Here is a 115,343-nt window from a genome sequence, read left to right as displayed (position 1 = left end):
GCTGCCTGATGTGCCGCGCGAGGGGATCGTCATCAATCTGCCGGAGCTGCGCCTCTACTACTTCCCCAAAGGCAAGAGCGAGGTGATTGTGCTGCCGATCGGGATTGGTGACATCGGCCGCGAAACGCCGGAGATGACCACCACCGTCATCGAGAAGAATCCGGACCCGACCTGGGTGCCCGGCCCCATGGTGCGCAAATCCTGGCTGGAGCAAAAAGGGATCACCCTGCCCGCCGTGGTGCCTCCCGGCCCGGACAACCCCCTCGGCAAGTTCGCCATGCGCCTTGGTTATGGCAAGCGCGACTATCTGATCCACGGCACCAACAAGGATTTTGGCGTTGGCCTGCGGGTAAGCGCTGGCTGCATCCGGCTGCGACCGGACGATATCGAGGCCCTGTTCAAGATTGTGCCGATCGGCACGCCGGTGCGGGTCATCAATCAACCGGTCAAGGTGGCCATCGAGCCGGATGGTCGCCGCTGGCTGGAGGTGCACTCCCCGCTCTCCCGCACCGAAGAAGAACTTGAAAATGGCGCCCCGCTGGTGCTGTCACCGGCCATAGAGAGCTTTATCAGGGCACCTGACGTGATGCGGGATGAGGTGACTGCGGCGCTGGAGAGCAAAAATGGCCTGCCACGCCCCATCAGCAGTTAACTCATCAGCACCTGCACCATACCGGAGTTGCCTTACGTCATGAAATACCTGCCTCTCATGCTCATGGTGGTCTGCCACCCCCTGTGGGCAAAAGACATTCTCTGGATGAACAACGGCGATCGCCTGACCGGCACCATTGAAGAGGTCGGCGATGAGTCGGTGCGCATCGCCCTGCCCTATACCGGCGCCGTGACCGTCCAGCGGGATGCCATCAAACGCTGGCGTCTGGAGAAGCAGGATAAACCCAAGGCAACCGCCAAAGGGGGGATCACCCTGTTCAAGGATGAGCAGAATGAGCGCAACGCCTGGCTCTGGAGCGGCAGCGGCGATCTCAACGTCAAGCTCAAGCACAAGGATAAACGTACCAACAACGTCAACTTCAAGGGAGTGACCGAACTGGCCAATCTGGATTGGCGTTACAGCCTATCCGGGGAATATACCTACGAAACATCCGACAGCGTCACCGATAGCCACGACTACAAGCTGAACCCGACCCTTGACTACTTCTTTGACCAGCACTGGTTTTTACGCAACTCGCTCGATGCGGAGTATGACATGCTGGCTGACAACTATCTCAAGCTGAACTTTGGCTCGGGGCCAGGTTATCGCTTCTGGAATGACAAGCACAAACGGCTGGAACTGATTTCACAGGGCGGCATTCAGCGCGCCTACTTTCGCAGTGACAGCTGGCCAGGACTGGTCTTTTTCGATTCCAGAATCATCAGCTACCCCATCGGTAGCCTGAGCTGGGATTACCGCCAACCACTGTCATTCTGGCAACAGCGATTTGAGTTGTTCAGTAAAGGCACCTATCTGAAGTACCTGTCGCAACCGTCCCCTTACCTCACACTGGATCAGGACATCACCGGCAGCATCGGCCTGCGCTACTACTTTAACGATCATCTGCGTCTCTCCTGGTCGAGCGAGATGGAGTGGCAAAATGGCGCCCTGCACTATCCCGGGGTGGATACCGAAATATCTGATCGCGAGTGGCGCCACTTGCTTAGTCTGGGGGCAAGCTTTTGAGTCACGAGCAGATCAACAAGAGGAGCCAATTTGGCTCCTCTTTCTATTGCAGTAATAGTGATGCGAGTGATGCAAACTCACGACTCGTCGACATCACACTCAGATCAATCCCCAGGCGGCAATCTGGTAGATCCACACCATCGCCAGCAGGGTACCGACCAACCCCATGATGACGCCGATCCGCACCATCTGGTGGCTCTCCACCAAACCGGTGGCGTGGGCCAGCGCATTGGGCGGGGTACTGATGGGCAGCGACATCCCGAGCGAAACCGAGATGGTGACCGCCAGGATCAGGGTGTGGCTGCCGCCCCACTCGGCCAGCTCCGGCATGCTGACCGCCAGCGCTGCCACCAATGGCAGCAGCAGGTTAGCAGTCGCGGTGTTGGACATAAAGTTGGCCATCACCACCGCCAGCAGACAGGCGCCGACTAACACCGCCAGCGTAGAGTATTCGTGGAACGGAATATGGGTGATGAGCCGCTCGGCCAACCCGGAGTCCTCCAGCGCCAGCCCCAGCGCGATACCGCCCGATACCAGCCAGAGCACGTCGAGGGAGATCTTGTGCAGATCGTCCTTGGTGATGATGCCGGTGGTCAGGAACACCGCCACCGGGATCATGGCGACCACGTAGGAGCTCATGCCGTGCAGATCCCCCAGCAGCCAGAGCACTATGGTGGTGATAAAGGTGAGGTAGACCACCCAGGCGCGGGGGGTCTGCATAAAGCGCCCCTCAATCTTGAGATCCATCCGCTTGAGGGTGCTCGGGAAGAAGCGCCCCAGCAGGAACCAGCCGAGCAGCAACAGCAGCACCACGAAGGGCACCGCAAATCCCATCCACTGGCCGAACGAGATGGCATGCTCGCCGGTCAGATATTTGAGCGCCACCGCGTTGGGCGGGGTCCCGATGGGGGTACCGATCCCGCCGAGGTTGGCCGCCAGCGGAATCGCCAGCACAAAACCTATTTTGGCCGGGTCCTTGTCGGGAAACGCCGCCAGCACCGGGGTGAGGATGGCCAGCATCATCGCGGTGGTGGCGGTATTGCTCATGAACATCGAGAAGGTGGCGGTGATCAGCATCAGCCCCAGCATGACGATCCGGGGATCCTGACCGAACGGGCGCAGCAGCACCCGCGCCAGATTGACGTCCAGATGGTACTTGGTCGCCGCAATGGCGAGGAAAAAACCACCGAGAAACAGCATGATAACCGGCGAAGCAAAGGTCGCCATCACCTCGGTCGACTTGAGCAACTCACCAAAGCCCGGCTCTGCCTTGTCGGCGGTCATGAACCAGATCCCCTTGTCGGAGAGCAGCAGCAGCTCCAGCACGATGATCAGCACCGAGGTGGCGAAGATGGGGATGGGCTCCAGGATCCAGCAGAGGGCGGCCAGCACGAAAATGGCCACGACTCGCTGCTCGACCACAGTGATCCCCTCCAGCGGGATCCAGTGGGTCGGGATCAGCAGGATGGCGAGGCTCAGCAGTAGCGGCAGAATAATCTTGTGATTGATGGGCACTATTGTCTCCAGGATCGGGAGTAAGAAGCCAATAGTGGCATAACATGCTATCGCCTCACGCAGCTATCTCGCCAAAATGAGAGCTGGCTAACTGCAGCCACTCCGGTTTTGTGAGTCATATCAAGCTGGAGTCAGCGCGCCATGGCTGACGCCTCACAGTTGGCAACAAACAGGCAAAAAAACGGGCCCGCTGTTCGTTGAACACGACAGCGGGCCCGTTTCACCATTTATGCCGATGAGGCGGCTCAGAAGTAGATGCGGGTCACCGACTCGATGACGCAACCCGGGCGACGGATCCCTTCGATCTCCACCTTGATCTCTTTGAGCAACTCCAGCCCGCCCTTGATGGGGGTGACCCGGGCCAGCTTGGTGCGGGCGCGGATGTTGCTGTCCACCTTGATGGGGTACGGGAAACGCACCTGATCCAGCCCGAAGTTCACCACCATGCGGGCGGTCGGGAACTCGGGGGTGGCCTCATCGACCGAGCCGGTCAACTGCGGCAGCAGCGCCAGGGTCAGGAAGCCGTGAGCGATGGTGGTCTTGAAGGGCGACTCGGCGGCCGCACGCTCCGGATTGGTGTGGATCCACTGATGATCCCCGGTCACCGCCGCAAATTGATCGATCATCTGCTGACTGACATGGAGCCATTCGCCCACGTGGGTCTCTTCACCGATGCGGGCCTGCAGGGTGGCATAGAGCTCGGCAGCCTCGGCCCCCAGCTCCACAGCGGGTTCCTGAGCCACGACGGGGCGACCGTTGGCCACCTGTGCCACGGTTGCTGCATCCTGTTGCTGTTCGTCCTGAGACTCGGCTTGCAAGTCCAGCACACGACCCAGCAAAGGATGAAGATGTGCCTTTTGCTGAAACTCACGCCAGTAGTCGCGGATCGCCGGAGAGAGCCAATCCTTGAGCTCAAAGGGGTGCTGCGCCAGAATTTCGCGCTTGCGCTTCAGAAAATCGACAACTTTCATCTACCGATCCCTATTTGATTCAATGCCTGTAAAGAGGTCTAACCAGTCCTATTTTATTAAAGTTTCAGCTGTAAGTGCAAAAAAATCTCGGCGTACACCTGTACCAAGGCGGAAATCACTACTTACACCATACAAACCAGCACGATCTGCCAATGAGAAAAACGATTGCCGGATATGCGACCAGCAGGGGGAAATTCACCGTGTTCATCATGACAACAGGCCCTCGTCGGGCCTTGTGATGGGGGTTCAGCGCGCGCTCGACCAGCAGCTACGCAATCCCTCTTCATCCAGAAATGACCAGGCGAGGATCCGGCTCACCTTATTACCCTGCGCCATGTCGATCACCCGCACCTGACGGGCTCCCACCCGGCTCAGCGCCTTTTTCGCCCCCGGCAGGTTCTCTTTTTTCGACACCAGCGAGCTGAACCAGAGGCACTGGCTGGCAAACTCCTTGCTCTGGGCGATCATGTTGGCCAGAAACGCTGCCTCGCCTCCTTCGCACCAGAGTTCAGCCTTCTGACCGCCGAAGTTGAGCACGGGCGCCCCTGTCACCTCCTTGCCCAGATTGCGCAGCTTGCGCTCCGTCCCCTTGCTCGCCTCCTCCAGCGATGCATGGAACGGCGGATTGCACAGCGTCAGGGCAAAGCGCTCCTTCGGCCCTATGATGCCGCGAAACACATGGTTGGGGTTGCCCTGCAGGCGGCACTCAATCTGATTGCCGAGCCCGTTGCTCCTGGCCAGCAGGGTGGCCGCCTTGACCGAGACCGGATCGATATCCGATCCGACAAAACGCCAGCCATATTCGCGAGCACCCAGCAGCGGATAGATGCAGTTTGCCCCCACTCCGATATCCAGCACCCTCACCCCCTTGCCGGTAGGGAGCTGGCCTGCGCTCTCGGCCAACAGGTCGGCCGCCCAGTGCAGGTAATCCACCCGTCCCGGGATGGGCGGACAGAGGTAACCGGCGGGCAAGTCCCAGTGGGCAATCCCGTAGTGATGGGCCAGCAGGGCGCGGTTGAGGGTCTTCACTGCATCGGGATTGGCAAAATCGATGGTGCGGGTGCCGTAGTCATTGATAAAGACGTGGGCAGCCAACTCGGGAGTTCGCAGGCAGAGCGCCGCAAAGTCGTAACCCGCCTGATGGCGATTACGGGAGTGAAGTCCGGATTTGCGGTCGCCCGACTTGGGGCCACCGGCTAATGGGGTGCGGGGTTTCATGCTGAGCCTGCCGAAGAAAACGGGCCCACACTATAGTGATTTGACTCGGGAAAGTCTAAACGACGGCAATAAAAAACCGGGCTATCGAGCCCGGTTCAAGTGAGGTTGGAAAAACAGTCCGTACTGCGAGCCGTTTGTCCAGCCTGACTCAGATATCGATCCGGCGAGCTTGCCAGAACTTGCTGCGCCAGTATTGGCTGTCCAGCTTGGAGCGCGTCACACCGGCGCGAGTCGAGGCGTGGATGAATTCGCCATTGCCGACATAGATACCAACGTGGTTGAGACGACGATTGATTTTGAAGAAGACCAGATCGCCTTCGACCAGATCCTGCTTGGAAACGCGCGTCCCTTCGTGGACTTGGGAGCGGGTATCACGGGGTAATTCGACACCGACGGCATTGCGGAACACTTCACGGGCAAAGGCGGAACAATCGATACCGCGCTGGCTACTGCCACCCATCCGGTACGGAACACCACGCCACTCTTTATATACTGTCAGGATTTCATTCACATCGGGTGTCAGGGAAGCTTCCGGTTCGATTACAGGTTCAACCATGGAAACTTCGATCTTGCTCGCGACCTCGGGTTGGGGTGCCGAGGCACAACCCACCATTCCGAGCGCGACCAGCAGTAGCATCAGGTGGCGCAATCCTTTATCCCCGCTAAATAGTAAATCTTGTTAAAATACGGCCCCAAAGGGCAATTTATAAGGCAACAGCACCCGACTATATCCAAGAATTCTATCGAGGCAAGTGAAAATCCCTATCGAGCTCACATTTCTGCAAGTAAATGCACGATTTTTCATAATTAATGTGATCATGCCCAAACAATATACAATCGCAAAAAGGGCCTTGGGTCTCATAGATAACTGGCTTTTATCCCTGCTTCAGCACCTTTTTAAAGTGAAAAATCATGATCGAAACCGATCTTTTTTTGTTAAAACCGGCCAGGGTATGCCAGGAACTGCTCGCTCAATTGCCTGAAGGGCTGTCAACCGATGAGCAGCATATCTGGCAAACCATGACCCATCCTGAACGGCGTCAGGAATATCTGGTGAGCCGCGCCCTACTGCGCCAGCTGTTGGCCGAGCGGCTGCAGCAACCCGCCGCCAGCCTGCAATTTTGCAACGGCCCCCACGGCAAGCCCCGGCTGCATGATGATGCCTGGCATTTCAATCTGAGCCACAGTGGCAGCTGGCTGGTGTTGGCGCTCTGCCCGCAGGGGCCGCTTGGGGTGGATATCGAACTGGGCAAACGGCGGCATCATCCCCTCCCCTTGGCCCGCCGATTTTATGCACAGAGTGAATATGAGTGGATCTGCACACTGCCCGCTCAAGAGCAGGAGAGCGCCTTCTACCGGCTCTGGTCGCGCAAGGAGGCTGTACTGAAGGCCCACGGCGGCGGCATAGCCGCCGGGCTCGAGAAGGTGTGCTTCGTTCCGGAGCAAGGGTGGCGACTCGACAACCGGCTCGATGACATCTCTTATCAGGTACAGGATTGGCCCTTTGCCAGCGGCTGGCTCAGTCTCGCGGCAGCGGCAACCCCCGTGACGTTTTACCGGCTGGATGAGCGCTTGAATTGCCAGTCGCTCAACCCCATGTTACTCAACACCCTTTCTGAAGAGTCCAACTCATGATCGTCGACATTACTCCCCAGAATTTTCACGCTGAACTTATCGATGCGTCCATGAAGAAGCCGGTCGTCATCTATTTCCATGCTCCGCAGATGCCGGAGTGTCAGGGGATGACACCGCTGATCGAATCACTGGTTGGGCCCGCCAATGAGCAGGTCACCCTGGCCATGGTGGATATGAACGATCCCCAGTTGCAGCCGCTGGCCAGCCAGCTCGGTCTGCGCGCCCTGCCCGCGCTGGTGCTGTTCCATCAGGGTCGCCCTGACGAACAGGCGATCATCGAAGGGCCGCAGGATGAAGCCACCCTGCGCCAGTATTTCGCCGCCTTCGCCCCCAAAGAGGAGGAAGAACTGCTGGCCAAGGGGCAACAGGCACTGGCTGACGAGCAGCCCAGCATCGCCTATGCCCATCTGACCAAGGCACACCAACTGGCCCCTGAACGTCACGACATCAGCCTGTGGCTGATCCAGGCCGCGCTCGACCTCAATCTGCTGGAGGAAGCGCAGGAGCGCCTCGGCACCATCCCGATGGTGGCGCAGGATAGTCACTTCCATACCCTCAGCTCACGGCTGGCGCTGGCCCTGCAAGCGGCAGACAGCCCGGAGCTGCGCGCGCTGGAAGCCCGCCATGCAGAACAACCCGATGATTTTGCCCTGACTCAGGAGCTGGCGGTGCAATACAACCAGGCTGGCCGTCAGGAAGAGGCGTTGGGACTGCTGCTGGAGATCCTCAAGCGGGATTTGGCATTCGGCGATGCCAGAAAAACCTATCTCGATATTCTGGCGACCATGGGCAGCACGCCGGCGGCGCAGAGCTACCGTCGTAAACTCTATAGTCTGCTCTACTGATCAGCGTCGAATTGGCTGCTAATGATGGGGGAGTGCCGGGAGACCGGCATGACCTCATGGGTCAAGTGCGAAGAGCGTGCAGTGGGGATATAGAAGCGGTGAATTTCAGGCAAAAAAAAATGGCGCATAACTGCGCCATTTTTTTCGCATGGATTACTTCTTGTAAGAAGTAGCCATGTTGTCGATGCGCTGGTTAGCACGCATAGCTTCTTGCTTGGCTTCGGCAACATCAGCAGCGATTTTGGACTGATCAGCACGAACTGCGCTAACATCTTGAGCCAGTTGGTCAACTTTGTTAGACAGATTCTGAACGGAAGTTTCCAGTTCGCTGGTGTTTGCACAACCGCCCAGCAGAGCGGACAGACCAACAACACCTACCAACAACAATTTTTTCATTTTTAAAGCTCCCTTGAACTCGCCAGACGTTTAGCAAGCGGCGTGATTATGGCACAAAAAAATCATACTTTGCATAGTCCCCACCACAGATAAATGCATTAAAACCCTCATTTTTTTTGAATGAACAGTTTTTGTCCAGATTCGTCTAAAAAATGAGTGCCGCGTGGTGAGGGCGCGGACAAAGGTTAACCAAATTTTTGCCTTATTACAATTTCGTATGAGGCTCAGGCACTCTGTTCTGACAACAATTGACGATATTGCACCAGATCCTCGATGGTCAGCACCGGCATCCGGTGCTGCCGACCAAACGCAACCAGGTCAGGCAGACGTGCCATAGAGCCATCTTCTTTGGTCAATTCACACAACACACCAAACGGTTTGAGGCCAGCGAGCTGCATCAGATCGACGGTCGCTTCGGTATGACCACGACGGGTAAGCACCCCACCGGTTCGCGCCCGCAGCGGGAACACATGACCCGGGCGATGCAGATCGCCCGGTTTGGCGCCGTCGGCGATGGCCGCTCGGATGGTGGTGATGCGATCAGCCGCCGAGATACCAGTCGTAACACCCTGCGCCGCTTCGATGGTCACGGTGAAGGCGGTCTGGTAGTGGCTGGAGTTGGCTTCCACCATCATTGGCAGTTCGAGCTGGCGAACCCGCTCGTCGGGCAGGCAGAGGCAGACGATGCCGGAACACTCGCGGATCATCAGCGCCATCTGTTCATTGGTCATGGATTCGGCAGCGAAAATGAGGTCGCCCTCGTTCTCCCGATCTTCATCGTCGGCCACCAGCACGCCGCCTCCGGCACGCAAGGCAGACAGGGCCGCTTCGACACGGGCAACGGGATCACCGAATTCACTGAGTAGAGACTGATTCATGGTAAAACTCCTAAACAAGACAAGGACCAGAATCAGGGCATGGAAAGGCAGACAGAGAGGAGCATGCAGCGGCCAGCCCATAAGGGCCTACGCGGCAATGTCTGTCTTATCCTCTTTCATCCGGACTATGACCGTCGGCTCCGGCATCTCACCGGATCTGCTGACCCCGACCCGGCAATCAGCCGGGTCGGGCGCTCGCGGGCTCCCCGAGTCAATCGGGATACCGCCGGTGGGGAATTGCACCCCGCCCTGAGAATAAGCGCAGACAGCCTAAAGAAAAACGGTTGCAGATACCAGCCAAAATCCCCCGCTGGCTGAAAAGCGTTTCAACATTGCGCCCGGGATCGCGCTCTGCGGCCCGCTCGCCAGCGCGAGAGGCCGTGACTGGCGAATTTCTTTATGGCGCGGATCGGTTTATGGCATAGTGCCTGAAACCAAAAACAGTGCCCGAAACAAAAAACAGAGCCCGAAAAAGAGCCTGAACAACGCTGCCTGCGCAGACAGCAGCGCCAACACCACAAACGGAAAATGACAGAGATGGAAAAGAAAATACTGCTCACGGATTGCCCGGATGCCAAAGGGCTCATCGCCAAGATCACCAACATCTGCTACAAGCATCAGCTCAACATCATCAAGAACGATGAGTTTGTGGATCATGAGAATGGCCGCTTCTTTATGCGGACCGAGCTGGAGGGCCGCTTCAATGACGAGACCCTGCTGGCGGATCTGGACGATGCCCTGCCCACCGGGGCCCAGCGTCGTCTGGTCAAGGCGGGCAAGAAGCGTATCGTCATTCTGGTCACCAAGGAGACCCACTGCCTCGGCGACATTCTGATGAAGAACTACGCGGGCGCGCTGGATATGGATATCGTCGCGGTGATCGGCAACTACGACACCCTGGCCGAGCTCACCGGCAAGTTCAATATTCCGTTCCACACCGTCAGCCACGATGAACTGAGCCGGACCGAACATGAAGAGCAGGTACGCGCCATCATCGACAGCTATGAGCCTGACTATGTGATCCTGGCCAAGTACATGCGGGTGCTGACCCCGAGCTTCGTCGAGGCCTATCCGCGCAAGATCCTCAACATCCACCACTCCTTCCTGCCCGCCTTCATCGGTGCCCGCCCCTACCGGCAGGCGTTCGATCGCGGGGTCAAGCTGATCGGCGCCACCGCCCACTTCGTGACCGACGATCTGGATGAGGGCCCCATCGTCGAACAGGACGTGATCCACGTCGGTCACGCCTTCAGTGCGGACGACATGGCCAAAGCAGGCCGGGATGTGGAGAAATCGGTGCTGAGCCGCGCGCTGGAGCTGGTGCTGAACGAGCGGGTGTTCGTCTATGGCAACAAGACGGTGGTCTTCAAGTAATTCGCCCACACGGCACGCATGAGAAGGCCAGAAACAACAACGGCTCCCGCGGGAGCCGTTGTTGTTTCTACGCCAAATATCAGAGCGGCAGATCGTTCACCGTCACGGCGCCCTTCTCCAGCTTCAACTCGGAAGTCAGAGCTTGCTTGTCGGCCTTCAGATAACCCATCAGGGTCAGCTGATCGAGCATGGGGGCCAGTTGCGGCACCGCCTTGCCCAGCTTGTCGCTGAGGTTGGCATGCAGCACGCCGCTGAGGGCCTGCATCCCCGCTTCGCTGTTGAACAGTTGCTCCAGCGAGGTGGAGGCCAGCTTCACATCCCCCTTCATGGTCACCGCCTCCCCGTTGAGCTTGGCGCTTAAATCGGCCAGCTCCAGGGTCGCGCCACGTTTAAGCATTTTATCCAGCGCCTGCTGGATGGCGGCATCTTCAACCCCCTTGCCACCGGCGGCCTGCAACCCCTGGTACCCTTCCAGATCCAGACCGTTGAGGTTGAGCGCCAGCTTGCTGTCGGTGACCGCCAGGGTATCGGTCTCGTTCTCCAGATCCAGCTTGGCAATCTTCATCTGATAGCTGCTGGAGAGGGTCTGGGCATCATCGCCGGTCAGCTGGGTCTCGGTAGTCATCCCCTGCAGGGCAACCTTGACGCGGTCAGGCAGTTGCACCGTGAGGGCCGAGAGGGTCATCTCGCTCTGGGGCGAAAGGAGCACACCGCTGATCTCGGCAATGTCGGCGCTCCCTTTCATATCGGCCAGCACCAAGTCCATCTTGCTCTGCTCTTCATGGACCGTCATCCCCTGCCAGGCCATGGTGAGGTGGCCATTCCCCTCCAGGTTGCCGTGAAACTCGCCGGAAAGCGGCAGGAAATGGAACTCGTCCAGCCCCTGTTTGACCTTGAATTCATTGGCCCAGAAGCGGCTGCTGTTACCCTGGGTCCAGAGGCTGGTGACCGACTCCAGACCGAGTTCCCACTGCTCCATGCCCAGTGCGGTAAAGACCGGCGCCATAGTGCCATTATGGGTATCGAGCAGGAGGTGGCTCTTGATATAGAGCGGCAGGATCCGGCTCTTGACCACCAGTTGCAGCTCGATGGGCTGACTGCCCTCCAGTTCACTGTCGATGGTAGCCAGCTCCTCCGGCGTCACCACGATCTTCAGGATCCCGTCCCGGGTGAAGAGGTTGCTGCTGCCCGGCTGCCACTGCATATCGATGCCGGTCTCTTGCTCTACCTTGGCAATCTGCTCCGCCATGATGTTGTCAAAGCTGTTGCCCGTGTACCAGCACGCCGCCAGACCACCACCTACCAGTGCCGCACCCACGGCGAGGGCCACTATCTTTTTCATATATCCATGTGTCTCCAGGGAGTTGTCATTGCACTCTAGGGGCGTACTCGGGGCGAGGCAAGTGCAATCAGATGGCGCCCCAACATTCTTGCGATTCGCCACAACATCACAGCAAGGGACTGAAGAGATAGAAGATGTTCTCCATCGCCTTCTTGTACCAGGGGCGTGCCTGCCATTTGGCTAGCGTCATCGGGGTGGCTTCCGCCATATAGCCCTGTACCAACCGGGTCATCTGGGCCACGAACGAGGGGTTGTCCACCAGCAGGGTCACCTCGAAGTTGAGCCAGAGGCTGCGCCGGTCCAGATTGACCGTCCCCACCAGGGCAAAGTCGTCATCCACCAGCACGCTCTTGGTATGGAGCAGACCGGCATCGTAGCGGTAGATCTCCACCCCGGCCGCCAGCAGCTCCTCCATGAACGCATTGCAGGCGTAATTGGCCATGATGGAGTCATTGCGCGCCGGCAACACCAGTTGCACCTGCACGCCGCGAGCTGCCGCCGAGCTGAGTGCGGCCGCCAGCGGATCGTCTGGCACAAAGTAGGGGGTCGTCAGCACCAGATGGCTGCGCGCCTGATAGATGGCGAGCAGCAGGCTCTGCTGGATGCAGTCGCCACCGACGAAGGGGCCGGACGGAATAAGCTGGGCGCGGTAGTTGGTCTGGGGCCAGGCTTCGGGATCATGTTGCAGGCTGTCGAGCAGCCGCTCGCCGGTCTCCATCTCCCAATCCCAGACGAAGATCGACCACATCAGCGGCACCATGGGCCCCTGCACCCTGATCATGATATCGACCCACTGGCCGACCCCGGCATCTTGCTTGAAGAAACGGGGATCCACCATGTTCATGGAGCCGGTGTAACCCACCCTGTCATCGATCACCACCAGCTTGCGGTGCATCCGCAGATCCTGACGCTGGAACACAATGCGCCAGGCGCCAACCGGCAGCACCTCCACCAGTTTGACACCCGCCTTGCGCAGCTTTTTCGGCCAGTGAGAGCGGAAGAACTGTTTGCTGCCCACCGAATCGAGCAGCAAGCGACAGTCCACGCCGCGTTGCGCCACTTCGATCAGCGCCTCGCACACCTCGTCAGCATCGCCGCCCGGGTGCCAGATGTAGAACTCCAGATAGCAGGAGAGGGTCGAGCGGCGGATATCCTGCGCAATCTCGCGCAAGATCCAGTCCGGCTTGTTGAGCAGAGTCATGCGGTTGCCGGAGAGCATCGGCATGGCGAGCCGCCCCTGGATCAGATCGTGCAGCGGTTGCGCCTTGGCGCCCACTTCGCAGCAGTGCTGCGGGAACAGACGCGCAAGCTGACGGATCCAGATGGCGTAAGGACGGTACATGGCTTGGGCGCGCTCGGCGCGGCGGCGCCCCAGCTTTATCTCACCAAACAGCACATAGAAGCCCACCCCGGCAAACGGAATGGCGTAGATCAGCGCCAGCCAAGCCAGCGATACACCGATGGGACGGCGTTTCATCACCACCCGAAATGACACCCCAGTGACGATAACTGTGTGAAAAAGCAGTAGCAGCCAACCCAGAAAACGGGAAAACAGCAGTTGAAGATCATGTTCCAGACCGTTGAGCAACGGGGGCTCCTTCTCATCGACAAACAGTGCGGTGGGCAGACCCCAACCGGCCGCAATGATATGCTGTAAGGCAAATCCATTCTATCAGGTCGCACGCATGATCCTGCAATCTATGCTGCTCAGCCTGGCCATGCTAGGCCAAGGCTCATATGACATCAATGAGCAACAGATAAACCAGTACCTGCAATCGCAGGTGCAAGTCAATAAACAGCTGGAACTGCCCGGCATCATCAAGGCTCATGTGAAGCTTGAGCAGAGCGATGTCCAGATTGGTCGCCAGCGCCCCGACACGGCACGGGTCTATGGCAAGGGCAAGCTCAAAATCGCCCTGCCCGACAATACCGAATATGATGCCCGCCTGCAGATGACCTATGAGGCGAGGCCCCGCTATGACAAGGCCCAGAGCGCGCTGTTTCTCGATAACATGAAACTGGTGGAGTACAAGCTGGAGCCGGAAGCGGCCGAGAAAAAGTTCGGGCTGATGCTCAACATGCTGCTGCAGAGCATGGAGAAACGGCTCGAGACCAAGCCGGTCTACAAACTCAATGACAAGGATCCGGATCAGGCCTGGCTGAAGGAGAATCTGCTGGGGCTGGAGCTGTCACCGGGCAAGATCCACCTGTTGACCAACCCCCGCTAAACCACTCAATTCAGGAGGGGCTGGGTGGAATCCCGTACCAGCAGCTCCACCTGATAACCCTGCTGCTGCTGCCGCTCGTAGAGGGAGAAGAGCGACCCGCTCAATTGGTTGAGGGGCATATCGGCAAAACCGGCCTTGAGATAGAAGGGCTTCTCGAACGGGAGCGCCTGACAGACCACCGGTTTGTCCGCCAGACCGTGGCAAGCGTGCTGCAACAGCCGTGACCCCAGTCCCAGCGACTGGTAGTGGGGCAACAGGCGAAAGCCGCACAGATGGTAAAACTCCTCCTCGTCCCGCAACCGTACCGCCCCCACCAACCAGTGAGCATCACGCACGACAAAGATCCGCTCGGCCAGGTCCGGCACATAGTGGGAAAATGTCGTTTCGTAATAGTCCCTGATAAGGGAGAGATCGGCGTCGCAGTACTCTTCGAAGGTGAGTTCCATCGCCAGCTTGCTTGTCACAGACAAATCCTTTGGTAATCAATTATTAGTGCCAGATACGGTGAGCTAATCCGACCAGCTGACGCCAGCACGATAGCATGCCTTTCGTCAACAAAAAAGCAGACGTCATGGCGACGTTGCTGACCCGGTGGAAGAGGCCATGACCCACGGCCTGACTGCCAACGCACGGCTTCACGATGACAACCCTTTATTGCGGTGGATACTTTGATCCCGGTCACCGAATCGGGTCATTTGCCCCCTGCTCGCCGCTTGTTCTGCCCTCGTCATGATGCTTTACTCAACATGGTCATCACAGGAAGGAGTATTACGGTTGAAAGCATGGATGCTGGCAGGCCCTATGTTGTTGATCCCCCTGAGTGGATGGAGCCAGACTCCCCCGCCCGCGGAGGTGGTCTTCCTGACTGCAGCCCCCTCCCCCCTGCGTCCGGTCAATGAGGCCACGCCCGCCCCGCAACCCGAAACCGCTCAAACGGCGGCAACCGCCACTGGCGGCAACAAGCAGATCCAGGTCTATAAATCGGTGCAACAAAACGGGGTGGTACGCTACTCCGACATGGCGCCAGAACAGGGCCATTACGAGCTGCTGCTGTTCAACGACTGCTTCGCCTGCGATCCCAAATCCAATGTCAACTGGCAGACCACCGGGCTGTTTCTGTATGACTATGCCAGCACCATCAAGGCGGCCGCCAAAACCTATCAGGTTGAGCCTGCGCTGATCCGGGCGCTGATCCATGCGGAATCTGCCTTCAACCCGCTGGCGGTCTCCCGCAAAGGTGCGATGGGCCTGACCCAGCTGATGCCCGCCACGGCGCGGGAACTGGGAGTCGGCAATGCCCTGCTGGCGGAGCAGAATATCTTCGGCGGGGTGAAATATCTGGCGGGACTGCTCAAGCAGTATGACGGCAACGTGGCACTGGCGACTGCGGCCTACAACGCCGGGGCTGGCGCCGTACAAAAACATGGAGGCATCCCGCCCTATGCGGAAACTCGCGCCTATGTGGAGCGCGTCCAGCTACTCCACCTGCGCTACAAAGAGATGCTGCAGGCCAAAGGGCTGTGACGTTCGGCTCAGTTAATTCTCTGTTTTCCCCCTCCAGAAACAAAAAACACGCCCGCAGGCGTGTCGATACCACACGTTGTTTCGCCAATGATTACTTCTGCTCAGTCGCCACCAGGCGATAAGCCAGCGCACCCAGAATGGCACCGACAATCGGGGCAACCCAGAACAGCCAAAGCTGACTGACCGCCCAGTCACCGACAAACAGCGCAACGCCGGTACTGCGGGCCGGGTTGACCGAGGTATTGGTCACCGGAATGCTGACGAGGTGGATCAGGGTCAGGCACAAGCCGATGGCGATCGGGGCAAAACCGGCAGGCGCGCGGCTATCGGTGGCGCCCATGATGACGAACAGGAAGAAACCGGTCATCACCATTTCGCACACCAGTGCGGCAGTCAGGCTGTAACCACCCGGAGAGTGCTCACCGTAGCCGTTGGAGGCAAAACCGGCAGAGAGATCAAAGCCGGCCTGACCACTGGCAATCACATAAAGCACGGCAGCTGCAGCAATGCCACCCAGCACTTGCGCCACGATATAAGGCAGTACACCGGATGCCGGAAAACGACCACCCGCCCACAGACCAACGGTGACGGCCGGATTGAGGTGGCAACCGGAGATATGGCCGATAGCAAACGCCATGGTCAGCACGGTCAGACCGAAAGCCAGCGAGACCCCCAGCAGACCAATCCCGACGTGAGGAAAGGCTGCAGCCAGCACGGCACTGCCGCACCCGCCCAATACCAGCCAGAAAGTGCCCATAAACTCGGCAGCAACAGGTTTCACATTATTTCTCCCATTTGAGATAACACCGAACAGACCCGGGAAGGGCCCATGCTTGAACAAGCGCAGCATTATGGGAGTGGGTGTCCAGATTGCGAACCCGGCAGGCAAGGCTCATCGAATGTGACATTTATCACAATTCGTTGATTAGATGAGAAATCTATCATTAATGCCACTGACCGCACGTCTTATGCACAAGGGCTTCATGCGACAACTTGTGACACCGTTTCGCTCGACTGCTCATCTGTTGAACGATCAAAACGGAGAGGTGGTCAGTTCCCTACCGGTGCAAAGCGGCTGACAACCTGCCCCTGATGCTCAATCCACTCCATGAACATGGCGACAGGGCGGGCATAGACCTGACCATCCTGTTCGGATTGATAGATCACCAGCTGCTCCTGGGTTTCAGTGTGCAGGGCCAGGGCGAGCACTTGATAGTAACCCCCCTTGAAGTGGCGATAGCGGCCGGGAACGGGTGCATGCATGGGAAAACCTCGCAGGAATAGACACCGATGAGCGGATCACATAACGATGACACCGTTGGTGCCATTCAACTCATCGCAAAGGGGGACGAAGACGATTTTTTACACAAGCCAATCGTGCCACAGGATCCGGATATTGCAACACAGTCAGGCAGCTTTGTTAATTCGTTCCCCATGTTTCACTGGTGAACCTCGGTTAGCACAAACGATCATGCTAAATTTAACGTTCTAGCAACCCTGTTTTAGGGCTAAAAATCAGGGAATTCTTCTAAAAAGAGGATTGTTCTAGCATTCAATTCTGTGAAGAATAGGGGAAAAGAAATTTGATACTAAAAATCGCCTTTTTCGCCAACGCGTCCCCATGGGGAAGGAATCACAGTCACCATGTTCACTATCGACAAGTCGCACAAGCTCGACGATGTCTGCTATGACATCCGCGGCCCGGTGCATAAAGAAGCCCGCCGTCTCGAAGACGAAGGTCACCGCATTCTCAAGCTCAACATCGGCAACCCCGCCCCGTTCGGTTTCGATGCGCCGGAAGAGATCATCAAGGATGTGATCCTCAACATGCCGCTGAGCCAGGGCTACTGCGACTCCAAGGGGCTGTTTTCTGCCCGTAAAGCGGTGATGCAGTACTACCAGCAAAAAGGGATGCGCAAGGTCGATATCGACGACATCTACATCGGCAATGGCGCCAGCGAACTGATCGTGATGGCGATGCAGGCGCTGCTCAACAACGGCGACGAGATGCTGGTGCCCTCCCCCGACTACCCGCTCTGGACCGCCGCCGTCACCCTCTCCGGTGGCCATGCGGTGCACTACCGCTGCGACGAAGGGGCTGACTGGTATCCGGATCTCGATGACATCCGTGCCCGCATCACCCCGCGCACTCGCGGCCTGGTGCTGATCAACCCCAACAACCCGACCGGCGCCGTCTACGGCAGCGAGTTCCTGCTGGAGGTGATCGAGATTGCCCGCCAGCACAACCTCATCATTTTCGCCGACGAGATCTACGACAAGATCCTCTACGACGACATCTCCCACACCAGTGTCTGCACCCTGTGTGACGATGTGATGGTGGTGACCTTCAACGGCCTCTCCAAGGCCTACCGCGCCTGCGGCTTCCGTCAGGGCTGGATGGTCATCACCGGTCCCAAAGGCCGTGCCCGTGGTTACATTGAAGGGCTGGAGATGCTGGCCTCCATGCGGCTGTGTGCCAACGTGCCGATGCAGCACGCCATCCAGACCGCCCTTGGCGGCTATCAGAGCATCAACGAGCTGATCCTGCCGGGCGGTCGCCTGCGCAAGCAGCGGGACAAGGCGTGGGAGCTGCTCAACGAGATCCCCGGGGTCTCCTGCGTCAAACCCAGGGGGGCGCTCTACATGTTCCCGCGCCTCGACCCCAAGGTGTATGACATCCGCGACGACCAGAAGATGGTGTTCGACCTGCTGCAGCAGGAGAAACTGCTGCTGGTGCAGGGCACCGGCTTCAACTGGCCGGCGCCGGATCACTTCCGGCTGGTGTTCCTGCCCCGCGAAGAGGAGCTGGAGGATGCCATCGGCCGCCTCGCCCGCTTCCTCAAAGGCTACAAGCAGTAAACAAAGCCCATGAAAAAGGCTCCTTACGGAGCCTTTTTGTTATCTGTCGTTTTTCGTCCGTACCATCAGCCGTGCAGCATGGCACCGGCCACCAAAACCGCCATGGTGATGAGGGCCACCCCGATGATAAAGGGCAGCACCCAGCGCACAAAGCGATCATAGGGGATCTTGGCGAGCGCCAGACCGGCCACCAGATGGGCGGCGGTGGGGGCAAACAGGTTGATCCAGCCGGAGGCGGACTGATAGGCGGTGATCACCAGATCCCGGGAGATGCCGGAGAAGTCCGCCAACGGCCCCATCAGCGGCATGGAGACAGTCGCCAGCCCCGAGGTGGAGGGGATAAAGAAGCTCAGGATGATGTGCACCAGATAGGCCATCAGGATGAAGACCGACGAGGAGAGTCCGGTCACCAGCCCTTCGGCCCAGTGCAAAATGGTGTCGATGATGACGCCCTGCTCCATCACCACATAGATACCGCGCGCCACCGCAACCACCAGTGCCACCCCGATCAGATCCCGCGCTCCGTTGAGGAAGGTCGCCACATAGTTGGACTCGGGCATCCGGTTGATCAGCGCAATCAGGATGGAGGCACTGAAGAACAGGGTGGATAGCTCGTCAAACCACCAGCCAAAGGTGGGCAGCAGATCGATCCCCAAATCCGACCAGGGCACCACCGCATAGATCATCAGCAGGAAGGTGCCGAAGAAGACCAGCATGGTGAGCTTTTGCTTGCCGGTGAAGGCGAGGTTGCCGCTCTTCATCTGGGAGAACTCGTCGTCATAGGCGATGTCGGCCAGCACGGAGCGGGACTTGTCCTGCTGTACCTGCTTGGCATAACGCATCACGAACCAGGAGGCAAAGATCACCAGCAGCAGCCACTGGATGACCCGCAGGCCAATCCCCTCACCGATGGGGATACCGGCAAAACCGGAGGCGATGCCGGTGGCAAACGGGTTGACGGTGGAGGCAAGTACCCCGACCCCGGACCCGAGCAGGATGATCCCCGCCGCCACCATGCGATCGAAGCCCGCCGCCATCATCACCGGCACGATCAGTGCCCAGAAGGCCACCGTCTCCTCCGCCATGCCGAACGTAGAGCCGCCGAGGGCAAAGAGCGCGATCAGCACCGGGATCAGCAGCCGTTCACGGCCTGCGAAGGCACGCACTATGGCCCCCACCCCGGCATCGAGCGCACCGCTTTGCATGGTCACCGCCAGAAAACCGCCGATGATGAGCACGAACAGCGCCACGTCGGCCGCCTTGTGAAAGCCCTGAATGGGGGCCTTGAGCACTTCGAACACCCCTTGCGGGTGGGCGGGTAGCTCGGTGTAGCTGCCGGGCACCGGCAACAGCCGCTCGTCGCCGCTGTAATCGGCCACGGCCGCTGCCGCCACCGGCTGCTGGGTCTTGGCGGTGACGTAGTCATATTTGCCCGCTGGCAGCACCCAGGTGAGGGCCGCCATCAGGGCGATGATGATAAAAAGCAGGGTATAGACAGTGGGAAGTTGGCGATTCTTGGGCGCCTCGTTTGGAGTGGTCATAGCTTCCGTTCCTCGGCAATGCCGTCTGTGATCCGATCAGCGCAAGACTAGCGGGTTTGATATGGGAAAAGGTGATCGCTGATAATAAAATTCCGCAAATTAGCGGAATGTTTGCCAAAAAAACAGGGCCCCGCGGGGCCCTGTTTTCACTTGAGTCAGACTCAGAGTTCGACCACGTCGAATTTCACGTCCGGATTCACATCCGCATCGTAATCGACCTCGTCCAGACCGAAACCGAACAGGCGCAGGAACTCCTGCTTGTAACCGGTGTAGTCAGTCAACTCGGAAAGGTTCTCGCTGGTGATGGACGGCCACAGGTCGCGGCAGGTCTGCTGCACATCTTCGCGCAGTTCCCAGTCATCCATGCGGATGCGGGCCTGCTCGTCCAGCGCCATGTCGGACGCGTAGAGACGGGTGCGCATCATGCGATCCACCTGCTCCATGCAGCCCTCGTGAATGCCCTTCTCCTTCATGATCTTGAAGGCCATGGAGATATAGAGCGGCATCACCGGAATGGCGGAAGAGGCCTGGGTCACCACGGATTTGAGCACGGCCACGTGAGCGGTGCCGCCCTTGGCAGCCAGGTCGCCACGGATGGCGGCAGCGGCGCGGTCCAGATCTTCCTTGGCGCGGCCCAGAGTACCGTGCCAATAGATGGGCCAGGTCAGATCGGTACCGATGTAGGAGTAAGCCACGGACTTGGCGCCGTCGGCCAGCACGCCTGCATCACGCAGGGCCGCCATCCACAGCTCCCAGTCCTGACCGCCCATCACTGTGATGGTGTTCTGGATCTCTTCCTCATTCGCCGGCTCGACGGTGGCGGTGATGATCTGATCCTTGTTGGTGTCGATCGCGGTGGTGGTGTAGACCTCACCGATGGGTTTGAGGGCAGAGCGCACCACTTCGCCGGTGTCCGGCATCTTGCGCACCGGCGAGGCCAGGGAGTAGACCACCAGATCGATTTGACCCAGATCCTGCTTGATAAGCTCGATCACCTTGGCACGGCACTCGTTGGAGAAGGCATCGCCGTTGACGCTCTTGGCGTAGAGGCCCGCCTCTTTGGCGGCCTTGTCGAAGGCGGCAGAGTTGTACCAGCCGGCGGTACCGGTCTTGGACTCGGTGCCCGCTTTTTCAAAGAAGACGCCGAGGGTGGCGGCGCCGCTACCGAAGGCAGCCGCAATCCGGGAGGCCAGGCCATAACCGGTGGAAGCGCCGATCACCAGCACCTTCTTGGGACCATTCTCGATGGTGCCCTTGGCTTTGGTATAAGCAATCTGGCGACGAACATTGGCTTCACAACCGACCGGATGAGTGGTGGTGCAGATAAAGCCGCGAACCTTGGGTTTGATGATCATATGGAGTCTCGGATCCGTTTAATGGATGAAATCGGGGCATAAGATACCTCATCTTGCCGCGATAAGGTGCTCTGATGTGTTGAACGGCGGCAAAAATGGGCATCGAAGGTGGCCATCATAGTCCATGCCATGGTGCCCACCTCACGGCAACTAGCAGCTGATGCTGTAGCCCGCCGCCGAAAATGAAAAAGGCTTACGGGGAAAATGAAAAGCTACCGACACAGTAGTTTATCAAAATTGATGGCGCCGGATTCACAGGATTGCTTGACCAATCCGGTCAGTCGTTCGTCCTTCTCTGTCGTGGCGATTTAGGCTGTTTCAGCCACGCATAGAAGCCACTTCGGTGCCGCACTAGGGTCTGACTGCCATCTGCCCAGCATTGTCCCTCTTGCGCTCTTCGTTTCCTCTTAGTCTTGTTGTGATCTTATTTTTTTCTTCTTTTAGCATTCGTCTGCGATGACACCATGGCGTCTGGCCATCGTCTGCATATCCGTTGTTTGAATGTGACAGGGTAAAACCCCGACGTCTTGGTCTGTTGTTCTGAATCAAGTGGCGTGAGGTCGGCGCAATACGCCTTGCTGGCATGCCACCGGGCCCGCGTATGGCGGGCCCGGTGGGGGTGTCACTCAAGGGGGATGGCGGCAACCTGGCGCTTGAAGGGAGTAGGCTTGTTGGCCTTGCGGTGCTCCGAGACCAGGATCAGCAGGCGCTGCAGGCCGATGAAGCAAAACAGCAGCAGACCTATTATGATCTTGGTCCACCAGGAGCTGAGGGTGCCGTCGAAGTTGATGTAGGTCTGGATCAACCCCTGTATCAGCACCCCGAACAGGGAGCCGAAGACGGTGCCCACCCCGCCGCTCAACAGGGTGCCGCCAATCACCACGGCGGCGATGGCATCGAGTTCCACCCCGACGGCAGCAAGCGGGTAGCCCGCCGAGGTGTAGAGCGCGAATACGATGCCGGCCAGGGTCGCCAACGTGGTGGAGAGCAGGTAGATGCGGATGGTGGTGTAGCGCACCGAGATCCCCATCAGGGCTGCCGAGGTGGCGTTGCCGCCAATGGCATAGACGTTGTTGCCAAAGCGGGTGCGGTTGGCGAGTAGGATGCCAAACACCACCACAGCCAGCATGATGAGGGCCAGCAGGCTGAGGCGCCCGCCCCCCGGCACCTTCCACGACAGGCTCGACAGGTAGGTGAAGGTGGGGTGATCGATGGGCAGGGATTGCTCCGAGATGAGGAAGCTGGCCCCCCGCAGGAAGAACATACCCGCCAGGGTGATGATGAAGGCGGGGATCTTCAGGGTGTCGATGAGCCAGCCCATGAGGGCGCCAAAGCTTGCTCCCAGCACCAGCACCAGGGGGATGGCCAGCATGGGGCTGACCCCCAGCTCCCCGATGAGCTTGGCCAGCAGCACGCCGGTGAAGGCGATGACGGCCCCCACCGACAGATCTATGCCGCCCGAGAGGATGACGAAGGTCATGCCCACCGCGACTATGCCAAGGAAGGCGTTGTCCGTCAGTATGTTGCAGATGATGCGGGTGGACATGAAGGCCGGGAAGGAGGCCAGGCAGAGCAGATAGCCCAGCACGAAGACCATGATGGTCACCGTCAGGGGCAGGTTGCGTTTAAACATGGCGACTCCCTCGCTGGAACAGGTGGTTGAGGGCTGGCGACTGCATGACCAGCACCGCCAGCACCACCATGGCCTTGACGATCTGGTTCCATTGGGGCTGGTAGCCGGAGAGCAGGATCCCTGTGTTCACCCCCTGGATGATCAAGATGCCGACCAGGGAGAGGGCGAGGTTGAAGCGCCCGCCCATCAGGGAGGTGCCCCCTATCACCACCGCCAGGATGGCGTCCATCTCCAGCCAGAGTCCAGCGTTGTTGGCATCGGCCCCGCGGATGTCGGCGGCGACTATCATACCGGCGACGGCGGCCATCATACCGCTCAGCAGGTAGGTGGCGATCACCACCATGGGGGTGTTGAGCCCGGCGTTCTTGGCGGCCCTGATGTTGATCCCCACCGCCTCGATGAATAGGCCGAGGGCGGTGCGCTTGGTCAGCAGCCAGAGCAGCAACGCCATCCCCAGGGTGATGATGACCGGGGTGGGCAGATAGAAGAGGGAGCCGCTGCCAATCCAGGCCAGAGCCTCGTTATTGAAGGTGATGATCTGTCCCTCGGTGATGAGCTGGGCGATGCCCCGGCCCGCCACCATGAGGATCAGGGTCGCGACGATGGGCTGGATCTTGAACACCGCCACCAGCAAGCCGTTCCAGAGGCCGCACAGCAAGCCCACTCCGATGACGGAGGCGAGAATGACCGGCAGGCTGTGACCGCCAGTGGCCAGACTGGCCATGGTGGCCCCGCTGATGGCCATCACGGCGCCGACCGACAAGTCGATACCGCCGGTGGCGATCACCAGGGTCATGCCGAGAGCGAGCAGGGCCACAGGGGCGCAGCGGTTGAGGATGTCGATCAGGCTGCCAAACAGCCGGCCATCCTGAATATGGATGGCGAAGAAGTTATCGGCAACCAGGGCGTTGATGAGCAGCACGCAGAGCAGGGCCCCGCATTGGGCCATGCCCGTGGGCAGCGCTCTGCGGGGGCATGCTGGCCCGCCAGGAAGGGGAATAGTGGATGACGTCATATCAGGCCTCACATGCAATGGCGTTCATGATGGCAGGCACGCTGAGGGCGTCCGTCGCAAGTTCTGCCACCTGTTTTCTGTCGCGCAGGACGATCACCCGATCGGCATAACCCACCAGCTCTTCGAGCTCCGAGGAGATGACCAGCAGGGCCAGCCCGTTGGCGCAGAGTGATTCGATGAGCCGGATGATCTCGGCGTGTGCTCCCACATCAATGCCCCGGGTTGGCTCGTCCAGGATCAGGAACTGCGGCTTGGTCAGCAGCCAGCGGGCCAGCAACACCTTCTGCTGGTTCCCCCCTGACAGGAACTGGATGGGCTGCTCCGGCCCCGGGGTCTTGATGGCCAGCTGCTCGATAAGGCGAGCGGCGATCTCGTCCTGCTCCTTGCGGGGCAGAGGGCGCAGCCAGCCCCGCTGGGCTTGCAGGGCAAGTACCATGTTCTCGCGCACCGAGGCCGAGGCGATGATGCCGGCGTTCTTGCGGTCCTCCGGGCAAAAGCCAAAGCCATGGGCGGCGGCCTGACGCGCACTGCGGATGGTCACCGTTTTGCCCCGCACCCGACACTCGCCGCCATCCCTTGCCACTATACCGAACATCAGCTCGGCGGTTTCGGTGCGACCCGACCCGAGCAGGCCGGCGAGACCCACTATCTCCCCTGGCATGACGTCGAGATTGAACGGGGCTATGACCCCGCGCTTGCCATAGTCCCTGAACGACACCATGGGCTGATTGCTGCGCAGCGTCTTGCCCGCCCGCTTGAGGGCGTTGTCGTCCAGCTCGCGCCCCAGCATCATCTTGACCAGATCCAGTTGCGGTAGCGCGGCGGTATCGCGAGTTCCGACCAGCTCGCCGTTGCGCAGCACTGTGATGCGATCACTGATGGCGTAGACCTGATCGAGAAAATGGGTGATAAAGATCAGGCTCACCCCCTGGTCCCTCAGGTTCCCCATCAGGGAGAAGAGCATCTGCACCTCGCTGGCATCCAGACTCGCGGTCGGTTCATCAAGGATCAGGATCCTGGCGGACAGGGAGATGGCCCGGGCAATGGCCACTATCTGCTGCATGGCGACCGAATGGTGACCCAGGGGCAGGGTGACATCCATCTCGAAGCCGTATCCTGCCATGATGGCCTGGGCCTGCCGGGTCATGGCGGCTCGATCGATGAGGCCGAAGCGGCGGGGTTCGTGGCCGATGAAGAGGTTGTCGGCCACCGACATGTTCGGCAGCAGGTTGACCTCCTGATAGACGGTGCCTATCCCCAGGCGCTGGGCATGGGCGGTATCTGTCGGGGAGATGGGGATGCCATCGAGTTCGATACGGCCCCCGTCGGGCTGATAGACGCCGGTGAGGGTCTTGACCAGAGTGGATTTGCCGGCACCGTTCTCGCCGAGCAGCGCCATGATCTCTCCCCGACGCAGGGAAAAGTCCACCTGATGCAAGGCACGCACCCCGGGAAAGGTCTTGCAGATCCCGCGGGCGTTCAACAGGACATCCTGATTGTTCTGTGACATGAAAATAGGCTCTCCGATATAACGCGCCATATCGCAACGTTGCCGATATGGCGTGTTATTTAACAGGCTGGCTCAGAGGGCGGGCGGCATTAGTAACCCATGTCTTTTTTCAGCTCTAGCTGGGCCTGGGCACTCTCTGGCTCGAACAGAATAGACTCCGTCTTGATAAGTTTGGGGGGCTGGGTGCCGTCCTTTTTATAAGCCAGCAGGGCATCGAAGGCGGGGCCTGCCATATTCGGCGTCAATTCCACCGAGGCATTGGCTTCACCTGCCATCATCGCCTTGAAAATATCCGGCACGCCATCGATGGAGATGATCTTAATATCCGTGCCCGGTTTCAGCCCAGCTTCTTTAATAGCCTGAATGGCACCGATGGCCATGTCGTCGTTGTGGGCGTAGACGGCGCAAATATTCTTGCCGTTATTCTCCGCCTTGATGAAGCTCTCCATCACCTCCTTGCCCTTGCTGCGGGTAAAGTCCCCTGACTGGGTGCGGATGATCTTGATGGTGGGCACGGCCGCGACCGTATCGAGGAAGCCTTTCTTGCGATCCAGCGCCACGCTGGCCCCCACTGTGCCCTGCAATTCCACCACATTGCAGGCCTTGCCATCCTGCTGCTTGATGAGCCACTGGGCCGCCACGGCCCCTTCGTGGACGCTGTCTGCGGCGACCCCCGTCATGAAGAGGGCGTCATCTTTCACCGTGATATTGCGATCCAGCAGGAACACCGGGATCTCTGCCTCTTTTGCCTCCTGCAATACCGGATCCCAGCCGGTCTGTACCACGGGGGCAATAAAGATGGCATCGACGCCCTGGGCAATGAAGGAGCGAATGGCCTTGATCTGGTTCTCCTGTTTCTGCTGGGCATCGGCAATCTTCAGGGTGATGCCGCGTTTTTGTGCTTCGCTCTTGGCGACCGAGGTTTCCGCCGCCCGCCAGCCGGATTCAGAACCTATCTGGGAGAAGCCTACCGTCATCTCGGCAGAATATGCAGAGGCAGAGAGAATAAGGGTGCTGATAATGCCCGCCAGTTTCACTTTTTTATACATGTGACACTCCTTTGTGATGCATGGTGAAATAAACCAAAGCGACTCTGGTTTAATGGTACGGGTCAAGCGTATAGGCTCTTGGGTTTAACGACGGGAGATGGCTCACAGAAAATTTTCAGCAGCATGATGCTTCATACAAACAGCAGACAAGTTCATATATCAGGCAAGGGCTGCGTTGATTTATCTGCATATTTATTTCAGCAAATATTGTGTTCAGAGCCGGTATCCAGATGTATGCCCAATAGGGGGCGATTCACCCTTCATTCAGGTCAGCAAAGAGGGGCTGAGCGGCCCCTATGTCGATGCCTTTGCCCGTCTGGCGCAGCAGCAGGAGATCAAGATCCACTTTCAGGCCAAGCCGATGCGCCGCCTGCTCAAGATAGTGACGACCGAGCCAAACAGCTGCGGGCTTGCCGTGCACTTTTCCGCCGAAAATGCCGAAACCCTCCGCTATGTAGCACGTATTGCCCCGATCACCCTGGCAGTTTATGCCCGGCAGGGCACAGTGAAACCGCTGAGCAATATCGAGGCGCTGCGCAACTATCGTATTGGTGCCATCGATGTGGCCGAGCTGAGAGAGATCCTCGACAATGCGGCGATCCGCTACGAACTGCTGCCCAAGGCTGGCCAGGGTATTGCCATGCTGCAGGCGGGTCGCTTCGATCTGCTGATCAGTGACGTACTCCCCGAGCTGGTGAGCGCCCCCGCCAAAGGGAAACCGGTCCAGCGGGTGATGGTGCTGGCCCGGGTCGAACGCTGGCTGGCCTGTCACCCGCAACTGCCACCCAACACTGTGAAACGCCTGCGCGCCGCCCTCACGCTGGGGGTATTCGACGATGCCATGGCCGACATCTGGAAACAATATGGCCTGAGCTCGGTATACAACGGGGTCAGACGAGAGTGGATCCTGATCCCCTGATCGCAACCCCATTCAACCCAACGCCTACCACGCTCACCGCCGCCAGCGACTGTCAGCAGGCAATGCGGGTGATATGACCATCCTGCAGCTTATAGAAGGCATCTTGCGGCAACGCCTGTGCCCAGGTCGCCTCATAGTCGAGATCGGCATAGACGCCGCGCAGCATGGCGCCGAGCAGGCCGTGGGAGATGACGATGGCCCGCTCGGCGATCGCGGGGTCCTGCAACCACTGGTGTGCCCGGCGCTGAATGCTCTCGAAACTCTCCGCCCCCGGAGCCTGCAGATACCAATCCCCCTTGCCGGTATCGAGTTCGGGGTGGGCAAGCCGCAGCGCCGGGATCTGGCAGCTCTCCCACTCCCCCATGCCGAGCTCCATTAACCGATCGTCCCAGACGATGCGATCCGCCGCCAACCCCAGCTGCTCGCACACCAGCAGCGCGGTTTGGCGGGCACGGCCGAGCGGGCTGGCGTAGACGGTCCAGCGGGCGGGATCTGCCAGTTCATCGGCAAGGCGCTGCCCCATGGCGATGGCTTGCGCCTCGCCTTTGTCGGTCAGATCGGAGTTGCAACGCCCCTGCAGACGCTGCTCGGCATTGAATCGGGTCTGGCCGTGGCGCAGCAGATAGATGAGTCGGGACATGGTTTCTCCAGCACGTTCAGATAGATAGAAAAATAAGGGGGACGATGATAGCAGATGAGCTCGGGGGATGGCCCAAACAGACGTGTAAACGCAGGCGTAAAAAACGGGTCAGTGCCGACCCGTTTGCTGTCAATTTGGCCAGAGTGAACCGGCTCAGCCCTTCTTGATCTCCCGCAGATAGCGGTAGATGGAGTGGACCGAGATGCCGAGCTGGCGCGCGGCGATCTGGGCACTGTCTTTGAGCTCGAAGATCCCCATGTCGTGCAGCTGGTTGACGATGACCCGGGTCTTCTGGGACGGCGGCACCGCCTCGTTGCCGCGCACCTCGGCACTGACGGTGTCGATGGTGCTGTTGAGCGCCTCGTCGATGTTGCGGGCGAACACCTCCGGGGTGGCATGACTCTCGTGAGGATTCATGCACTCCGGCATCATGGTGCGCAGCACGGATTGCAACGGGGCATCCATGTCGCTGTTGATGCAGAGCAGTCCGATGGCCCTGTGCTCCCCGTTGCGGATCACGGTGGTGATGGAGCGCAGGGTCTTGCCGGTGGCGCACTTGGTCATGTAGGGGCTGGAGATATCCTGCCCGCTCTTGAGCTTCATCATCGCCAGGTTGGTGATGGGAGCGCCGACACTGCGGCCGGTGATATGGCCGTTGGCAATCTTGACGATCGAGGGATTGCGCACATCCAGACTGTGGAGCAGCACCTCGGTGTGCTGGCCATACATGGCGGCGATGCCGTCCACTATGTTCTCCATCGACTTGAGGATCTCAAAATCGCTCGGACTCAACTCTTGCAGCTTCACAATGGGACCTTCTTGCAAGGGTTGCTGCACGCGGGGGGATGGCAGTACAGCAACCGACAGGGACATCAGGCGGACATGATATCAATAATGGTGGTGTCTGTGGCAGACATGCCCTCCTTCACCATCTGACCCACGTTGCGGATGGTCTGATCCACGTTGCCTGCCACAATTCCCTGACCCGACACCGAGTGGCTGTTGAGGGCCATCAGGAAGCCGCGTACCGCCGCGCCGGAGGAGGTACTCACCTTCATGGCGCAGGAGGCTTTCGCCCCGTCGCACACCATGCCGGCACTGTCGCTCAGCACGTTCTGGATGGCGAAGCAGGATTGCTCGAAGCTGCCGCCCGCCAGATAGACCATGGCCATGGAGGCGGCCGCGCTGGTCACGGTATTGCCACAGAAGGCCGACAGCGGTGGATAGTGGGACTTGATATAAATGGCACCCAGATGGCTCATGATGAGGGCACGAGCCAACTGCTCTTCGCTGGCCGCAAAGCGCTCGGCAATCACCATCACCGGAATGGTGGCGGCGATGCCCTGGTTGCCGCTGCCGAAGTTGCTCATGGCAGGCAGGGTGGCCCCCCCCATGCGGGCATCGGAAGCCGCCGCCGTCATCATCACGATGCGGTTCATCACATCCTCGCCGATGAGGCCGGCATCGATGTTCTGCTGCATGGTGCGGCCGATCTCGAGGCCATAGGGGTTGTTCATCCCCTCGGCAGAGAGCTTGCCGTTAAGTTCGGAGGCTTTGAGGATGAACTTGATCTGCTCGAACTCCACCTGGGTGGCGAACTCGTAGATAGTGGCGATGCTGATATCGACGCCATCGCAGATGGAACCGGTGGCACCGCTCTGGCTCTGATCGGCGGTGAAGGTCACCTCGCCATCGCGGCGCTGCTCGACGATGCGGGTATGGCCGCCACACAGGGTCACTTCGGCGCTGTGCTCTTCACCATGTTCATCCGTGCCATAAACGGTCACGCGGCAGAAGATAAACTCGGGGGCAGCGGTGCGGCGCACCTGCACGTTGCCGGCATCGATCAGCCCCTGGGCAGTGATTACTTGCTCGGGCTGAATGGCGGCCAGCACCTCCAGTCCGGCATCGGCGTTACCGCCGATGGCACCGGCGGCAGCCGCAATGGCCAGACCGATCTTGCCGGTGCCCGGTACATAGACACCCATCGAGTTTTTGTAGAGATTATCCGACACCGCGACCTCGAGGCGGCGGGGCTCACAGCCCAACTGCCGGGCGGCGACCGCCGCGGCATAGGCGGCGGCGATGGGCTCGGTACAACCCAGCGCTGGTTTGACAACCTGTTGAATAATCTGCAGATACTGCTGCCACGCTTGTTTCATCACTTGAACCTTTTTATCAGCATTAACGAGCGATATGGGCGATCGCTTCCACTTCAACCTTGACGCCCATCGGCAGATCTTTCACTGCAAAGCAGCTGCGCGCCGGACAATCTTTCTGGAAATAGTCTTTATAGACCTCGTTGAACGCGGCAAAATCGCTGATCTCGGCGAGGTAGCAAGTGGTCTTGAGCACGGTATCCAGCGAGCCACCTGTGGCTTCCAGCACGGATTTCAGGTTCTCCAGTGACTGGCGGGTCTGGGCCGCAATGCCCCCTTCGACCACGCCGCCCAACTGTTTGCAGACCGGCAGCTGACCTGAAGTGAAGATGAGATCGCCGTAGGCAGTGCCATGGCTGTAGGGACCGATAGCGTCAGGTGCCGCTGCTGCTGTGATGATGCTTTTCATATAGCCACTCCTATTTATGCAATTTTTTTTGCAATCATGAATCTCTTTTCGCTCAACATTATTTGCTTTTTATTTTATCCATTCAACAAAAAGATACAAAAAAGGCGTAAAAAGCATCTTTTGCCTCAATATAAACCGTGATCACGGTCCTGATTTGAACAAAAGTATCATCTTGGGCATTGTTTGCAACGCATTCATTCAACTATATTTGCGCCGATTTCCCACATCCCTACAAAAAAGAAGGTTTTAATGGACGCGCACAGCACTACTCTCACCAGCCCCGCGATAGGCACCCTGGAATGGAAAGAAGCGGTTCGCTTCGACAGCACCGACTGGGGCTGGATCATCATGAGCATCGGCATGGCCATCGGCGCAGGGATCGTCTTCCTGCCGGTACAGGTGGGTCTGATGGGCTTGTGGGTCTTTCTGCTCTCTGCAGTGATCGGCTACCCGGCCATGTACATGTTCCAGCGCCTCTTTATCAACACCCTGGCCACCTCGCCGGAGTGCAAGGATTACCCCAGCGTCATCACCGGTTACCTCGGCAAGAACTGGGGCATGCTGCTAGGCGCGCTCTACTTCGTGATGCTGGTGATCTGGGTCTTCGTCTACTCCACCGCCATCACCAATGACAGCGCCTCCTTCCTGCAGAGCTTCGGCGTCACCGATGGCCTGCTCTCCGAAAACCCGCTCTACGGTCTGGTGCTGATCTGCGGTCTGGTGGCACTGGCATCGCGCGGCGAGAACATGCTGTTCAAGATCTCCACCTTTATGGTGCTGACCAAGATCACCGTGGTGGCCGTGCTCGGCCTGATGATGGTGGACAAGTGGGATGCGGCCAACATCACCGCCATGCCCGCTGCCGGTGACTGGATGAAGGACGCCATCATCATGCTTCCCTTCACCCTCACCTCTATCCTCTTTATCCAGAGCCTGAGCCCCATGGTGATCTCCTACCGCTCCCGGGAGAAGTCGCTGGAAGTGGCTCGCTTCAAGGCGATGCGCGCCATGAATATCGCCTTCGGCATCCTGTTCGTGGTGGTGTTCTTCTACGCGGTCTCCTTCACCCTGGCCATGGGCCACGATCAGGCGGTCAAAGCCTCCGAGGAGAACATCTCCGCACTGGCCCTGGTGGCGCAGGGCATGCCTGGCCAGACCCTCAAGCTCTTGAGCCTGACCCTCAACATCTTCGCGGTGATGACCGCCTACTTCGGCGTTTACCTCGGTTTCCGTGAAGCCTGTCAGGGTCTGGCGATGAACCTGCTGCGCCGCGTGATGCCGGAAAACCGCATCAACAAGGGTCTGGTAGGCAAAGGGATCATGGTGTTTACCGTCATGCTCTCCTGGGGTGCCATCGTGCTCAACGCACCGGTGCTGAGCTTCACCTCCATCTGCAGCCCCATCTTCGGCATGGTGGGTTGTCTCATCCCGGCCTATCTGGTCTATCAGGTACCGGCACTGCACAAGTACAAGGGCACTTCCCTTTACATCATCATCGTCACCGGCCTGCTGCTCTGCGTCTCGCCCTTCCTGGCGTTCAACTGATCGGTTGCAACCGGACATGCCTTCATCAACAACGGGTCACCTTCGGGTGGCCCGTTTTCTATTGCGTCAGAGGAGTCGTCGGGGCAAAAAGCCAAAGAGATCACAACTTGCAATGCGGCCTCCCCCAAGGGGGCCTGCGCAGAGTACTATTCAGGCATCACCGCATAGACCCGCCACATCGGGTATCGAGGCCTCATATGAAATGGATTTTCAACCCAGCCATCCGGCTGGGCAATCAGCTCTCCTTCAAATACAAATTTTTGCTCTGGTCCTGCCTGATGCTGCTGCCACTGGCCTACAGCATGACCAATCTGCTGGGACGGCTGCAGGATGACAACGCGCAGGCCAACCGGGAGCTGGCTGGCGTGGTCAATCTCGCCCCGGTTCCCGCCATCGAACAGGCCCTGCTCACCCATCGCAATCTGATGACCCGCCACGCCTATGAGGTGGATCCGGTCGGTGACGACCAACTTAAGGCAGCGGCACAAGCGGTGGAGCTGAGCCTGCAGGCCTTTGCCGACACCCGCCAGAACAACCCCTCCTTTGAGGTGATCCAGCAGGGCTGGGCCGCCCTGCAGAGTGAAGCGGGCAAGCTGGAGGTGGAGCAGAGCAACCTGCGCCACGATAAGCTGCTGACCGAGGTGCGCCACCTCTACAAGCACATCACAGCCGCCAGCAGCCTGATCCAGGATCCGGCGCTCGGTACCTACTACATGGTGCTCCTCGCCAGCGAGCGGTTGCCGCAGCTGCGTGACCTGCTGGCCCAGGTGCGGGATCGCGCCGCCACCATCGCCGACTTCGGCCTGTTTCAGGCAGAGGGCTACAGCGGCCTGCGTTTTCGTCTTGACCTGATCAGCGCCACCCTGCAGGAGCTGGAGGCCGATCTGACCCTGCTATACCAGATTGAACCGGCCTACCGCGCCGAGCTGGGTCAGCAGACCGATGCCCTGATGCAGCTGGTGCGTCAGGGGGTCGAGACCATGGAAAACAAGATGATGAAGGATCAGCTGGTGCAGCTCTCCACCAAGGAGGTGCAAGCACTGGGGGATAAGATGGACGAGGCCATCACCTCGCTGGCAGGCCATGTACGCCAGCGGCTGGAGGCCGATCTGCGTCAGCGGCTGGCCGCCAACCAGCGCCACTTCTGGTGGGTCACCGCGCCGCTGACCGCCAGCTTGCTGCTCTACCTCTACCTGATGATCGGCGCCTACCTCTCCCTGCGCGAAACCGTGGCGCGAGTGCGTGATATCGCCGCCCGGGTCAACGCCCAGGATCTCAGCCAGCATATCGAGATCGTCGGTCAGGACGAGCTGGCGGCCATCAGCCGGGATTACAACGTGACGCTGGAGACCCTGCGCACCCTGATGCTGCGAGTGCGGGAAAATGGCGTCACCGTGGTGGAGAGCGCCACCGAGATCGAGGCGCGCACCTGCCGCTCGCAGGAGATGATTGCCGATCAGCAAGGAGAGACCCATCAGGTTGCCACCGCCATCAAGGAGCTGGCCGCCACCTCACAGGACATGGCGGGCAACGCCCTGCAAGCTGCCCGCATGACGCAGGAGGCACAGAACGTGGTCGGTCAGGGCGAGGATGTGGTGGAGCGCACCATCAAGGCCATCGACCATATCAACCGCGAGGTGCTGCGCACCGCCGAGACCATCGGCCAGCTGGAGCAGCAGTGCAGCCAGATTGGCGGCGTCATCAGCGTGATCCGTGGCATCGCCGAACAGACCAATCTGCTGGCCCTCAACGCCGCCATCGAAGCGGCCCGGGCCGGTGAACAGGGTCGCGGCTTTGCGGTGGTCGCCGACGAGGTGCGGTCTCTTGCCAACCGCACCCAGGGCGCCACCGTCGAGATCCAGCAGATGATCGAACAGCTGCAATCCGGCGCCCGCGCCTCGGTCACCGCCATGTCGGCGGCCAGCCATGAAGCGCAGGAGGGGGTCGGGCTGGCGCAGGAGGCGCAACAGGCCTTCGGTGCCATCACCGAGAAGGTGGATCGGATGGTCGATACCAACGCCATCATCGCCAGCGCCATCGAACAGCAGGGCGCGGTGGTCAACGAGATCGAACGCAACGTGGTGCGCATCTCCGATGGCAGCGACGAGGCGTTGCAAGTGGCCAACGCCGCCCGCGATGCCGCCCGCCAGATCCACCAGCTCACCGAACAGCTGCGCGCCATGGTACAGAGCTTCGTGCTGTGACAGAGCGCTGACAAGCCGGGCTCAATATAAGCTCGGCATTACCCCAGCCTCAAGCCTGCCCACAACGCCTCAGTTGAGCGGATCATCCAGAAAATCCCTGTGCCTCACTTGCCGGGCAGACGCCAACAAAGTAGTCTCGAACGAAAACAAAATGCGGCATTCCCGATACGCACTGTCTGCGACATCGAGGGAAACCAAGCCGCCTGCGAGCCACAGATTAAAACCAGCGTCACCTTATCTATCACCCGCTTCAAGCGAGGATTTACCCATGGCCAGATACCAGTTTTTTACCGTTCCGGCGTCCAATCGGCAGCAATACACCTTTATCGACATGGCATCTCCGACTTTTCTGAGTGAAAAGGCGGCACTGCTGACCCAAGGATTCGAGGTGGAGGAGGACTTTATTGACGCAACCAGCCCGCGAGAGGCCGTCGAGAAGTACCAATCCAATTTTCTCTATGTGGCGGACGAAATAGGCAAGTCTGATAGCAGCTATGCCGCGGCCGTCGCCATGCTGGAGATTGGCAAGGGGCTATTGGGCAATAAAACCCGCCGAGATTAGGTGCAGCGGTAAAGAGTGGTGGCCATCGTGGCAACGTGCCCGATGGCCATATGGCGAGGCGTTAATCTTGTGACTCAGAAGCGGGCCAGCTGCTGGAGCATCTCGATCAGCTCCTCTTCGCTGCTCGGCTCATAGGCCAGCTGAAGGCTCGGCGCGGCGCCCCCCATCAGCATGTAGACGTTGGTGCTGCAGTGGTCGTAGTGATACCACTTACCGTCGATACAGACGTCGGTATAGCATCTCGGGTCCCTTTTCAGTTCCATATGCACATCCTTTTGTTACATCCCATCAACATCACTCCTGACCGTAAAATAACCACCGAGGTTCAAGCTTGATGCAGATCAAGGGAAGCGGCTGCAAGGGACAGATATCTGCCAGATCTGTGGCCTGCGGATGCCCCAAACCACCATAGGTTATCCGAATGAAGATGGGCCGAGTGCCCCGTCATATCGCCGGATGCCCCCCGGCAACAAAAACGGCGCCCGCAGGCGCCGTTTTTTCATTCCCGTCATGTTGTTTCCACCGACGGGGCAAACAAGCCAGAGGCTTATTCGTCTTCCAGATAGGCGTAGCCTTGCAGGCCCAGCTCCAGCTCGTCGAGCAGGGCTTTGCGGGTTGCGTCGTCCAGCGCCGGGTGGGAGGCGATCCGCTGGTAATTCTCGCGGATAACGGAGGGGTCGATGTTGACGTAACGCAGCAACTGGTCGACGGTGTCGCCGCGCACCACGTTGCGAATGTCCATCTTGCCTTCCTCATCCAGCCACACTTCCGCGCAGTGGGTGTCACCGAACAGGTTGTGCAGATCGCCCAGGATCTCCTGATAGGCACCGACCAGGAAGAAGCCGACGTGGCACTCTTCGTTCTCGCCATAAACCGGCATCGGCAGGGTGCTCTCGACCCCCAGACCGTCGACGTAGTGCTCGACCTGACCGTCGGAGTCACAGGTGATATCCATCAGGATGCCGCGACGGGTGAGCGGACGCTCGAGGCCAGCCAGCGGCATCACCGGGAACACCTGACCGATACCCCAGGCATCCGGCAGGGACTGGAACAGGGAGAAGTTGGCAAAGCACTTGTCAGCCAGCTTTTCACTCAGTTCGTCAGCCAGCGCACGGTGGTTGCGGTTGACCGGGTTGAGCAGCTCTTTGAGCGCCAGACAGGTGTTCTGGTGCAGCATCTCGGCCCAGGCACGTTGCTCAAGGTTCAAGAGACCCATGGTGTACTGGGTATTCACATCACCGAGGTCTGCCACCGAGTCGTGGAAGATCTCCAGCAGGGAGGGATCTTCGCTGCGCAGATCCAGCCAGCCTTGCCACATGTTCTGCAGAATGGTCGGTGCATCTTCGCCCGGCGCGCTGATGTCGTTCATCTCCACCCCTTCGGCACCAATGATATTGGTAACCAGCACGGCATGGTGAGCGGTCAGGGCACGGCCAGACTCGCTGATGATGGTCGGGTGCGGCAGGTCGAACTCGCGGCAGACATCGCCGATGCCCCACACCACGTTGTTGGCGTACTCGGAGAGGCTGTAGTTGGCGGAGCAGTGGCTCTGGGAACGGGTTCCCTCGTAGTCCACCCCCAGGCCACCACCGACGTCAACAACTTCGATGTTGGCACCGAGGCGACGCAGTTCAGCGTAGAAACGACCGCACTCGCGGATCCCGCCCTGGATGTCGCGGATGTTGGCGATCTGGGAACCCAGGTGGAAGTGCAGCAGTTGCAGGCAGTCCAGCTTGCCCAGCCCGCGCAGACGCTCGATCAGCGCCAGGATCTGGGAGGCGGAGAGACCGAATTTGGACATGGAGCCGCCGCTCGATTCCCACATGCCGGAGCCGGTGGAAGCGAGCTTGGCACGCACCCCGATGTTGGGCTTGATGTTGAGACGAGCTGACTCGTCCAGCACCATTTCCAGCTCGGAGGGCTTCTCCACCACGATGTAGACCTTGTGGCCCATCAGGTTGCCCAAGAGGGCGTGGCGGATATATTCGCGGTCTTTGTAACCGTTGCAGACGATCACCGAGCCTTGCTCATGGTGATGGGAAAGCACGGCCAGCAGTTCCGGTTTGGAACCAGCTTCCAGGCCAAGCCGGGGCTTGTCGCTGTAGGACTGGCTGATGGTCTCGATGACACGACGCTGCTGGTTTACCTTGATCGGGTAAACGCAGAGGTAGTCCCCTTCATAGCCTGACTTCTCGATGGCCTGACCAAAGGCGTTGAACAGCGCATCGACCCGACTCTTGAGAATGTCGGGGAAGCGCAGCAACACGGGGGTGGTCAGCCCAGACTGACGCAGCTGTTCGATGGCATCAGAGATGACAATATGCGCGTCAGGGCGTGATTTGTCGGGGGCGACGGTCACATGACCGGCGTCATTGATATTGAAAAAACCCGCACCCCAGTAGGGAACGTTGTAGACCTTCAAGGAGTCCTTGCTGGACCAGTTAGTCATGGGCTATGCCTCGCAAATGAGCGACCCAAAGTCGCCTTCGTTACCCTCAATCACATCCAGACCATCTAGTGCAGAGTGCGGCGGGTGCTGCCATCACGAGACGCAGCCACACTAACCAACGCTTTGCACATCGCGGCAAGCCAGAGGCTGCCTGGTGGATCTTGGGGAAGTAACGAGTCTTGATGTGGGGCTGGTGGCTTTACATCAAGCTCAACGGTATGCGGTGCCACCTTAAACGGGGCGCCGCGGTACTTTGATGACAGACGACATCAGCCACGCCGTCAGTTCATCATTCGGCAGCGATCCCGACAGAAGGAGAGGGTTCCAAGGAAGAGAAGCGAAGGCGCCAGCACGCATGCGTGTTGATAGACGACAACAACCACAGCCCACCTCACCGTCAGTGACCGCCCATGACAAGGGAAGATGATGAGCCGATGGCCCACTCGGTCAAATGAAGGATGAGAGTCTGTTGTTCTCCCTGATACCGGAGCCTAACCGGTATTAAAGAAACCATTCCCCAGCAGTGTCTGTCGTTTCTGCGTGCCTCGCCCTATAGGCGTATGATCGGTCGGGTTTCTGGCGGCTCTGCCTGCTTCAGGGTTGCCCTTGGATCGGCGCGGAGTGTACACACTTACCGCAGGCGGTGACAATAAAAAATAGTGTTCAAAATCCCCTTTTAATAAGTCGATCAAATCTTGCTGGCGGGCAGGCGGGCTCTGGGATGGCGCAGGTTATGCGACAGCCCGCTTTCCCCTTGAAAAGTGTGTGAAAACGCCATGATGGGGCTGACGCCTTGCTGTGCGGTGGCCGAGGGGAATTTGGCCGTGACCGCCAGCGCCTAAATATCGAGATAAACGCCACATTTATGCGAACTCCCTCCCCGACGTTGCGCCGTGCACCGCACATTCCCCGCCCTCCCCTTGCGTCAAAAAATGGGAAAAACCTGCGCTGACGCAATGAGTGCCCCGCACGGATTGGCCACAATGACCGCTCACAATCGGTTAGAGGCTGACTAATGGATACCCTGCTTGAGCGTTTTCTGCGTTACGTGACTTTTCATACCCGCTCCGATGAGACCAATCCTGCCTGCCCCAGCAGCGAAGGCCAGCTGATCTTCGCCCGTGCCCTGCAAGAAGAGATGAAGGCGCTGGGGCTGACCCAGGTCACCCTGGATGAGCACGGCTACCTCACCGGCTGCCTGCCAGGCAACCAGCCGGACGCCCCCGCCATCGGCCTGATTGCCCACATGGACACCGCCGACTACGAGGCGGAGCAGGTCAAACCCCAGATCATCGAAAACTATCAGGGTGGCGACATCTGCCTTGGCAAGGGTGACGAAGTGCTCGCCATCCGTGACTACCGTTTCCTGAAAAACTATCTGGGTCAGGATCTCATCACCACCGACGGCACCACCCTGCTGGGCGCCGACGACAAGGCCGGCATCGCCGAGATCCTCACCGCCATCGCTCACCTGCAGGCCCACCCCGAGATCCCGCGCGGCGATATCTGGGTCGGTTTCACCCCGGACGAAGAGATTGGCCGCGGCGCCAACCTGTTCCCGCTGGAGAGATTCCCGGCCAAGTGGGCCTATACCGTGGATGGCGGCGAACTGGGCGAGCTGGAGTATGAAAACTTCAACGCCGCCAGCGCCAACCTGCGCTTTGTGGGCAACAACGTCCACCCCGGCACCGCCAAGGGCAGCATGATCAACAGCCAGACCCTGGCTGCCCGCTTCCACGCCGCCATGCCTGCCGAGCAGACCCCGGAGTGCACCGACGGGTATGAGGGCTTCTTCCATCTGGCCCAGATGAGCGGCACGGTGGAGGAGAGCACCCTGCACTACATCATCCGTGACTTCGACGACGAGCACTTTGCCGCTCGCAAGGCCGAGATGCAGAGTCGGGTCGCCGCCATGCAAGCCGAGTATCCGAAGGCCCGCATCGAGCTGACCCTGACCGACAGCTATCGCAACATGCGCAGCCAGATCGAGCCGCACATGCACATCGTCGAGCTGGCCAAGGCCGCGATGGAGGCCGCAGACGTGGTACCGAAGATCAAGCCCATTCGCGGCGGTACCGATGGCGCCCGCCTCTCCTTTATGGGCCTGCCCTGCCCCAACCTCTTCACCGGTGGCCACAACTTCCACGGCAAGCACGAGTTCATCCCGCTGCAATCCATGGAGAAATCGGTCGCCACCCTGGTGGAGCTGGTGCGCCTCACCGCCGCCTGGCGCGGTTAATCGGGTCGCTATCATTACCACGACCACCAAGGGGGGAGCCGGTTAACCGGCTCTCCCCTTTGCTATCTGGCCACCAGCCATCAACCATCCGGAAAGGGAAACCGCAGAGCGCAGTACGAGGGCAACTAGTCGCTACTGCCATCAAACTGTCATCCCGCTGACATGTCGCGGGAACAGTGTCACATCATGCTGGGAGCAACGGATCGCCGGAGCCCTCCAGATGTTCACTATCGATACCCTGCTGACCCAGCACTTCCCTCGCCTGCTTGGCTATCCCCTGCTCACCCCGCTGTTTAAACGGCTGCTGGGCTGGCTGCTCAACGAACGGGCCTTTGCCGACTTTGCCACCCGCTACCCGCACCTGCGCGGCCTCGATTTTGTCGAGCAGGCGCTGACCCGGCTCGATTTCGACTATCGGGTCAGCGAGGCGCAACTGGAGCACATTCCCGCCAGCGGCCGGGTCATGCTTATCGCTAACCACCCCATCGGCTCGCTGGATGGACTGGTGCTGCTGCAACTGCTCGGCCGCATTCGTCCCGATGTGAAGATTGTCGCCAACCAGCTGCTGGCCCAGCTCGCGCCGCTGCGCCCCCTGCTATTGCCGGTGGACAATATGGCGGGCAAGACCGACCGGCAGGCCATCCTCGCCATGAACGAGCACCTCGCCCATGAAGGGGCGCTGGTGATCTTCCCCGCTGGCGAAGTCTCGCGGCTCGGCCTCAAGGGGGTGAAAGATGGCCCCTGGCAAGCAGGCTTTATCAAGCTGGCCCAGCGCACCCGCACCCCGCTGGTGCCGATCCATCTGGGGGGGCGCAACAGTCTCTGGTTCTATCTCGCCTCCTGGCTCAACAAGCCCGCCTCTGCCCTGTTGCTGGTGCGCCAGCTGTTTCGCCAGCAGGGGCAGACCCTGCCGGTGACCATAGGGGCGCGCATTCCGCTCGACAGTTTTCAGGATCTGCCCGCCAAGACGGCGGCGCGGCTGGTGCGCAACCACCTCTACCGGATTGGCCGTGGCAAGGCGGGGCGGCTGCAGACCGAGGCCCCCATCGCCCTGCCGGAGGATCGCCGCCAGCTCAAACAGGCCATTGAAAGCTGCGAGCAGCTCGGCACCACCCCGGATGGTCAGGGGATCTACCTCTACCGCCGCCACGAACTGAGCCACTCGGTGATCCTGCGCGAGCTGGGGCGACTGCGGGAGATCGCCTTTCGCGCGGTGGGGGAAGGGTCTGGCAAGCGGCGGGATCTCGATGGTTTTGACAACGACTATCACCACCTGATCCTCTGGGATCCGGCCCGGCTCGACATCATCGGCGCCTACCGGTTCGCCCCGGTGGCGGAGCTGCTGGCCAGCAAGGGGAAGGATGGTCTCTACAGCCACACCCTGTTCGGTTTCGAGGAGAAGCTGCTGCCCCGGCTGGAGCAGGCCATCGAGCTTGGCCGCAGCTTTATCCAGCCCGCCTACTGGGGCAAGCGGGGGCTCGATTATCTCTGGTTCGGCATCGGTGCCTATCTGGCCCGCTATCCCCGCTACCGCTACCTGTTTGGCCCGGTGTCGCTCTCCGGCAGCCTGCCACCGGCGGCCAAGGATCTGCTGGTGAGCTTCTACCGCCAGCACTTTGCCCCCGAGCTGGCGCTGGCCCCCTCCCGCCGTCCCTACCCCGAGACGCAACCTCTGTTCGAGGGGTTGGATTACGGCGCCGATCTCAAAGCACTCAAGGCCCGTCTCGACAATCTGGGCTGCTCCATCCCCACCCTCTACAAGCAGTATTCCGAGCTGTGCGAGCCGGGCGGGGTGCAGTTTATGGATTTTGGCATCGACCCCGACTTCAACCACTGCATCGACGGGCTGGTGTGGGTGGATGTGAGCCGCATCAAGCCCCACAAGCGCGCCCGCTATATCGGCAGCCATCTGGCCGAGCCGCGCCCATAACCCCCAGGTACCACGCAAAAGCCAAATGCAAAAAAGGAGAGGAAGGCCATGGCCTCCCTCTCCTTTCGTTCTAATGCTCAGCACCTTTTCGAGCCGCTCGGCCCATCAGGAGTTACTCGGCCGCTTTGCGATCCGAGTGGCCGAGATCCCGCTCCGGGGCGATGACATCGCGCACCCGCTGCTTGATCTCCTTGGCCTCGGGGAAGCCGTCATCGACCACCCGATCCCACACCTGCACCCCGCCCACCAGAATGCGGAACTCCCCCTTGCTGGCCGGCACCAGCGCCACCTCACCCAGATCGCTGTCGAAGGTGGAGAGCAGCTCCTGCGCCAGCCAGGCAGCGCGCAACATCCAGCGACAGAGGGTGCAGTAGCGGATTTCGATGCGGGGTTTGCTGATCAGGGTTTCGGATTCGGTCATGAGTGACTCCATAAAAAAAGCGGCCAGTGGCAGGAAGTGGCGTACCGCCGCCCAATGGCCGATCCCGGTTTGGTCAAATCAGTGCTGGTCAACACCATGAAAATCGGCCAACCAATGGCGGGCAATGGTACGCATCGCCGATTCTGGCAGCTCGAACAGGCCGGGAGCAAGCGGGCCTGCCGCCAGCATCCGAATCCCTTCCATGATCTCCGCCAGCACCAGATAGACGTATTCACCAATCACGGCACCATGCACGAAGTTGACCGCCTCACCCCGGTTGAGCAGGTAGATCTGGCTGCCATCCGGCCGGTTGAGGGCCAGCACATGAGGGCACACCTCTTCGCTCGGCCACGGCAGCTGGGCCAGCGAGAAGGCGAACTCGTCGTCAGCCGAGGTGACCGAGGCCACCATGGTGCCGGGGCGCAGCGCCTGCAGATCCGCCAAGTCCAGCGAGCCATTGCCGGTGGAGCAGATCACCAGCTCGGCACGGCTCAACGCCTCGGCCTTGGTGATCAAGCGAAAACCGTGGGAGAGCGCTTCCACCTGTCGCAGCACATCGGTTTCGACCAGCCCGAGATGGAGGTTACGACAGCGCAGGTCGCGGGCGATGCTGCGCCCCACCTTGCCATAACCAAACAGCACGGCTTCGCAGACGTTGAAGGTGCGGTTGAGGGTGCGCGCCAGCGACTCGGCGGAGTAGACCACGCTCAGACCAATCTGGATATCCTCGGCCTGCTTGAGGGGACTGCGTGCCACCGATACCACCGGGGTCGCCAGCACCTCCTGCTCATAGCGCTGATGGCCGTTCTCGGTCATCTCCACCACCCCGAGGAAACGGGGGCCGAAGTATTCGCTCAAGATCAACTGGGTTCTGGCGAAGTAACCGCCGATATCGAGGATCAGCAGCCGCTCGTGGGGGGCCACCAGCGGTGCAATCTGCTGGATGAGGCTGTCGGGATCATTGGTCCAGTGCCGGTTGAGGGGCAGCACCGGATAGTGTTGGGATACCCACTCCAGGGTCGGGCCGTGTACCGATTTCGGTTTGGGCAAAATGGCGCCGATCCGCCCAATCCGGGAAAGCGCTTCGATAAAACGGGGGCGATCGGGAAGCAGGTGAGTGACCAGCAGAATGCAGAGACCGTCGATACGTCCCTGTCCGGTGAAATGGCGAAAAAACAGATGCTCAGATCCTTGACTGCGCAACTGTGGCCTCCTTATGTGCCGCAAAGCAGGCAAACAGAACCCGGCTCGGCCGGGTTCTGTGTGTGTCCAAATAAAATGAAAATCCTTTTTATCTGAAACACATAGGGGGCTCAATCATTATCTGCCAAGAGTATGAGCGGGTATGCAAAAATGACTGTAATTGCCTGTTTTTCATGCAAAAATCAGTACAAAGAAGCAGCGGGCCACACCCACCACAGGCTAAGTCCGGTCCCCGCCGCGGCGAGCAGGATCAGTGCCCCCCAACGCAGCGGCCACGGCTTGTCACGCAGCGCCCACTCCAGCAGCGGCAGCAGCCAGACCGGCAGCAACACCACCAGCGGCACCTCCACATATTGCCAGGCGAGCATCTGGACAAAAGCGAGTGCCAGCGCCAGACCGGCGGGTGCCACCTTGATGCCAACAAAGGTGGCGAGCAGGGCGCGAAAACCGGCGAAAGCGGCCAGCGCACCGGCCAGTTGGGCAATCAGCAGGCTGCCATCGATGCCGATCACCAGCGCCAGCCAGATAAAGCCGAGGGCAAACCCGAGCCCCTCGCGGCTGTCACCGCGCAGGCCGCGCCAGCCAAACCAGAGGATGGCGGGCAGCAGCGCCAGCCAAATCATCGGCTCGCTGGCCAGCACCGAGGCCAATCCCTGCCACCACACCAGCGCACTGAACACCGCAAAAAGCAGCAGCGAACCGCGCAGGTCGCTCACCTGAGCCGCGATGGCGGGCACCAGCAAGGTCAGTGGCAGCCACTGCCACGCCTTTTCCGGGATGCCATAGAGGCCGCCGAGCAAGGATCCCACCAGCCAGAGCGCCAGCGCCCCCCACAGATACCCCTGTCGCGGCCAACGCCACGATAGCAAAGCGGCTCCCAGAGGAGCCGCCAGGGTTTGCAGCAGCAGTTCCGCGCCCATTACTTGCGCACGCCTTCGACAAACAGGTTGATGTTCATCTCGTCCGGGATGCCGGGCAGCATGTAGCTCACGCCAAAGTCACTGCGCTTGATGGTGGTGGACGCATTGAAGCCGCTGCGGTAGCCGCCCCAGGGATCCTTGCCCTCACCGATCTTGACCAGATCGAAGGCCACTTCCCTGGAGACGCCATGCAGGGTCAGAGTCCCTTTCAGCACGCCTTTATCCTTGGAGCCCTCGTAAGCGGAGCTGACGAAGGTCATCTTGGGATACTGCTTCACGTCGAGGAAATCCGGGCTGCGCAGGTGCTTGTCGCGCGCCTCGTGGTTGGAGTCGACGCTGGCGGCATCCACTTCAAAGCTCGCCTTGGCGGCCGCCGGGTTGGCGTCATCCATGCTGAAGGTGCCGCTGAAAGTGTTGAAGCGACCCACCAGCTCGGAGAAGCCCAGGTGACCCACCTTGAACTGCACCGTGGTGTGCGCCGCATCCACATCGTAATCCGCCGCCATCAGAGGGGGTGCCATAAACAGGCAGGAGGCCAGCAGAGCCTTGGTCATTTTCATCCGTTCGTTCCTTCATCTTGGGGTTCACATCAGTGGCTAAAATGCTAACCTCGTTCTGAAGATGGATAATCAGTGATTTATTAAATTCATTATTTACTGAGGATGGAAAATGGACCAGATCGCCGCCATGCGCACCTTTATCAAGGTGGTGGAGTGCCAGAGCTTTACCAGGGCCGCCAACCAGCTCGGCATCTCGGTCGCCATGGCCTCCAAACTGATGCAGCAGCTGGAAGAGTCTCTCGCCACCCGGCTGCTGTCGCGCACCACCCGTCAGGTCAACCCCACCGAGGCGGGCCAGTTCTACTACCAGCGCTCCCTCGCCCTGCTGGCGGAGCTGGAAGAGACTCACAGCCAGCTGACCCACCACAACCAGCAGCCCAACGGCACCCTCAAGCTCTCGGTGCCGATGGATTTTGGCTATCTGCACCTCTCCCCCGCCCTGCCGCTGTTTCGCCAGCGCTTTCCCGATCTCAAGCTCGATATCGAGTACAGCGACCGGCGGGTGGCACTGGTGGAAGAGGGATTCGATCTGGCGCTGCGCATCGGCCACCTCAGCGACTCCTCGCTGGTGGCACGCCAGCTTGCCACCATCAAGCTGGAGCTCTGCGCCAGCCCCGCCTATCTGGCTCGCAAGGGAGCGCCGCAGAGCCCGGAGGATCTCAAGCAGCACGACTGTCTGGTCTATACCCTGACCCAGCCGGAGTGGCACTTCAAACAGGGGGGCGAGGCGCAGAGCATCCGGCCGCAGGGGCCGCTGCGGGCCAACAACGGGGTGGCACTGACCCGCGCCGCTTGTGATGATCAGGGCATCATATTGCAGCCCACCTTTATCGTGGGGGAGGCGCTGCGGGAAGGGCAACTGGTGAGCCTGCTGCCGGAGTGGGATAAGGGGGAGGTGGGGCTCTATGCGGTCTATCCGCACCGCCGCTTCGTCTCGGCCAAGGTGCGCTGCTTTATCGAGTTCGTGCAGGAGCGCTATCTCGTCCCGCAACAGTGGGATACGCCGACCTGATTACCAGAGCAGAGAGTACGGCCTGAATGTCCGGCCTGCTGGCCCGGCTTGCAACCTAGCGCTGGCCATGGGCCTCGGCCGGAACCAGCTTCGCCAGCAGACGCTCCTGCTCGAGGTGCAGCTGCCAGCGTGGCAGCCGGGTGCGGATCACCGACAACTGCGGTTCACTGAGGGCATAGGGGAGCGCCACTTCCAGCTCGCTGCAGTCAAACATGGCGGCCAGCTGCAGGATCAGGATGAGGTTTGCCTCGTCGGTCTTGTGCTTGTTGACCCTTTTGCGGATCTCGTGGCGCAACTGGGTTTCCGGGTCCTGAGTCATCGCCTGCCAGCCGAAACCGAACAGTGGCACCAGCGCACTGACAATCCCCAGCGCCGTCATCGGCTGCTTCGGGGGATGATAGAGTTCGTTGAGATCCAGCAGAACAGGATTCTGACGAACCTCACCCCCACCAAATAAAATCGTTTTCGTCATTGGATTACCCGTTATATTCCACTAGACTGCGCCGCATATTTTACCCCGATATGCCAACGAGGTGCTGATGCTAAGCGATATCGAGATCTCCCGCCAGTCCCCCCGTCTCTCCATTCACGCGCTGGCCGAACGCCTCGCCATCCCCCAGCACCTGCTCAGCCCCCATGGCCACTACAAAGGCAAGCTCAGCCTCGACCTGCTCAAGTCTCAGCCCAAACAGCGCGGCAAGCTGGTGCTGGTGAGCGCCATCACCCCGACCCCGCTCGGTGAAGGGAAGACGGTGACCACCCTTGGCCTCTCCATGGGGCTCAACCATATCGGCCAGCCCAGCATCGCCACTATCCGCCAGCCGAGTCTCGGCCCGGTATTCGGGGTCAAGGGGGGGGCAGCCGGTGGCGGCCACGCTCAGGTGGTGCCGATGGAGGAGATGAACCTTCACCTCACCGGCGATTTTCACGCCCTGACGGCGGCCCACAATCTGGCGGCGGCGGCCCTCGATGCCCGCCTGTTCCACGAACAGAAACTGGGTGCCGAGTTCACCGCCAAAACCGGCCTGCAGCGGCTCGATATCGATGCCGATAACATCCTCTGGCCGCGTACCCTCGACATGAATGACCGCGCCCTGCGCCACCTCACCATAGGTCAGGGGGGCGCTGCCGATGGTGTGGAACGCAGCGATCGCTTCGTCATCACCGCCGCCTCCGAGCTGATGGCCATTCTGGCGCTGGCAAGCGATCTTAAAGACCTGCGCCAGCGCATCGGCCGCATCCAGCTGGCTCGCGACATTCACGGCAAGCCCATCACTGCCGAACAACTGGAAGTAGCAGGCGCCATGACGGTGCTGCTGAAAGACGCGCTGCAACCGACCCTGATGCAGACCACCGAGCAGACGCCGGTGCTGGTACACGCCGGCCCCTTTGCCAATATCGCCCACGGCAACTCCTCGGTGATCGCCGATCGCATCGCCCTTGGCCTGACCGACTATGTGGTGACCGAAGCGGGTTTTGGCTCCGACATGGGGCTGGAGAAGTTCTTCAACATCAAGAGCCGCCAATCCGGCATTACCCCCGCCTGCGTGGTGCTGGTGGCCACGGTGCGCGGCCTCAAGGCCAACAGCGGCCTGCTGGATATCCGCCCGGGCCAACCGCTGCCGGCGAGCCTGCAGGGGGAAGATCTGCCAACCCTCAGGCAGGGCTGCGCCAACCTCGCCTGGCATATCCGGAACGCCCGTCGCTACGGGGTGCCGGTGGTGGTCGCCATCAACCGCTTTCCCACCGACAGCGAAGCCGAACTGGCGCTGCTGGCCCATGAAGCGCAGCAGGCCGGTGCCTGTGGCGCGGCCATCTCCAACGCCTTCACCCAGGGGGGCGCAGGTGCCAGCGAGCTGGCCCGCGCCGTGGTCGCCGCCTGCGAGCAACCTCGCAAGGTGAAACTGCTCTACCCCGACGAGATGAGCCTCGACGCCAAGCTGTCGACCCTGGTGGAGTGCGGCTACGGTGGCCGCGGGGTGCAACTCTCCGACAGAGCCCGCCAGCAGCTGGCGCAACTCTCCGCCGAGGGGTGGGACCACTTGCCCATCTGCGTGGCCAAGACGCCGCTCTCCATCAGCCATGACCCCGCCCTCAAGGGGGTACCGACCGATTTCGAGGTGCCCATCGACGAGGTGAAACTCTGCGCCGGTGCCGGGTTCGTCTATGCGCTGGCGGGCCCCATCATGACCATGCCGGGGCTGGGCAGTCTGCCCGCCTATCGCCATATCGATATCGATGAGAACGGCGAGATAGTCGGCCTGAGCTGAGCCCTTCCACAACGCCAGAAACAACAAGGCCCCGCCAATTTGGCGGGGCCTTCTGTTATCCAGGCGTCACGGTTTAGAGGGTGAAGCGCTGGGTCATATGGTGCAGGGTGTTGGCCAGCTTGCTCAGTTCGCCACAGGCCTGGGCGATCTGATGGGCGCCCTGGGCATTCTCGTCAGCGGCATTGTGAATGTTGACGATGCTGCGGTTGAGCTCTTCGGTCACCGCGTTCTGCTCTTCGGTGGCAGTGGCGATCAGGGTGTTCATGTCGGTAATGCGCACCACGGCACCGTTGATGGTGTCGATACTGGTGCCGGCATCCCGTGCCAGACCAACGCTCTCCTGCATTTGATGACGGCTCAGCTGCATGGCGTTGCCCGCCTCGGCGGCACGGCTCTGCAACAGTTCGATCATCTTGCTGATCTCGGCGGTAGAGTCCTGGGTACGTTGGGCCAGGGATCGCACTTCATCGGCAACGACTGCAAAGCCACGGCCCTGCTCACCGGCACGGGCTGCTTCGATGGCGGCGTTGAGGGCCAGCAGGTTGGTCTGACCGGCGATATCGCGGATCACATCCAGCACCACGCTGATGTTGGCGCTGTCGGCCTCCAGCTGCTGCACCACGGTGCCCGCCTGTTCAATCTTGACCGACACCTCTTCGATGCTGGCGATGGAGCTGCGCACCACTTCGCTGCCGGCAGCGGAGGTGCGGGAGGCATCCTTGGCGGCGCTCATGGCATCCGTGGTGTTACGGGCCACTTCGTTAACGGTGGACTGCATCTCGTTCATGGCGGTCGCCACCTGGGAGACTTCGTTCTGCTGGATGGCCATGCCGCTGGCAGACTGGCTGGAGATGGCGCTCACCTCCTCCACCGCGCTGCTGAGCTGGCTCACGGAACCGGCGATCTCGCTCACCAGATCGGAGAGGGAACCCTGCATCCGGTTGATGGCGGAACCCAGCTGACCCAGTTCGTCGCGGTTGAAGCGGCTGTCGCGGATCCACTGCTGCAGTTCGCCCTGACCCAGCTCGCCATTGGCAATACGCTGGGCCTGACGGGCCAGCATGATCAGCGGATCGCGGATCTGGCGGGTCAGTACCATGGAGAGCACCACCACCAGTACCAGACCGAGCACCAGCGCGATGGTGACGCTCAGCTTGGCGGAATCATAGGAGGCAACCACGACCTTGCGCGACTCGGTCGCATAACCGTGGTTGATGCGGATCAGCTCCGCCACCGACTTGTGCAGATTGTTGTAGAGGGGGATCCCCTGATCCATGAAGACGGTCTGGGCCTCGCTCATCAGGCCGCTATCTTGCAACTGCTTAACCTGCTGGTGCAGGGCCAGGTAGCTTGCCCAGTCACCCTTGACGATATCGAAGGTGCGACGCTCTTCCACGTCCTGCGCCCAGATGGTCTTGTCATGGTCAATCATCTGCTGTTTGAGGCGTTCCACCAGTTGGGCGGCCATGGTGCGGTACTCGGCACGCTTCTGGGGATCAGAGGCCACCAGGAACAGGGCCAGCTCATAACGACGCAGTTCACTGATGCTGTCACCGATGTCATTGGTGCGGTTGACTGCGGGCAGGATGCTGTCGGTAAAACCGATAGCCGCCCGGTTCATGTTGCTGAACTCCAGCAACGAGAAGCCGCCGATAAAGGCGACCATCAAACCGAGCACGGCAAAGCCGGCGGTGAGTTTTTTGCCTATGGTCATGGAACTGGTATTCATGGCGTATCCTGGTGGTCGTTAAATTCGTTGCACTCGTCCGGTTCACGCCCTCCTGGCATGAACTATCTGGCCACTTGTTCAGTGGCGCACCATCCAACCTTGATGAATATCTCTGAATTCCATGAGCGGCAGCGAGAGCCGTGAGGGGGCGCTAGAGTAACCGGATTGTGGCGGTTCGGAAAGAGTCTGCCTGGTTACTTTTTGTAAGGTGAAAGCGAGGGATTTTTCGTGCCCGATTAAATATACCGTTCAGATGAATAAATCGAAAAAATGCATAACGTTTACATAGTGCAAGCCGCGCGGACCCAGCCGTTGCGGGCCGCCGCTCTCATCCACGGCCAATGAAAAACGCCAGCAATGGCTGCTGGCGTCTCGTTTATTCATGAGCACGGTTACAAAATAACCGCCTTTTTATCCGCGCAGGCCACCGAGAAACTCGGCGCGGGTATCGGGCTGGGTCTTGAACACCCCACCGAGGGAGGTGGTGGTGGTGTAAGAAGTCGAATCCATCACCCCGCGCGCCTTGACGCAGTAGTGGGTCGCCCGGATATTGATGGCCACGTCCTGGGTGCCGAGCAGGGTCTGCAACGCCAGCAGGATCTGCTGGGTCAGCCGCTCCTGCACCTGGGGACGGCGAGCAAAGAACTGCACGATGCGGTTGATCTTCGACAGGCCAATCACCTTGCCGCGAGGGATATAGGCCACATGGGCCAGCCCGTCGATGGTGACGAAGTGGTGTTCGCAGGTGCTGGTGAGGCTGATGTCCCGCACCATGATCATCTCGTCCACCTGCATCTTGTTCTCGATCACCGTCACCTTGGGGAAGGTGGAGTAATCGAGGCCGGAGAATATCTCGTTGACGTACATCTTGGCGATACGGTGCGGCGTCTCGGCCAGGCTGTCATCGGTCAGATCGAGCCCCAGCGTCTCCATGATGGAGCGCATATGGCCTTCGATCTTCTCCCGCTTCTGCTGGCTATTCAGGTCGTTGGCGACCAGGGGGGTTTCCAGTCCCTGGGCTTCGAGGGCAGCCCTGACCAGCAAGGCTTCCGGACTTAAGGTTGTCATTATCTTCTCTCCCACGCTCAGGGACTGTGAGGGCCGCTCAAGGAGCAATCCCTTATGTTATGGCGGCATAGTAAACGGCCATTGCCGCCAAGATTCAAGTCAACTTGTGCGTTACCTCATACTTTATGACCATCTCACCCCGTTTCAGCGCCGATTACCTCGAGATTCCCTTGAGATAACCTGCCCATCCCCGGGGAATTTTGTGATAATCCCGCCTTCAATCATAAAAGAGGTCATGACGATGGGATTTGATACCAGCGGACTACTCCCCTTAAGCGATGCCCTGCAAGGGATGCTGGAACAACTCGCCTGCTGCTGCGACTGCGAGCAGCTGCCCCTGCCAGAGGCCCTTGGCCGGGTTCTTGCCAGCGATATCGCCTCCCCCCTCGCCGTGCCCCCCTTCGACAACTCCGCCATGGATGGTTACGCCGTGCGCCTTGCGGATCTCGCCAGCGGCACCCCGCTCATCATGGCAGGCAAGGCATTTGCCGGTCAGCCCTATCAGGGCGAGTGGCCCGCTGGCCACTGCGTGCGGATCATGACCGGCGCCCCGATCCCCGCAGGCACAGATGCGGTGGTGATGCAGGAAGAAACGCATGCCGATGGCGATCGGATCACTTTTCTGGCACAACCCGAACCGGGCCAGAACATCCGCCGCGCCGGCAGCGATATCGGCAAGGGCGCCTGCGTGCTGCCAGCCGGTACTCGCCTCACCCCACGCGAAATGCCGCTGTTGGCCTCCCTTGGCGTGGCCACCGTCGCGGTGCGCCGCCCACTGAAGGTGGCCATCTTCAGCACTGGCGACGAGCTCAAACCGGTCGGCACCCCGCTTGCTCACGGCGATATCTATGACTCCAACCGCTACGGCGTGCGGGCCATGCTGGCACGCATGGGCTGCGACTGCCTCGACCTTGGCATCATCCCGGACGATCCGGCCCAACTGCGCGCTGCCTTTATTCGCGCCGATGAAGAAGCCGATGTGCTCATCACCACCGGCGGCGTCTCGGTAGGGGAAGCGGACTTCACCAAACAGCTGCTGGACGAGCTCGGCGAGATTGGCTTCTGGAAGCTGGCCATCAAGCCGGGCAAGCCATTTGCCTTCGGCCGCCTGCCCCGCGCCTGGTTCTTCGGCCTGCCGGGCAACCCCGTCTCCGCCATGGTCACCTTCGATCAACTGGTGCAACCGGCGCTGGCCAAGCTCGCAGGCCAGCACTTCGAGCGCCCGCTCCAGCTGCAAGCCATTGCGGCTGAGCCACTCAAAAAGAGCCCCGGCCGACTCGACTTCCAGCGCGGCATTCTGAGTCAGGGACCGAACGGCCTCGAGGTACGCAGCACCGGCTCGCAGGACTCCGCCGTGTTCAGCTCCCTGTCGCGGGCCAACTGCTACATCGTTCTTGAGCGTGAGCGGGGCCGCGTCGCCGCGGGCGAGACGGTGACCGTCGAGCCATTCGGGGGATTGCTGCTGTGAGCGAGATCCTGAGCGACGCCGAGCTACTGCGCTACAACCGCCAGATCATCCTCAAATCCTTCGATTTCGAGGGGCAGGAGGCGCTCAAGCAGGCCAGGGTGCTGGTGATCGGCGCCGGTGGCCTTGGCTGCGCCGCCAGCCAGTATCTGGCGGTGGCCGGAGTCGGCCAGCTCACCCTAGTCGATTTCGACAAGGTGGAGCTCTCCAACCTGCAGCGTCAGGTGCTACACAACGATGAGCGAATTGGCCACGACAAGGTGGACTCAGCAGCGCAGTCGCTGCACGCGCTCAATCCCTGGCTCAACGTCGAGATCCACGCCGCCGTGGCCGATGAGGCGCTGCTCGATACCCTTTTACCGGAACATCAGCTGGTACTCGATTGCACCGACAATCTGGCCATTCGCAACCTGCTGAATCAAAAGGCACGCCAGCACAGGGTGCCGCTGGTCAGTGGCGCCGCCATCCGGCTGGAGGGGCAGCTCTGCAGCTTCACCTGGCAGGAAGATGAGCCCTGCTACGCCTGCCTCAGCGCCCTGTTTGGCGAGCAGGCCCTCACCTGCGTCGAGGCGGGGGTACTCGCCCCCGTGGTGGGTCTGGTGGGCAGCCTGCAGGCACTGGAAGCCATCAAGCTCCTGGCAGGTATGGGCAAAAGCTACAGTGGCCGCCTGCTGATGATCGACGGCCTAAGCGGCACCTTCCGCGAGATGAAGCTGCCCAAGCGCCCCGGCTGCCCGGTCTGCTCCCATCCTTAAACCCGCGCGATACCCACAAAAAAGCCGAACCCTGTGGTTCGGCTTTTTTGTATCCCGGACCCACGTTCAGTGGGTGGAGAGGATCCGCTGCAGCAGGTGGTTGAACCCCGAGGGATCTTCCGCTGGCCAGGCGTGGTGACCATTGGGGGTGTGGATGGTGGCGTTGGGCAGGGCGGCAAACTGCTCCACCCGTTTGGCCAGCGGCAGGTAGTCGTGACTGGTGGAGATGATGGCCACCGGCTGCCAGATGGAGCCGAGCCGGGCGCGTACCGACCAGCCGGGGAGCGCCTCCAGCAGTGCCTTGTAGATTTTCTTTTTATTGCGTATGAAACGCAGCCGGAAGGTGTGGCGCACCTGCGCCAGATCCGGGCCTGGGAAGAGCTCGCGTCCCAGCCACCAGGCGAGGGGGCGCATGCCAAACCAGCGCAGCCACTTGAGACGCTGGGCGTAACGCTCCTGCTCTTTGGGGCTCTCCAGCAGAAACTCGCTAACACCGTTGACCAGCACCAGCCCCTGCACCTTGTGGGGCAGTTGCAGCGCCAGCTCCAGCGCTACCATGGCCCCCAGCGACAACCCTACGACCCAGGCAGGCTCGGGCTGTGCATCGAGCCAGCTCACCACATCGGCCGCCAGGGTCGCTACATCGAACGGCCCCTCCTGCATACTCTGGCCGTGGCCGCGCAGATCCAGCGCCACCACCCGGTAGTGTTCGGAAAACCGTTCGATCTGCGCCTGCCAGTCGAGGCTGGAGGAGCCCAGCCCGTGCAGCAGCAACAGCAAGGGGCCCTCCCCCGCACTGCGCAGGGCAAGACCATTGAATTTCATCACCTGATTGCGGCGCATCAGTGTATTGCCTCTCGACTCATCACCTGAACCATCTCTTGTTGCTATGTTGCCCGTGGCCATCCTGCCACGTTATCAGCACGGCGCCCAATCAGCCTTCGCTGACCAGACTAACCGCCTTGATATAAGCGTAGATCTGCTGCTGCGGCGCCAGCGCCAGCCGCCTGGCTGAGCGGCTGGTGATCCGGGCCAGCAGTATCTGCTCACCCAGAGCCAACTGCAACAGGGTCTGGCCGGGGCGCACCTCGCGCACCGCCAGCAGACGGGTGACGAGACAGTTGGAGAGACTGGAGTGCTCGATGGGGGCGGTGGCGATCACCACATCGCGCCCCGCCACCTTGATCTGCAAGGGGCCACTCTCGTCCGGCACATGGGTCATGGTGACCCGCAGTCGCTGCTCGCCGAGCTGCAGGGTCGCCATCTGTTCGTCGTCATCGTAGTGAGCCAAGGTCGCATCCAGCATCACCCCGGCATCGTCACGGCTGGCGAGCGAGAGATCGGTACGGGCGAAGATCTCGCTCGGCTGGCCTTGCGCCTCTACCCTGCCACTTTCCAGCAACACCAGCTGATCGCAGAGCAGGCTCACCTCCTCCATGGCGTGGCTGACGAAGATCATGGGAATGCCGCTCTCCTGCTGCAAGCCTTTGAGCACATGGGCCTGATGGATGCGGCTGCGCCGATCCAGCGCCGAAAAAGGCTCATCGAGCAGCAGCAGATCAGGCTCGGCCAGCAGCGCCCGCCCCAGCGCCACTCGCTGGCGTTGACCGCCAGATAGGGCATGGGCAGGCTGCCCCAGCAGATCGGCAAAGCCAAGCCGCGCCGCCAGCGCCTCGGGTTGCCAGCGCCCTCGCCCCTTGCGGGCCGCCAGTTGCAGATTGCCGAGCACCGTCAGATGGGGAAAGAGGCGCGCGTCCTGAAACACCAGCCCGATCCGGCGCGCTTCGGGCAGCAGAGCGATGCACTCCCTATCGCGCCACAGCAAGCGATCCCCGCTTTGGCGATCGAGCCCGGCGATGATGCGCAGCAGAGTGCTCTTGCCGCAGCCGGAGGGACCAAACAGGCCGAGGATCCCCCCCAGCTCGAGGGTCAGTGCGCAATCGAGGGTAAAGGGGCCAAACTCGCGCCGAGCATTGATGCTCAGGGCGTTGTCTTGCGGAATAGTGGCTGCTTGGTTCATCCAAACACTCTCCGCTGTCTGCGCTGCAGCACACCATAGACCAGCACCAGCATCACCAGCGAGAAGGCCATCAGGCCGCCCGCCAGAATATGTGCGTTCTGGTAATCCATCGCCTCCACATGATCAAACAAGGCGATGGAGAGCACCTGGGTTTCGCCGGGGATATTGCCGCCAATCATCAGCACCACGCCAAACTCTCCCAATGTATGGGCAAAGCCGAGGGCCGCCGCCATCACGAAGCTGGGCAGGGTCATCGGCAAGATGATGTGGAAGAAGCGCTCCAGCGGGCCGAGCCCCAGGGTAGCAGCTGCCTCCAGCTCCTTGTTGCCCATATTGACGAAAGCGGAGGTGAGCGGCTGCACCACGAACGGCAGCGAATAGAGGATGGAGGCAAACAGCAGGCCGAGAAAGCTGAAGGCAAGGGGGGCGCCAAAGGTGTCGCGCCACCAGGCACCGAAACCATATTCGGGCGAGAAGGCGAGTAGCAGGTAAAACCCCAGCACAGTGGGGGGCAGCACCAGCGGCAGCGCCACCAGCGCCTCCACCAGCGGCCGCAGTCGGTTCTGACTGCGCGACAGCCACCAGGCCAGCGGCGGCGCCAGCAACAGCAAAATCGCGGTGGTACAGGCCGCGAGCTTCAGGGTGAGCCAGACCGCCAGCAGATCCCCTTCACTCATTGCCGACCTCCCGGTTGATAAATGCCCCCAACGGCATGGTATCCATCCTCATTGCAAAGAGTGGCCGACCCGAAGGCCGACCACTCAGGGTATCGCATCCGGCCCATCCCCTTATTGGGGCAGGGCATAACCCGCAGCCTTGATCTGTGCCTGACCCGGCCCCTTGAGCCAGGCGACCAGCGCCTCGACCGCAGCACCTTTCTTCAATACCAGCCCCTGCTGCTCGATGGGGGGATAGAAGTCAGCCGGTACCGCCCAGGCTTCGCCGGTCTTGCCCGCTTCCACCAGATTGGCCCAGGCGACGAAGCCCAGTTCGGCATTGCCGGTGTCGACAAATTGCCAGGTCTGGCCGATGTTGGCGCCAGTCAGCAACCGGTACTGCTTGGGATCGATCTTGAGATGGGTGAGGGTCGCCATGGCGGCAGCACCATAGGGTGCAGTGCGGGCATTGGCGATGGCGAGGTTGCCTTTCCAGCTGCGCAGAGTCGCCTCGTCAGGGGTTGGGCCCCCTTTCTTCCACAGCCCCAGCTGGCCGATGGCGTAGGTGAAGCGATCGCTCCCCTTGCCCTCTTTTTCCAGCTTCTCGGGGGTCGCCACATCGGCGGAGAGGAAGAGATCAAACGGTGCGCCGTGACTGATCTGGGTGTAGAGCACTCCGGTGGCGGCAGACGAGATGGCCAGGGTATGGCCGGTCTTGGCGGTAAACTCCTTGCCGATACGCTCGATAGTGCCCTTGAAGTTGGCGGCCACGGCCACCTTCACTTCATCGGCCTGCACGGCACCGGTATGCAAGGTGGCGGCGCAAATGCCGGCGATCACAACAGATAACAGCGGTTTCATTCCCTTTCTCCTGATGGGGCCCGCACATCCGCGCCCCGAAACGGGGCCGTGGTTCCCGTTGAACCTGCGCCCCTCGTGATGAACAGGTCAGGCTTGCCAGCGGGCGGCGGCGGCGTTGTCGCTCTCCTTGGCCTCGACCCAGCGTTGCACACCCTCGGCGGTCAGCTCTTTTTTCCAGAACGGCGCCCGGGTTTTCAAGAAATCCATGATGAAGTGACAGGCATCAAAGGCCGCGTCGCGGTGGGCACTGCTCACCGCCACCAGCACGATCTGATCGCCAAGCCACAGCTCGCCGATGCGGTGGATCAGGGTGCACTCCTGCAGCGGCCAGCGGCGACGGGCCTCTTGCACAATATCGGCCAGCGCCTTCTCGGTCATGCCGGGGTAGTGTTCGAGGGCCAACCCCTTCACCTCCTCCCCCTGATTGAAGTCGCGCACCTTGCCAACGAAAGTGACAATGGCGCCACTGTCAGCGCGGGTGGCGAGGCGGGCATATTCGTCCGCCAGCGAGAAATCGGCCCGCTGCACCAGAATGCGATCTGTGATGGTTGCGTCGCTCATCGTCAGCCTCCGGTCACCGGCGGGAAAAAGGCCACTTCATCGCCATCATTGAGGGGCGTGTCGAGGGGTACCAGGGTCTGGTTGACCGCCACCAGCAGTTTGCCAGCCTCCAGCGCCAGCGCCCACTTGTCGCCGCGCTCACAGAGCGCCGCACGCAGTTGTTCGGCGGTGGCATAGTCACACGGCAGGCTCAGCTCGTCGCAAGCCACCAGCTCTCTTACTTGCGCAAAAAACAGTACCTTGATCATGCTTGCTCCCCGCTATTTGACCCCAACTGAAAATGGCCGGACTTGCCGCCCCTCTTCTCGACCAGTCGCACCTGCTCGATCACCATGTCCTTTTGCACCGCCTTGCACATGTCGTAGATGGTCAGCGCTGCTACCGATGCCGCCGTCAGCGCCTCCATCTCCACCCCTGTCTTGCCGGAGAGTTTGCAGAGAGTGCGGATATGAACCTTGTGCTGCTCGGCCAGCGGCACTATCTCCACCTCGACTTTGGTCAAGGCCAGCGGATGGCAGAGGGGGATAAGATCGGAGGTCTTCTTGGCTGCCATGATGCCGGCGATGCGGGCGGTGGCAAACACGTCACCCTTGTGGTGCTGGCCGCTCAGGATCAGCGCCAGCGTCTCGGGGGCCATGGTGACAAACGCCTCGGCACGGGCTTCGCGCTCGGTCACCTGCTTGTCGGTCACATCCACCATATGGGCTTCGCCGCTTTGGTTCAGATGCGTCAGGTTAGGCTGGGTCTGCTTGGGATCGGTCTGGTTCATCGTTTGCTCTCAGAGGTGGGAGACAAAGTTGCACGGCTTGGTGCGGGCATCGAGCTGATCGCGGATCAGCTGCTCCCAGCCCAGCTGGCAGGCACCGGTGGAGCCGGGCAGGCAGCAGATCAGGGTGCGATTGGCGAGTCCCGCCAGCGCGCGGCTCTGCATGGCGGAGCCTTTAATTTCGGCAAAAGAGAGCTGACGGAACATCTCGCCAAAACCCTGTACGGTGCGCTCGAACAGCACACCGACCGCTTCCGGCACCCGGTTTTGTTCGTTGAAGCCGGTGCCGCCATTGATCAGCACCACCTGCACTCCTTCATCGGCGATCCACTCGCTCACCCGCGCACGGATGCGAAACAGGTTGTCCGGGCAGAGCGCCCGATCGGCCAGTTGATGGCCCGCGTCGGTGAGGGCCGAGACCAGATAGTCACCCGAGCTGTCATCGGCAGTGGTGCGGCTGTCGGAGACCGTCAGCACGGCGATCTTGAGGGGAATAAATGCGTTGTGTTTCTGTCCCATCGGGCAGCTCCTTGTGGCTATGGGCCGTCAACGAGGCAGGAAGAGAAGGGGTATGAGAGGCCAGCTGTCAGGGCGCAAAAACTGACGCAGACAGGAATGACCAACTTGCTCAAGCGTGTGACGGCGGGCTGATTCTATCAAAGGTTTCACGAGATATGGGATTTAAAAGACACACAAATCTGATGCTTGTCCCAGATATGAACAAAACGCAGGCCGGGGAAACCCGGCCTGTCGTCGCAGGATCAGAACCCTTTCACCCCGGTCATGTCGGGCAGCTGGTGAGCAATCCCCTTGTGACAGTCGATGCAGGTGCCCTGCCCCTCCTTGCCGAGGTTGGCCGAGTGCATCTTGGCGGCACGCTGCCCCTGCAGGGAGAAGTCCATGTACTCGAAGTTGTGGCAGTTGCGGCACTCGCGCGAATCGGTCTCTTTCATCCGCTGCCACTCCCGCTCCGCCATCTCGCGCCGGTGCGATTCGAACTTCTCGCGGGTGTCCACCTTGCCGGTGATCATGCCCCACAGCTCCTTGGAAGCCTGCACCTTGCGGATGATCTTGTAGGTCCATTCATGCGGCACGTGGCAATCCGGGCAGCTGGCCCGCACGCCGGAGCGGTTGGCGTAGTGAATGGTGTCGCGGTACTCCTCGAATACGTTGTCCTTCATCTCGTGGCAGCTGGTACAGAAGGCCTCGGTGTTGGACGCTTCCATGGCGGTGTTGAAGCCACCCCAGAAAATCACGCCACCGAAGAAGCCCATCAGCAGCAGCACCCAGAGGGCCGCCTTCGACGGAGACTTGAAGGTGGTCCACAGACGCTGGATAAAGCCGGGTAATTTCATCGATAGGCTCCTCAGTTCAGCGCTTCAACCGGTTTAAAGGTATTTTCCACCAGCGGCTTGGCATCCGCTTGCGGCACATGGCACTGCAGACAGAAGTAGCGACGCGGCGACACTTCACCCAGGGTCATGCCGTCGCGGGTCTCGAAGTGAGTCGGGCTGATCTTGGGTGCCTTCATGGCGCTGGCATTCTTGAAGCTGTGGCAGGCCAGGCACTTGTTGACCTTGGTATCCACCTCGTAGTTGCGAATGTCGTGGGGGATCAGCGGCGGCTGATGCATGTACTGGCGATCGTAGGGCGCGCCATCCTTGCGGTAGTTTTTCAGCGGCGCAGCGGTGTCTTCGGTCACCAGATCGGTGGCGCCACGCTCGGACTTGAGGCCACCGGTACTGTTGGTGATCTCGGGGACCGCGGCCATCAAGGATCCCGCCATCAGGCAGGCCAGCATTGCTCCAATCAGCTTTTTCATTATTTGTTCTCCGACGTTTTTTCTGCCTTGACGGCAAAACCTACAGTGATTTCAAAAACTTGTTCCGCGCAGACATCGATGCAGCGGCCACAGTTGGTACACTCCTGAGCCGCAATCAAGGGCCCGTGACCGCGCTTGGCACCGTGAACAGGCCCGCGCAGGATGGGACGCTCCGGGCAGACCGCATAACAATCCATGCAGTTGTTGCACCGCTCGCGCCCCTTGGCAGAAATCTTGATAAACCCGACCCGGTTGACCAGGGCATAGAAGGCCCCCACCGGACAGAGATGACCGCACCAGCCCCGCTCAACCACGAAGAGATCGAACAGGAACAGCGCCACCAGCAGGGCCCAGCCCGCCCCCATGCCAAACAGCAGACCGCGCATGGCGAGCGACACCGGATTGACCAGCTCCCACGCCATCCCCCCGACCACCGCTGGCACCACCAGCACCATGGCCAGCAGCCAGTAGCGGGTCGCACGGCTGAACTGGCCATTGCCCTTGAGGCCAAGTCGCCCCCTGAGCCAGGCCGCCGCATCCGTGATGAGGTTGACCGGACAGACCCAGGAGCAGAAGACCCGCCCTCCGACCAGCCAGTAACCGACCAGCACCACTGCCGCCCCCAGCCAGAGGGTGGTGATGGGCCAGTGGCCCGCCGCCAGCGACTGCAACAGCGTGAGGGGATCGGTCAGCGGCACTGTATCCAGCAACAGCGAACTGGAGAGGTTGCCCTTGAGGATCCAGATGCCCGCCAGCGGCCCCAGCAGAAACAGCGCGAGTACGCTGAATTGGCTGAGGCGACGCAGCAGCAGGAAGCGGTGGGAACGCCACCACCCCAGCTTGATGCGAGCCTCTTCCCCCGGATAACGACTCATAACCCCTCCGGTTTGCGGGTGGGCAGGGTGAGCCTGTCGCCGATGAGCGACTTGTTCCCCGCCTTGGCCTTCTCTTCCCAACCAAGCCGGTAGTGATAACCCAGCTCACCTTTGGCGAGCTGGCGTGGCACCACCTTGATGGCCGCTTCTTCCAACACGCAGGCATGCTCGCACTTGCCGCAACCGGTACAGACATCGCTGTGCACCGTGGGCAGGAACATGGCGTGCTTGCCGGTGCGCTGGTTATGTTGCAACTCCAGGGTGATCGCCTTGTCAATCAGCGGGCAGACCCGATAACAGACATCGCAGCGCAAACCCAGATAGTTGAGGCAGGTCTCGTGATCGATGAGCACTGCCACTCCCATCCGTGCCTGATCGATGTCGGTCATCTGCTGATCCAGCGCCCCGCTCGGGCAGGCCACCACGCAAGGGATGTCATCACACATCTCGCACGGCACGGCACGCGCCTTGAAATAGGGGGTGCCGGTAGTCACAGGGTCAAACAGCCGGGCGAGCTTGAGGGTGTCGTAGGGGCATGCCTCGACGCAGAGCCCGCAGCGCACGCAGGCGCTGAGGAACTCCGCTTCGTCGAGAGCGGCGGGCGGGCGCAGTGCCTGGGCAGGCACAGCGTGTGCCTGCTGGCGGGCCACGCCACCGAGCCCCACGCCAAGCAGGCCCACACCGCAAGCCCCCTTGGCCATGTCGGCCAGAAACTGGCGACGACTACGACTCATCTCGTGCTCCCCCGCCTTAAGCCTTCATCACCTTGACGGCGCACTTCTTGTAATCGGTCTCTTTCGAGAGCGGATCGGTGGCGTCCAGGGTCAGCTTGTTGACCAACTGGCTCGCATCGAAGAAGGGCATAAAGACCAGACCTTTGGGCGGTTTATTGCGACCACGGGTCTCGACACGGGTCTTCACCTCACCACGGCGGGAGGAGACGATCACCTCTTCACCACGACGCACGCCGCGGGCCTTGGCATCGTCCGGGTGCATAAACAGCACCGCATCCGGGAAGGCGCGATAGAGCTCGGGCACCCGACGGGTCATGGTACCGGTGTGCCAGTGTTCCAGCACGCGACCGGTGGAGAGCCACAGATCGTACTCCTGGTCCGGCGATTCGGCGGCGGGCTCGAACGGCAGCGCGAAGATGACCGCCTTGCCATCGGGCTTGCCATAAAAACGCACCCCCTCGCCCGCTTTCACGTAAGGGTCGAACCCTTCGCGATAGCGCCACAGGGTCTCTTTGCCATCCACCACAGGCCAGCGCAGACCGCGCGCTTCGTGGTACTGATCGAACGGCGCCAGATCGTGACCGTGACCGCGACCGAAGGTGGCGTACTCCTCGAACAGCCCCTTCTGGACGTAGAACCCGAAGTGTTCGGCTTCGTCGTTCAGCAGCCCCTTGCTCTGCTCTTTCGGGAACTGGTTGACCTGACCGTTGGCATAGAGCACGTCGAACAGGGTTTTGCCCTTCACTTCCGGCATCTTGGCAATCAGCTCAGCCGGCCACACTTCTTCAACCTTGAAGCGCTTGGAGAACTCCATCAGCTGCCACAGGTCGGACTTGGCCCCTTCCGGCGCTTTCACCTGCTGGTGCCAGAACTGGGTGCGGCGCTCGGCGTTGCCGTAGGCCCCCTCTTTCTCCACCCACATGGCGGTCGGCAGGATGAGGTCAGCGGCCTGGGCAGTGACGGTCGGGTACGGGTCGGAGACCACGATGAAGTTGCGCGGATCGCGATAGCCAGGCAGGCGATCGGTATTCATGTTGGGACCAGCCTGCATGTTGTTGTTACACATCACCCAGTAGGCGTTGAGCTTGCCATCCTTGAGCATGCGGTCTTGCAGCACGGCGTGGAAACCCACCTTGTCGGGAATGGTCCCTTCCGGCAGTTTCCAGATCTTCTCGGCAATGGCGCGGTGCTTGGGCTCGGTCACCACCATGTCGGCAGGCAGACGGTGGGCAAAGGTACCCACTTCACGCGCGGTGCCACAGGCAGAGGGCTGGCCGGTCAGTGAGAAAGGACCATTACCCGGCTCGGAGATCTTGCCGGTCAGCAAGTGGATGTTGTAGCAGAGGTTGTTGGCCCAGACACCGCGAGTATGCTGGTTGAAGCCCATGGTCCAGTAAGAGACCACCTTCTTGCCCGGATCGGCATAGAGCTTGGCCAGCTTTTCCAGCTTCTCTTTGGAGACACCGGAGAGCTTGGAGACCGACTCCACATCGTAATCCGCCACGAACTTGGCAAACTCCTCGAAGGTCATCGGAGTGGCATCGCCGCTGTCCGGGTTCTTCGCTTTCTGCTGCAGCGGATCGGTCGGGCGCAGGCCGTAACCGATGTCGGTGACCCCCTTCTTGAACACGGTGTGCTTGTTGACGAAGTCCCAGTTCACCTTGTCATTCTGGATGATGTAGTTGGCGACATAGTTGAGGATCGCCAGATCGGTCTGTGGGGTGAACACCATACCGTTGTCCGCCAGCTCGAAGCTGCGGTGCTCGAAGGTGGAGAGCACGTGCACCTGCACATCCGGGTTGGAGAGACGGCGATCGGACATCCGCGACCAGAGGATGGGGTGCATCTCGGCCATGTTGGAGCCCCACAGCACGAATGCATCGGCCTGCTCGATATCGTCGTAGCAGCCCATCGGCTCGTCCATGCCGAAGGTACGCATGAAGCCGACGACCGCAGAGGCCATGCAGTGGCGGGCATTGGGGTCGATGTTGTTGGTGCGGAAGCCGGCCTTCATCAGCTTGGCGGCGGCATAGCCTTCCCAGACGGTCCACTGGCCGGAGCCGAACATGCCAACCGCAGTTGGTCCCTTCTCTTTCAGGGTCGCCTTGAACTTCTCGGCCATGATGTCGAATGCCTGATCCCAGCTGATGGGGGCGAAGTCGCCATCCTTGTCGAACTGGCCATTCTTCATCCGCAGCATCGGCTGGGTCAGGCGATCCTGGCCATACATGATTTTGGAGAGGAAGTAGCCCTTGATGCAGTTGAGGCCACGGTTGACCGGCGCATCGGGGTCGCCCTGAGTCGCCACGACCCGACCATCCTGAGACCCCACCAGCACGGAGCAGCCGGTACCGCAGAAGCGGCAGGGAGCCTTATCCCAATGGATGGCCGTCTTGTCGGTACTGGTGATGAGATTGGCTGCCAGCGTGGGGGCACTGACACCGGCCACGGCTGCGGCAGCTGCCACCGCGTTGGCCTTCATAAAGTCGCGTCGACTCAGCTTCATGGCATATCCTCACATTGCTTATCGCGTAATAGTTGTCGAATCTGTCGAACGGGAGCCAGCCATCAGCGGTAGAGGGCACGCCCGGCATCCCATCACTCTTTTTCAGTGACCGCCCAGTTCATCGAACTGGTGGTAAATCAGGGCGGCAGAGAGCACGCCCGGCATCGCCTGAATTGCATCAATGGCCGCCATGATCGGCCGCTGGCTCGGACCTTCAAGGGTCACGACCAGCTTGCCCTCGTCACTGACGGCGTGGATCTCGGCCCCGTCAAGGGCACCAATCTGCTCGGCGAGCTGATGGCGCAAGGGGGGCTGGGTCAGCACCACCAGACTCGATACATGGAACTCCTGATCCATTGTGGCTTTTGTGTCACACGGCTTCTGACTCATTCTGACTCCTGCTTGAGGGTGGGCTGGCTCGCACCACCGGATGGGGCGGCTCGCCCGTCGACCTTGATGCTGCCAACCGGACAATCCTGCACGCAGGCGCCGCAGCCGTTACAGCGATCCGGCTCCACCGTCGGGGTGGGCACGCGCCCCAGCACCGGAATAAAACGAATGGCATTGGGCTCGCAGCTGTCCTGACAGCGCTGGCAGAACACCTGACCATTGGCCAGACAGTTGGCCTCGATATGGGCCTTGTAGTGCCAGGGGGACTCGCTGGTCGGGCGAAACAGCGGCGCCTTGCAGACCGTGACGCACTCGGTGCAGAAGGTGCACTCGCCACGCTGGAAATCGACCACCGGAAAACCGCCCTCGCCATTCACCAGGATCTGCTCCGGACAGGCAGCCAGACAGTCCCCGCAGCGAGTACAGTCGGCGACAAATGCCGACCAGTTGACTGACCAGGGCAACTGCACCGGCGGTTCGGCAGTTCTCAGCCGCCCCCGGAACAGGCCGCGGCGGGCAAGATCGATCTCATCCGGCATGTTGACTCCTGTTCTGGTGAAGAAGGGGACAGTGCGAGTCCATGATTGGCATTCTTGATACCAATTATAAGAGTGGGTGTATATTGCGGCCCTGACAAGGTCAGGGATATACCACCAGGGAGATAAACAGGGGGGATTCTTGCGCCAGATCAAAGCCTTGCAGCGCAATAAAAATGGAGGTATCGGTTAAAATACCTCCATGTGAGGATTGCTATTTAATCGTTGGCGATTTTTTGCGGCTATCCGCCAATCGATGCGAGATGAGGGGTGATGCCGGCATTGCCCTCATGGAGACGATGGGTAGCACTCTTGCCCGCCAGCGCGGCACGAATGCGCTGTTGCAGCTCATCGGACTGCGCATCTGCGCCGAGCAGATCCCGCAGCTCGATGCCGTTGTCGCCAAACAGGCACAGATGCAGCTTCCCCAGCGAGGAGACCCGCAGCCGGTTGCAACCGGCACAGAAATCCTTGCTGTAGGGCATGATGAGACCCACGCCACCCTGCGAATCAGGGTGCATAAAGACCTGCGCCGGGCCGTCATCCTTGCCCCGCAACTGCTGCACCCAGCCGCTCTCCAGCAAACGCTGTTTGATCTGTTCGCCGCTGACATGGTGGTCACGAAACAGGGTATCCATCTCACCGGTCTGCATCAGCTCGATAAAGCGCAGCTCGATGGGCTTGTGCCTGATCCAGCCCAGAAAGGCATCGAGCTGGTAGTCGTTGAGCCCCTTGAGCAGCACCGCATTGATCTTCACCGATTTGAAACCGGCGGCCAGTGCCGCTTCGATCCCCTCCATCACCTCGGCCAGCTTGTTCTCACCGGTGATCTGATGAAACTGACGCGGGTCGAGACTGTCGACACTGACATTCAGCGCATTGAGTCCGGCATCAAACCACTCCCGGGCCCGCTCCTTGAGGCGATAGCCGTTGGTGGTCATGGCGACCTTCTCGATACCCGGGGTGGTGGCAATCACCTTGACGATCTCGGTGAAATCGCGGCGCAGGGAGGGCTCGCCCCCCGTGATGCGCACCTTGCGGGTGCCCATGGCGGCAAAACCGCTGACCACGCGGCGGATCTCGTCAATCGAGAGAAAGGGTTGACGCCCCGCTTTGTGACCTTCGGGGGGGCGATAACCGTCTGGCAGGCAATAGGTGCAACGGAAATTGCACACATCGGTCACTGACAGACGCAAATAGTAAAAACGACGGGAAAAACCATCTTCAAGTGGCAACATAAACACCTTTCCAAATACGGGAGGCCAGGGCATTTCTTTCCTGACCCTTACAGCTCGACGATTGTGTTCAACTGTCGGCTGACGGCTGGTTTCCCCCTATCGCTAGGACGTAGGCAAAACCGCTCGGAGTTCATCTAGTTTTTCGATGCTAACACAAGTTGGAGTACACTCCCACGCATCTTGCGGGGTCCTTATCACTATCCAGAGGTGCGCATCAGTATGGGAAAACGGCTCAGGGTCCATTCGGTCAGCAGTGCGATTGGCCGCGCCATGGTGTTGATCCTCTTCATGGCCAGCCTGATCGCGCTGGTCGCCATGGTCACCCTCTTCTACTCGGTACCCGATGCCAAGGCGATCAACCTCTCCGGTTCGCTGCGGATGCAGGCCTACCGGATGGCCTACGAAATCGAGCGAGGCGACAGCGTGCTGGGACGCCTCTCCCAGTTTGAAGAGACCCTGCACGCCGAAGAGCTGCAGGAGACCCAGCGCTGGATCACGCCCGCCTCCCTGCGTCGCACCTATGGCGAGGTGCTCGGCCAGTGGCAGGTGATGCGCCAACACATCGAGGATCGCACTCCCAGACGGTACACCGATAACACCGAGCAGTTTGTGGCAGCCATCGACAATTTCGTCAATCAGATGCAGTACCACGTGGAATTCAAGGTGCGGATGCTGGCCCTGGCGGAGGGGCTCGGGCTGCTGGCCATCATCACCATCGCCTGGTTCACGGTGCGCTTCACTCGCCAGCAGGTGGTCGCCCCCCTCAACCAGCTGGTCTACTGCGCCCGCCAGATCCAGCGGCAAGACTTCGACCTCCAGTTGCCCGCCCACGGCGAAAATGAACTGGGGGAGCTGTCGCGCGCCTTCGTCACCATGGCGGACGAGTTGGGCAAGCTCTATCGGGAGCTGGAGAATAAGGTGGAGGAGAAAACCGCCAAACTGCAGCAGGCCAACGACACCCTCTCGTTTCTCTACTCGACCGCCCAGAAGCTGCACGCCGCCCCACTCAGCACCCGCACGCTGATCAAGCTGCTGGATCGGGCGGCCGCCCATCAGCATATCGACCACATCCGGCTGACCCGCTTCGAGCACAATGCCATGCCGGTCTACATCTCCGGGCGCACCGGCTGGCCCGGCGATCTCGATGCAGTCGCCAGCTTCTATCTGCAGATGGATGAGCAGGAGTTCGGCCGCCTCGACATCATCAGCCAGCACCCCATCGACGAGCGGTTGATCAAAAACTTCACCATGCTGCTGGCCCAGGTGCTGCACAAAGACCAGACCCTGCTGCAACAGCAGCGACTGCTGCTGATGGAGGAGCGGGCGGTGATCGCCCGGGAACTGCACGACTCGCTGGCGCAGGCCCTCTCCTACCTCAAGATCCAGTCCACCCTGCTCAAGCGCTCCTACGCCAAGGGGCAACAGGAGAAAGCGCAGGAGGCGATGCAGCAGATCGACGAAGGGCTCAGCAATGCCTATACCCAGCTGCGCGAGCTGCTCGGCACCTTCCGTCTCACCATTGGCGATGCCAATCTGGGGGAAGCGATCCGGGTGATGCTCGATCAGCTGCAACCTCAGACCAAGGCCGAAATCCGGTTCCATTACGGACTGGCCGACAACGACCTGGAGGCGGGCCAGCATATCCACATTCTGCAACTGATCCGTGAGGCGGTGCTCAATGCCATCAAACATGCCAACGCGCAAGTGATTGATGTTAGCTGTGAGACCCTCGCCAGTGGTAACATCGAGGTTCAGATTTCAGATGACGGGGTCGGGATCGGACTCGCCAGCTCGGCGATCAACCATTACGGTTTGAGCATCATGAACGAGCGCGCCAGCAAACTGCATGGTCTGCTGACCATCAACGAGCAGCAACCACAAGGCACCCGCGTGCATCTGACCTTTCCCACCAGCCTAACGAGAGACGCCTGATGGACGAGATGAAATACACTGTTCTGGTCGTAGATGACCATCCCCTCATGCGCAAAGGGATTGTGCAGTTGCTGGCTCTGGAAGAGAACATGGAGGTAACCGGTGAAGCCTCCAACGGCACCGATGCCGTGGCACTGGCCAAAGAGGCCGAGCCGGATCTGATCCTGCTCGACCTCAATATGAAAGGGCTCTCCGGCCTCGATACCCTCAAGGCGCTGCGGGCCGAAGAGATCACCTCCCGGGTGGTGATCCTCACCGTCTCCGATGCCCGTCAGGATGTGGTGGCCCTGCTCAAGGCCGGTGCCGACGGCTACCTGCTCAAAGATACCGAGCCTGACCTGCTGCTGGCCCAGCTGGCCGACGTGATGACCGGCAAGCAGATCCTGAGCGAACCGCTGCGCCCCTATCTCGAAAACATCTACGAGCTGGATCACCTGCAGCAGAAGCTGGAAAGCTTAACGCGTCGCGAAATGCAAATCCTGCGCGAAATTGCAAAAGGCCTCTCCAACAAACAGGTCGCCTCGGTACTCCATATCTCCGAGGGAACGGTCAAGGTTCACGTGAAGAGCCTGCTGAAGAAACTCGAGGCGCAAAGCCGCGTGGAAGCGGCTGTCATGTATCTGGAGCAGCGCACCTAAGCGCCCTCAACCGCCCGAAAAGCCACCCTCCGGTGGCTTTTTTCATTCTCTGGCACAGTCGCTGCATTGTCATATTCAGCAACTACTCAATGGAGGATGGAACATGAAACTACAACCTTTGGCACTGTTCCCCTTGCCTTCCCACATACTGCCGGGCGGCAAGCTTCCTCTGCGTCTGTTCGAGCCACGCCACCTGCAGATGCTCAAGGAGTCATTCATCAACGATCAGGGCTTTGGCATCGTGATGGAAGAGTCGACCACCTCGGGACAATCCGGCCGCATTCTGCCGGTGGGCACCCGGGTCAAGGTGACCGACTTCTACACCCTCAATGATGGCCTGCTAGGTGTGACGGTGCTGGGACTGGAGCGCTTCTGTATCCACGAGATGGAAACAGACGAGATGGGCCTGCGCCGGGCCAAGGTGGAGATGCTGCCCAACTGGCCGAGCACCCACTCAGATTTCAACGACAAGCTGCTGGTCAATCGCCTGCGGGAAGTGTTCGAGCAGTATCCGGAGCTTGATGAGCTCTATCCGGACAAGCGTTTTGAAGATGCCGCCTGGCTCTGCCAGCGCTGGCTCGAGATATTACCGATGCCGATTTATGAAAAGCAGATGCTGATTGCCAAACAAAACAGCGAAGCAGCCCGTAAATTCCTGCATCGCCTGATTTCACAATGACAAAAACAGCGTTGCAAAATGCAATTATTCCAATAATGAAAACATGAAATTCGCATTTTGCGAGTAAGTAGGAACGCAAAACGCCATAACAAGAGAGAGCCGCTGCGCTAAACGGCCAAAATTGAACGCAAAAGAGTCTAAAAAAGTTGGCACAGATTTTTCATATAGATTGATACAACCCGATTTATCCCGTGCTCTCTTCAGTATTTGCTGAAGAACTGGTCAACCCACAAAGTTGACCATTTTTTTTATCCGCGCGTCGGCAACCGCTGACCAAAGTGACGCTGCAAACACTCTCTCAGCCGTGACAAGGTGATAGGCTTGGCGAGAAAGTCATCCATCCCCTGCGCCAGACAGCACGCCTTGTCCTCCGCCATCGCATTGGCCGTCAGGGCAACGATTGGCATGGTGCATCCCAACTCCCGTAACCGGCGAGTAGCTTCCAGTCCGTCCATCAGGGGCATCCGCATATCCATCAGGATCAAATCCGGGAGCTGCTCATCCACCTGTGCCAGCGCCTCCAGACCATTGGCAGCCAGCCGTACCTTGCCCACCAGTTTTTGCAGCATCAGCGATACCACCAGCTGGTTGACCGGACTATCCTCCACCACCAGCACATCCAGCGGCAGCAACGTAGCAACGCTCTCTTCCCGCAGTGGTTGACAATGGCAAGGCAGCGCCATATCCGACAGCTCGAACCAGAAGCAGCTTCCCTTGCCCGGCTCGCTCTTCAGGTGGATCTCCCCCCCCATCAGGGCGACCAGACGCTTGCTGATGGCAAGACCAAGGCCGGTTCCGGAAAAACGTCGGGTGGCCGAGTTATCAACCTGGGAGAAGGGTTCAAACAGCCGCGCCTGATCCGCGTCGGCGATCCCGATCCCGGTGTCGGAGACCGAGACCCGCAACTTCTCATCCTGCCAGCCAAGGTGCAGTGTGACCTGCCCCTGCTCGGTGAATTTGAGGGCGTTGTCCAGCAGATTACCCATCACCTGCGACAGACGCATCGGATCCCCCTGCAACTCCAGAGGGACGGACTCATCAACCCGATAAACCAGCGCAATCCCCTTGGCGGTGGCACGGGCCTGCAGCGGTTCGACCAGGGATTGGCAAAGCTGGATCGGCTGCAGAGTCTCGCAGTGAAACACCAGGGTTTGCGACTCGATTTTCGAAAAATCGAGTACGTCATCGATGATGGTTTGCAGCAATCTGGCCGAGTGGGTGGCGTGGCGCAGCAGGCTCTGTTGCTCCGGCGCCAGCTCGGCATGCTGCACCAGATCGAGCATCCCCAACACAGCATTCATGGGCGAGCGGATCTCGTGGGTCATCATGGCCAGAAACTGGGACTTGGCACGGTTGGCCGCTTCGGCCTCATCCCGCGCCCGCGCCAGCTCCTCTTCACGGCGGATCTGGGAGCTGATATCCCGGGCAGTGCCGCGATAGCCGGTAAAGAGACCTTCATGGTCGAAACAGGGCTCGGCGCTCACCTCCATCCAGCAGGGGCCATCAAGCAGCGCCACCTGCATCCGCACCCCTCGCACCGGCTGGCGCTGTTCCAACAACCGCAGGTATTGCTGCGCCTCGCTGCTCTGCTTGTTGCAGACATAGTCATAGAGGGTCGGCCGGATCGCCTGCGGAGTCAGCTCATCCAGATAACCCGGTTCGGAGGCATAACTGAGGCGATGCTCGGCATCGGTCTCCCAGAACCAGTCGGAGGCCATGGCGGCGAAGCTGCGAAAACGGCGTTCGCTGGCCTGCAGCGCCTCGGTCTTCACCGCCACCTGCTCCTGCAAGCGGGCGCGATAGGTGATGTTGACCAGCGCCTGGGCGATGAGCGGGCGGCAGCGCTCCATGGCCGCCTTGCTGGTGAGATCGAAGGTTCCCGCCCGGGCGTGGCGGCAGATGAGGGTAGCGGTAAAACCGGGAGCCTGCAGCCCGGTCAGCATCACGCTGGCCCAGCCCGGCTCGCTCGCCAGCGGCGCCAGCTCGGGCAACTGGGAAGGGTCGTAGATCACCAGGGTTTCACCGGCGATGGCGCGGGCAAAGGCCGGGGTCATGTGCCAGCTGCGGGCAGCGCGCATCGGCTCGGTACTGAGGTGGGTACTCCCCCGCTCCCCTTCCCAGGCCACCACATCCGCGTGCTCAAAGCCGATAAAGGGTTTGAGCACCTGGATAAGGCTCTCCAGTACCTGCTCCAGCGTCTTGGCATCGGCGAGGGTGGCCACCCCGCCCAGCAGGGTCTGGGACTCGTGACGATACCTGGCCTCGCGCTCGCGGCAACGCATAAGATCGACCAGGGTGGTCTGCAATTTGTCGCCGAGGGCTTCCAGTTCACTGCTGCCAATCATCTTGTTGCCTGCTCTGTTATGTTCTGCCGACTCAGCGGGTCAGAAAAATCACGCTCGATACCATCAGGTTACCGTGAGCCAGTTCGCCATTGGGCAGCCGCCCCTGCTCGCCGAAGGTAAAGGGGGTGATAAACGGGATCTTGCCGAGACGAGCCTGGCTCTGCTCGACAAATTGGCACAACATATCACCTAGCGCCAAACGGCAACCAGCACAAAAGATGATGAGGGCGCCGATCGGCTGCCATTCCACATCGACTCCATAGCCTGGCTCAATGCGCATGGCATTGAGGCTGCGCTGCAGCAACCCCTCCTGACTGCTGTACATCAGCAGCAGGCGCTCCCCCTGCACCACATCGGTAAAGAGCCGCAGCCCGCCCTGTTCGGTCACCGCCTCGGGATGGGAGAGCTTGTAGTAGGGAATGCCATCCAGCGATCCCACTTGACGGGCCAGCGGGGTGAGGGTGGTCTCCCGCAAAATCGCCCCCACCGGCCAGGGCTGCTCGCGTCCGCACCAGCGGGCATAAACCTCGGCGGCGGGCAGGTGATCGATGGTGAGCACCTCCCGCCCGTCGCAAGCGGTGATCTCGCCACTGAATTCGGCAGGGATATAACCGGAGTGAAACTGAAAGGCCAGCTGGCAATCAGGATAGAGCACCGCCAGCGCGATGCCATCCTGACTCACCGCCTCATCCCAGCAGAGTTGCCACTCGCCGCTGACGCTGTTGTCTGCCGCGGATCCACCGACCACCGGCACCGAGGCTCCGAGTTCGGCCTCGATACCGGCCAGCAGCCCCTCCTCCTTGCCGGGACTGGCGTGAAACAGGATCAGCTGGGGCAACTCGCCCGGTCGACCACAATCGCTCATGGCTCGGCGCAGCAACTGCCGCACATCCACCCCGTCACCGCTGGCACCGGCCACCCCGAAGGCCCCTTTCTCGTCATAAAAAGCTGCCACCGCCACTCCGAACCCCTCTATGGCGTGGTGCCCCATCTCGGTCATGACGCCACCGCAGGAGCTGCACCCCAGCAGACGGGTGGTCGGGAACTGGCGTTTGAGCGCGTCGCGCAGTATCGCCCCGTCATGGGCTTGGGTAAAATAGAGCAGCAGCAGGGAGGGTGCCTGATCGGCATGGTGGCGCAACTGCGTGCAGATCTCTTGGGCCGCCAGCGATGAATTCCGGGCGAGGGAGTGAACGGTCAGAAATTTCAACACCATCTCCTTGTTTTATCGGATAGCAGTCGCAAGCAAAAATCATACCCTTATCAAACAATTATCTCGCTTCACTTGCTAACATAGCGGTCAACTGAGACCAATGACAGGATGCCCACATGTGGCAAAAAAACATCAATGACTTCGATCGGGTCGTTGCCATCGGTGGTGGCCACGGCATGGGTCGCGTGCTCTCGTCCCTCTCGTTTCTCGGTCAACGGCTCACCGGCATTGTCACCACCACCGATGATGGTGGCTCGACCGGACGGCTGCGCAAGAGTCAGGAGTGCATCGCCTGGGGCGATCTGCGCAACTGCCTGAACCAGCTGGTGACCGATCCCAGTATCGGCAGCCTGTTGTTCGAGTACCGCTTCGCCGGCAAAGGCGAGCTGGCGGGCCACAACCTTGGCAACCTGATGCTGCTGGCGCTCGATAATCTCTGTGTCCGTCCTCTTGATGCTATCAAGCTGATCAGTGACATGCTCAAAATCGAGTCACAATTGCTACCCATGTCTGAATTTCCCACCGACCTCTGCGCCCATATGGAGTGTGGCACCCAGATCCTGGGAGAGGTATCCATCGATCAACTGGCCACGCCGCCCCTCTCCCTCGGCCTGATACCGGAGGTGCAAGCGACCCGGGAAGCGGTGCTGGCACTGCAGCAGGCGGACATGATCATTCTGGGGCCGGGCAGTTTTCTCACCTCCATCATGCCGCCACTGCTGCTGGCCGAGATTGCCCAGGCCATCAACGAGAGCAGCGCCATGCTGGTCTTTGTCTGCAATCTGGTGGCGGAAAACGGCCCTGCCAGCCAGCTGGATCTGATGAGTCAGTGTCGCTGGCTGGAGTCCCGGGTCGGTCAGGGTCGGCTGGATGCCATCCTGGCCCCCCGGGGCGCGGGTGATGCGGGCGCCTGGCAGGGTCGGTTGATCGACGCCGATCTGGGTGAGCTCGAATTGCCCCATCGACACGATCGGTTGAAGCTGAAACTGGCGCTGGACCGGATCATCCAGCAACTGCTCAACCAACGTTAGGCAACGGCCACGGCGCCCCGGCATCCCTGCATAACGCCGCCGTTACTGATAATCGGCAAGAAACGCCAGCACCCGGGGCAAGGAGGCCTCCAGCAGTTGCAACTGGCGCTCTGCCTCGGCCACATCCGCCTGCTTGCAAGCCATCTCCAGCGCAATCACCTGCTGATAGCTCGGCATGGCGCCGTAGCTGCCACAGGATGATTTCATGCTGTGTGCCACCCGGGCCAGCGCCTCCCACTCTCCCTGCTCATAAAGGGGTCTGAGCTGACTCAGCTGCTCGCCCACCTCTTCGATAAATACTGCGATGACCACCGGCAGCATATCCTGACCAATATCCTCTGCCAGCTGCTGCAACACCTTGCGATCCACCCACTCCATGCGAGGCTCCTCCAGAACGGTATTCAAACAGACCATACTATAGATAGTTTTCGATGTCGTGGCTCACGGCCAGACAGTGATGCCCCATCCGACTGGATAGCTCGGGGAATGAAGTGGCAAAAAATGTGATCGGTATCGAAATAGCGATGCTGAAACGCCCGTAAAGACAACAACCTCATTGCCACAAATTAACAATTGATCAACACTCAATTTCGTCAGAGTGATGATGCTCAGCAACACCTCTCATCCCTTTTGCCTTTTATGGCTGCTGCGAAGAACCAGGGTAGGAATCTACCCTGGTATTTTTTTATCTCACTCAGGCACGACCTGATTGGTCGCCACCCGCTCCCCCATGCGAAACAGATTGAACTCGCCGGGCGCCATTTTGACCCAGTTCTCATTGCCGGTCAGCGGACGGGTGGTGATCAGGGTCACCACATCGTTGGGGGTGGTCTCGCTTTGAAAGTCGATCACCACCTCCTCATCCAGCAGGCTCGCCTCGCCAAACGGCGCACAGCGGGTCAACCAGTGTAGGTTGTTGGTGCAGTAGCTCATCACATACTCCCCGTCCGAGAGCAGCATGTTGAACACCCCGAACGCTCTGAGCTCATCACACAAGGTAGCGAGATAGCGAAACATGGCGGGAAAGTTGGCCGGACGCTTGGGATATTTCTGCTCCAGCCGATCGAGCAGCCAGCAGAAGGCATGCTCGCTGTCGGTATCCCCCACCGGGCGGTGACGGCCGGTTGGCAGCTTCTTGTAGCCGGTCAGCTGACCGTTGTGGGCGAAGGTCCAGTAACGGCCCCACAGCTCACGGGTAAAGGGGTGGGTATTTTCCAGTGACACGCAGCCACGGTTGGCCTGCCGAATGTGGCTGACCACAGCGCAGCTCTTGATGGGCAGCGCCTGTACCAGTCTGGCGATGGGAGATTGGGCGCTGGGCTCGGGATCCTTGAAGGTGCGAAAGCCCTTCCCCTCGTAGAAGGTGATCCCCCAGCCATCCTTGTGGGGCCCGGTCTTGCCGCCGCGCAGCATCAACCCGGTAAAGCTGAAGCAGATATCGGTCGGCACATTGGCACTCATGCCGAGCAGTTCGCACATATCCGGCAGACTCCTTTCATGATTTGGCTTGTGTCATGTTCGACCAGCACGCTGGTTCGACAGACAGCAGGGGAAGGCGCAATCCCTTCCCCTGTGACTGGCAACAACCGGCCGATGGCGAACCATGCTACCGGCGTTGCCCTTGTCTGGTGACGATGGCCTGATTACTTGGCCATCTCTTTTTCGACCAGCTGGATCAGGATGTGGATCACCTTGATGTGCACTTCCTGAATACGGTCGGCATAGCCAAAGTGCGGCACCCGGATCTCGACATCCGCCAGACCCGCCATCTTGCCGCCATCCTTGCCGGTCAGGGCGATCACTTTCATCCCTTTGGCGCGGGCCGCCTCGATGGCTTTCAGGATATTGCCGGAGTTACCGCTGGTGGAGATACCAAGCAGCACGTCGCCACGGCGGCCGACCGCTTCTACGTAGCGGGAGAAGACATAGTCATAGCCAAAGTCGTTGGAGACGCAGGAAAGGTGGCTCGGATCGGAGATGGCGATACCGGCATAACCCGGGCGGTTCTCGCGGTAACGACCGGTCAGCTCTTCCGCGAAGTGCATGGCGTCACAGTGGGAGCCACCGTTGCCACAAGAGAGCACCTTGCCCTCTTCCTTGAAAGAGTCAGCCAGCAGTTTGGCGGCCGCTTCGATGTTTTTCAGGTTCTGCTCATCAGCCAGGAAGGCCTGCAGCACGCTGGCAGCTTCGGTCAGTTCATTGCGGATCAATTCTTGGTACATGATGTCTCTTCCACTGTTTTAGTGTGCGTGTAAATCGCGGCTATTCTCGCACAAGCGAATCGCACAGTCGCCCCCTGCGAGCCACAGCGCTGGCGGCGCGTGAGCGTTATGGGGATCACAGAGAGAAGGTAATGAAGATGTAAACAGCTTGATAACTTTGTGCGTATGAATTACAACAGGGGCCACATCCAACAGGTCTGACCTCTGGATCAGTTACGCCACGTTGGCAACCTAACCACGCAAGGAGCAAGCAATGACGACGACCCTCACTCTGCTCGGGGTGATCCTGGTTATCGGAGCCCTGGCCTATCGCCGGGCATCCCTGTTCATCTCCACCCTGGTCACCGGCGCCGCCCTGGTGCTTGGCGCCATCTATGGTCATGTGCCCTTGCTGGTATGGGCCCTGTTCACGGTGATCGCCATCCCGCTCAATCTGGTGGAATTTCGCCGCAATCAAATAACCAAGCCGCTGTTCAAGATCTACAAATCGATCATGCCGGAGATGTCCCGCACCGAGAAAGAGGCGATTGAAGCGGGCACCACCTGGTGGGAAGCCGATCTGTTCGCGGGCAACCCGGACTGGAAAAAGCTGCACGCCATCCCGGTCAGCACCCTCTCTGCCGAAGAGCAAGCCTTTATGGATGGTCCGGTCGAGGAAGTGTGCCGCATGGTGAGCGACTGGGAAGTGACCCACGAGCGCGCGGATCTCTCCCCCGAGGTGTGGCAATACCTGAAGGACAACAAGTTCTTCGCCATGATCATCAAGAAGAAATATGGCGGTCTGGAGTTCTCGGCCTACGCCCAGTCCTGCGTCCTGCAAAAGCTGTGCGGCGCCAGCGCCGTGCTCGCCTCCACCGTTGGCGTACCCAACTCGCTGGGCCCGGGCGAACTGCTGCAACACTATGGCACCGACGAGCAGAAGGATTACTACCTGCCCCGCCTGGCGGTAGGTAAAGAGATCCCCTGCTTCGCCCTGACCAGCCCGGAAGCGGGTTCTGATGCCGGTTCCATCCCCGACTTCGGTATCGTCTGCAAGGGCGAGTGGGAAGGCAAAGAGGTGCTCGGTATGCGCCTCACCTGGAACAAGCGCTACATCACGCTCGCCCCCATTGCTACCGTGCTGGGTCTCGCCTTCAAACTGCGTGATCCGGAACACCTGCTGGGTGAAGAGGAAGAGCTCGGTATCACCTGCGCCCTCATTCCCACTCACATCAAGGGTGTCGGCATTGGCCGTCGCCACTTCCCGCTCAACGTGCCGTTCCAGAACGGCCCGACCCAGGGCAAGGATGTGTTCGTCCCGCTCGATTTCATCATCGGTGGCCCGGCCATGGCTGGTCAGGGCTGGCGCATGCTGGTCGAGTGTCTGTCAGTCGGTCGCGGCATCACCTTGCCCTCCAACAGCACCGGTGGCGTCAAGATGCTGGCCCTGGCGAGCGGCGCCTACAGCCGCATCCGTCGCCAGTTCAAGCTGCCCATCGGTAAGATGGAAGGGATTGAAGAGCCGCTGGCCCGCATCGGCGGCAACGCCTACATCATGGGCGCCGCAGCCAACCTGACCGTGACCGGTATCGACCTTGGCGAGAAGCCCTCGGTCATCTCCGCCATCGTCAAATACCACCTCACCGACCGTGCCCAGAAGTGCATCATCGATGCCATGGACATCCACGGCGGCAAGGCGATCTGCATGGGCCCCAACAACTATCTGGCCCGTGGCTATCAGGGTGCCCCCATCGCCGTTACGGTGGAAGGGGCCAACATCCTGACCCGCAGCATGATCATCTATGGTCAGGGCGCTATCCGCTGCCACCCGTATGTACTGCCGGAGATGCTGGCTGCCAGCCATCCCGACAAGGAGCAGGCGCTGAAGGATTTCGACAAGGCGGTATTCAGCCACGTCGGCTTTGCCATCAGCAACCTGGTGCGCAGCTTCTGGCTCGGTATCACCGGCGCCCGCTTTGCCGCGGCCCCTTACAAGGATCAGACCAAGGGCTACTACCAGCAACTCTCCCGCCTCTCGGCCAACCTGGCGTTCCTGTCAGACATGGCGATGGGTACTCTGGGTGGCGAGCTCAAACGCAAGGAGCGGGTCTCCGCCCGTCTTGGCGACGTGCTGAGCCAGCTCTATCTGGCCTCCAGCGCCCTCAAGCGCTATCAGGACGAGGGACGCCAGCAGGCCGACCTGCCGCTGCTGCACTGGGCACTGCAAGATGCAATGTTCAAGGCACAAGAGGCGATCGACGAACTGCTGCGCAACTTCCCGAACCGCTGGATTGGCCTTGCCCTGCGCGCCGTGGTGCTGCCGCTGGGTCGTGACCTGAACCGTCCGTGCGACAAGCTGGACCAGCAAGTGGCCCGTCTGCTGCAAACCCCGAGCGAGACCCGCAGCCGCCTGGCCAAGGGGCAATACCTGACTCGCGAAGAGGGCAACCCCTTCGGTCTGCTGGAGCAGGCGCTCGATGACGTGCTGGCCGCCGAGCCGCTGTTCGAGAAAGTCTGCAAGAGCGATGGTATCAAGCGTCCCTTCATGGCGCTGGACAAGGTGGCCGACATCGGCCTGGCCGCTGGTGTACTGACCCAGAGCGAAGCCGAGCTGCTGCGCCGCGCCGAGGTAAGTCGCCTGCGCACCATCAACGTCGATGATTTTGACCCCATCGATCTGGTGGCCAACAAGAAGCTGTTTGAAGCCTCCGCTTACCATCACGCGGCCTGATAACCACATCTCGACAACGCCTCCCTTGTGGAGGCGTTTTTTATGCGAGCTCACCCCCATTCACGACCCCCACTGCCACTACTTGCACTCAAAGCTCCCCCGACCAGATGCGGGCCCCGTGTGGTCAGCCGGGAAAAAAGGCACAATAGCCGACAAATCGAATCACCAAGGAAGCCAAGATGACCCTTGAGCACCTGATCCTGTGGCGCCGCGACCTGCACCGCCTGCCGGAAGCCGCCTGGAAAGAGTTTCGCACCACCAGCCTGATTGCCCACCACCTGAGCGAGCTCGGTTATCGCATCGTGCTCGGCGACAAGCTGCTGGCCAGCAATCTGATGATGGGGCGCGATGTGGATGTGGCGGCCGAGAAGGCTCGCGCCCGCCGTCAGGGAGCCCATCCCGACTGGCTGGAGCGGATCGGCGATGTCACCGGGCTGATGGGAGAGCTGGATACCGGCCGTCCCGGCCCGACCCTGGCCTTTCGCTTCGACATCGACGCGGTGGAGGTAGAAGAGTCCGATGCCGAACAGCACCAGCCGCAGCAAGAGGGCTTTGCCTCCCACAACAAGGGGTGGATGCACGCCTGTGCCCACGATGGCCACACCGCCATCGGCATGGGGCTGGCCAGCCAGCTGATGGCGATGAAGGAGCAGCTGTGCGGTCGCATCAAGCTGTTCTTCCAACCCGCCGAAGAGGGATGTCGCGGTGGCAAGGCGCTGGCCGCCGGTGGCGCACTCGATGACGTGGATGCCCTGCTCTCGCTCCATATCGGCATTCACGCCGGCAGCGGCGAGCTGGTGATCAACCCCACCGAATTTCTCTGCTCCACCAAGTTCGATGTCCACTTTATGGGCACCGCGGCCCACGCCGGGCTCGAGCCCAACGCTGGCAGCAATGCGCTGGCCGCCGCCTGCATGGCCACCACCGCCATGCTCGGCATTCCCCGCCACCGCGACGGCATGACCCGCATCAATGTCGGCCAGCTTCACGGCGGTAGCGGGCGCAATGTCATTCCCGACCATGCCGAGCTGCACGGAGAAACCCGTGGCGCCGACAGCACCCTCAACGACTACATGTTCAGTCAGGTGCAGCGCATCGTCGAAGGCACCGCTCTCGCCCACGGCGTCACCTACCGCATCATCAAACAGGGTGAGGCGATTGCCCTCGACAACAGCCCGGCGCTGCAAGCCGAGCTGGCGGCGCTGGCCCGTAAGCAGGGGCTTGCTACCATCCAGACCCGCCGCTTTGGCGCCAGCGAAGATGCCGGTTTTCTGATGGAGCGGGTGCAAAAGCAGGGGGGCGAAGCGGCTTACCTCATCCTGGGAGCCGATCTGGCGGCGCCGCACCACCATAACAAATTCGATTTCGATGAGCGGGTGATGCAAAGCGGGGTCGATCTGCTGGCCGCTTGGGCGCTCACACGGCTGGGCGTGACAGAACCAGCCCTGAGCTAACGCGGCCCCCCCCCTTGTTATCTCGCGCAGTCCAATTACTGACTGACGGGATCAAAAAAGGCGCCTCGGCGCCTTTTTCTGCAACAAAACCTGAGCGCTATTCGCGGAGCTTGCGATGCACATCGGGGCGGCCGCCGGTCACGCTGTCGGCTCGCCCCTCCTCTTTGGCCTTCTCGGCGCGCTTCTTGCGCATCTCGCGCGGATCGGCGATGAGCGGGCGGTAGATCTCGATGCGATCGCCGTCGTGCAGCGGCTCGCTCCCTTTCACCGGACGGCTGTAGATGCCGAACTTGTTGACCGCCAGATCGATCTCGGGGTGCTTTTGCACGATGCCGGACTGCTCGATGGCTGCCTGCACACAGGTCTCGGGCGCCACCCGCAGCGCAATCACCGTCTGCTGCTGCGGCAAGGCATAAACGACTTCGATATTGAGCTGGTCAGACACCGTATACCACCTTGGCGCGGTTTGAGAAGGCAGAGACCATGGAGCTCACCAGATCGCGGAACACCTGACCGAACGCCACCTCGATCAGCTTGGAGGTGAATTCGAAATCGAGATCAAACTCCACCTTGCAGGCGTCCACATCGAGCGGGGTAAAGGTCCACCAACCCGCCAGCTTGCGGAACGGGCCATCCACCAGCTCCATCCTGATCTGACGGTTCACATCCAGCTGATTGCGGGTGGTAAACGTCTTGGCGATGCCCGCCTTGGCCACATCGACCGACGCCATCATGTAGTCATCGCCAGCTTCGTGGACACGGCTGCCGACACAGCCGGGCAAAAACTGCGGATAGGCATCCACATCGTTAACCAACTTGAACATCTGTTCTGCACTGAACATCACCAGGGCACTGCGCGTAATTCGGGGCATGGCTTTTCCTCATCCAATCGGCGCGATTTTATCACCATGTTTCGGGTTGTGGAGGTAAAACCTCAACCAAACCGCTCACAAAGCCACCACTTGACCTGCTGCGCGTTTTACAGCCGCTCACGCCTACGTATAATACGAGCCTCCTAGTCATTGCCGGAAATCGCCCGTCATGAGCAAAAAAAACAGTAAAAACAAAGCCGGGTCCAGCACCATTGCACTCAACAGAACCGCCCGCCACGAATACTTCATCGAAGAAAGAGTGGAAGCCGGTCTGTCCCTGCAAGGGTGGGAAGTCAAATCCCTACGGGCGGGCAAGGCCAACATCAGCGAAGCCTATGTCATCTTCTTGCAAGGAGAAGCCTTCCTGTTTGGCTCCACCTTCCTGCCACTAAACGCGGCATCCAGCCATGTGGTCTGTGACCCGACCCGGACCCGCAAACTGCTGCTGAGCCGTCGCGAACTCGACAAACTCGAAAGCCTGACCGCCCGTCAGGGTTACACCATAGTGCCACTGGCTCTCTACTGGAAAGAGTGCTGGGTCAAGGTCGAGATCGGTCTGGTGAAGGGCAAGAAAGAACACGACAAGCGCGAAGATACCAAGGCCCGCGAATGGGATCGGGAAAAAGCCCGCATCATGAAGAACAAGAATCGCGGCTAATCGGCCGCCCACCGGTTCCAGACGCCCATTCACCTTCCCCCTGCGCAGCGGACCCCTGGTTCAGCTGCGCACAATAAATCGGCAAACAGCGTGGTTGCCAGAGGGAATGGGCATCAACGCCTTGCTATCACAACATTTTTGCGTACAATCACTTTTGACAACTTGGGGCTGATTCTGGATTCGACAAGATTCACGAAACCCAAGGTGCATGCCGAGGTGCGGTAGGCCTCGTTAACAAACCGCAAAAAAATAGTCGCAAACGACGAAAACTACGCACTCGCAGCTTAATAACCTGCGCTGAGCCCTTCTACCCTAGCTTGCCTGTGTCCTAGGGAATCGGAAGGTCATCCTTCACAGGATCGTGTGGAAGTCCTGCTCGGGGCGGAAGCATTAAAACCAATCGAGCTAGTCAATTCGTGGCGTGTCTCTCCGCAGCGGGTTGGCGAATGTAAAGAGTGACTAAGCATGTAGTACCAAGGATGTAGTAATTTTGGACGGGGGTTCAAATCCCCCCAGCTCCACCAAATATTGTTCCGAGAAGGAACGAAGAAGTACAGAAACCCGCACAGCGTAAGGCTTTGCGGGTTTTTTGTTGTCCGATGAAGTCTGAAGTGGTCGCCTAAAACCAGCTTCACTAGTACTATAATTAGTACCACAAGGTTGGTGGTACTAAATTCGATGGTACTAAGGAGCATTAAGGTGACGGTGGAGAAAAAAAGGCGCGAAACAGGTAACTGCAGATTAACCGACCCAAAAATTAAGAACGCCAAGCCATCCGAAGACGCTAAGGCGAAAGGCCAGATGACCACCTTGCGCGATGGTGATGGGTTAGAACTGAGGATCAGTGCAGCGGGTTCAAAGCTCTGGGCCTTCAAATATTCAAAGCCTTCTGACAATAAGCGCACAAACATGAGTTTTGGCACTTACCCAGAGGTGTCCCTTGGCCAAGCCCGTGAACTACTGCGAGAGGCTCGCGCCCTGCTGGCCCAAGGCATTGATCCCAAGCTCCGCAAAGAAGAACAGGCCGCCATGGTCAAAGCCATGGAAGAAGCCAGTAGCAACACCTTTGAACACATGGCATCTAAGTGGCTGGCTCTCAAACGCCATGAGGTAACCAAAGCCTATGCCGACGACTCGTGGCGTTCCCTTGAGATGTATGTTCTACCTTTTATCGGCTCAATGCCTATCAGCCAGATCCGCGCCCCCAAGGTGATTGAGCTGCTGCGTCCACTCGAGGCTGACGGCAAGCTTGAGACGGTGCGCCGCCTGTGCCAACGGATAAACGAAATTCTAGACTACAGCGTGAACCACGGCCTGCTCGCTGCTCCGCGATTCGCAAGGTGTTCAAGAAGCCCGCCAAGAAGCACATGCCCACCCTCAAGCCGGGAGAGTTGCCGCAACTGATGGCCGACATCGCCAATGGCCGCTTGGAGCACAGCACCCGCTGCCAGATTGAATGGAGCCTTCATACCCTTGTTCGCCCCGGTGAATCAGCAGGCACTCGCTGGGACGAGATCGACTTTGAGGCCAAAGTCTGGAACATCCCTGAAGATCGCATGAAGATGGATCGCCCCCACCGGGTTCCGCTCACCCCGCAAGCACTCTCTCTGCTGGAGCACATGAAGCCGATCAGCGGCCACCGTCCTTTTGTGTTCCCTGGCCGCCGCGATCCGCTTGGTCACATCAACGACCAAAGTGCCAATGCGGCCTTAAAACGGCTTGGTTATGGCGGGCGACTAGTGGCTCATGGTTTGCGCTCGCTTGGCAGCACCACGCTCAACGAGCAGGGCTGAATCGCCCCAGGTTTTCTAGACACTCTGTTGCTGAAAAATAAACTGCCTTTCAAACTCTACCGGCGATAGCCCATCATTGGAACCATGGCGCCTGATTGGGTTGTAAAACATCTCGATATAATCAAACACATCGCTGCGGGCTTCGTCTCTTGTCGCGTAAATCCTGCGCTTGATCCGCTCCCGTTTGAGCAACTGGAAGAAGCTCTCTGCGACAGCGTTGTCGTGACAGTTGCCCCGTCGGCTCATACTGCAACTCAGGTTGTGGGCCTTCAGAAAGTCCTGCCATTCACCACCGGTAAACTGGCTGCCCTGACCCGAATGTACCAGTACCGGCTGCTTGGGCTTGCGCCGCCAGACGGCCATCAATAACGCATCAACCGCCAAGTCTGCCGTCATGCGTGGCTTCATCGCCCAGCCAACTATCTGGCGAGAGAACAGGTCGAGCACCACCGCCAGATACAGCCACCCTTCTTGAGTGCGGATGTAGGTAATGTCAGTCACCCAGGAGATGTTGGGGGCTGACACTTTAAACTGACGTGCCAGCGTGTTTGGGGCAGCCTGCGTGCTCTTGCCTCCATAATGCCCCTTGCGGCGTTGATAGCCTGTTTGCGAACGCAGCCCTTCCCGCTTCATTAATTTGGCCACACGGTGCTTGCCGCAGGCTTCCCCTGCGTCACGAAGGTCGCGATGGATCTTGCGATAGCCGTAGACAGCACCACTTTCCAGCCAGGATTGCTTGACCAATCTGATCAGTCGTTCGTCCTCCTGCTGTCGTGGCGATGCGGGCTGTTTCAGCCACGCGTAGAAGCCACTTCGGTGAACCCCCAGGGTCTGGCACAGGGTAACGACACTGTAGCGGTCGAGTCGGGAGGTTATGAACGCGTACCTTTCCTTGACTCGCTGGTAAAGTACGCGGCGGCCTCCTTTAGGATATTGCGCTTCTCGGTGACCTGGCGCAGTTCGGTTTTCAGGCGGCGGATCTCGGCTTGCAAGGCAGACTCTTCGAGCTGCTGGTCAGCAGGCTTACCGTACTGCCTGAGCCAGGCATACAGACTGTGGCTGGATACCCCAAGGGCTCGTGCAACGTCAGCCACCGGCCGTCCGCGTTCGGAGATTTGTTTAACGGCTTCGATTTTGAATGTTTCTGGATAACGCTGACGGGTCATAACACCTCCAATAGTTACCTCATTTTAAGGCTGTGAGGTGTCTAGGGAACTGGGGGCGATTCAGGGCTGCAGGGCAGCATAGGCGTCATGTTCATAGAAAAACGCCCCAGGCCATCGAGGCCCAGGGCGGTGAATATATCAAAGACCCGTTTTCCGGTAGATCACAATGCGGCTCCTCTTAAGTGAACAGAATTGCCCCGTTACCGGGGGATTTTTATTTCTATCAGTTATCTCAGTTCAACGGCTTAACCCACCAAAAACGCTCTTAACCGGGCAAACTCCGCAGGCAAATTAACAGAGAGCAGCGGCAGCTCGGCGTGTTTGGCGAGCGGGGCGGGCAGCGGTACATCGAGATTGAGGATCTCGTCCACCGACTCCTTGAACTTGGCGGGATGGGCGGTGCAGAGGAAGACCCCTACCTCGTCCTCGGCCAGCTGTTCCCCCAGCAGATCCCAGGCAATCGCCCCGTGGGGTTCACAGAGGTAATCCAGCTGGTGCAGGCGTTTAAGGGCATCGCGAGTCTGCGCATCGTCACGCATGCCGGAACCCAGAGTTTCCAGACCCCAGCCCTTGCGGCGGCAGAGCTCTTCCACCCGCGGCCAGTTGTTGGGGCGGCTGACATCCATGGCGTTCGACAGAGTTGCCACTGTCTGGTGCGGCTCCCACTGACCGGTTTTCAGGTAGCGCGGCACGGTGTCGTTGGCGTTGGTGGCAGCGATAAAGCGCTTCACCGGCAGCCCCAGCGCCTTGGCAATCAAGCCTGCAGTGAGGTTGCCAAAGTTGCCGGACGGCACGCTGATCACCGCCTTGGCGCGGTCGGCTTTCGGCAACTGGGCAACGGCCTCGAAGTAGTAGCAAACCTGCGCCAGCAGACGGCTGATATTGATGGAGTTGGCGGAGTTGAGGCCAATGGCCTTTTTCAACGCTTCGTCGTCAAAAGCCTGTTTTACCAGCGCCTGACAGGCATCGAAGTCGCCGTCGATGGCGATGGTGCGGATATTGCCGCCGAGGGTGCAGAAGAGCTTCTCCTGCAAGGGGCTTATCTTGCCCTTGGGATAGAGGATCACCACTTCAATCCCCTCCAGCCCATAGAAGGCGTGGGCAACGGCTGCGCCGGTGTCGCCGGAGGTGGCGGTGAGTATGGTGATCTTGTCGTTGGTGCGGAAGGTGGCCAGACACTGAGCCATAAAGCGGCCGCCAAAATCCTTGAATGCCAGGGTCGGGCCATGGAACAGCTCAAGGGCATAAGTGCCATCTTTCAATTTGACCAGCGGCGCCGGGAAGGTGAAGGCGGCGTCGATCAGCTCGCTGACCTTGGCGGCGGGCACTTCGTCCCCCAGCAGGTGGCTGATGATGCGGGCAGAGCGTTCGGCCAGCGGCAGAGCGAGCAGGGCATCCACATCGGCGAGCGGTTCGAGTTGTTCGGGGAAAAAGAGCCCCTGTTCGCGACCCAAGCCCTGACGCACCGCCTGCGCAAAGCTCACCTGTTCGCTGTTGTCCTTGATATTGTAAAGATTCATAGCTCGCTTCCTGTTACCCGTGCCCCGGCCATGTCCAGTTTGCAGACCCGGGCAAATCCATCTTCGTTCTGCACGAAATGTGCTTCCATCCAATCCTTCATTCGCTCGGCCTGCGCCAGCTCCTTCATCACCACAAACACGGTGGGACCGGAGCCGGAGATGCCGGTGGCCAGCGCCCCGTTCTGGGCCGCCTGTGCCCGCACCTCGGCAAAGCCTTCAATCAGCGCCGCGCGGTAGGGCTCGGCAATCACGTCTTTCAGTACGCTGGCCGCCAGCCCCTCCTGCCCGGTGTAGCTGGCGTGGACAAAGGCAGCCAGGCGACGGCCGTAGGTGAGGCAATCCTGACGGCGATATTGGGCCGGCAGGATGGCGCGGGCTGCGGCGGTGGAGACCACTGTGCCCGGGTAGCAGACCACCCAGTACCACTGCTCGAACACCGGAATGCCCTGGCTGATAACGCCGTGCTCTTCCAGCACCAGCTGCATGCCGCCGAGATAACAGGGAGCCACGTTGTCGTAGTGAACGGAGCCGGAGATCTTGCCTTCCATCTCCCCCATCAGCAGCAGCATGTCGTGCTCATTGAGCGGCTCGCCGTGAAAGACGTTGAGCCCTTCCAGCGCCGCCACCACGCTGCAGGCGCTCGACCCCAGACCCGAGCCGACCGGCAGGTTCTTCTCCAGCACCATTTCAAGCGGCTTGAGACCAAGACCGCGCTTCTCCAGGGCCTCGCCATAGGCGACCCAGCAGTCGAACAGGATATTTTTTTTCGGATCATCCGGCAGCTTGTGGGCGTAACGGCCCACGGATGAGAGGGCAAACGGCACGTCAGCCCCTTTCACCTGCACCCGATCGCCCAAGAGGGAGCCATCCACGGGGGCGAGCGCCGCCCCCAGTACATCGAATCCCACGCTCAGGTTGGCGCTGGAGGCGGGCGCGTAGGCGACCACGCTACCGTTCTGGTACATGTCTGAACTCATGCTTATAGCTCCTGCTTCCAGTTCTGGGTGCGCAGCACGTCAGCAAAGACGCCCGCCGCGGTCACTTCGGTACCGGCGCCGTAGCCGCGCAGCACCAGCGGGATCGGCTGGTAGTAGGTAGAGAAGAAGGCGAGCGCGTTCTCCCCGTCTTTGACCTTGAACAGCGGCTCATCGCCACCGACCGCCTTGATGGCGACCTTGCACTTGCCACCCTCGATGGAACCCACATAGCGCAGCACCTTGCCTTCACGCTGCGCTGCGGCGAACTGGTCGCGGAACCAGCCGTCGGCTTCAGGAAGACGGGCCATAAAGGCTTCCACGTCGCCACTCACATCGAAGCCGGGCGGCAGCGCCTGCTCCACGTCCACATCGGAGAGCTCCAGCGCCATGCCCGCCTCGCGAGCCAGAATGAGCAGCTTGCGCGCCACATCCATGCCGTTGAGGTCATCGCGGGGATCCGGCTCGGTGAAGCCGTTGCTGCGAGCGATTCGGGTCGCCTCGGAGAAGGCCATCCCCTCATCCAGCTTGCCGAAGATAAAGGAGAGGGAACCGGAGAGGATGCCGTCGAAGGCACGCAGCTTGTCACCGGCCTTGATCAGGTTCTGCAGGTTCTCGATAACCGGCAGACCCGCGCCTACGTTGGTTTCATAGAGGAACTTGCGGCGAGTCTGGCGAGCAGTGCGGCGCAGCGCCTTATAGTAATCGAGCGAACCGGTGTTGGCCTTCTTGTTCGGAGTGACCACATGGAAACCGGCGGCGAGGAAGTCGGCATACTGGACGGCCACCGCCTCGGAGGAGGTGCAGTCAACGATCACCGGGTTGATGATGTGGCTATCTTCCACCAGCTTTTTCACCCCTTCCAGCGAGAAGCTGTCGCGGGCCTCGACCAGCTGTTCACGCCAGTTGGCGAGGTTCAGGCCATCCTTGTTGACCGCCATCTGGCGGCTGTTTGCGATGGCAACGACCCGCAGGCCAGTGCCCTGCTCGGCCAGTACCGGTTGCTGGCGGGCAATCTGATCCACCAGCGCGGCACCGACCCCGCCGACCCCGACCACAAACAGGTCGATAAAGTGCTGGCTGCCAAAGAAGTTCTGGTGACACGCCTTGATCGCTTCCGCCACCTTGCGATCCCGCACCACCGCAGAGATGGAGCGCTCGCTCGACCCTTGCGCGATGGCGACGATATTGATGGAGGCTTGCGCCAGCGAGGTGAAGAAGCGGGCCGCCATCCCTTTGCTGGTGCGCATGCCGTCACCGATGAGGGAGATGATCGCCAGATCGCTGATGATATCCAGCGGCTCCAGCAGCTGGTTTTTGAATTCGAGCTCGAACTCGCGTTCCAGCACCTTGCGGGTCTTCTCACTGTCGTAGCTGTGGATACAGAAGCTGACGCTGTACTCGGAGGATGACTGGGTGATCAGCACGATGCTGACCCCGGCGCGGGAGACGGCGGAGAAGATGCGACCGGCCATGCCGACCATCCCCTTCATGCCGGGGCCGGAGACGTTGAACATGCACATGCCGGACAAGTCGGAGATGGCCTTCACTTTCAGGTCGTCGTCGCCGCTCTCGGGGCCGATCAGGGTGCCCGGCCCTTGCGGGTTGAAGCTGTTCTTGATGAGGCAGGGAATGTGGAACTGGGCCACAGGCGCGATGGTTTTCGGGTGCAGCACCTTGGCGCCGAAGTAGGAGAGCTCCATCGCCTCCTTGTAGGAGAGGGTTTTCAGCAGGTAGGCATCCGGCACCAGACGGGGGTCACAGCTGTAGCAACCCTCGACGTCAGTCCAGATCTCGCAGCACTCGGCATCGACACAGGCAGCCAGCACGGCTGCTGAATAGTCAGAGCCGTTGCGACCCAGCAGCACGGTCTCGCCCTTGTCGCTACCGCCGGTAAAGCCCGGCATCAAGTAAAGGCAGTCGCTGCGTAATCCCTTGGCGGCAAAGCGCAGGCGGGAGGCTTCGATATCGACATGGGCTTCCAGATAGCCGCCGTCGGTGGCCAGCAGCTCTTCCGGTACGATCAGCTCTGGATCCAGACCGCGCACCCGCAGCAGTTCGTGCATAAAGGCGATGGAGAGGTTCTCACCACGGCTCAGAATGCGCGCCTGCACGTTGTCCGGGCAGAGGCCAAGCAGGCTGATGCCCTGCATCAGCCGCTCCACCTGATCCAGCTCGGCAGTGAGACGGGCCAGCAGCGCCTTGTCATCGAGCGCCGGATAGGCCGCCTTCAACCCGGCCAGCAGGCGGGAGAAGATACCGTTCACTTCAAACAGGGTGGAACTGGCATCCATGCCGCGGCTGGTCTGCTCGACCAGCGCCACCAGATGATTGGTCACCTTGGCAGGTGCAGAGAGCACCAGGGCTACCTGAGATTGGCCGTGGGTATTGACCGCGATATCGGCCACCCGTAAAAAACGCTCTGCATCGGCCAGTGAAGACCCGCCAAATTTCAACACTCTCATCGCTTTCTCTCCCTGTAAATCTATGAAATTCAATCTAAAAACCAATCCAACAAAAAGGCCCGTACTGGGTGGGTACGGGCCTTTTTTGATTTCTGTGCTTGTTCGTCAGCGCATCAACCGGCCCCAGTGCCACCTGTGGTGGTACCGGTAATAATGGTGGTGGTGATGACGTTGGTGAATAACTGCATGACGAACACTCGTTGACGAAGCTGGCTTTTAGCAATACCGCGGCGGGCGGCGGGCTGTCAACTTAAACCTCTTTGCTACTTGCGCCCAAAGCGGCGCGCGAGGTCTTTGCAGAGCAGGTGGAGCATGTTCAAATCCCGCTGCGGCAGCATGGGCACCCGGTCCATCACCCATTGATGTAGTTTTTCATCCTGCGAAACCCCAAGCTCACCCAGCAATTCTGCTGTTTTGCTTTTCAGCACCCGAACCTGCCCGGCGTTATCAAAATTTTCTGCTACCGCTGCGGCGCCGTCAGCATTGAGCTCATCCATCAGCTGACTCATCTCGTAGGCGTAGAGCATGATCGCCTGCCCCAGATTGAGGGACGGGTAGCTCACCTTGAGGGGCAGATAGCTGATGAGATCGACCTCGGCCAGCTGCTCGTTGGAGAGCCCCGACTCCTCGCACCCAAAGACGATGGCGACCTTGCCAAGGGATGGCTTGGCGCGGATCTGCTCGCGGATCTCCCCCGGCGTGAGGTAGTGCTGGTAGCGACCGCGCTCACGGGCGGTAGTGGCGATCACCAGATCCATGTCCGCCAGCGCCTCGGGCAGGGTATCGAACGCCTCTGCCTGGGTCAGGATCTCCTGGGCGCCGTGGGCCACCCAGCTCGCCTCCTCCTCTTCGTGTACCCGGCTCGCCACCAGTCGCATGGCATCGAATCCCATGGTTTTCATGGCGCGGGCAGCCGCCCCCACATTCGCAGGACGGGCAGGTGCCACCAGGACAAAATAGAGCTTCATCGGGTTTCCTCACAGGCCGGACGGCCTCTCAAACAGACAGCAAACAGTCGCTAAACCATCAGCAAAACAGGGGCGCAATCTACCGTTTATCCCCGAAAATTGCCACTTGAACAGATGTTTCAATGTTGCGATAGTGGCCTGACGTGTGAACAAATTACACCCAATCCTTCGCGCTATCGGCCCGACAGATCACAAGGAAGAGAGAGATGCAGCAGCCATTGGAACAGGCCGTCGCCGAGACGATTCTGCAACGCTTCGAGTCGTTTTACAGCCGATTTCTCGAAATCACCCAGGGCAGCAAGAGCCGCTTCGAGAACAGTGACTGGCTGGGGGTGCAGCTCGCGGGGCGCGAGCGTATTCGCCTCTATGACCACCATGTGGGGGCTACCGCCAGCTCCATCCGCCAGATGATGGGGGAGCACCACGCCACCCAGGCGCTGCTCAAACAGGTCAAGAGTGCCTTCAGCGATCTGCTGCCCAAGTGCGAGAACTTCGAGGTGGCGGAGTCCTTCTTCAACTCCGTCTATCGCCGGATCTTTCGCCATCGCAACATCCGCGACGAAAACCTCTATATCCACCCCTTTGTCAGCCGTGGCGACAAGCCCGATCTCAGCGCATTGCTGCGCATCTATCGCACCGATCTGGCCCACCTGCCGCAGACCCTGAGCCAGCTGCTGGGGGATTACAGCTTCACCCTCCCCTACGAGGACAAGCAGCGGGATATTGTCGACATCCACCGCCATCTTGCGGAGAACGGCCCGCAAATTCTCCATGACGAGCCGTTTGCCATCGAGCTGCTCAAAGAGGTGTTCTACCGCAACAAGGGGGCCTATCTGGTGGGGCTGATCCGGGCCCGGGATCAGGTGTTCCCCTTTATCCTGCCCCTGCTCAGCACCGGCCACAGCATCTATGTGGACACGGTGATCTTCGAGCCGGATCTCGCCTCCATCGTCTTTGGTTTTGCCCGCGCCTATTTCATGGTCTATGCCCGCGAACCGGCGCTGTTTGTCGCCTTCCTGCGCCAGATCATGCCCCACAAGCCCGATTACGAGATCTACAACGCCATCGGCTGCCAGAAACATGGCAAGACCGAGCTCTATCGCCACTATCGTCACCATCTGGCACAGAGTCGGGATCAGTTCATCATCGCCCCCGGCATCAAGGGGATGGTGATGAGCGTGTTCACCCTCCCCTCCTACGATGTGGTGTTCAAGGTGATAAAAGACGAGTTCACTCCCCCGAAGGATGTGAGCCACGAGCAGGTGAAGGCGAAATACCGGCTGGTAAAACAGCACGATAGGGTTGGCCGGATGGCCGATACCCAGGAGTTCACCAACTTCGAGTTTCCGCTGGATCGCATCTCGCCCGAACTCCTTGCCGAACTCAAGACGGTGGCGCCCTCGGCACTCACCATCAGCGACGACAAGCTGGTGATCAAGCACCTCTATACCGAGCGCAAGATGATCCCCCTCAACCTCTATCTGGACAAGGCGGACGAGCAGCAGACCCGGCTCGCGCTGGAGGAGTACGGCAACGCCATCAAGCAGCTGGCGGCGGCCAACATCTTCCCGGGGGACATGCTGTTCAAGAATTTTGGCGTCACCCGCCACGGCCGGGTGGTCTTCTACGACTACGACGAGATCTGCTACATGACGGAGTGCAACTTCCGCCAGATCCCGCCGCCCCGCTACCCCGAGGATGAGTGGAGCGCCGAGCCCTGGTACTCGGTCGCCCCCAACGACATCTTCCCCGAGGAGTTCGCCACCTTCCTGCTGCAAAAGCCGCAGGTACGGGAGATCATGTTGCAACTGCACAAGGAGATGTTCGACGCCAACTACTGGAAGATGCTGCAGAGCAACATCAAGGTGGGCGTGTTCGAGGATGTCTATCCCTACCGGCGCAAGAAGCGCTTCAAATACCAGCGCGGCGGCTGAGTGCATAGGCGTCCGCGCACATCGCAGTAACGAAAACGGGGTGGCCCAAGCCACCCCGTTTTGCTGACCGCTGCCCGACTTAACTGCCGCGACGGCGGATCACTCCTTCCTGCATGGTGCTCGCCACCAGCATGCCGTCGCGGGTAAAGAACTGGCCGCGTACCAGACCGCGACCACTGCTGGCGCTCGGGCTGTCTACCACGTAGAGCAGCCAGTCGTCGAAGCGGAAATCCCGGTGGAACCACATGGAGTGGTCGATGGTGGCCACCTGCATATCCGGCTCCCAGTACGACACCCCGTGGGGCTGCAGCGAGGTGAGCAGGAAGTTGAAGTCGGAGGCGTAAGCCAGCAGGTATTTGTGGATCCGCAGATCATCCGGCATCTGGCCATTGGCCTTGAACCAGACGTGACGCACCGGATCCTGCACCGTCGGGCGGATCGGATCGACCAACGTGACCGGGTGCATCTCGATGGGCTGCTCGCAGAGGATCTTGTCCCGCAGCGAGGCCGGGATCAGGTTCTCGTAGGGGCGCACCAGCTCCAGCTCGCTCTTGAGCTCTTCCGGTGGGGTGATGCCGGTGGGCATCTGCGCCTGATGCTCGAAGCCGTCGGCGGGCACCTGAAACGAGGCGTTGAGATAGAAGATCGGCTTGCCGCCCTGAATAGCCTTGACCCGACGGGTGGAGACGGTCTGGCCGTCGCGAATATTCTCCACGTCATAGACGATGGGGCGGGTCACATCCCCCGGACGCAGGAAGTAGGAGTGAAAACTGTGAACCTGACGGCCAGTCTCGACCGTCTGCTTGGCGGCTGACAAGGCCTGCCCCATTACCTGTCCGCCAAACACGGCCCGCAGACCGAGATCCTGGCTCTGGCCCCGAAACAGGCCCTCCTCGATTTTTTCCAGCGCCAGCAACGCCAGCAGCTCATCAAGTACCTTGCTCATCGTTCACTCCTCTATCAGAGCCGCACAGGCTAACAAGCTCACCGGAGCAGAGCAACCACGGCGACGAGTCTGCGGGCGATCAGACGACAGAAACGCCACTCAACCTCTTTTCAGCCTCCCCTTTTGCAAGCGATGGGGGGTCATTTGATACAAAAAAAGCCCGCACCAGATGGTGCGGGCCTTTTGCTTGGCCGACTGCGCGCTATTTGACGGCACGCAGTTCGCAACGGGCTGTCGGCTTACTTGCTGCCGGTACCTGAGTTGCGGGTAGAGGCTTGCGGCTTGCGACGGGCGGTGGTGGCGCGAGCGCGGGGCTCTTTGCCCTGCATCTCTTTGTGTCGCTGCACGGCGCGACGGATCTGGGCGGCCTGCTTGTGACGGCTGGTTTTGCCATCCTGCTGCAGATCGACCTTGGATTCGGTCTCGTTGGGCAGATGGACCAGGCTACGCAGGTAGTTCACCTCGGGGAGTTTGAGCTCCTGCCAGCCACCACGCGGGATACCGCGGTCAAGGGTCACGTCGCCGTAGCGAATACGCATCAGGCGGCTGACCTGCACTTCCTGGGATTCCCACAGGCGGCGCACTTCACGGTTGCGACCTTCGGTCAGGGTGACGTTGAACCACTGGTTCAGCCCCTCACCGCCAGCCGGTTTGATCTTGGTGAATCTGGCGGTGCCATCTTCCAGCTGTACGCCCTTGCGCAGACGCTGCAACATGGCTTCGGTGATCTCGCCAAAGACGCGCACCGCGTATTCCCGCTCTACCTGATGGCTCGGGTGCATCAGACGGTTAGCCAGCTCACCATCGGTGGTGAACAAGAGCAGACCGGAGGTGTTGACGTCGAGACGGCCGACCGCGATCCAGCGGGCACCGTCCATCTTGGGCAGACGATCAAACACGGTGGGACGACCTTCCGGATCGTGACGGGTACACATCTCCCCTTCCGGCTTGTGGTAAGCCAGTACGCGGCAGATCACTTCCTCTGCCCCGCGGGTCTTGACCTGGTGACCATCCACCCGGATCACGGCGTTCACTTCGACGCGATCCCCCAGTGTGGCGACCTTGCCATCCACACTGACCCGACCTGCGGTGATCAGGGCCTCCATCTCACGACGGGAGCCGTGACCCGCGCGGGCCAACACTTTTTGCAGTTTTTCACTCATCGGGGTTACCTGATTGTTGATCGCTGCCCACAGGTAAAAGGGGCAACGGGGTTAACTGTAACAAACGCCGGTTGGAGCACTCGCCACAGTTGAAAAATGTATATCTCGGTGACATCGGCACACTTGGGTGCCATTCACCGAGCATCGTTCTCCCCGTCCACCGCAGAGGGCAACAGGGGTTGCAGCTCCGGATCCAGCTCGGGGAGCTGCTCCAGACTCTGCAGATTAAAGTAATCCAGAAACTCTCTGGTGGTGGCGAGCAGCTCGGGGCGACCGGCCACCTCTTTGTGGCCGATGCTGCGCACCCAGCCACGCTCTTTCAGGGTATTCACTATCTGGCTCGACACCGCCACCCCGCGGATCGCTTCGATCTCGGCCCGGGTGATGGGTTGGCGATAGGCGATCAGGGTCAACGTCTCCATCACGGCGCGCGAATAGCGCGGCGCCCGCTCGCTCCAGAGCCGTGAGAGCTCCTCGGCATACTCCTGACGCGCCTGAAAGCGCCAGCCGGAGGCGACCTCTTTGAGCTCGACGCCCCGCGAGCTGTAATCTTGCCTGATCTCGGCCAACAGCAGCTGAACATAGCGACTGGTCACCGGATAATCGGCCAGCACGCTGCTTTTCAGCTCGCTGACATTGAGCGGACGACCGGCCACAAACAGCGCCGCTTCGATCAAGGTCTTGAGTCGTTCAGTGGGCAGCGCCACGGTTGCCCTCCTCGCTCTGCTCGGCCAATGCGAAATGCACTGTGACCCAGGGGGTCTGGCTGCAACACAACAGACGGGATGCACGCTCAATGGGTCTGTTCACGTTTCTCATTCTCTTCTGCAGCCAACGCGAAATGGATTGGGCCGAGTGGTTCTGCCTGCAGGATCCAGATCAGTTGCTCCTTGCACAGCTCCAGCAGGGCCAGAAACGTCACCAGTACCCCCATGCGCCCCTCTTCGGCGCGCAGCACCTGCTCAAGGCGCAGGGTCTGCCCCAGCGTGAGCATGGCGAGGATCTCCGCCATGCGTACCCGGGTCGGGATCTGTTCGCGGCGGATCTGGTGATGTTCGAAATGAGTCGCGCGTTTTACCACACTTTGCATGTAAAGGGCGAGCTCAACCAGCGAAACATCGGGCGCCAGTGGCTTGAGAGCACCAAAATCGGGGGGCAAGGCGGCGGCGATAAAGATCTCCCGCTCCACCCGTGGCAACTCGTTGAGGCGCTCGCCTCCCACCTTGTAGCGTTCGTACTCCTGCAGGCGGCGGATCAGGGTCACCCGCGGGTCTTCCCCCTCCTCTTCATCCTCCAGCTCCGGCGCCTTGGGTAGCAACAGGCGGGATTTGATCTCCGCGAGCCAGGCCGCCATCAGCAGATACTCAGCCGCCAGCTCAAGGTTGAGCCCCTGCATCAGCTCCACGTACTCCATGTACTGGGCGGTGATCTGCAGGATAGGCAAATTGAGGATATCGAGCTGCTGGCGCCGGATCAGGTAGAGCAGCAGATCCAGCGGCCCCTCGAAGGTATCGAGGAACACCTCCAGCGCATCAGGCGGGATGAACAGGTCCTGGGGCAGCTCGTGATAGGGCTGTCCCAGGACTTTCGCGATGGGTAGGATGGAGCCAGCCCCCGTCTCGGCGGAGGGGACTGTCACCGGTTCAGCGACATCACTCAAACGGGGTCGGATCCCCGGCGCCGCGACGACGCAATACCGGCTCGTCGTCAGAGAAATCGACTACTGTGGTGGGCTGCTCGCCCAGATAGCCGCCGTTGACCACCAGATCGATCTGCTTGCCCAGCTTGTCGAAGATCTCTTCCGGGTCGAACTCGGCCATCTCGGAGTCCGGCAGGATCAGGGTGGTGGAGAGCAGCGGCTCACCGAGGGCTTCCAAGAGCGCCTGGGCGATCTTGTTGTCCGGAATACGGATACCGATGGTCTTCTTCTTCTCGTTCATCAGGCGGCGCGGCACCTCTTTGGTCGCCTTGAAGATGAAGGTGTAGGCGCCCGGGGTGTTGTTCTTGATTAGGCGAAACGCGCTGTTGTCGACCTTGGCGTAGGTCGCGATCTCGGAGAGATCGCGGCACACCAGAGTAAAGTCGTGGGTCGCATCGAGACGACGGATGCGGCAGATGCGCTCCAGCGCGCCTTTTTCACCCATCTGGCAACCCAGCGCATAACCGGAGTCGGTCGGATAGACGATGACGCCGCCGTTCTGGATGATCTGTACCGCCTGACCGATCAATCGGGCCTGGGGGTTTTCCGGATGTACGTAAAAATGCTGACTCATAGCTTGTTCTCGCAATGGGGGCAGCAATACCTGCCCGCTCGTATGGTCACGGGTCAATAACCCATGACACTACCTTAACCTGTTTGTGGCCGCTTCGCTGGTGCCGTTACCGACTTGCCAGCAGCTCGGCGTGTTGCTCGGTGGTGAGCCCAAAGTGACAGGGATAGGCCAGCCACACTATGGCCATTCCCTCTTGCCCGGTTTACACCCTATTGCGCTGACGCCGTTAGCGACTCGCCAGCAGCTCTGCATGTTGCTCGGTGGTGAGCCCAAAGTGACCGGGATAGGCCAACCAGACGGGCATTCCCTCTTTGGGCAGCCAGAGGTGGCGGCCCAGTTCGGTCCAGTTGGAGGGGAAGTGAAAATCCGATCCCACCGAGATATAGAGGTCGTGATCCTTGGCCCACTGGCCCAGATTGGCCCGCTCCTGCGGGCTCTGCTGGGGCAATGAGACCTCCATGGCATCGCCACCGGCCGCCTTGAAGGCCACCAGCAGCCGCTTGATCCACTTGGAGGTGAGATCGTAACGGCTGGGGTGGGCCAGCACCGCCAGCCCACCGGCAGCGTGAATAGCAGCGATGGCTTCGCTCATCTCGGGCCACTCGGCCGGGGCATACCCTTTATTGCCACGGCTCAGGTACTTTTTGAATACCTTCTGCATGTTGTCGGCCACCCCGCGTGCCACCAGCACCCGGGCAAAGTGGGCGCGGGTCACGGCAGCATCACCGGCCAGCGCCTTGGCCTCTTCATAGGTGCCGGGGATGAGACACTTCTCCAGACGACGCCCGATTTCCAGCGCGCGCGCCTCGCGACGGGCCAGCTGACCGGCCAGAAAGTCGGTCAGCTGCGGATTTTTTTCATCCACCCCCAGCGCCACGATATGAATTTCGTGATGCTCCCAGCCGGTGGAGATCTCGACCCCGCTCACCAGTCGCAGCGGCAGTTGCTCGGCGTCGATGGTGCGGCGCACCTCATCAAGCCCGGCGAGGGTGTCGTGGTCAGTAACTGCTAACACCTCGACCTGTTTCTCGGCGGCGCGGCGCACCAGTTCGGCTGGGCTCAGCACCCCGTCGGAGGCAGTGGTATGGCAGTGAAGATCGAATCTCATCAGGTTATTCCGCTCTCGTGGTCAGGTCACCATTCATGGCAAATCGGTGAAAGAAGGCTAAAAAGCGACTTGACTTGGCCGCGGCTTTATCGTTTTCTGTAGGCACTTCATTGCAAACATCTTTTTACAGGACTTTATCATGCAAACGACTTCCATCCTGACCATCTGGTGGTGGCACACTCCCTGACATGCGGGCGTGTGGTCGTTGCTGTACCTGTAATCTGACAGCAAATTAAGAACCCAAAGAAAAAGCCCGCTGACCCCAGCGGGCTTTTTTATTATCCGGCAAATGGACCTGTGATGAAACCGAGAATTCAGACAAGCAAGCTGACCTGGCGATGGCGCCCCTGAGCCAGCCACCCCGGACCAATTAAATTTCTAAGGAATTCAACGTCATGAACATCGGTAAAACGCATCACACGCAAGGGAACGCACTATGACAGCCACACATCGCCTTCCTCTGGGTGAATTCGATACCCTCAAGCTCAACGCCCCCTATGTGGCCGATCCGCTGGCGCTCTATACCCGCCTCTGTCAGGGCCGCCCCAACAACCTGCTGCTGGAATCGGTGGAGATCGACTCCAAGGCGGGCAAACAGAGCCTGCTGCTGGTGGATGCTTGCCTGCGCATCGAGTGCCGTGGTCGCACCGTGCGGGTACGCAGCCTGAACGACAACGGCGCCCAGTTGCAGAGCCTGCTGGCCGAGCGGCTGCCTGCGGTGGTGGCCCGCTCGCTGGTAGATGGCGAGCTGCAGCTCGACTTCCCGGCCTCCGATCGGGAGCAAGACGAAGATTCCCGCCTCAAGGGGAGCAGCGTGCTGGACGTGCTGCGCACCCTGCAGCGGGAGCTTGATTGCCAGTTGGGTAAAGAAGCGCTGTTTATGGCGGGCAGCTTTGCCTACGACCTGATCGCCTCATTTGAAGATCTGCCCGACGTGCCGGAAGGGAGCAACGACTGCCCCGACTACTGCTTCTACGTGGCCGAGACCCTGATCACCATCGACCATATCGAACGCACCACTCAACTGCTGGCCTGCATCTTTGGCGGCGACAGCGACGAGAGCCAGGTGGAAGACAGATACACCCGCCTGACCGAACGGCTCACCGACTTCAAACAGATTTGCCAGCAACCCCTCTGCGCCGAGCTGACCACCCAGCCCCTGACCGGTGGCATGAGCGTGGACAAGAGCGACAAGCAGTTCTGCGCCGAGGTGGAGAAGCTCAAGGGCTTTATCCGCCGTGGCGACATCTTCCAGGTGGTGCCGTCCCACTGCTTCTCCCTGCCCTGCCCAAGCCCCCTGGCCGCCTATCGCCGCCTCAAGCAGACCAACCCCAGCCCCTACATGTTCTACGTGCAGGATGAGGGCTTCACCCTGTTTGGCGCCTCGCCGGAGAGCGCGGTGAAATTCTGCGCCGCCAGCCGCGATGTGGAGATGTACCCCATCGCCGGTACCCGCCGCCGCGGCTTCAACCCCGATGGCAGCATCAACCGGGATCTCGACGGCCGCATCGAGCTGGAGCTGCGTCAGGACGAAAAAGAGGTGGCCGAGCACCTGATGCTGGTGGATCTGGGCCGCAACGACATCGCCCGCATCTCGGAGCCCGGCACCCGCTACGTCAAGGAGCTGCTGAAAGTGGATCGCTACAGCCACGTGATGCACCTGGTCTCCAAGGTGGTCGGCACCTTGCGTTCCGACCTTGACGCCCTGCACGCCTATCAGGCCTGCATGAACATGGGCACCCTCACCGGCGCCCCCAAGATCCGCGCCAGCGAGCTTATTCGCATGGTGGAAGGCAAGCGCCGCGGCAGCTACGGCGGCGCGGTTGGCTACATCAACGGCGCAGGCGAGATGGATACCTGCATCGTCATCCGCTCGGCTTTCGTGAAAGATGGCGTGGCCCACGTACAGGCCGGTGCAGGGGTGGTCTATGACTCCAAGCCGCAAGCCGAAGCGGACGAAACCCGCGCCAAGGCGGCCGCCGTACTGGCCGCCATCGCAGCCAGCCATGGCACCTCCCTGCAAGCCCTGAGCGCCCAGCAGGAGCAACATAAGGACGTGAGCCATGACTAATATCTTCCTGCTCGACAACTTCGATTCATTTACCTACAACCTCGTCGATCAGTTCCGCTCCCTCGGTTATCCGGTGCGGATCTACCGCAACAGCCTGCCGGCCAGCCGCATCATGAGCGAGATCGCCGCCTGCGAAGGGGATGCGGTGCTGGTGCTCTCCCCGGGGCCGGGCGCACCCCATGAAGCGGGTTGCCTGATTGATCTGATCAAGCTGGCCCGCGGTCAGGTGCCTATCCTCGGCATCTGCCTCGGCCATCAGGCCCTGTGCGAAGCCTACGGTGGCACCGTCGGCGCGGCAGGCGAAATTGTCCACGGCAAGCGTTCGCTGATTGAGCACAACTGCCACGGCGCCTTCGCCGGTCTGCCGAGCCCGCTGCCGGTGGCCCGCTACCACTCGCTGGTCGCTACCTATGTACCGGAAGAGCTGACGGTGATTGCCCACTATCAGGGCATGCCCATGGCCATCGAGCAGCAGGATGAGCGGGTGCTGGGCTTCCAGTTCCACCCGGAATCCATCATGACCTCGGAAGGGGCCCGTCTGCTGACTCAGGCGCTCGCCCATATCACCCGTCCAGAAAGCAGCGTGCGGTAAGGAGACCAACATGCATCAACATCTCAACATCCTCTATCAGGGTCAGTCTCTGAGCCGTGAAAGTACCTGTGACGCCTTCGGCCAGGTGGTTCGTGGCGAAGTGGATCCCATAGTGCTCGCCAGTCTCCTGACCGCACTCAAGATCAAGGGGGAGACCCCGGAGGAGATCGCCGGCGCCGCCGAGGCGCTCTTGGCGGAAGCGCGCGACTTCCCGCGTCCGGATTATGAGTTCTGCGACATCGTCGGCACCGGTGGCGATGGCCTCAACACCATCAACGTCTCCACCACCTCGGCGCTGGTCGCCGCCGCCTGCGGCCTGAAAGTGGCCAAGCACGGCAACCGCTCGGTCTCGAGCAAGTCGGGTTCGAGCGATCTGCTCGATAAAATGGGCATCAAGCTCGACATGAGCCCGGCGCAGGCGCGCCGCTGTCTGGACGAGCTCGGCATCTGCTTTTTGTTCGCCCCCCAGTACCACGCCGGGGTGCGCCACGCCATGCCGGTGCGTCAGGCCCTCAAGACCCGCACCCTGTTCAACGTGCTGGGGCCGCTTATCAACCCCGCTCGTCCCACCTATCAGCTGATGGGGGTCTATGCCCCCGAGCTGGTGCGTCCTATCGCAGAAACCCTGCTGGCACTGGGGCTGAAAACCGGTATGGTGGTTCACGGCGCCGGGCTCGACGAGATTGCCATCCACGGCCCGACCCAGGTGGCCCAGATCCGTGACGGCGAAATCCGTGAATATATGATCACCCCGGCTGACTTTGGCCTCGAGACCTACCCGGTCAGCGCCATTCAGGGTGGGGAACCTGAAGAGAACCGCGCCATTACCGCCGCCATTCTGGAAGGGCGCGGCACCCCGGCCCACAACGCCGCCATCGCCGCCAACGTGGCGCCACTGCTGCTGATGGCGGGCAAGGCGACCGATCTCAAGAGCGCGGCGGCCGAGGTGCTGGCGGTGCTGGCGAGCGGCAAGGCAGCGGATCTGGCTGCTCGGCTCGCCACTTTGAGCCATCAGGAAGCGGGCAATCAGGAGGCATGATGTCAGCCACCATGTCGCACAGCAGTCATTCAGAACGCCCACAGGGCAAGAGCCAGTTTCGCAAGGATAACGAGATGTCAGACCTTATTGCCCCCCATGCATTTCTGAACATGGCCTCCATCAGCCAGACCATTCTCGGCAAGATCGTGGCGGCCAAGCAGGAGTGGGTTGCCGCCCGCAAGCTGGCCCAACCGCTGGAGAGCTTCCAGAGCGCGCTGACCCCCAGCGATCGGGATTTCGTCGGGGCGCTCAAGGCCGGCTCCACACGCTTTATTCTGGAATGCAAGAAGGCCTCCCCCTCCAAGGGCTTGATCCGCGACGATTTCAGCCCGGAGGCCATCGCCGACATCTATGGCAAATACGCCACCGCCATCTCGGTGCTGACCGACGAGAAGTTCTTTCAGGGGGATTTCGCCTTTTTGCCGCGGGTACGCAGCCGCGTCAGCCAGCCGGTGCTCTGCAAGGATTTCATGATTGACCCCTATCAGGTCTATCTGGCCCGCCACTATCAGGCGGACGCCATCCTCTTGATGCTCTCGGTGCTCACCGACGAGGGCTATCGCGCCCTGTTCGCGGTGGCCAAGGAGCTGGGTCTGGGCGTGCTGACCGAGGTGAGCAACGAGGAGGAGCTGACCCGCGCCATCGCGCTGGGGGCGCCGGTGATTGGCATCAACAACCGGGATCTGCGCGACTTGAGCGTTGATCTGAACCGCACCAAACAGCTGGCCAAAGACATTCCGAGCGATCGGGTGGTGATCAGCGAATCCGGCATCAATCACCGCGCTCAGGTGGCGGAGCTGCGCCACCACGCCAAGGGCTTTCTGGTGGGCTCATCCCTGATGGCCGAGCCGGATCTGGAGGCGGCAGTGCGCAAGCTGGTACTGGGCCAGAACAAGGTGTGCGGCCTGACCCGTGCCGAGGATGCCGCCGCTGCCCATCAGGCGGGTGCGGTGTTTGGCGGCCTGATTTTTGTTGCCAAAAGCCCGCGCTATGTGGACATTCCCGCCGCCCGCGCCGTGATGGCGGGCGCACCGCTTAGCTTTGTCGGAGTATTTCGCAACGCCCAGCCCGCCACCATCGTCAAGACAGTGGAGGCGCTGGGGCTCGCCGCGGTGCAGCTGCACGGGGATGAAGATGCCGCCTATCTCGAGGGATTGCGTCCGCTGCTGCCGGCTGGCTGCCAGATCTGGAAGGCAATTGGAGTCACAAGTGGCGAACCGCTGCCTGCCCTCGACTATCCGGCCGATCGGCTGCTGCTGGATACCAAAGTAGGCAGCCAGAGCGGCGGCACCGGTCAGGCGTTCGACTGGGCCATGCTGGCCACGCTCGACAAGAGCAAGTTGATGCTGGCGGGCGGCCTCAATCCCGACAACGCCCTGCAGGCAGCGCAAGTGGGCTGCCTCGGCCTTGATTTCAACTCCGGGGTGGAGAGTGCCCCGGGCCAGAAGGATGCGCACAAGATTGCAGCCGCCTTCGGCGCTCTGCGCCAACTGTGAAAAAGCGCTGCGAACCCGCTAAACACATGCACCAAATGAATGAATCGCTTAAGCCTATAAATACAAGGAATAGTCTATGACCCTGCTCAACCCGTTTTTCGGTGAATTTGGCGGTATGTATGTACCCCAAATCCTTATCCCGGCCCTGCTCCAGCTGGAGAAAGCCTTCGTCGATGCCAAGGATGATCCCGCCTTTATCGCCGAGTTTCAGTCCCTGCTGACCGAGTATGCCGGTCGCCCGACGCCGCTCACCCTGACCCGCAATCTGACCAAGGGCACCAAGACCCGCCTCTATCTCAAGCGTGAAGATCTGCTGCACGGCGGCGCCCACAAGACCAACCAGGTGCTCGGTCAGGCGCTGCTGGCCAAGCGGATGGGCAAGAGCGAGATCATCGCCGAGACCGGTGCCGGTCAGCATGGCGTCGCCACTGCCCTGGCCTGCGCCCTGCTCGGCCTCAAGTGCCGGGTCTATATGGGCGCCAAGGATTGCGAGCGCCAGAAACCCAACGTATTTCGCATGAAGCTGATGGGCGCCACCGTCATTCCGGTGCACTCCGGCTCCAGCACCCTGAAAGATGCCTGCAACGAGGCGCTGCGCGACTGGGCTGCCAACTACGAGTCGGCCCACTACCTGCTCGGCACCGCCGCCGGCCCGCACCCCTTCCCCACTATCGTGCGGGAGTTCCAGAAGATGATCGGCGAAGAGGCCAAGGCCCAGTGCTTCGAGAAGGAAGAGCGACTGCCCGATGCGGTGATCGCCTGCGTCGGCGGTGGGTCGAACGCCATCGGCATGTTTGCCGACTTTATCGATGAGCCGTCGGTGCGCCTGATCGGCGTCGAGCCGGGTGGTCACGGTATCGAGAGCGGCGAGCACGGTGCGCCACTCGGCCACGGCAGCAAGGGGGTCTTCTTTGGCATGCACTCCTACCTGATGCAGGACAATCAGGGCCAGATTCAGGAGTCCTACTCCGTCTCGGCAGGGCTCGACTTCCCCTCCGTCGGCCCGCAGCACGCCCATCTGGCCGCCATCGGCCGCGCCGAGTACCCCTCGGTGACCGACAAGGAGGCGCTGGACGCCTTCCAGGAGCTGGCCAAATCCGAAGGCATCATACCCGCGTTGGAGTCCTCCCACGCGCTGGCCCACGCCCTCAAGATGGCCCGCAGTGAACCGGAAAAAGAGCAGGTGCTCATCGTCAACCTCTCCGGCCGTGGCGACAAAGATATCTTCACCGTTGCCGACATCTTTGAAAAAGAAGGAACCTTGTCATGAATCGCTACGCACAACTCTTCTCCCGTCTGGACGAGGCCAATCAGGGCGCTTTTGTGCCGTTCGTGATGCTGGGTGACCCCACCCCCGAATTGTCACTGGCCATCGTCGATGCGCTGGTCGCAGGGGGCGCCGATGCCCTCGAGCTCGGCATTCCCTTCTCCGATCCGGTAGCGGATGGCCCCACCATTCAGGGCGCCGCCCTGCGTGCCTTTGCCAGCCACACCACCCCGGACGGCTGCTTCGAGCTGCTTGGCCGCATCCGCGCCAAGTACCCGCAACTGCCCATTGGCCTGCTGGTCTACGCCAACCTGGTCTATGTGCGCAAAATTGACGGCTTCTACGAGAAGTGCCAGCAGGCGGGCGTGGACTCCGTGCTGGTCGCCGACGTGCCGGTGCAGATGTGCGCTCCCTACAAGGCGGCCGCCGACAAGTTCGGCATCGACAGCATCTTTATCGCCCCGCCCAATGGCGACGCCGAGACCCTGAAACAGGTGGCGGAGCTCGGCAATGGTTACACCTATCTGGTGAGCCGCGCTGGCGTCACCGGCGCCGAGACCAAGGCCGGTATGCCGGTGGATGGGCTGATCAATACCCTGCGCGAGTTCAATGCCCCCCCCGCCCTGCTCGGCTTTGGCATCAGCGAGCCGGCTCAGGTGCGTGAAGCCATTGCCGCTGGCGCCGCCGGTGCCATCTCCGGCTCCGCCGTGGTCAAGATCATCGAGACCCACCACCAGAACCCGGAACATATGCTCACTCGTCTGAAAGAGTTTGTGGAAGGGATGAAGGCCGCGACCAATCGATAAGGGGCGGCATTGGTCAAATGCCATTGGCCATGTTTGCAAAAAGGGAGCCTGACAGGCTAATGCCGATCAGTTAAGGATCCATTGACCGAGCCTCCTTATTTGTAAAAATCCGAAACCTATTGATTTGGTTTCGGATTTTTTATGCGTATCGACCAAGTTCTCGACCGCCTTCATGCCCGCGGCACGCTATCCCGCAACCTGATATCCAGCCCCTTTGCTCTGCACTCGCCGTTGCCTTCATCCGTACAACCATTTATGCAAAATAAATTGCATCATCAATGGTGCTACTGACGGATTGAACCCACAGTGGGCGCGATCAGTCTCTCTTGAGCAACATGCATGAAATAGCAATAACACAATGAATAACCTGCTTTAACAGGAATAATTCTCAACGGTGCGCCGTGCCGATGAGGTAGACAAGACAATCTGAAATCGTTTTCTTTTTTGGGCAATAAGCTGTCTAAAATCAAATAAAGTTGTAAATAATCTTTGTTATTGTGAGCATATAGCAAGCGGCCTCCCTGTCGCTTCCCCTGCTGGCTCCGCCAGATGCAGCATTTTCTGCGCCTTGAAAGCGAGTTTATGACGCCATGATCACCATCACCCTCGATGGGGCTCAGTTGACGGTTGACCCGACCAGAACCCTGCTCCAGATAGCCAAACAGCACCAGATCGACATCCCCTCCCTGTGCGGTGACAACACCAGCGCCCCCAAAACGCCGTGCGATCTCTGCGTGGTCGAGATTGCCGGTCTCGGCATCCGGCGCGCCTGCGAGACGCGCCCCGAGGCAGGGATGATGATCACGACGCACAGCGATGCCCTGCGCGCGCACCGCCAGCAGGCGCTCGGCCGCATCCTTTCGGATCACTACGCCGATTGCGAGGCCCCCTGCCAACGAGCCTGTCCAGCCGGGGTGGACATTCAATCCTATCTGCATCACATCGCCATGGGGGAGCACGAGGCGGCAATGGCCGTCATCAAGCAGACCCTGCCGATGCCGCTCTCCATTGGCCGGGTCTGCCCTGCTTTTTGTGAGGCGGAGTGCCGCCGCGCGCTGGTGGATGAGCCGCTGGCCATCCGCCAGCTCAAGCGCCACGCCGCCGATCTCGATCTGGCCGAGGTGGCCCCCTATCAACCGGCAAAGAAGCCCGCCAAGGGCAAGCGGGTTGCCATTATCGGCAGCGGCCCGGGCGGCCTCACCTGCGGTTACTATCTGGGTTACGAGGGGTTCGAGGTCGACCTGTTCGAGGCGATGCCCGAGGCGGGTGGCTGGCTGCGCTACGGCATCCCCGAATACCGGCTGCCCAAGGCGATCCTCGATCAGGAGATCGCGCTGATGTGCCAAAGCGGCATGCGGATCCACACCCAGCAGCGACTGGGCAACCAGATCACGCTGTCGGCACTGTGCCGCGACTACGATGCGGTCTGTCTGGCGGTTGGCGCCTCCAAGGCAGTGCCGATGGATTACCCGGGCAGCACTCTGGCCGGTTGCTATCTCGGGGTCGATTACCTCAAGGATCGGATGCTGGCCAAGCGGCTCACCACTGGCAAGAGGGTTGCGGTGATCGGCGGCGGCAACACCGCCATCGACTGCGCCCGCACGGCTGTCAGGCTGGGGGCTGAAACCACCCTTATCTATCGTCGCACCCGCGCCGAGATGCCCGCCGAAGCGTACGAGATCGACGAGGCGGAGCAGGAAGGAGTGCGCTTCATGATGCTCACCAATCCGGTGGAGAATCTGCCGGACAGCCGTGGTCGCGTCTGTCAGGTGCGCCTCGAGAAGATGGCCCTCGGCGAGCCGGACGCCTCCGGTCGCCGCCGCCCGGAGCCCACCGGCGAGTACCTCATTGAAGAGTTTGATACCGTGATTGCGGCGGTATCGCAGCAGCCGGATCTCAGCTTTATGGAAGGAGAGCCCCTCACCCTCCCCTTCACCCGCTGGCAGACTTTAGAGTCCGATCCCGAGACCATGCACAGCGGCCACGGCAACCTGTTCGCCATCGGCGATCTGCGCCGTGGGCCCGCCACCGCTATCGAGGCGGTCGCCGATGGCCGCAAGGCCGCGCTGGCCATCGATCAGTTCCTCCACGGTGACATGATCGATCCGGTTCGCCCCTTCAACGCCTGCAAGGCACCCACACTTAAGCAGGTCGATCCCGCCCAGTTTGCTCACCTGAAAAAAGTCGCCCGCACCATCATGCCCCATCTGGCAGATAAGGAGCGCGAAGGAAGCTTTGCCGAAGTGGAGCGTGGCTTGAGTGATGCCGATGCCCGCAGCGAGGCCAGCCGCTGCCTCGAGTGCGGCTGTCAGGCCAACACCGATTGTGCACTGCGCGACTACGCCACCGAATACAAGGTCGAGCAGAGCGCTCTCGATACCAGCCAGTGCCAGAAATTTGCCGTGGACAACAGCAGCGAATTTATCGTCTTTGATGCCAACCGCTGCATCGGCTGCGGCCAGTGCGTGCAGACCTGTGGTGAGCAAGCGGTGCAGGGGGTGCTGCGCTTTGCCAAGCACAGCGATGGCACCCTCTCGAACCGGCCGCAGTTCGACAGCGGGCTGGCGATGGGCGACTCCCATTGCGTGCAGTGCGGCGCCTGCGTACAGGTCTGCCCCACCGGTGCCTTGGTGGATGCCCGCGACAAGTCGCAGGGGCGCACCGAGCTGCTCACGCCGGTCAATACCATCTGCACCTACTGCGGGGTCGGCTGCGGTGTCACCCTCTATGTCGATGAGGCGAACAACCGCATCCGCTATGTGGAGGGGAATCGCAACTCACCGGTCAATCAGGGGCTGCTCTGCGTCAAGGGACGCTTCGGCTTTGACTTTATCCAGAGCGAGGAGCGCCTCACCACCCCGCTCATCCGCAAGGATGGCGAGCTGGTGCCCGCCAGCTGGCAGGAGGCCATCGCCCTGGTGGCCGAGCGCTTCACCGCCCTGCGCCAGCACTATGGCAGCGATGCACTGGCGGGTTTCTCGTCGGCCAAAACCACCAACGAAGAGAACTACCTGTTCCAGAAGTTCATGCGTCGGGAGCTGGGCACCAACAACGTGGATCACTGCGCGCGGCTCTGCCACGCCTCCACCGTTACCGGGCTGGAGGCGTCGCTCGGCAGCGGCGCCATGACCAACGACATCCCGAGCATCGACCACTCGGATCTCATCTTCATCATCGGCTCCGACACCTCGGCGGCCCACCCCATCATCGGCTCCCATATCAAACGGGCCGTCACCACGGGCAAGGCGCGGCTGGTAGTGGCCGATCCCAAGCGGATCGAGATGGCCGACCATGCCAGCCTCTATCTGGCCCACCGCCCCGGCACCGACGTGATGCTGCTCAACGGCCTGATGCAGCAGATCATCCAGCACGACTGGCACGACAAGGCCTACATCGCCGCACGAGTGGAAGGGTTCGAGGCGCTGCAAGCAGAGGTGCTCTCCCCGGCCTATGCACCGGACAAGGTGGCTTTGGTCACCGGCGTACCGGCCGAGCAGGTGATCGCGCTCGCCCGCCTCATCGGCACCGCCGAGCGCACTGCCATCTACTACTCCATGGGGATCACCCAGCACACGACCGGCCACGACAACGTGCGGGCCATCGCCAACCTGCAACTGCTGTGCGGCAACATCGGCATCGAAGGAGGCGGCATCAACCCGCTGCGGGGCCAATCCAACGTGCAGGGTGCCTGTGACATGGGGGCACTGCCCAACTGCCTGCCAGGCTATCAGAAGGTGGCCAACCCCGAGGTACATGCCCGCTTCGCCACCGCCTGGCAGCAGCCGGACTTGCCGCGCACACCCGGCCTTACCCTCACCGAGACCATAGATGCCGCTTGCGCGGGTAACATCAAGGGGCTCTATGTGATGGGTGAAAACCCGGTGCTGAGCGATCCGGACCAGCATCACGTCATCGAGGGGCTCAAACAGCTGGAGTTTCTGGTGGTGCAGGATATCTTCCTCTCCGAAACTGCCCAACTGGCCGATGTGGTACTCCCCTCCTGCTCCTTTGCCGAGAAAAGCGGCCACTTCACCAACACCGAGCGGCGGGTGCAGCGCATCTCCCCCGCCCTCAAGGCGCCGGGTGACGCGCGGGAGGATTGGTGGATCATCCAGCAGATCGCCAACGCCATGGGTGGCGACTGGCGCTATCAAAACGCACAGGAGATCACCGCCGAGATCTGCCGGGTTACCCCGCAATACGCTGGCATCCAGTGGGACAAGGTGGGAGTGCAAGGGCTGCAGTGGCCCTGCAACGACGCGGCCCCCGACGGCACTCGCCTGCTCCACGGCAAGCAGTTCACCCGTGGCAAGGGGGAGATGGTCGCTACCCCGTTCCGCTATGCCGCCGAACTGCCCGACGAGACCTATCCCATCGTGCTCACCACCGGCCGCCTGCTGGAGCAGTTCCACACCGGCACCATGACCCGCAAGACCAAGGGGCTCGACAAGCTGGCTGGCCCGCGGGTGATGATGAGCGTGGTGGATGCGCAGCGGTTGGGGATCAGCAACAGCGAGCGGGTGAAGGTCACCAGCCGCCGCGGCCATATCGAACTGCCCGCCTTCGTCACCAAACGGATGCAGCCGGGCGTGGTCTTTATCCCGTTCCACTTCGCCGAAGCCCCGGCCAACCGGCTCACCATCAATGCCACCGACCCCCACGCCAAGATCCCCGAGTTCAAGGTGGCGGCGGTACGCATCGACAAGCTGACCAGCCCGCTCCCCTCTGCACCACAGCAAGTGATGGAGAAGGTCAGAGCGGAATAGACAGCATCATCAGGCTGAGCCAGCCCAATAGTAATGAGCCATCCCTCGGGTGGCTCATTACGTTCACCAACACCGTCGAACGGCAGATGGTCCCCCGCTCAAACAGCTATTGTTCCAGAGGCATTTGTATTGGCCTCACCACCCGAACCACCTCACATTTATCCAGAACGCCCTCATAAATCAGCGGGTATTGTCCAGACGCATCTGCAATCAGATCTATCCTGAAATTGTCACCATGTGATGCACACAGGGTCGTTCTGTTATGTCGCTGCAAGTTGTTCGCCGTTCCTTGGACGAAGGGCTTGCGATGTCGGGGGAGCATTCAAGTGAGTAAGCGCAAAATCGAAAACAAGGGCAAAAAAACACCTGCCTCAAGCAATAAAATCACGGTGTTGTCTCCAGATCAGCGCAGGGCTCAAGGTAAAGCGCTGCGCGACAAGGTACCTCGCAGTACCCATGCGGGCTGGACATCGCCAGCCGATCGGCGCGACCCCATTGACATACTGATTGAATCCAATCGCGGCCGAGTGCCTGAACTGATCCCGATCCGTTTTGGCCGGATGCTCGAATCTCCATTTGCTTTTTTCCGCGGATCGGCGGCCATCATGGCGGCCGATCTTGTTCATACCCCGGTGTCGGGCGTATTCGCGCAGGCCTGCGGTGATGCTCACCTGATGAACTTCGGTGGCGTTGCAACCCCGGAGCGTCAGATCAATTTTGATATCAACGACTTCGATGAAACCCTGCCGGCGCCATGGGAGTGGGATTTGAAGCGATTGGCAGCGAGCATCGTCATTGCTGCACGTCATCTTGAACTGTCGGAAAGCGCGGCAGCCAAGGCGACCAGGGCATCTGCCAGAGCCTATCGAGAGCGGATGATGGATTACTCGTCCATGCGTGCATTGGATATCTGGTATGACCGGGTAACCCTCGACGATGTATTGGCAGAAGCCCCCAATGAAGAGGTGCGCACGCGCATCATGAAACGTATTCAGAAAGCGCAGGAAAGCAGTTCATCCGAGGTTATTTTCCTGAAACTGGCCGAATTCGATGGTGAACAACCACGGATCAAAGACAATCCCCCGCTCATATTCCATGTCGTTCAGGAATCTGGCGAAGGGTTCGACCATCAAGCAGCGCTGGCAACCTATCGCGACTCATTACCCGAACACATCAGACGACTCTTTGATCGTTTCCAGCTATGCGATGTAGCAGCCAAAGTTGTCGGCGTGGGAAGCGTTGGCACCCGCTGCCTCGTCTCTTTGTTTATGGCCGCTGACAACGACCCCTTATTTTTGCAGGTCAAGGAGGCTCGTCCATCCGTCCTCGAACCCTATGCAGGGAAAAGCCAGCATGCCAACCATGGCGAGCGCATTGTCGCAGGGCAACGGCTCATGCAAGCGGCAACCGACATCTTTCTCGGTTGGACCCTTGCCCAAAATGGCCAGCACTTTTATTTCAGGCAGCTCAGGGATGTCAAAATCAGCGCGATTATTGAGGGGTGGGATGCCGAACTACTGTCGATTTACGGCACCTTGTGCGCCAGGGTATTGGCTCGCGCCCATGCACGTTCGGGAGATGCCGGATTGATAGCCGGCTACATGGGGAGCAGTCAGTCGTTTGATGAGTCAATTTGTGAATTTGCCGTTGAATATGCAGATCAGGTTCGCCGGGATTACCGCGAGTTCGTCAAGGCCGTCCACCATGAGCGACTGGAGGCTCTGCGCGATCCGGTGTAGCCAATGGCGCATCGGCAAGCTGGTAACGCACCAAGGTGCAGGTTCAGTGAAACGGAGCGCAACGGGCGTCACCTTGCAGACAATCGCAATGTGGGCATCCAAAAGACACATGGGCGGGGCTTAAAAAGCAAAGACGGGGCATGGAATATAATTTAGCAAAACAATGGGTTAGCTTCACTACGAAGCTAACCCATTGTTTTGTTTGGTGCCGATAAGGGGAATCGAACTCCTGACCTTCGCATTACGAATTATAACACCCATCGTCTAAACACATCCAAGAAAGTCTTAACAATAAACCATATCACACTGATTTATAACACAATTTAAATAATGATCGTCCGTGTTTGTCCAAAGAGATACTCACATATACAATGACAATAAAGTACGCCGACAAGTACGCGAGACGCCATGATAAAAACTGATCGAGAATGTAGAGCCTTAGTACCTGAAGAAGGAAAACAACGGATTGTCAAGGCAGTCTATAGTGGAGGAAACAAGGGCTTATGTCTTGAAGCTAGAGCTGGAGCACAAACCAAAAGCTGGCTCTATAGATATTACATAGCTCAAAAGCAAACGAAGATGACTCTTGGGAACTATCCTGCAATGAGTCTGGCACTGGCCCGAGAAACCCATGCTCGAATGGTTGTATTCGTTAAACAAGGCATTGATCCCCGAGAGGCAGTGTTAAGTTCCAAGCAAAAAAATGAACAAATGCCTACATTGAACGAATTTTTCGAGCAATGGATTCAACATAAAGCCAATGCCAAACGTAGTAATCGGAAGTATATGGAAATCGGTGCAAGAACTGTCTCTGACTATCGAAGCATCTACAAAACGCATCTAGCGAATGCTCTAGGTAAACTCCGAGTATGTGACATATCAATGGCTGTATTGCATCAACATTATCAAAAGCTCCAAAAAGGGAGCTTGGAGGGCTTACGTAAATCAATGGGGTTGATGAATCAAATGATGGATGAATCAGTCAGAAAACAACTTATTGATTCAAATCCGACATTAGCTCTAAAACCAAAAATTTATAATGCTACCCCTAACGACCCAAGGCAACGATCTTTATCTACTATTGAATTGGCTAGATTGTGGAAAACAATAGATGAAAACTCGGTAAAATGGAGAGAACACAGTACCAATGGTAAAAATAAAACCACTTCAATGACCATGTCTACGAGTGTAGCCAATGCTATTAAAATAATTATTCTCACTGCTGTTCGCAGAGGAGAGGTTGCTTCTATGGAGTGGTCACACCTAAATGATGAGGAATGGCTCATTCCGGATACTAAAAATAAAATTCCACACGTAGTAACTCTATGTCCGCTAGCAAAACAAATCATTTCTGAGCAAAGAAAAATCACATCAAAGACATGTAAATTTGTTTTCGAATCATGTGTCAGACCTGAATTCCCGATAACTGGTGATGCAATAACTCGCGCACTTAGCAGACTACAAGAAGCAAAGATGATAGATATTGAACACTTCACATTACATGACCTCAGACGTAGCGTTTCAAATGGTTGTGGGCGTGAACTTAATGCAACGCCTTTTGAAGTAGAACACCTACTTAATCACACAATCAGTGATAGATTATCTAGAATTTATCAAGGTGAGTCTATGCGTGACAAAGACAAGCTTAAAAAGTTATTCTTGGGTTGGGGGAATTTCGTTAGCCAGTACATTGCAAATAATCCTGAACATATGGACCAAGATATCAGACATGATAACGTCATTAAAATTAACTTCCGTAAATGATGAGGTTCAGACACTACACTAACATGTAGACCTACCATCAGTTATCATCAAACAAATCGGAGAGCACCATGAGAGTCGATTTAGCTCATGACTTGAAGCCTAGATTAGCTATAACTGACTCACTAATTGAGAACCTTAATATTCCACATCATCCATTGATGGTTCATTTATGGATAGTTTCTGGCGTAAAACCAGAAACTATCCCTCAGCTCGCTAAAATGGTTATGACAGATGTTGGCACGATATGCCACCTCACCGGCATTAGCAAGAATACTATTTCACGTAAACTCAGAACAAATACACCTCTGACTATTCAACAAGGTTCTAGGGTTTATGGTGTTATATTGGCTCTGGATGCGGCTCGCTCCCTAAATGAAAATGATAATACCAAATCCATAGCATGGCTACATCAACCAGCTAAGGGACTTGGCGGGAAAATGCCAGCTGAACTGTTGAGTACATCAGTAGGAGTTCAAGCAGTGGTAGACTTAGTAGGACGAATTGAACATGGTGTCTACTAATATAAGACAACACATCTGGCTGCCATAATTTTAGTTTTTCCTCGCGTAGCGAGAAAAGATCCAGATTTATTATAATTAAAGGGGGGGGCCCCCCTTGCATTCCGTAAAAACATCTATAAAAATCATTGTTACTCATTATGAGTATACTCTTCAAAAAAAATGTCATCTTCTAAATATTGAGCATACAACTTATATGCTAACTGTTGAGCCATATTGGATATACTTGTATCCACGTCGGGGGGAGTCAATGCAGGAAGAATTTTACCTGGTAATGAGAAAGTATAACTTTCATCGCCACTGTGCATATCATAACTTGTAGTTGTATCTGTCGACGTCATTAAATCAAACCCTAACTCTTTAGCAAGAAATATCCATACCCAACACCGGAATGAGTCTTCCTTATCATAATCACTAACCAGCTTACATATTGCGTCAACAGAACCATTGATTGCACTAACAATCCACCAATAATAAGCATTCACCACCATGCCACGAGTTTCACATTCTATTGCAATAGATTCACTACGTTTACTGCCGCCCATATAGCCAATGTATAAAGAGGAATCAAGTCCATGTGATGCCAACTCGAACACAGCATCCATATCAAATGACATTGCAGCTTTTTTCAAGTGATGATACCAATAAATGTATCGTTCTTTATCTGTGTCAACTAATGCATTAATATCAGCACTATTAAAGCCACTGGCTATTCTGTACAATTTTTGATGAAGTTCAAAATCGGTAAATGACGAGGCATTTCGGTCTGCAAATGCACTTAGCTGGACCAACCCCTGGTGTACTAATGGCGAATTAAATTCATTCTGTTTAAACATATTCATTAATTCCCCAGCATAATGGTCTGAGGAGCTAAAGCGGCTAGCAGTAGTCGAATTAGGAGGAAGTTGACTACTCTTAATATAAAGCTGAGTAATGTAATCGTCGTTTAGGTGATTCCTCAAAATCTCTTTTACGCGTAGGCTTATAATACCCGCCTGCACTAACGATGTGGCCAACTTCTGAGTGATAAGCTCAGGAATACTAATACCCAGAATATTAGCTCTAGCCTCAATTGCACTTACATCCAACGCAACCTGCCATTTCGTATTACTGAGCAGAATCGCATCAGCTTGCAATGACGCGTAAGTACTGTAGCCATAGGCCGCAGCAATCATCTCGTAGATATGACTACGTTTGAGGGAGATGCCTAGTCAGGGTAAGAGCATGAATG

Annotated in this window: 101 protein-coding genes, 1 other RNA gene, 2 pseudogenes and 2 riboswitches (1 of these 106 running past the window's edge); of the genes and pseudogenes, 38 read left to right on the top strand and 66 right to left on the bottom strand. The window is 59.8% G+C overall.

The genetic code is table 11. The annotated features are described in order from the left end of the window. Positions 1-652: the 3' portion of a L,D-transpeptidase family protein gene (locus BN1115_RS02860; protein WP_042655984.1), read on the top strand. The gene continues 290 nt to the left of window position 1, outside the view; the window shows 652 of its 942 coding nt (coding positions 291-942); its start codon lies beyond the left edge, outside the window; the stop codon is at positions 650-652. Between the two features lie 39 nt (positions 653-691). Further along, on the top strand, positions 692-1,678 hold the full coding sequence (locus BN1115_RS02855; protein ID WP_042655983.1) for a DUF481 domain-containing protein: 987 nt from the start codon (positions 692-694) through the stop codon (positions 1,676-1,678). Between the two features lie 99 nt (positions 1,679-1,777). On the opposite strand, the gene BN1115_RS02850 is transcribed toward BN1115_RS02855, so the two are convergent. The 4 genes from BN1115_RS02850 to BN1115_RS02835 form a co-directional block, all read right to left on the bottom strand. Then, positions 1,778-3,193 (bottom strand): SLC13 family permease, encoded by a 1,416-nt coding sequence (locus tag BN1115_RS02850; protein ID WP_042057969.1) that lies wholly within the window; start codon positions 3,191-3,193, stop codon positions 1,778-1,780. A 245-nt stretch (positions 3,194-3,438) separates the two neighbouring features. Continuing rightward, positions 3,439-4,164: a MaoC family dehydratase gene (locus tag BN1115_RS02845; protein ID WP_042655982.1), complete on the bottom strand. Its 726-nt coding sequence runs from the start codon at positions 4,162-4,164 to the stop codon at positions 3,439-3,441. A 246-nt stretch (positions 4,165-4,410) separates the two neighbouring features. Further along, positions 4,411-5,382, bottom strand: coding sequence for a 23S rRNA (adenine(1618)-N(6))-methyltransferase RlmF (gene rlmF / locus BN1115_RS02840; protein WP_042655981.1), 972 nt, complete (start codon positions 5,380-5,382; stop codon positions 4,411-4,413). 148 nt (positions 5,383-5,530) lie between these two features. After that, a complete protein-coding gene (locus BN1115_RS02835; RefSeq protein WP_042655980.1) occupies positions 5,531-6,019 on the bottom strand; it encodes a C40 family peptidase in 489 nt (162 codons plus the stop codon). 275 nt (positions 6,020-6,294) lie between these two features. Between BN1115_RS02835 and BN1115_RS02830 the strand changes: the two genes are divergently transcribed. Both BN1115_RS02830 and BN1115_RS02825 read left to right on the top strand, forming a co-directional pair. Then, complete coding sequence (locus BN1115_RS02830; protein WP_042655979.1) at positions 6,295-7,017, top strand: 4'-phosphopantetheinyl transferase family protein; 723 nt, start codon at positions 6,295-6,297, stop codon at positions 7,015-7,017. Then, complete coding sequence (locus BN1115_RS02825) at positions 7,014-7,862, top strand: tetratricopeptide repeat protein (RefSeq protein WP_042655978.1); 849 nt, start codon at positions 7,014-7,016, stop codon at positions 7,860-7,862. The genes BN1115_RS02830 and BN1115_RS02825 overlap by 4 nt, the downstream gene beginning before the upstream one ends. Before the next feature lie 153 nt (positions 7,863-8,015). Here the strand turns inward: BN1115_RS02825 and BN1115_RS02820 are convergent, their stop codons facing one another. Beyond that, positions 8,016-8,258, bottom strand: a complete 243-nt coding sequence (locus BN1115_RS02820; protein WP_005334342.1) for an Lpp/OprI family alanine-zipper lipoprotein — start codon at positions 8,256-8,258, stop codon at positions 8,016-8,018. A gap of 224 nt (positions 8,259-8,482) precedes the next feature. Next, positions 8,483-9,136: a 3,4-dihydroxy-2-butanone-4-phosphate synthase gene (gene ribB / locus BN1115_RS02815; protein WP_042655977.1), complete on the bottom strand. Its 654-nt coding sequence runs from the start codon at positions 9,134-9,136 to the stop codon at positions 8,483-8,485. Positions 9,137-9,240: 104 nt separating this feature from the next. Next, a riboswitch (FMN riboswitch) is annotated at positions 9,241-9,397 on the bottom strand. A gap of 276 nt (positions 9,398-9,673) precedes the next feature. Here ribB and purU point away from each other — a divergent pair. Continuing rightward, complete coding sequence (gene purU, locus BN1115_RS02810; protein WP_042655976.1) at positions 9,674-10,510, top strand: formyltetrahydrofolate deformylase; 837 nt, start codon at positions 9,674-9,676, stop codon at positions 10,508-10,510. A gap of 79 nt (positions 10,511-10,589) precedes the next feature. On the opposite strand, the gene BN1115_RS02805 is transcribed toward purU, so the two are convergent. Beyond that, positions 10,590-11,852: a DUF945 family protein gene (locus tag BN1115_RS02805; protein WP_042655975.1), complete on the bottom strand. Its 1,263-nt coding sequence runs from the start codon at positions 11,850-11,852 to the stop codon at positions 10,590-10,592. Between the two features lie 106 nt (positions 11,853-11,958). Further along, positions 11,959-13,440, bottom strand: a complete 1,482-nt coding sequence (gene cls / locus BN1115_RS02800) for a cardiolipin synthase (RefSeq protein WP_042057989.1) — start codon at positions 13,438-13,440, stop codon at positions 11,959-11,961. 97 nt (positions 13,441-13,537) lie between these two features. On the opposite strand from cls, the gene BN1115_RS02795 reads away from it, so the two are divergent. Further along, on the top strand, positions 13,538-14,080 hold the full coding sequence (locus BN1115_RS02795) for a YceB family lipoprotein (protein ID WP_042655974.1): 543 nt from the start codon (positions 13,538-13,540) through the stop codon (positions 14,078-14,080). Positions 14,081-14,085: 5 nt separating this feature from the next. Here BN1115_RS02795 and BN1115_RS02790 read toward each other — a convergent pair whose 3' ends face one another. Next, positions 14,086-14,526: a GNAT family N-acetyltransferase gene (locus BN1115_RS02790; protein ID WP_042656005.1), complete on the bottom strand. Its 441-nt coding sequence runs from the start codon at positions 14,524-14,526 to the stop codon at positions 14,086-14,088. A 328-nt stretch (positions 14,527-14,854) separates the two neighbouring features. Here BN1115_RS02790 and BN1115_RS02785 point away from each other — a divergent pair, with 328 nt between their 5' ends. Continuing rightward, positions 14,855-15,604 (top strand): lytic transglycosylase domain-containing protein, encoded by a 750-nt coding sequence (locus BN1115_RS02785; RefSeq protein ID WP_418133319.1) that lies wholly within the window; start codon positions 14,855-14,857, stop codon positions 15,602-15,604. A 91-nt stretch (positions 15,605-15,695) separates the two neighbouring features. Here BN1115_RS02785 and aqpZ read toward each other — a convergent pair whose 3' ends face one another. Both aqpZ and BN1115_RS02775 read right to left on the bottom strand, forming a co-directional pair. Next, positions 15,696-16,385: an aquaporin Z gene (aqpZ, locus tag BN1115_RS02780; RefSeq protein ID WP_042656004.1), complete on the bottom strand. Its 690-nt coding sequence runs from the start codon at positions 16,383-16,385 to the stop codon at positions 15,696-15,698. 269 nt (positions 16,386-16,654) lie between these two features. Beyond that, complete coding sequence (locus BN1115_RS02775; protein ID WP_042655972.1) at positions 16,655-16,867, bottom strand: DUF1653 domain-containing protein; 213 nt, start codon at positions 16,865-16,867, stop codon at positions 16,655-16,657. A gap of 381 nt (positions 16,868-17,248) precedes the next feature. Between BN1115_RS02775 and BN1115_RS02770 the strand changes: the two genes are divergently transcribed. Further along, entirely contained in the window at positions 17,249-18,463 is a 1,215-nt protein-coding gene (locus BN1115_RS02770) for a pyridoxal phosphate-dependent aminotransferase (RefSeq protein WP_042058000.1), read from the top strand. A gap of 65 nt (positions 18,464-18,528) precedes the next feature. On the opposite strand, the gene BN1115_RS02765 is transcribed toward BN1115_RS02770, so the two are convergent. From BN1115_RS02765 to ytfQ, 7 genes and pseudogenes are all read right to left on the bottom strand, one after another. After that, entirely contained in the window at positions 18,529-20,004 is a 1,476-nt protein-coding gene (locus tag BN1115_RS02765) for a YfcC family protein (RefSeq protein WP_042655971.1), read from the bottom strand. Between the two features lie 161 nt (positions 20,005-20,165). Continuing rightward, positions 20,166-21,359: an enoyl-ACP reductase FabV gene (gene fabV, locus BN1115_RS02760; protein ID WP_005344170.1), complete on the bottom strand. Its 1,194-nt coding sequence runs from the start codon at positions 21,357-21,359 to the stop codon at positions 20,166-20,168. Between the two features lie 239 nt (positions 21,360-21,598). Next, a pseudogene (locus BN1115_RS22105) lies at positions 21,599-21,720 on the bottom strand (IS3 family transposase); the annotation flags it as partial. A 261-nt stretch (positions 21,721-21,981) separates the two neighbouring features. Beyond that, the gene (gene yjfF, locus BN1115_RS02755; RefSeq protein WP_042655970.1) at positions 21,982-22,992 is read right to left on the bottom strand and encodes a galactofuranose ABC transporter, permease protein YjfF; all 1,011 of its coding nucleotides are present in this window, start codon (positions 22,990-22,992) and stop codon (positions 21,982-21,984) included. Beyond that, positions 22,985-23,941 (bottom strand): galactofuranose ABC transporter, ATP-binding protein YtfT, encoded by a 957-nt coding sequence (gene ytfT, locus BN1115_RS02750; RefSeq protein WP_244152197.1) that lies wholly within the window; start codon positions 23,939-23,941, stop codon positions 22,985-22,987. The genes yjfF and ytfT overlap by 8 nt, the downstream gene beginning before the upstream one ends. A 67-nt stretch (positions 23,942-24,008) precedes the next feature. Next, positions 24,009-25,517 carry a sugar ABC transporter ATP-binding protein gene (locus BN1115_RS02745; RefSeq protein WP_042655968.1) on the bottom strand — a complete coding sequence of 503 codons (1,509 nt, stop codon included), beginning with the start codon at positions 25,515-25,517 and terminating at the stop codon, positions 24,009-24,011. Between the two features lie 89 nt (positions 25,518-25,606). Then, complete coding sequence (gene ytfQ / locus BN1115_RS02740; protein WP_042655967.1) at positions 25,607-26,566, bottom strand: galactofuranose ABC transporter, galactofuranose-binding protein YtfQ; 960 nt, start codon at positions 26,564-26,566, stop codon at positions 25,607-25,609. A 175-nt stretch (positions 26,567-26,741) separates the two neighbouring features. Between ytfQ and BN1115_RS02735 the strand changes: the two genes are divergently transcribed. Then, positions 26,742-27,485 (top strand): hypothetical protein, encoded by a 744-nt coding sequence (locus BN1115_RS02735; protein ID WP_042655966.1) that lies wholly within the window; start codon positions 26,742-26,744, stop codon positions 27,483-27,485. Positions 27,486-27,537: 52 nt separating this feature from the next. Here the strand turns inward: BN1115_RS02735 and BN1115_RS02730 are convergent, their stop codons facing one another. The 4 genes from BN1115_RS02730 to BN1115_RS02715 all read right to left on the bottom strand — a co-directional run bounded on the left by BN1115_RS02730 (position 27,538) and on the right by BN1115_RS02715 (position 30,693). Next, positions 27,538-28,125 (bottom strand): histidine phosphatase family protein, encoded by a 588-nt coding sequence (locus BN1115_RS02730; RefSeq protein ID WP_042655965.1) that lies wholly within the window; start codon positions 28,123-28,125, stop codon positions 27,538-27,540. Between the two features lie 153 nt (positions 28,126-28,278). Continuing rightward, positions 28,279-28,932 (bottom strand): helix-turn-helix transcriptional regulator, encoded by a 654-nt coding sequence (locus BN1115_RS02725; protein WP_042656003.1) that lies wholly within the window; start codon positions 28,930-28,932, stop codon positions 28,279-28,281. Between the two features lie 65 nt (positions 28,933-28,997). After that, positions 28,998-30,287: an L-cysteine desulfidase family protein gene (locus BN1115_RS02720; RefSeq protein ID WP_042655964.1), complete on the bottom strand. Its 1,290-nt coding sequence runs from the start codon at positions 30,285-30,287 to the stop codon at positions 28,998-29,000. Positions 30,288-30,309: 22 nt separating this feature from the next. After that, positions 30,310-30,693: a Rid family detoxifying hydrolase gene (locus BN1115_RS02715; protein WP_042655963.1), complete on the bottom strand. Its 384-nt coding sequence runs from the start codon at positions 30,691-30,693 to the stop codon at positions 30,310-30,312. 249 nt (positions 30,694-30,942) lie between these two features. On the opposite strand from BN1115_RS02715, the gene BN1115_RS02710 reads away from it, so the two are divergent. From BN1115_RS02710 to BN1115_RS02700, 3 genes are all read left to right on the top strand, one after another. After that, on the top strand, positions 30,943-32,238 hold the full coding sequence (locus tag BN1115_RS02710; protein WP_042655962.1) for an SLC5/6 family protein: 1,296 nt from the start codon (positions 30,943-30,945) through the stop codon (positions 32,236-32,238). A gap of 197 nt (positions 32,239-32,435) precedes the next feature. Then, positions 32,436-34,442 carry a methyl-accepting chemotaxis protein gene (locus BN1115_RS02705; protein ID WP_042655961.1) on the top strand — a complete coding sequence of 669 codons (2,007 nt, stop codon included), beginning with the start codon at positions 32,436-32,438 and terminating at the stop codon, positions 34,440-34,442. A 268-nt stretch (positions 34,443-34,710) separates the two neighbouring features. Next, a complete protein-coding gene (locus BN1115_RS02700; protein ID WP_042655960.1) occupies positions 34,711-35,004 on the top strand; it encodes a hypothetical protein in 294 nt (97 codons plus the stop codon). Between the two features lie 74 nt (positions 35,005-35,078). On the opposite strand, the gene BN1115_RS02695 is transcribed toward BN1115_RS02700, so the two are convergent. Continuing rightward, positions 35,079-35,267, bottom strand: a complete 189-nt coding sequence (locus BN1115_RS02695; protein ID WP_042655959.1) for a hypothetical protein — start codon at positions 35,265-35,267, stop codon at positions 35,079-35,081. Positions 35,268-35,551: 284 nt separating this feature from the next. Next, entirely contained in the window at positions 35,552-37,453 is a 1,902-nt protein-coding gene (gene speA / locus BN1115_RS02690) for a biosynthetic arginine decarboxylase (protein WP_042655958.1), read from the bottom strand. 1,015 nt (positions 37,454-38,468) lie between these two features. Between speA and pepT the strand changes: the two genes are divergently transcribed. Then, the gene (pepT, locus tag BN1115_RS02685) at positions 38,469-39,692 is read left to right on the top strand and encodes a peptidase T (protein WP_042655957.1); all 1,224 of its coding nucleotides are present in this window, start codon (positions 38,469-38,471) and stop codon (positions 39,690-39,692) included. Positions 39,693-39,912: 220 nt separating this feature from the next. After that, entirely contained in the window at positions 39,913-41,622 is a 1,710-nt protein-coding gene (gene olsF / locus BN1115_RS02680; RefSeq protein ID WP_042655956.1) for a bifunctional ornithine lipid synthase OlsF, read from the top strand. Positions 41,623-41,734: 112 nt separating this feature from the next. On the opposite strand, the gene BN1115_RS02675 is transcribed toward olsF, so the two are convergent. The 4 genes from BN1115_RS02675 to BN1115_RS02660 all read right to left on the bottom strand — a co-directional run bounded on the left by BN1115_RS02675 (position 41,735) and on the right by BN1115_RS02660 (position 44,726). Then, a complete protein-coding gene (locus tag BN1115_RS02675) occupies positions 41,735-42,043 on the bottom strand; it encodes an Rdx family protein (protein WP_019445942.1) in 309 nt (102 codons plus the stop codon). 78 nt (positions 42,044-42,121) lie between these two features. Continuing rightward, positions 42,122-43,246 (bottom strand): adenosylhomocysteinase, encoded by a 1,125-nt coding sequence (locus BN1115_RS02670; protein ID WP_042655955.1) that lies wholly within the window; start codon positions 43,244-43,246, stop codon positions 42,122-42,124. A gap of 182 nt (positions 43,247-43,428) precedes the next feature. Next, positions 43,429-44,166, bottom strand: a complete 738-nt coding sequence (locus tag BN1115_RS02665) for a hypothetical protein (protein ID WP_042655954.1) — start codon at positions 44,164-44,166, stop codon at positions 43,429-43,431. Then, entirely contained in the window at positions 44,166-44,726 is a 561-nt protein-coding gene (locus tag BN1115_RS02660; RefSeq protein ID WP_042655953.1) for a YceI family protein, read from the bottom strand. Before BN1115_RS02660 ends, BN1115_RS02665 begins: the two co-directional genes overlap by 1 nt. A 109-nt stretch (positions 44,727-44,835) precedes the next feature. Here BN1115_RS02660 and BN1115_RS02655 point away from each other — a divergent pair, with 109 nt between their 5' ends. Then, positions 44,836-45,738: a LysR family transcriptional regulator gene (locus BN1115_RS02655; RefSeq protein ID WP_042655952.1), complete on the top strand. Its 903-nt coding sequence runs from the start codon at positions 44,836-44,838 to the stop codon at positions 45,736-45,738. A gap of 55 nt (positions 45,739-45,793) precedes the next feature. Here the strand turns inward: BN1115_RS02655 and BN1115_RS02650 are convergent, their stop codons facing one another. Beyond that, positions 45,794-46,210 carry a hypothetical protein gene (locus BN1115_RS02650; protein ID WP_042655951.1) on the bottom strand — a complete coding sequence of 139 codons (417 nt, stop codon included), beginning with the start codon at positions 46,208-46,210 and terminating at the stop codon, positions 45,794-45,796. A 67-nt stretch (positions 46,211-46,277) separates the two neighbouring features. Between BN1115_RS02650 and BN1115_RS02645 the strand changes: the two genes are divergently transcribed. Continuing rightward, positions 46,278-48,008, top strand: coding sequence for a formate--tetrahydrofolate ligase (locus BN1115_RS02645; RefSeq protein ID WP_042655950.1), 1,731 nt, complete (start codon positions 46,278-46,280; stop codon positions 48,006-48,008). Positions 48,009-48,081: 73 nt separating this feature from the next. Here the strand turns inward: BN1115_RS02645 and BN1115_RS02640 are convergent, their stop codons facing one another. Continuing rightward, entirely contained in the window at positions 48,082-49,737 is a 1,656-nt protein-coding gene (locus BN1115_RS02640) for a methyl-accepting chemotaxis protein (protein WP_042655949.1), read from the bottom strand. 411 nt (positions 49,738-50,148) lie between these two features. Beyond that, positions 50,149-50,805 (bottom strand): GTP cyclohydrolase I FolE, encoded by a 657-nt coding sequence (folE, locus tag BN1115_RS02635; RefSeq protein ID WP_042655948.1) that lies wholly within the window; start codon positions 50,803-50,805, stop codon positions 50,149-50,151. Positions 50,806-51,046: 241 nt separating this feature from the next. Between folE and moeA the strand changes: the two genes are divergently transcribed. Next, positions 51,047-52,273, top strand: coding sequence for a molybdopterin molybdotransferase MoeA (moeA, locus tag BN1115_RS02630; protein WP_042655947.1), 1,227 nt, complete (start codon positions 51,047-51,049; stop codon positions 52,271-52,273). Then, entirely contained in the window at positions 52,270-53,025 is a 756-nt protein-coding gene (gene moeB / locus BN1115_RS02625) for a molybdopterin-synthase adenylyltransferase MoeB (RefSeq protein ID WP_042655946.1), read from the top strand. The genes moeA and moeB overlap by 4 nt, the downstream gene beginning before the upstream one ends. Before the next feature lie 66 nt (positions 53,026-53,091). Here the strand turns inward: moeB and BN1115_RS02620 are convergent, their stop codons facing one another. The 16 genes from BN1115_RS02620 to moaA all read right to left on the bottom strand — a co-directional run bounded on the left by BN1115_RS02620 (position 53,092) and on the right by moaA (position 65,990). Then, complete coding sequence (locus BN1115_RS02620; protein WP_042655945.1) at positions 53,092-53,868, bottom strand: alpha/beta fold hydrolase; 777 nt, start codon at positions 53,866-53,868, stop codon at positions 53,092-53,094. A 91-nt stretch (positions 53,869-53,959) separates the two neighbouring features. Beyond that, positions 53,960-55,045, bottom strand: a complete 1,086-nt coding sequence (gene modC / locus BN1115_RS02615) for a molybdenum ABC transporter ATP-binding protein (RefSeq protein WP_042655944.1) — start codon at positions 55,043-55,045, stop codon at positions 53,960-53,962. Next, entirely contained in the window at positions 55,042-55,722 is a 681-nt protein-coding gene (modB, locus tag BN1115_RS02610) for a molybdate ABC transporter permease subunit (RefSeq protein ID WP_005361814.1), read from the bottom strand. The genes modC and modB overlap by 4 nt, the downstream gene beginning before the upstream one ends. A 111-nt stretch (positions 55,723-55,833) precedes the next feature. After that, positions 55,834-56,562 (bottom strand): molybdate ABC transporter substrate-binding protein, encoded by a 729-nt coding sequence (gene modA / locus BN1115_RS02605; protein ID WP_042655943.1) that lies wholly within the window; start codon positions 56,560-56,562, stop codon positions 55,834-55,836. An 87-nt stretch (positions 56,563-56,649) separates the two neighbouring features. Continuing rightward, entirely contained in the window at positions 56,650-57,123 is a 474-nt protein-coding gene (gene moaE / locus BN1115_RS02600) for a molybdopterin synthase catalytic subunit MoaE (RefSeq protein ID WP_042655942.1), read from the bottom strand. Between the two features lie 2 nt (positions 57,124-57,125). After that, positions 57,126-57,371, bottom strand: a complete 246-nt coding sequence (gene moaD / locus BN1115_RS02595) for a molybdopterin synthase sulfur carrier subunit (RefSeq protein WP_042655941.1) — start codon at positions 57,369-57,371, stop codon at positions 57,126-57,128. Further along, on the bottom strand, positions 57,368-57,892 hold the full coding sequence (gene moaC / locus BN1115_RS02590) for a cyclic pyranopterin monophosphate synthase MoaC (protein WP_042655940.1): 525 nt from the start codon (positions 57,890-57,892) through the stop codon (positions 57,368-57,370). The genes moaD and moaC overlap by 4 nt, the downstream gene beginning before the upstream one ends. 9 nt (positions 57,893-57,901) lie before the next feature. After that, positions 57,902-58,408, bottom strand: coding sequence for a molybdenum cofactor biosynthesis protein B (gene moaB / locus BN1115_RS02585; protein ID WP_042655939.1), 507 nt, complete (start codon positions 58,406-58,408; stop codon positions 57,902-57,904). A gap of 242 nt (positions 58,409-58,650) precedes the next feature. Further along, on the bottom strand, positions 58,651-59,244 hold the full coding sequence (locus tag BN1115_RS02580; RefSeq protein WP_042058070.1) for a cytochrome c3 family protein: 594 nt from the start codon (positions 59,242-59,244) through the stop codon (positions 58,651-58,653). 11 nt (positions 59,245-59,255) lie between these two features. Then, positions 59,256-59,711: a nitrate reductase cytochrome c-type subunit gene (locus tag BN1115_RS02575; RefSeq protein ID WP_042655938.1), complete on the bottom strand. Its 456-nt coding sequence runs from the start codon at positions 59,709-59,711 to the stop codon at positions 59,256-59,258. Continuing rightward, a complete protein-coding gene (napH, locus tag BN1115_RS02570) occupies positions 59,711-60,586 on the bottom strand; it encodes a quinol dehydrogenase ferredoxin subunit NapH (protein ID WP_042655937.1) in 876 nt (291 codons plus the stop codon). Before napH ends, BN1115_RS02575 begins: the two co-directional genes overlap by 1 nt. Continuing rightward, complete coding sequence (napG, locus tag BN1115_RS02565) at positions 60,583-61,320, bottom strand: ferredoxin-type protein NapG (protein ID WP_042655936.1); 738 nt, start codon at positions 61,318-61,320, stop codon at positions 60,583-60,585. Before napG ends, napH begins: the two co-directional genes overlap by 4 nt. A gap of 16 nt (positions 61,321-61,336) precedes the next feature. Next, on the bottom strand, positions 61,337-63,826 hold the full coding sequence (gene napA / locus BN1115_RS02560) for a nitrate reductase catalytic subunit NapA (protein WP_042655935.1): 2,490 nt from the start codon (positions 63,824-63,826) through the stop codon (positions 61,337-61,339). A gap of 102 nt (positions 63,827-63,928) precedes the next feature. Next, a complete protein-coding gene (locus BN1115_RS02555; RefSeq protein ID WP_042655934.1) occupies positions 63,929-64,183 on the bottom strand; it encodes a chaperone NapD in 255 nt (84 codons plus the stop codon). Positions 64,184-64,212: 29 nt separating this feature from the next. Continuing rightward, complete coding sequence (gene napF, locus BN1115_RS02550) at positions 64,213-64,755, bottom strand: ferredoxin-type protein NapF (RefSeq protein ID WP_005353470.1); 543 nt, start codon at positions 64,753-64,755, stop codon at positions 64,213-64,215. 239 nt (positions 64,756-64,994) lie between these two features. Beyond that, the gene (gene moaA / locus BN1115_RS02545) at positions 64,995-65,990 is read right to left on the bottom strand and encodes a GTP 3',8-cyclase MoaA (protein WP_042656002.1); all 996 of its coding nucleotides are present in this window, start codon (positions 65,988-65,990) and stop codon (positions 64,995-64,997) included. Further along, a riboswitch (molybdenum cofactor riboswitch) is annotated at positions 65,978-66,131 on the bottom strand. (Overlaps the previous gene by 13 nt.) Before the next feature lie 78 nt (positions 66,132-66,209). Here moaA and narQ point away from each other — a divergent pair. The 3 genes from narQ (at position 66,210) to BN1115_RS02530 (ending at position 69,239) form a co-directional block, all read left to right on the top strand. Further along, complete coding sequence (gene narQ / locus BN1115_RS02540; protein WP_042655933.1) at positions 66,210-67,922, top strand: nitrate/nitrite two-component system sensor histidine kinase NarQ; 1,713 nt, start codon at positions 66,210-66,212, stop codon at positions 67,920-67,922. Next, complete coding sequence (gene narL / locus BN1115_RS02535) at positions 67,922-68,560, top strand: two-component system response regulator NarL (protein WP_042655932.1); 639 nt, start codon at positions 67,922-67,924, stop codon at positions 68,558-68,560. The genes narQ and narL overlap by 1 nt, the downstream gene beginning before the upstream one ends. A gap of 103 nt (positions 68,561-68,663) precedes the next feature. After that, complete coding sequence (locus BN1115_RS02530) at positions 68,664-69,239, top strand: LON peptidase substrate-binding domain-containing protein (protein WP_005334473.1); 576 nt, start codon at positions 68,664-68,666, stop codon at positions 69,237-69,239. Between the two features lie 248 nt (positions 69,240-69,487). Here BN1115_RS02530 and BN1115_RS02525 read toward each other — a convergent pair whose 3' ends face one another. Next, positions 69,488-71,584 (bottom strand): hybrid sensor histidine kinase/response regulator, encoded by a 2,097-nt coding sequence (locus BN1115_RS02525; protein ID WP_042655931.1) that lies wholly within the window; start codon positions 71,582-71,584, stop codon positions 69,488-69,490. A gap of 31 nt (positions 71,585-71,615) precedes the next feature. Continuing rightward, a complete protein-coding gene (locus tag BN1115_RS02520) occupies positions 71,616-72,800 on the bottom strand; it encodes an FIST signal transduction protein (protein WP_042655930.1) in 1,185 nt (394 codons plus the stop codon). 113 nt (positions 72,801-72,913) lie between these two features. Here BN1115_RS02520 and BN1115_RS02515 point away from each other — a divergent pair, with 113 nt between their 5' ends. After that, entirely contained in the window at positions 72,914-73,828 is a 915-nt protein-coding gene (locus BN1115_RS02515; RefSeq protein WP_042655929.1) for a gluconeogenesis factor YvcK family protein, read from the top strand. Positions 73,829-73,870: 42 nt separating this feature from the next. On the opposite strand, the gene BN1115_RS02510 is transcribed toward BN1115_RS02515, so the two are convergent. The 3 genes from BN1115_RS02510 to lpcA form a co-directional block, all read right to left on the bottom strand. After that, positions 73,871-74,206, bottom strand: coding sequence for an Hpt domain-containing protein (locus tag BN1115_RS02510; protein ID WP_042655928.1), 336 nt, complete (start codon positions 74,204-74,206; stop codon positions 73,871-73,873). Positions 74,207-74,518: 312 nt separating this feature from the next. Then, positions 74,519-75,307, bottom strand: a complete 789-nt coding sequence (locus BN1115_RS02505) for a class II glutamine amidotransferase (RefSeq protein ID WP_042058097.1) — start codon at positions 75,305-75,307, stop codon at positions 74,519-74,521. A gap of 164 nt (positions 75,308-75,471) precedes the next feature. Next, entirely contained in the window at positions 75,472-76,050 is a 579-nt protein-coding gene (lpcA, locus tag BN1115_RS02500; RefSeq protein WP_005334485.1) for a D-sedoheptulose 7-phosphate isomerase, read from the bottom strand. 253 nt (positions 76,051-76,303) lie between these two features. Between lpcA and fadE the strand changes: the two genes are divergently transcribed. Continuing rightward, positions 76,304-78,760 (top strand): acyl-CoA dehydrogenase FadE, encoded by a 2,457-nt coding sequence (gene fadE / locus BN1115_RS02495; RefSeq protein ID WP_042655927.1) that lies wholly within the window; start codon positions 76,304-76,306, stop codon positions 78,758-78,760. Between the two features lie 179 nt (positions 78,761-78,939). Beyond that, positions 78,940-80,214, top strand: coding sequence for an amidohydrolase (locus BN1115_RS02490; protein ID WP_042655926.1), 1,275 nt, complete (start codon positions 78,940-78,942; stop codon positions 80,212-80,214). A 97-nt stretch (positions 80,215-80,311) separates the two neighbouring features. Here the strand turns inward: BN1115_RS02490 and BN1115_RS02485 are convergent, their stop codons facing one another. After that, entirely contained in the window at positions 80,312-80,659 is a 348-nt protein-coding gene (locus BN1115_RS02485) for an RnfH family protein (RefSeq protein ID WP_040065214.1), read from the bottom strand. Next, positions 80,652-81,086, bottom strand: a complete 435-nt coding sequence (locus BN1115_RS02480; RefSeq protein ID WP_042062520.1) for an SRPBCC family protein — start codon at positions 81,084-81,086, stop codon at positions 80,652-80,654. The genes BN1115_RS02485 and BN1115_RS02480 overlap by 8 nt, the downstream gene beginning before the upstream one ends. Before the next feature lie 169 nt (positions 81,087-81,255). Between BN1115_RS02480 and smpB the strand changes: the two genes are divergently transcribed. From smpB to BN1115_RS02470, 3 genes and pseudogenes are all read left to right on the top strand, one after another. After that, positions 81,256-81,744 (top strand): SsrA-binding protein SmpB, encoded by a 489-nt coding sequence (smpB, locus tag BN1115_RS02475; protein WP_042062518.1) that lies wholly within the window; start codon positions 81,256-81,258, stop codon positions 81,742-81,744. 164 nt (positions 81,745-81,908) lie between these two features. Further along, positions 81,909-82,268, top strand: a transfer-messenger RNA (tmRNA) gene (gene ssrA, locus BN1115_RS21465). 154 nt (positions 82,269-82,422) lie between these two features. Next, positions 82,423-83,534 (top strand): annotated as a pseudogene (locus BN1115_RS02470) (integrase arm-type DNA-binding domain-containing protein); the annotation flags it as partial. An 18-nt stretch (positions 83,535-83,552) separates the two neighbouring features. On the opposite strand, the gene BN1115_RS02465 reads toward BN1115_RS02470, so the two are convergent. From BN1115_RS02465 to BN1115_RS02440, 5 genes are all read right to left on the bottom strand, one after another. After that, positions 83,553-84,703, bottom strand: a protein-coding gene (locus tag BN1115_RS02465) for an IS3 family transposase (protein WP_128821527.1) whose coding sequence is annotated in 2 segments (ribosomal slippage) — positions 83,553-84,466 and positions 84,466-84,703 — 1,152 coding nt in all. Because the reading frame shifts where the segments join, the coding sequence is not laid out codon by codon here. A 245-nt stretch (positions 84,704-84,948) separates the two neighbouring features. After that, positions 84,949-86,223, bottom strand: a complete 1,275-nt coding sequence (gene thrC / locus BN1115_RS02455) for a threonine synthase (protein ID WP_042655923.1) — start codon at positions 86,221-86,223, stop codon at positions 84,949-84,951. Continuing rightward, positions 86,220-87,200, bottom strand: a complete 981-nt coding sequence (gene thrB, locus BN1115_RS02450; protein WP_042655922.1) for a homoserine kinase — start codon at positions 87,198-87,200, stop codon at positions 86,220-86,222. Before thrB ends, thrC begins: the two co-directional genes overlap by 4 nt. A gap of 2 nt (positions 87,201-87,202) precedes the next feature. Continuing rightward, positions 87,203-89,662, bottom strand: coding sequence for a bifunctional aspartate kinase/homoserine dehydrogenase I (gene thrA / locus BN1115_RS02445; RefSeq protein WP_042655921.1), 2,460 nt, complete (start codon positions 89,660-89,662; stop codon positions 87,203-87,205). A gap of 263 nt (positions 89,663-89,925) precedes the next feature. After that, complete coding sequence (locus BN1115_RS02440; RefSeq protein ID WP_042655920.1) at positions 89,926-90,630, bottom strand: tRNA/rRNA methyltransferase; 705 nt, start codon at positions 90,628-90,630, stop codon at positions 89,926-89,928. A gap of 206 nt (positions 90,631-90,836) precedes the next feature. Here BN1115_RS02440 and aceK point away from each other — a divergent pair, with 206 nt between their 5' ends. After that, positions 90,837-92,564 (top strand): bifunctional isocitrate dehydrogenase kinase/phosphatase, encoded by a 1,728-nt coding sequence (aceK, locus tag BN1115_RS02435; RefSeq protein WP_042655919.1) that lies wholly within the window; start codon positions 90,837-90,839, stop codon positions 92,562-92,564. Between the two features lie 79 nt (positions 92,565-92,643). Here the strand turns inward: aceK and tesB are convergent, their stop codons facing one another. From tesB to rnm, 6 genes are all read right to left on the bottom strand, one after another. Beyond that, the gene (gene tesB, locus BN1115_RS02430; protein WP_042655918.1) at positions 92,644-93,510 is read right to left on the bottom strand and encodes an acyl-CoA thioesterase II; all 867 of its coding nucleotides are present in this window, start codon (positions 93,508-93,510) and stop codon (positions 92,644-92,646) included. A 239-nt stretch (positions 93,511-93,749) separates the two neighbouring features. Further along, positions 93,750-94,673 (bottom strand): 23S rRNA pseudouridine(2605) synthase RluB, encoded by a 924-nt coding sequence (gene rluB, locus BN1115_RS02425; protein ID WP_042655917.1) that lies wholly within the window; start codon positions 94,671-94,673, stop codon positions 93,750-93,752. 134 nt (positions 94,674-94,807) lie between these two features. Beyond that, positions 94,808-95,380, bottom strand: a complete 573-nt coding sequence (gene scpB / locus BN1115_RS02420) for an SMC-Scp complex subunit ScpB (RefSeq protein ID WP_005338125.1) — start codon at positions 95,378-95,380, stop codon at positions 94,808-94,810. Between the two features lie 86 nt (positions 95,381-95,466). Continuing rightward, entirely contained in the window at positions 95,467-96,333 is an 867-nt protein-coding gene (locus BN1115_RS02415) for a segregation and condensation protein A (protein ID WP_042655916.1), read from the bottom strand. Further along, a complete protein-coding gene (locus BN1115_RS02410) occupies positions 96,326-96,946 on the bottom strand; it encodes an L-threonylcarbamoyladenylate synthase (protein ID WP_042655915.1) in 621 nt (206 codons plus the stop codon). The genes BN1115_RS02415 and BN1115_RS02410 overlap by 8 nt, the downstream gene beginning before the upstream one ends. 226 nt (positions 96,947-97,172) lie before the next feature. Continuing rightward, complete coding sequence (rnm, locus tag BN1115_RS02405) at positions 97,173-98,054, bottom strand: RNase RNM (protein ID WP_042655914.1); 882 nt, start codon at positions 98,052-98,054, stop codon at positions 97,173-97,175. Positions 98,055-98,490: 436 nt separating this feature from the next. Here rnm and BN1115_RS02400 point away from each other — a divergent pair, with 436 nt between their 5' ends. The 10 genes from BN1115_RS02400 to BN1115_RS21455 all read left to right on the top strand — a co-directional run bounded on the left by BN1115_RS02400 (position 98,491) and on the right by BN1115_RS21455 (position 114,115). Next, on the top strand, positions 98,491-100,125 hold the full coding sequence (locus BN1115_RS02400) for an anthranilate synthase component 1 (protein ID WP_042655913.1): 1,635 nt from the start codon (positions 98,491-98,493) through the stop codon (positions 100,123-100,125). Continuing rightward, positions 100,118-100,717 (top strand): aminodeoxychorismate/anthranilate synthase component II, encoded by a 600-nt coding sequence (locus tag BN1115_RS02395; RefSeq protein ID WP_042655912.1) that lies wholly within the window; start codon positions 100,118-100,120, stop codon positions 100,715-100,717. Before BN1115_RS02400 ends, BN1115_RS02395 begins: the two co-directional genes overlap by 8 nt. A 10-nt stretch (positions 100,718-100,727) precedes the next feature. After that, positions 100,728-101,756, top strand: coding sequence for an anthranilate phosphoribosyltransferase (gene trpD, locus BN1115_RS02390; protein ID WP_042655911.1), 1,029 nt, complete (start codon positions 100,728-100,730; stop codon positions 101,754-101,756). After that, a complete protein-coding gene (gene trpCF / locus BN1115_RS02385; RefSeq protein ID WP_042655910.1) occupies positions 101,756-103,252 on the top strand; it encodes a bifunctional indole-3-glycerol-phosphate synthase TrpC/phosphoribosylanthranilate isomerase TrpF in 1,497 nt (498 codons plus the stop codon). Before trpD ends, trpCF begins: the two co-directional genes overlap by 1 nt. 76 nt (positions 103,253-103,328) lie before the next feature. Next, the gene (trpB, locus tag BN1115_RS02380) at positions 103,329-104,522 is read left to right on the top strand and encodes a tryptophan synthase subunit beta (protein ID WP_005347359.1); all 1,194 of its coding nucleotides are present in this window, start codon (positions 103,329-103,331) and stop codon (positions 104,520-104,522) included. After that, positions 104,519-105,325, top strand: a complete 807-nt coding sequence (trpA, locus tag BN1115_RS02375) for a tryptophan synthase subunit alpha (protein ID WP_042655909.1) — start codon at positions 104,519-104,521, stop codon at positions 105,323-105,325. Before trpB ends, trpA begins: the two co-directional genes overlap by 4 nt. Before the next feature lie 590 nt (positions 105,326-105,915). After that, positions 105,916-110,091: a formate dehydrogenase subunit alpha gene (fdhF, locus tag BN1115_RS02370; RefSeq protein WP_042655908.1), complete on the top strand. Its 4,176-nt coding sequence runs from the start codon at positions 105,916-105,918 to the stop codon at positions 110,089-110,091. Between the two features lie 326 nt (positions 110,092-110,417). Further along, positions 110,418-111,830 (top strand): DUF2252 domain-containing protein, encoded by a 1,413-nt coding sequence (locus BN1115_RS02365; RefSeq protein WP_042655907.1) that lies wholly within the window; start codon positions 110,418-110,420, stop codon positions 111,828-111,830. Positions 111,831-112,238: 408 nt separating this feature from the next. Further along, a complete protein-coding gene (locus BN1115_RS21460; RefSeq protein WP_080768666.1) occupies positions 112,239-113,594 on the top strand; it encodes a tyrosine-type recombinase/integrase in 1,356 nt (451 codons plus the stop codon). A gap of 68 nt (positions 113,595-113,662) precedes the next feature. Beyond that, a complete protein-coding gene (locus BN1115_RS21455) occupies positions 113,663-114,115 on the top strand; it encodes an antitoxin Xre/MbcA/ParS toxin-binding domain-containing protein (protein WP_082034781.1) in 453 nt (150 codons plus the stop codon). A gap of 128 nt (positions 114,116-114,243) precedes the next feature. On the opposite strand, the gene BN1115_RS02360 is transcribed toward BN1115_RS21455, so the two are convergent. After that, positions 114,244-115,287 (bottom strand): hypothetical protein, encoded by a 1,044-nt coding sequence (locus tag BN1115_RS02360; RefSeq protein WP_042655906.1) that lies wholly within the window; start codon positions 115,285-115,287, stop codon positions 114,244-114,246. Between the last annotated feature and the right edge of the window lie 56 nt (positions 115,288-115,343).

Origin of the sequence: Aeromonas allosaccharophila, from assembly GCF_000819685.1 — a bacterium.
In the GTDB taxonomy this organism is placed as follows: domain Bacteria; phylum Pseudomonadota; class Gammaproteobacteria; order Enterobacterales; family Aeromonadaceae; genus Aeromonas; species Aeromonas allosaccharophila.
Note: the sequence above shows the minus strand (reverse complement) of the source record. Positions and strands in the feature narration are given on the sequence as shown.

What these genes read in the sequence shown, in the direction of transcription:
- thrA (WP_042655921.1), bottom strand. Translation starts at nt 89,662, where the DNA reads ATGAGAGTGTTGAAATTTGGCGGGTCTTCACTGGCCGATGCAGAGCGT.
- pepT (WP_042655957.1), top strand. Translation starts at nt 38,469, where the DNA reads ATGGATACCCTGCTTGAGCGTTTTCTGCGTTACGTGACTTTTCATACC.
- narL (WP_042655932.1), top strand. Translation starts at nt 67,922, where the DNA reads ATGGACGAGATGAAATACACTGTTCTGGTCGTAGATGACCATCCCCTC.
- BN1115_RS02695 (WP_042655959.1), bottom strand. Translation starts at nt 35,267, where the DNA reads ATGGAACTGAAAAGGGACCCGAGATGCTATACCGACGTCTGTATCGAC.
- BN1115_RS02650 (WP_042655951.1), bottom strand. Translation starts at nt 46,210, where the DNA reads ATGACGAAAACGATTTTATTTGGTGGGGGTGAGGTTCGTCAGAATCCT.
- BN1115_RS02395 (WP_042655912.1), top strand. Translation starts at nt 100,118, where the DNA reads ATGACTAATATCTTCCTGCTCGACAACTTCGATTCATTTACCTACAAC.
- rlmF (WP_042655981.1), bottom strand. Translation starts at nt 5,382, where the DNA reads ATGAAACCCCGCACCCCATTAGCCGGTGGCCCCAAGTCGGGCGACCGC.
- BN1115_RS02710 (WP_042655962.1), top strand. Translation starts at nt 30,943, where the DNA reads ATGGACGCGCACAGCACTACTCTCACCAGCCCCGCGATAGGCACCCTG.
- BN1115_RS02580 (WP_042058070.1), bottom strand. Translation starts at nt 59,244, where the DNA reads ATGAAATTACCCGGCTTTATCCAGCGTCTGTGGACCACCTTCAAGTCT.
- olsF (WP_042655956.1), top strand. Translation starts at nt 39,913, where the DNA reads ATGTTCACTATCGATACCCTGCTGACCCAGCACTTCCCTCGCCTGCTT.
- BN1115_RS02720 (WP_042655964.1), bottom strand. Translation starts at nt 30,287, where the DNA reads ATGAAACAAGCGTGGCAGCAGTATCTGCAGATTATTCAACAGGTTGTC.
- BN1115_RS02770 (WP_042058000.1), top strand. Translation starts at nt 17,249, where the DNA reads ATGTTCACTATCGACAAGTCGCACAAGCTCGACGATGTCTGCTATGAC.
- fadE (WP_042655927.1), top strand. Translation starts at nt 76,304, where the DNA reads ATGACGACGACCCTCACTCTGCTCGGGGTGATCCTGGTTATCGGAGCC.
- BN1115_RS02775 (WP_042655972.1), bottom strand. Translation starts at nt 16,867, where the DNA reads ATGCATGCACCCGTTCCCGGCCGCTATCGCCACTTCAAGGGGGGTTAC.
- BN1115_RS02845 (WP_042655982.1), bottom strand. Translation starts at nt 4,164, where the DNA reads ATGAAAGTTGTCGATTTTCTGAAGCGCAAGCGCGAAATTCTGGCGCAG.
- lpcA (WP_005334485.1), bottom strand. Translation starts at nt 76,050, where the DNA reads ATGTACCAAGAATTGATCCGCAATGAACTGACCGAAGCTGCCAGCGTG.
- moaB (WP_042655939.1), bottom strand. Translation starts at nt 58,408, where the DNA reads ATGGGACAGAAACACAACGCATTTATTCCCCTCAAGATCGCCGTGCTG.
- BN1115_RS02520 (WP_042655930.1), bottom strand. Translation starts at nt 72,800, where the DNA reads ATGGTGTTGAAATTTCTGACCGTTCACTCCCTCGCCCGGAATTCATCG.
- BN1115_RS02835 (WP_042655980.1), bottom strand. Translation starts at nt 6,019, where the DNA reads ATGCTACTGCTGGTCGCGCTCGGAATGGTGGGTTGTGCCTCGGCACCC.
- trpB (WP_005347359.1), top strand. Translation starts at nt 103,329, where the DNA reads ATGACCCTGCTCAACCCGTTTTTCGGTGAATTTGGCGGTATGTATGTA.
- fabV (WP_005344170.1), bottom strand. Translation starts at nt 21,359, where the DNA reads ATGATCATCAAACCCAAGGTTCGCGGCTTTATCTGCACCACCACTCAT.
- BN1115_RS02745 (WP_042655968.1), bottom strand. Translation starts at nt 25,517, where the DNA reads ATGTCACAGAACAATCAGGATGTCCTGTTGAACGCCCGCGGGATCTGC.
- BN1115_RS02505 (WP_042058097.1), bottom strand. Translation starts at nt 75,307, where the DNA reads ATGTGCGAACTGCTCGGCATGAGTGCCAATGTGCCGACCGATATCTGC.
- speA (WP_042655958.1), bottom strand. Translation starts at nt 37,453, where the DNA reads ATGACTAACTGGTCCAGCAAGGACTCCTTGAAGGTCTACAACGTTCCC.
- BN1115_RS02765 (WP_042655971.1), bottom strand. Translation starts at nt 20,004, where the DNA reads ATGACCACTCCAAACGAGGCGCCCAAGAATCGCCAACTTCCCACTGTC.
- thrC (WP_042655923.1), bottom strand. Translation starts at nt 86,223, where the DNA reads ATGAATCTTTACAATATCAAGGACAACAGCGAACAGGTGAGCTTTGCG.
- modC (WP_042655944.1), bottom strand. Translation starts at nt 55,045, where the DNA reads ATGAACCAAGCAGCCACTATTCCGCAAGACAACGCCCTGAGCATCAAT.
- narQ (WP_042655933.1), top strand. Translation starts at nt 66,210, where the DNA reads ATGGGAAAACGGCTCAGGGTCCATTCGGTCAGCAGTGCGATTGGCCGC.
- BN1115_RS02825 (WP_042655978.1), top strand. Translation starts at nt 7,014, where the DNA reads ATGATCGTCGACATTACTCCCCAGAATTTTCACGCTGAACTTATCGAT.
- ytfQ (WP_042655967.1), bottom strand. Translation starts at nt 26,566, where the DNA reads ATGTATAAAAAAGTGAAACTGGCGGGCATTATCAGCACCCTTATTCTC.
- BN1115_RS02830 (WP_042655979.1), top strand. Translation starts at nt 6,295, where the DNA reads ATGATCGAAACCGATCTTTTTTTGTTAAAACCGGCCAGGGTATGCCAG.
- aceK (WP_042655919.1), top strand. Translation starts at nt 90,837, where the DNA reads ATGCAGCAGCCATTGGAACAGGCCGTCGCCGAGACGATTCTGCAACGC.
- BN1115_RS02730 (WP_042655965.1), bottom strand. Translation starts at nt 28,125, where the DNA reads ATGTCCCGACTCATCTATCTGCTGCGCCACGGCCAGACCCGATTCAAT.
- fdhF (WP_042655908.1), top strand. Translation starts at nt 105,916, where the DNA reads ATGATCACCATCACCCTCGATGGGGCTCAGTTGACGGTTGACCCGACC.
- BN1115_RS02665 (WP_042655954.1), bottom strand. Translation starts at nt 44,166, where the DNA reads ATGGGCGCGGAACTGCTGCTGCAAACCCTGGCGGCTCCTCTGGGAGCC.
- tesB (WP_042655918.1), bottom strand. Translation starts at nt 93,510, where the DNA reads ATGAGCAAGGTACTTGATGAGCTGCTGGCGTTGCTGGCGCTGGAAAAA.
- BN1115_RS02655 (WP_042655952.1), top strand. Translation starts at nt 44,836, where the DNA reads ATGGACCAGATCGCCGCCATGCGCACCTTTATCAAGGTGGTGGAGTGC.
- BN1115_RS02400 (WP_042655913.1), top strand. Translation starts at nt 98,491, where the DNA reads ATGACAGCCACACATCGCCTTCCTCTGGGTGAATTCGATACCCTCAAG.
- BN1115_RS02820 (WP_005334342.1), bottom strand. Translation starts at nt 8,258, where the DNA reads ATGAAAAAATTGTTGTTGGTAGGTGTTGTTGGTCTGTCCGCTCTGCTG.
- modB (WP_005361814.1), bottom strand. Translation starts at nt 55,722, where the DNA reads ATGAGTGAAGGGGATCTGCTGGCGGTCTGGCTCACCCTGAAGCTCGCG.
- BN1115_RS02525 (WP_042655931.1), bottom strand. Translation starts at nt 71,584, where the DNA reads ATGATTGGCAGCAGTGAACTGGAAGCCCTCGGCGACAAATTGCAGACC.
- purU (WP_042655976.1), top strand. Translation starts at nt 9,674, where the DNA reads ATGGAAAAGAAAATACTGCTCACGGATTGCCCGGATGCCAAAGGGCTC.
- BN1115_RS02705 (WP_042655961.1), top strand. Translation starts at nt 32,436, where the DNA reads ATGAAATGGATTTTCAACCCAGCCATCCGGCTGGGCAATCAGCTCTCC.
- BN1115_RS02515 (WP_042655929.1), top strand. Translation starts at nt 72,914, where the DNA reads ATGTGGCAAAAAAACATCAATGACTTCGATCGGGTCGTTGCCATCGGT.
- trpCF (WP_042655910.1), top strand. Translation starts at nt 101,756, where the DNA reads ATGTCAGCCACCATGTCGCACAGCAGTCATTCAGAACGCCCACAGGGC.
- BN1115_RS02360 (WP_042655906.1), bottom strand. Translation starts at nt 115,287, where the DNA reads ATGATTGCTGCGGCCTATGGCTACAGTACTTACGCGTCATTGCAAGCT.
- BN1115_RS02410 (WP_042655915.1), bottom strand. Translation starts at nt 96,946, where the DNA reads ATGAGTCAGCATTTTTACGTACATCCGGAAAACCCCCAGGCCCGATTG.
- napA (WP_042655935.1), bottom strand. Translation starts at nt 63,826, where the DNA reads ATGAAGCTGAGTCGACGCGACTTTATGAAGGCCAACGCGGTGGCAGCT.
- moaC (WP_042655940.1), bottom strand. Translation starts at nt 57,892, where the DNA reads ATGAACCAGACCGATCCCAAGCAGACCCAGCCTAACCTGACGCATCTG.
- ytfT (WP_244152197.1), bottom strand. Translation starts at nt 23,941, where the DNA reads ATGGCCCAATGCGGGGCCCTGCTCTGCGTGCTGCTCATCAACGCCCTG.
- moeA (WP_042655947.1), top strand. Translation starts at nt 51,047, where the DNA reads ATGGGATTTGATACCAGCGGACTACTCCCCTTAAGCGATGCCCTGCAA.
- modA (WP_042655943.1), bottom strand. Translation starts at nt 56,562, where the DNA reads ATGAAACCGCTGTTATCTGTTGTGATCGCCGGCATTTGCGCCGCCACC.
- BN1115_RS02805 (WP_042655975.1), bottom strand. Translation starts at nt 11,852, where the DNA reads ATGAAAAAGATAGTGGCCCTCGCCGTGGGTGCGGCACTGGTAGGTGGT.
- BN1115_RS02480 (WP_042062520.1), bottom strand. Translation starts at nt 81,086, where the DNA reads ATGCCCCGAATTACGCGCAGTGCCCTGGTGATGTTCAGTGCAGAACAG.
- BN1115_RS02700 (WP_042655960.1), top strand. Translation starts at nt 34,711, where the DNA reads ATGGCCAGATACCAGTTTTTTACCGTTCCGGCGTCCAATCGGCAGCAA.
- folE (WP_042655948.1), bottom strand. Translation starts at nt 50,805, where the DNA reads ATGACAACCTTAAGTCCGGAAGCCTTGCTGGTCAGGGCTGCCCTCGAA.
- BN1115_RS02490 (WP_042655926.1), top strand. Translation starts at nt 78,940, where the DNA reads ATGACCCTTGAGCACCTGATCCTGTGGCGCCGCGACCTGCACCGCCTG.
- BN1115_RS02440 (WP_042655920.1), bottom strand. Translation starts at nt 90,630, where the DNA reads ATGAAGCTCTATTTTGTCCTGGTGGCACCTGCCCGTCCTGCGAATGTG.
- BN1115_RS02795 (WP_042655974.1), top strand. Translation starts at nt 13,538, where the DNA reads ATGATCCTGCAATCTATGCTGCTCAGCCTGGCCATGCTAGGCCAAGGC.
- moaE (WP_042655942.1), bottom strand. Translation starts at nt 57,123, where the DNA reads ATGAGCGACGCAACCATCACAGATCGCATTCTGGTGCAGCGGGCCGAT.
- yjfF (WP_042655970.1), bottom strand. Translation starts at nt 22,992, where the DNA reads ATGTTTAAACGCAACCTGCCCCTGACGGTGACCATCATGGTCTTCGTG.
- rluB (WP_042655917.1), bottom strand. Translation starts at nt 94,673, where the DNA reads ATGAGTGAAAAACTGCAAAAAGTGTTGGCCCGCGCGGGTCACGGCTCC.
- napF (WP_005353470.1), bottom strand. Translation starts at nt 64,755, where the DNA reads ATGCCGGATGAGATCGATCTTGCCCGCCGCGGCCTGTTCCGGGGGCGG.
- napG (WP_042655936.1), bottom strand. Translation starts at nt 61,320, where the DNA reads ATGAGTCGTAGTCGTCGCCAGTTTCTGGCCGACATGGCCAAGGGGGCT.
- BN1115_RS02645 (WP_042655950.1), top strand. Translation starts at nt 46,278, where the DNA reads ATGCTAAGCGATATCGAGATCTCCCGCCAGTCCCCCCGTCTCTCCATT.
- moaA (WP_042656002.1), bottom strand. Translation starts at nt 65,990, where the DNA reads ATGTTGCCACTTGAAGATGGTTTTTCCCGTCGTTTTTACTATTTGCGT.
- BN1115_RS02530 (WP_005334473.1), top strand. Translation starts at nt 68,664, where the DNA reads ATGAAACTACAACCTTTGGCACTGTTCCCCTTGCCTTCCCACATACTG.
- trpD (WP_042655911.1), top strand. Translation starts at nt 100,728, where the DNA reads ATGCATCAACATCTCAACATCCTCTATCAGGGTCAGTCTCTGAGCCGT.
- BN1115_RS21460 (WP_080768666.1), top strand. Translation starts at nt 112,239, where the DNA reads ATGATAAAAACTGATCGAGAATGTAGAGCCTTAGTACCTGAAGAAGGA.
- BN1115_RS02555 (WP_042655934.1), bottom strand. Translation starts at nt 64,183, where the DNA reads ATGGATCAGGAGTTCCATGTATCGAGTCTGGTGGTGCTGACCCAGCCC.
- BN1115_RS02640 (WP_042655949.1), bottom strand. Translation starts at nt 49,737, where the DNA reads ATGAATACCAGTTCCATGACCATAGGCAAAAAACTCACCGCCGGCTTT.
- smpB (WP_042062518.1), top strand. Translation starts at nt 81,256, where the DNA reads ATGAGCAAAAAAAACAGTAAAAACAAAGCCGGGTCCAGCACCATTGCA.
- BN1115_RS21455 (WP_082034781.1), top strand. Translation starts at nt 113,663, where the DNA reads ATGAGAGTCGATTTAGCTCATGACTTGAAGCCTAGATTAGCTATAACT.
- BN1115_RS02675 (WP_019445942.1), bottom strand. Translation starts at nt 42,043, where the DNA reads ATGACCGAATCCGAAACCCTGATCAGCAAACCCCGCATCGAAATCCGC.
- BN1115_RS02510 (WP_042655928.1), bottom strand. Translation starts at nt 74,206, where the DNA reads ATGGAGTGGGTGGATCGCAAGGTGTTGCAGCAGCTGGCAGAGGATATT.
- BN1115_RS02660 (WP_042655953.1), bottom strand. Translation starts at nt 44,726, where the DNA reads ATGAAAATGACCAAGGCTCTGCTGGCCTCCTGCCTGTTTATGGCACCC.
- rnm (WP_042655914.1), bottom strand. Translation starts at nt 98,054, where the DNA reads ATGAGATTCGATCTTCACTGCCATACCACTGCCTCCGACGGGGTGCTG.
- BN1115_RS02575 (WP_042655938.1), bottom strand. Translation starts at nt 59,711, where the DNA reads ATGAAAAAGCTGATTGGAGCAATGCTGGCCTGCCTGATGGCGGGATCC.
- thrB (WP_042655922.1), bottom strand. Translation starts at nt 87,200, where the DNA reads ATGAGTTCAGACATGTACCAGAACGGTAGCGTGGTCGCCTACGCGCCC.
- BN1115_RS02620 (WP_042655945.1), bottom strand. Translation starts at nt 53,868, where the DNA reads ATGCGCCGCAATCAGGTGATGAAATTCAATGGTCTTGCCCTGCGCAGT.
- ribB (WP_042655977.1), bottom strand. Translation starts at nt 9,136, where the DNA reads ATGAATCAGTCTCTACTCAGTGAATTCGGTGATCCCGTTGCCCGTGTC.
- BN1115_RS02790 (WP_042656005.1), bottom strand. Translation starts at nt 14,526, where the DNA reads ATGGAACTCACCTTCGAAGAGTACTGCGACGCCGATCTCTCCCTTATC.
- moaD (WP_042655941.1), bottom strand. Translation starts at nt 57,371, where the DNA reads ATGATCAAGGTACTGTTTTTTGCGCAAGTAAGAGAGCTGGTGGCTTGC.
- napH (WP_042655937.1), bottom strand. Translation starts at nt 60,586, where the DNA reads ATGAGTCGTTATCCGGGGGAAGAGGCTCGCATCAAGCTGGGGTGGTGG.
- trpA (WP_042655909.1), top strand. Translation starts at nt 104,519, where the DNA reads ATGAATCGCTACGCACAACTCTTCTCCCGTCTGGACGAGGCCAATCAG.
- BN1115_RS02855 (WP_042655983.1), top strand. Translation starts at nt 692, where the DNA reads ATGAAATACCTGCCTCTCATGCTCATGGTGGTCTGCCACCCCCTGTGG.
- BN1115_RS02715 (WP_042655963.1), bottom strand. Translation starts at nt 30,693, where the DNA reads ATGAAAAGCATCATCACAGCAGCAGCGGCACCTGACGCTATCGGTCCC.